Annotated in this window: 100 protein-coding genes and 2 tRNA genes (2 of these 102 only partly in view); 51 read left to right on the top strand and 51 right to left on the bottom strand. The window is 63.6% G+C overall.

Annotation, left to right across the window (positions count from 1 at the left end; translation table 11 throughout):
* A protein-coding gene (locus ACZ9GA_RS23095) for a helix-turn-helix domain-containing protein (RefSeq protein ID WP_457363668.1) crosses the window boundary here: on the top strand, positions 1 to 114 show its end. It extends 789 nt beyond the left edge of the window; 114 of the gene's 903 nt are visible here — the last part of the coding sequence; the start codon falls outside the window, past its left edge; it ends in the stop codon at positions 112 to 114.
* Here ACZ9GA_RS23095 and ACZ9GA_RS23090 read toward each other — a convergent pair.
* Positions 98 to 271 (bottom strand): hypothetical protein, encoded by a 174-nt coding sequence (locus tag ACZ9GA_RS23090; protein ID WP_155980425.1) that lies wholly within the window; start codon positions 269 to 271, stop codon positions 98 to 100. The genes ACZ9GA_RS23095 and ACZ9GA_RS23090 overlap by 17 nt on opposite strands.
* 477 nt (positions 272 to 748) lie before the next feature.
* On the opposite strand from ACZ9GA_RS23090, the gene ACZ9GA_RS23085 reads away from it, so the two are divergent.
* Positions 749 to 2,185, top strand: coding sequence for a pyridine nucleotide-disulfide oxidoreductase (locus ACZ9GA_RS23085; RefSeq protein ID WP_476226892.1), 1,437 nt, complete (start codon positions 749 to 751; stop codon positions 2,183 to 2,185).
* 358 nt (positions 2,186 to 2,543) lie between these two features.
* Here the strand turns inward: ACZ9GA_RS23085 and ACZ9GA_RS23080 are convergent, their stop codons facing one another.
* Entirely contained in the window at positions 2,544 to 3,425 is an 882-nt protein-coding gene (locus ACZ9GA_RS23080; RefSeq protein ID WP_457360574.1) for a LysR substrate-binding domain-containing protein, read from the bottom strand.
* Positions 3,426 to 3,541: 116 nt separating this feature from the next.
* Here ACZ9GA_RS23080 and ACZ9GA_RS23075 point away from each other — a divergent pair, with 116 nt between their 5' ends.
* Positions 3,542 to 5,176: a 5-guanidino-2-oxopentanoate decarboxylase gene (locus ACZ9GA_RS23075; protein ID WP_457360576.1), complete on the top strand. Its 1,635-nt coding sequence runs from the start codon at positions 3,542 to 3,544 to the stop codon at positions 5,174 to 5,176.
* Positions 5,173 to 6,621, top strand: a complete 1,449-nt coding sequence (locus ACZ9GA_RS23070) for an aldehyde dehydrogenase family protein (protein WP_457363669.1) — start codon at positions 5,173 to 5,175, stop codon at positions 6,619 to 6,621. Before ACZ9GA_RS23075 ends, ACZ9GA_RS23070 begins: the two co-directional genes overlap by 4 nt.
* 131 nt (positions 6,622 to 6,752) lie before the next feature.
* On the opposite strand, the gene ACZ9GA_RS23065 is transcribed toward ACZ9GA_RS23070, so the two are convergent.
* The gene (locus ACZ9GA_RS23065; RefSeq protein ID WP_457360577.1) at positions 6,753 to 7,682 is read right to left on the bottom strand and encodes an AraC family transcriptional regulator; all 930 of its coding nucleotides are present in this window, start codon (positions 7,680 to 7,682) and stop codon (positions 6,753 to 6,755) included.
* Positions 7,683 to 7,974: 292 nt separating this feature from the next.
* On the opposite strand from ACZ9GA_RS23065, the gene ACZ9GA_RS23060 reads away from it, so the two are divergent.
* Together ACZ9GA_RS23060 and ACZ9GA_RS23055 are read left to right on the top strand one after the other, a co-directional pair.
* A complete protein-coding gene (locus ACZ9GA_RS23060) occupies positions 7,975 to 8,313 on the top strand; it encodes a putative quinol monooxygenase (RefSeq protein WP_027976962.1) in 339 nt (112 codons plus the stop codon).
* 42 nt (positions 8,314 to 8,355) lie between these two features.
* Positions 8,356 to 8,586, top strand: coding sequence for a hypothetical protein (locus ACZ9GA_RS23055; protein ID WP_457360579.1), 231 nt, complete (start codon positions 8,356 to 8,358; stop codon positions 8,584 to 8,586).
* Between the two features lie 4 nt (positions 8,587 to 8,590).
* Here the strand turns inward: ACZ9GA_RS23055 and ACZ9GA_RS23050 are convergent, their stop codons facing one another.
* The 5 genes from ACZ9GA_RS23050 to bglX form a co-directional block, all read right to left on the bottom strand.
* A complete protein-coding gene (locus tag ACZ9GA_RS23050) occupies positions 8,591 to 9,211 on the bottom strand; it encodes a flavin reductase family protein (RefSeq protein WP_457360581.1) in 621 nt (206 codons plus the stop codon).
* Between the two features lie 171 nt (positions 9,212 to 9,382).
* The gene (locus tag ACZ9GA_RS23045; protein WP_457360583.1) at positions 9,383 to 10,702 is read right to left on the bottom strand and encodes an MFS transporter; all 1,320 of its coding nucleotides are present in this window, start codon (positions 10,700 to 10,702) and stop codon (positions 9,383 to 9,385) included.
* 289 nt (positions 10,703 to 10,991) lie between these two features.
* Positions 10,992 to 12,329 carry a sigma-54-dependent transcriptional regulator gene (locus ACZ9GA_RS23040; protein WP_457360585.1) on the bottom strand — a complete coding sequence of 446 codons (1,338 nt, stop codon included), beginning with the start codon at positions 12,327 to 12,329 and terminating at the stop codon, positions 10,992 to 10,994.
* The gene (locus ACZ9GA_RS23035) at positions 12,326 to 14,083 is read right to left on the bottom strand and encodes an ATP-binding protein (RefSeq protein WP_457360587.1); all 1,758 of its coding nucleotides are present in this window, start codon (positions 14,081 to 14,083) and stop codon (positions 12,326 to 12,328) included. Before ACZ9GA_RS23035 ends, ACZ9GA_RS23040 begins: the two co-directional genes overlap by 4 nt.
* A gap of 199 nt (positions 14,084 to 14,282) precedes the next feature.
* On the bottom strand, positions 14,283 to 16,577 hold the full coding sequence (gene bglX / locus ACZ9GA_RS23030; RefSeq protein WP_457360589.1) for a beta-glucosidase BglX: 2,295 nt from the start codon (positions 16,575 to 16,577) through the stop codon (positions 14,283 to 14,285).
* Positions 16,578 to 16,909: 332 nt separating this feature from the next.
* Between bglX and ACZ9GA_RS23025 the strand changes: the two genes are divergently transcribed.
* Positions 16,910 to 18,124 carry a class I SAM-dependent methyltransferase gene (locus tag ACZ9GA_RS23025; protein ID WP_457360591.1) on the top strand — a complete coding sequence of 405 codons (1,215 nt, stop codon included), beginning with the start codon at positions 16,910 to 16,912 and terminating at the stop codon, positions 18,122 to 18,124.
* Between the two features lie 112 nt (positions 18,125 to 18,236).
* Positions 18,237 to 20,336, top strand: a complete 2,100-nt coding sequence (locus tag ACZ9GA_RS23020; protein WP_457360593.1) for a proprotein convertase P-domain-containing protein — start codon at positions 18,237 to 18,239, stop codon at positions 20,334 to 20,336.
* Here ACZ9GA_RS23020 and ACZ9GA_RS23015 read toward each other — a convergent pair.
* Positions 20,333 to 21,343, bottom strand: coding sequence for a DUF4917 family protein (locus tag ACZ9GA_RS23015; RefSeq protein WP_457360595.1), 1,011 nt, complete (start codon positions 21,341 to 21,343; stop codon positions 20,333 to 20,335). The two genes, ACZ9GA_RS23020 and ACZ9GA_RS23015, sit on opposite strands and share 4 nt — an antisense overlap.
* Positions 21,344 to 21,469: 126 nt before the next feature.
* Between ACZ9GA_RS23015 and ACZ9GA_RS23010 the strand changes: the two genes are divergently transcribed.
* The gene (locus ACZ9GA_RS23010; protein ID WP_457360597.1) at positions 21,470 to 22,570 is read left to right on the top strand and encodes a glycerophosphodiester phosphodiesterase; all 1,101 of its coding nucleotides are present in this window, start codon (positions 21,470 to 21,472) and stop codon (positions 22,568 to 22,570) included.
* 838 nt (positions 22,571 to 23,408) lie between these two features.
* Here the strand turns inward: ACZ9GA_RS23010 and ACZ9GA_RS23005 are convergent.
* The 5 genes from ACZ9GA_RS23005 to ACZ9GA_RS22985 form a co-directional block, all read right to left on the bottom strand.
* Complete coding sequence (locus ACZ9GA_RS23005; protein WP_457360599.1) at positions 23,409 to 24,851, bottom strand: efflux transporter outer membrane subunit; 1,443 nt, start codon at positions 24,849 to 24,851, stop codon at positions 23,409 to 23,411.
* 10 nt (positions 24,852 to 24,861) lie between these two features.
* Entirely contained in the window at positions 24,862 to 27,006 is a 2,145-nt protein-coding gene (locus tag ACZ9GA_RS23000) for a glycosyltransferase (RefSeq protein WP_457360601.1), read from the bottom strand.
* A 1-nt stretch (position 27,007) separates the two neighbouring features.
* Positions 27,008 to 28,237 carry a hypothetical protein gene (locus ACZ9GA_RS22995; RefSeq protein ID WP_457360603.1) on the bottom strand — a complete coding sequence of 410 codons (1,230 nt, stop codon included), beginning with the start codon at positions 28,235 to 28,237 and terminating at the stop codon, positions 27,008 to 27,010.
* Positions 28,234 to 29,445, bottom strand: coding sequence for an HlyD family secretion protein (locus ACZ9GA_RS22990; protein ID WP_457360604.1), 1,212 nt, complete (start codon positions 29,443 to 29,445; stop codon positions 28,234 to 28,236). The genes ACZ9GA_RS22995 and ACZ9GA_RS22990 overlap by 4 nt, the downstream gene beginning before the upstream one ends.
* Positions 29,446 to 29,942: 497 nt before the next feature.
* On the bottom strand, positions 29,943 to 30,164 hold the full coding sequence (locus ACZ9GA_RS22985; protein ID WP_457360606.1) for a hypothetical protein: 222 nt from the start codon (positions 30,162 to 30,164) through the stop codon (positions 29,943 to 29,945).
* A gap of 171 nt (positions 30,165 to 30,335) precedes the next feature.
* Between ACZ9GA_RS22985 and ACZ9GA_RS22980 the strand changes: the two genes are divergently transcribed.
* The gene (locus ACZ9GA_RS22980) at positions 30,336 to 31,535 is read left to right on the top strand and encodes an MFS transporter (protein ID WP_457360608.1); all 1,200 of its coding nucleotides are present in this window, start codon (positions 30,336 to 30,338) and stop codon (positions 31,533 to 31,535) included.
* 199 nt (positions 31,536 to 31,734) lie between these two features.
* A complete protein-coding gene (locus ACZ9GA_RS22975) occupies positions 31,735 to 32,166 on the top strand; it encodes a type II toxin-antitoxin system PemK/MazF family toxin (protein WP_476226881.1) in 432 nt (143 codons plus the stop codon).
* 452 nt (positions 32,167 to 32,618) lie between these two features.
* Here the strand turns inward: ACZ9GA_RS22975 and ACZ9GA_RS22970 are convergent.
* From ACZ9GA_RS22970 to ACZ9GA_RS22950, 5 genes are all read right to left on the bottom strand, one after another.
* Positions 32,619 to 32,692: transfer RNA gene (locus tag ACZ9GA_RS22970), tRNA-Gly, on the bottom strand.
* A gap of 155 nt (positions 32,693 to 32,847) precedes the next feature.
* On the bottom strand, positions 32,848 to 33,732 hold the full coding sequence (locus ACZ9GA_RS22965) for an alpha/beta fold hydrolase (protein WP_457360612.1): 885 nt from the start codon (positions 33,730 to 33,732) through the stop codon (positions 32,848 to 32,850).
* A 320-nt stretch (positions 33,733 to 34,052) separates the two neighbouring features.
* Positions 34,053 to 34,745, bottom strand: a complete 693-nt coding sequence (locus ACZ9GA_RS22960) for a pseudouridine synthase (RefSeq protein ID WP_457360614.1) — start codon at positions 34,743 to 34,745, stop codon at positions 34,053 to 34,055.
* Positions 34,724 to 34,954, bottom strand: coding sequence for a cysteine-rich CWC family protein (locus tag ACZ9GA_RS22955; RefSeq protein WP_027976981.1), 231 nt, complete (start codon positions 34,952 to 34,954; stop codon positions 34,724 to 34,726). The genes ACZ9GA_RS22960 and ACZ9GA_RS22955 overlap by 22 nt, the downstream gene beginning before the upstream one ends.
* Positions 34,947 to 36,434: a sensor domain-containing diguanylate cyclase gene (locus ACZ9GA_RS22950; RefSeq protein WP_457360616.1), complete on the bottom strand. Its 1,488-nt coding sequence runs from the start codon at positions 36,432 to 36,434 to the stop codon at positions 34,947 to 34,949. The genes ACZ9GA_RS22955 and ACZ9GA_RS22950 overlap by 8 nt, the downstream gene beginning before the upstream one ends.
* Before the next feature lie 236 nt (positions 36,435 to 36,670).
* Between ACZ9GA_RS22950 and ACZ9GA_RS22945 the strand changes: the two genes are divergently transcribed.
* Positions 36,671 to 37,057, top strand: coding sequence for a hypothetical protein (locus ACZ9GA_RS22945; RefSeq protein ID WP_457360617.1), 387 nt, complete (start codon positions 36,671 to 36,673; stop codon positions 37,055 to 37,057).
* Between the two features lie 130 nt (positions 37,058 to 37,187).
* Here the strand turns inward: ACZ9GA_RS22945 and ACZ9GA_RS22940 are convergent, their stop codons facing one another.
* A complete protein-coding gene (locus ACZ9GA_RS22940) occupies positions 37,188 to 38,300 on the bottom strand; it encodes an enoyl-CoA hydratase/isomerase family protein (RefSeq protein ID WP_457360618.1) in 1,113 nt (370 codons plus the stop codon).
* Positions 38,301 to 38,447: 147 nt separating this feature from the next.
* Here ACZ9GA_RS22940 and ung point away from each other — a divergent pair, with 147 nt between their 5' ends.
* A complete protein-coding gene (gene ung / locus ACZ9GA_RS22935; protein ID WP_457360619.1) occupies positions 38,448 to 39,140 on the top strand; it encodes a uracil-DNA glycosylase in 693 nt (230 codons plus the stop codon).
* 76 nt (positions 39,141 to 39,216) lie between these two features.
* Here the strand turns inward: ung and ACZ9GA_RS22930 are convergent, their stop codons facing one another.
* Genes ACZ9GA_RS22930 through ACZ9GA_RS22920 form a run of 3 tightly spaced genes read right to left on the bottom strand, consistent with a single transcriptional unit; the run spans position 39,217 to position 42,190 of the window.
* On the bottom strand, positions 39,217 to 40,719 hold the full coding sequence (locus ACZ9GA_RS22930) for a tripartite tricarboxylate transporter permease (RefSeq protein WP_457360620.1): 1,503 nt from the start codon (positions 40,717 to 40,719) through the stop codon (positions 39,217 to 39,219).
* 2 nt (positions 40,720 to 40,721) lie between these two features.
* A complete protein-coding gene (locus ACZ9GA_RS22925) occupies positions 40,722 to 41,180 on the bottom strand; it encodes a tripartite tricarboxylate transporter TctB family protein (protein ID WP_457360621.1) in 459 nt (152 codons plus the stop codon).
* A 20-nt stretch (positions 41,181 to 41,200) separates the two neighbouring features.
* Entirely contained in the window at positions 41,201 to 42,190 is a 990-nt protein-coding gene (locus ACZ9GA_RS22920; RefSeq protein WP_457360622.1) for a Bug family tripartite tricarboxylate transporter substrate binding protein, read from the bottom strand.
* Between the two features lie 487 nt (positions 42,191 to 42,677).
* On the opposite strand from ACZ9GA_RS22920, the gene ACZ9GA_RS22915 reads away from it, so the two are divergent.
* The gene (locus tag ACZ9GA_RS22915; protein WP_457360623.1) at positions 42,678 to 43,349 is read left to right on the top strand and encodes a response regulator; all 672 of its coding nucleotides are present in this window, start codon (positions 42,678 to 42,680) and stop codon (positions 43,347 to 43,349) included.
* The gene (locus ACZ9GA_RS22910; RefSeq protein WP_457360624.1) at positions 43,342 to 44,730 is read left to right on the top strand and encodes a sensor histidine kinase; all 1,389 of its coding nucleotides are present in this window, start codon (positions 43,342 to 43,344) and stop codon (positions 44,728 to 44,730) included. The genes ACZ9GA_RS22915 and ACZ9GA_RS22910 overlap by 8 nt, the downstream gene beginning before the upstream one ends.
* 124 nt (positions 44,731 to 44,854) lie before the next feature.
* Here the strand turns inward: ACZ9GA_RS22910 and ACZ9GA_RS22905 are convergent, their stop codons facing one another.
* Positions 44,855 to 45,658, bottom strand: a complete 804-nt coding sequence (locus ACZ9GA_RS22905; protein WP_457360625.1) for an HDOD domain-containing protein — start codon at positions 45,656 to 45,658, stop codon at positions 44,855 to 44,857.
* 47 nt (positions 45,659 to 45,705) lie between these two features.
* Complete coding sequence (gene ygfZ / locus ACZ9GA_RS22900) at positions 45,706 to 46,647, bottom strand: CAF17-like 4Fe-4S cluster assembly/insertion protein YgfZ (RefSeq protein ID WP_457360626.1); 942 nt, start codon at positions 46,645 to 46,647, stop codon at positions 45,706 to 45,708.
* 320 nt (positions 46,648 to 46,967) lie between these two features.
* On the opposite strand from ygfZ, the gene ACZ9GA_RS22895 reads away from it, so the two are divergent.
* Both ACZ9GA_RS22895 and ACZ9GA_RS22890 read left to right on the top strand, forming a co-directional pair.
* Positions 46,968 to 47,222 (top strand): FAD assembly factor SdhE, encoded by a 255-nt coding sequence (locus ACZ9GA_RS22895; RefSeq protein WP_457360627.1) that lies wholly within the window; start codon positions 46,968 to 46,970, stop codon positions 47,220 to 47,222.
* A complete protein-coding gene (locus ACZ9GA_RS22890; protein WP_457360628.1) occupies positions 47,206 to 47,658 on the top strand; it encodes a protein YgfX in 453 nt (150 codons plus the stop codon). The genes ACZ9GA_RS22895 and ACZ9GA_RS22890 overlap by 17 nt, the downstream gene beginning before the upstream one ends.
* On the opposite strand, the gene nadB is transcribed toward ACZ9GA_RS22890, so the two are convergent.
* A complete protein-coding gene (nadB, locus tag ACZ9GA_RS22885; protein ID WP_457360629.1) occupies positions 47,627 to 49,243 on the bottom strand; it encodes an L-aspartate oxidase in 1,617 nt (538 codons plus the stop codon). The genes ACZ9GA_RS22890 and nadB overlap by 32 nt on opposite strands.
* Positions 49,244 to 50,272: 1,029 nt before the next feature.
* Here nadB and rpoE point away from each other — a divergent pair.
* The 11 genes from rpoE to pdxJ all read left to right on the top strand — a co-directional run bounded on the left by rpoE (position 50,273) and on the right by pdxJ (position 60,724).
* On the top strand, positions 50,273 to 50,854 hold the full coding sequence (rpoE, locus tag ACZ9GA_RS22880) for an RNA polymerase sigma factor RpoE/AlgU (protein WP_003252049.1): 582 nt from the start codon (positions 50,273 to 50,275) through the stop codon (positions 50,852 to 50,854).
* Between the two features lie 31 nt (positions 50,855 to 50,885).
* A complete protein-coding gene (locus ACZ9GA_RS22875; RefSeq protein WP_027976999.1) occupies positions 50,886 to 51,482 on the top strand; it encodes an RseA family anti-sigma factor in 597 nt (198 codons plus the stop codon).
* Positions 51,483 to 51,491: 9 nt separating this feature from the next.
* Positions 51,492 to 52,451: a MucB/RseB C-terminal domain-containing protein gene (locus ACZ9GA_RS22870; protein ID WP_457360630.1), complete on the top strand. Its 960-nt coding sequence runs from the start codon at positions 51,492 to 51,494 to the stop codon at positions 52,449 to 52,451.
* Between the two features lie 269 nt (positions 52,452 to 52,720).
* Positions 52,721 to 54,157 carry a DegQ family serine endoprotease gene (locus ACZ9GA_RS22865; RefSeq protein WP_457360631.1) on the top strand — a complete coding sequence of 479 codons (1,437 nt, stop codon included), beginning with the start codon at positions 52,721 to 52,723 and terminating at the stop codon, positions 54,155 to 54,157.
* A 274-nt stretch (positions 54,158 to 54,431) separates the two neighbouring features.
* Positions 54,432 to 56,231 (top strand): translation elongation factor 4, encoded by a 1,800-nt coding sequence (gene lepA, locus ACZ9GA_RS22860; RefSeq protein WP_457360632.1) that lies wholly within the window; start codon positions 54,432 to 54,434, stop codon positions 56,229 to 56,231.
* Positions 56,232 to 56,236: 5 nt separating this feature from the next.
* Positions 56,237 to 57,091, top strand: coding sequence for a signal peptidase I (gene lepB, locus ACZ9GA_RS22855; RefSeq protein WP_457360633.1), 855 nt, complete (start codon positions 56,237 to 56,239; stop codon positions 57,089 to 57,091).
* Positions 57,092 to 57,160: 69 nt separating this feature from the next.
* The gene (locus ACZ9GA_RS22850) at positions 57,161 to 57,538 is read left to right on the top strand and encodes a DUF4845 domain-containing protein (RefSeq protein ID WP_457360634.1); all 378 of its coding nucleotides are present in this window, start codon (positions 57,161 to 57,163) and stop codon (positions 57,536 to 57,538) included.
* The gene (gene rnc / locus ACZ9GA_RS22845) at positions 57,535 to 58,224 is read left to right on the top strand and encodes a ribonuclease III (protein WP_027977005.1); all 690 of its coding nucleotides are present in this window, start codon (positions 57,535 to 57,537) and stop codon (positions 58,222 to 58,224) included. The genes ACZ9GA_RS22850 and rnc overlap by 4 nt, the downstream gene beginning before the upstream one ends.
* Positions 58,217 to 59,119 carry a GTPase Era gene (era, locus tag ACZ9GA_RS22840; protein ID WP_457360635.1) on the top strand — a complete coding sequence of 301 codons (903 nt, stop codon included), beginning with the start codon at positions 58,217 to 58,219 and terminating at the stop codon, positions 59,117 to 59,119. The genes rnc and era overlap by 8 nt, the downstream gene beginning before the upstream one ends.
* A gap of 138 nt (positions 59,120 to 59,257) precedes the next feature.
* Complete coding sequence (gene recO, locus ACZ9GA_RS22835; protein WP_457360636.1) at positions 59,258 to 59,941, top strand: DNA repair protein RecO; 684 nt, start codon at positions 59,258 to 59,260, stop codon at positions 59,939 to 59,941.
* A 42-nt stretch (positions 59,942 to 59,983) separates the two neighbouring features.
* Entirely contained in the window at positions 59,984 to 60,724 is a 741-nt protein-coding gene (gene pdxJ, locus ACZ9GA_RS22830) for a pyridoxine 5'-phosphate synthase (protein WP_027977008.1), read from the top strand.
* A 103-nt stretch (positions 60,725 to 60,827) separates the two neighbouring features.
* On the opposite strand, the gene ACZ9GA_RS22825 is transcribed toward pdxJ, so the two are convergent.
* The 5 genes from ACZ9GA_RS22825 to ACZ9GA_RS22805 form a co-directional block, all read right to left on the bottom strand.
* Positions 60,828 to 62,009 (bottom strand): M20 aminoacylase family protein, encoded by a 1,182-nt coding sequence (locus tag ACZ9GA_RS22825; RefSeq protein WP_457360637.1) that lies wholly within the window; start codon positions 62,007 to 62,009, stop codon positions 60,828 to 60,830.
* 34 nt (positions 62,010 to 62,043) lie between these two features.
* Positions 62,044 to 63,345 carry an MFS transporter gene (locus ACZ9GA_RS22820; RefSeq protein WP_457360638.1) on the bottom strand — a complete coding sequence of 434 codons (1,302 nt, stop codon included), beginning with the start codon at positions 63,343 to 63,345 and terminating at the stop codon, positions 62,044 to 62,046.
* A 416-nt stretch (positions 63,346 to 63,761) separates the two neighbouring features.
* Positions 63,762 to 64,682, bottom strand: coding sequence for a LysR family transcriptional regulator (locus tag ACZ9GA_RS22815; protein WP_457360639.1), 921 nt, complete (start codon positions 64,680 to 64,682; stop codon positions 63,762 to 63,764).
* Positions 64,683 to 64,772: 90 nt separating this feature from the next.
* Positions 64,773 to 66,026, bottom strand: coding sequence for a serine hydroxymethyltransferase (gene glyA / locus ACZ9GA_RS22810; RefSeq protein ID WP_457360640.1), 1,254 nt, complete (start codon positions 66,024 to 66,026; stop codon positions 64,773 to 64,775).
* A 311-nt stretch (positions 66,027 to 66,337) separates the two neighbouring features.
* Entirely contained in the window at positions 66,338 to 67,408 is a 1,071-nt protein-coding gene (locus ACZ9GA_RS22805; RefSeq protein WP_457360641.1) for an AbrB family transcriptional regulator, read from the bottom strand.
* A 115-nt stretch (positions 67,409 to 67,523) separates the two neighbouring features.
* Between ACZ9GA_RS22805 and ACZ9GA_RS22800 the strand changes: the two genes are divergently transcribed.
* Entirely contained in the window at positions 67,524 to 68,423 is a 900-nt protein-coding gene (locus tag ACZ9GA_RS22800; RefSeq protein WP_457360642.1) for a LysR family transcriptional regulator, read from the top strand.
* Here ACZ9GA_RS22800 and nadE read toward each other — a convergent pair.
* The 3 genes from nadE to ACZ9GA_RS22785 are packed head-to-tail and all read right to left on the bottom strand — an operon-like array spanning position 68,420 to position 71,104.
* Positions 68,420 to 69,247 (bottom strand): ammonia-dependent NAD(+) synthetase, encoded by an 828-nt coding sequence (gene nadE / locus ACZ9GA_RS22795; RefSeq protein ID WP_457360643.1) that lies wholly within the window; start codon positions 69,245 to 69,247, stop codon positions 68,420 to 68,422. The two genes, ACZ9GA_RS22800 and nadE, sit on opposite strands and share 4 nt — an antisense overlap.
* Before the next feature lie 22 nt (positions 69,248 to 69,269).
* Positions 69,270 to 70,463, bottom strand: a complete 1,194-nt coding sequence (gene pncB / locus ACZ9GA_RS22790; protein WP_457360644.1) for a nicotinate phosphoribosyltransferase — start codon at positions 70,461 to 70,463, stop codon at positions 69,270 to 69,272.
* A gap of 2 nt (positions 70,464 to 70,465) precedes the next feature.
* Positions 70,466 to 71,104 carry an isochorismatase family protein gene (locus tag ACZ9GA_RS22785; RefSeq protein ID WP_457360645.1) on the bottom strand — a complete coding sequence of 213 codons (639 nt, stop codon included), beginning with the start codon at positions 71,102 to 71,104 and terminating at the stop codon, positions 70,466 to 70,468.
* Between the two features lie 194 nt (positions 71,105 to 71,298).
* On the opposite strand from ACZ9GA_RS22785, the gene ACZ9GA_RS22780 reads away from it, so the two are divergent.
* From ACZ9GA_RS22780 to ACZ9GA_RS22765, 4 genes are all read left to right on the top strand, one after another.
* Positions 71,299 to 71,979 (top strand): NUDIX hydrolase, encoded by a 681-nt coding sequence (locus tag ACZ9GA_RS22780; RefSeq protein WP_457360646.1) that lies wholly within the window; start codon positions 71,299 to 71,301, stop codon positions 71,977 to 71,979.
* A gap of 83 nt (positions 71,980 to 72,062) precedes the next feature.
* A complete protein-coding gene (locus tag ACZ9GA_RS22775) occupies positions 72,063 to 73,208 on the top strand; it encodes an ABC transporter substrate-binding protein (RefSeq protein WP_457360647.1) in 1,146 nt (381 codons plus the stop codon).
* Complete coding sequence (locus ACZ9GA_RS22770) at positions 73,205 to 74,263, top strand: FecCD family ABC transporter permease (protein WP_457360648.1); 1,059 nt, start codon at positions 73,205 to 73,207, stop codon at positions 74,261 to 74,263. Before ACZ9GA_RS22775 ends, ACZ9GA_RS22770 begins: the two co-directional genes overlap by 4 nt.
* A complete protein-coding gene (locus ACZ9GA_RS22765; protein WP_457360649.1) occupies positions 74,263 to 75,027 on the top strand; it encodes an ABC transporter ATP-binding protein in 765 nt (254 codons plus the stop codon). Before ACZ9GA_RS22770 ends, ACZ9GA_RS22765 begins: the two co-directional genes overlap by 1 nt.
* A gap of 98 nt (positions 75,028 to 75,125) precedes the next feature.
* On the opposite strand, the gene cmoB is transcribed toward ACZ9GA_RS22765, so the two are convergent.
* The 4 genes from cmoB to lon all read right to left on the bottom strand — a co-directional run bounded on the left by cmoB (position 75,126) and on the right by lon (position 80,063).
* Positions 75,126 to 76,082 carry a tRNA 5-methoxyuridine(34)/uridine 5-oxyacetic acid(34) synthase CmoB gene (cmoB, locus tag ACZ9GA_RS22760; RefSeq protein ID WP_457360650.1) on the bottom strand — a complete coding sequence of 319 codons (957 nt, stop codon included), beginning with the start codon at positions 76,080 to 76,082 and terminating at the stop codon, positions 75,126 to 75,128.
* Positions 76,079 to 76,822 carry a carboxy-S-adenosyl-L-methionine synthase CmoA gene (gene cmoA, locus ACZ9GA_RS22755; protein ID WP_457360651.1) on the bottom strand — a complete coding sequence of 248 codons (744 nt, stop codon included), beginning with the start codon at positions 76,820 to 76,822 and terminating at the stop codon, positions 76,079 to 76,081. The genes cmoB and cmoA overlap by 4 nt, the downstream gene beginning before the upstream one ends.
* 184 nt (positions 76,823 to 77,006) lie before the next feature.
* Positions 77,007 to 77,399, bottom strand: a complete 393-nt coding sequence (locus ACZ9GA_RS22750) for a protease inhibitor I42 family protein (RefSeq protein WP_455925371.1) — start codon at positions 77,397 to 77,399, stop codon at positions 77,007 to 77,009.
* A gap of 246 nt (positions 77,400 to 77,645) precedes the next feature.
* Positions 77,646 to 80,063, bottom strand: coding sequence for an endopeptidase La (lon, locus tag ACZ9GA_RS22745; RefSeq protein WP_027977044.1), 2,418 nt, complete (start codon positions 80,061 to 80,063; stop codon positions 77,646 to 77,648).
* A 317-nt stretch (positions 80,064 to 80,380) separates the two neighbouring features.
* Here lon and ACZ9GA_RS22740 point away from each other — a divergent pair, with 317 nt between their 5' ends.
* From ACZ9GA_RS22740 to ACZ9GA_RS22725, 4 genes are read left to right on the top strand one after another with little or no spacing between them, the layout of a single operon-like run.
* The gene (locus tag ACZ9GA_RS22740; protein WP_457360652.1) at positions 80,381 to 81,061 is read left to right on the top strand and encodes a methylamine utilization protein; all 681 of its coding nucleotides are present in this window, start codon (positions 80,381 to 80,383) and stop codon (positions 81,059 to 81,061) included.
* A complete protein-coding gene (locus ACZ9GA_RS22735) occupies positions 81,045 to 83,393 on the top strand; it encodes a putative bifunctional diguanylate cyclase/phosphodiesterase (RefSeq protein ID WP_457360653.1) in 2,349 nt (782 codons plus the stop codon). The genes ACZ9GA_RS22740 and ACZ9GA_RS22735 overlap by 17 nt, the downstream gene beginning before the upstream one ends.
* A 3-nt stretch (positions 83,394 to 83,396) precedes the next feature.
* The gene (locus ACZ9GA_RS22730) at positions 83,397 to 84,254 is read left to right on the top strand and encodes a DUF3034 family protein (RefSeq protein ID WP_027977047.1); all 858 of its coding nucleotides are present in this window, start codon (positions 83,397 to 83,399) and stop codon (positions 84,252 to 84,254) included.
* Between the two features lies 1 nt (position 84,255).
* Positions 84,256 to 84,681, top strand: coding sequence for a group I truncated hemoglobin (locus ACZ9GA_RS22725; protein WP_457360654.1), 426 nt, complete (start codon positions 84,256 to 84,258; stop codon positions 84,679 to 84,681).
* Positions 84,682 to 85,068: 387 nt separating this feature from the next.
* On the opposite strand, the gene ACZ9GA_RS22720 is transcribed toward ACZ9GA_RS22725, so the two are convergent.
* Positions 85,069 to 87,489 (bottom strand): glucose/quinate/shikimate family membrane-bound PQQ-dependent dehydrogenase, encoded by a 2,421-nt coding sequence (locus ACZ9GA_RS22720; RefSeq protein WP_457360655.1) that lies wholly within the window; start codon positions 87,487 to 87,489, stop codon positions 85,069 to 85,071.
* A gap of 96 nt (positions 87,490 to 87,585) precedes the next feature.
* Positions 87,586 to 88,965, bottom strand: a complete 1,380-nt coding sequence (locus tag ACZ9GA_RS22715; protein ID WP_457360656.1) for a carbohydrate porin — start codon at positions 88,963 to 88,965, stop codon at positions 87,586 to 87,588.
* Between the two features lie 533 nt (positions 88,966 to 89,498).
* Between ACZ9GA_RS22715 and ACZ9GA_RS22710 the strand changes: the two genes are divergently transcribed.
* Both ACZ9GA_RS22710 and ACZ9GA_RS22705 read left to right on the top strand, forming a co-directional pair.
* The gene (locus ACZ9GA_RS22710; RefSeq protein ID WP_027977051.1) at positions 89,499 to 89,735 is read left to right on the top strand and encodes a VF530 family protein; all 237 of its coding nucleotides are present in this window, start codon (positions 89,499 to 89,501) and stop codon (positions 89,733 to 89,735) included.
* Between the two features lie 5 nt (positions 89,736 to 89,740).
* Entirely contained in the window at positions 89,741 to 90,382 is a 642-nt protein-coding gene (locus tag ACZ9GA_RS22705; protein ID WP_457360657.1) for a Pr6Pr family membrane protein, read from the top strand.
* A 110-nt stretch (positions 90,383 to 90,492) separates the two neighbouring features.
* Here ACZ9GA_RS22705 and ACZ9GA_RS22700 read toward each other — a convergent pair whose 3' ends face one another.
* From ACZ9GA_RS22700 to ACZ9GA_RS22685, 4 genes are all read right to left on the bottom strand, one after another.
* Positions 90,493 to 91,278, bottom strand: a complete 786-nt coding sequence (locus ACZ9GA_RS22700; RefSeq protein ID WP_457360658.1) for a siderophore-interacting protein — start codon at positions 91,276 to 91,278, stop codon at positions 90,493 to 90,495.
* On the bottom strand, positions 91,275 to 91,853 hold the full coding sequence (locus ACZ9GA_RS22695) for a PadR family transcriptional regulator (RefSeq protein ID WP_457360659.1): 579 nt from the start codon (positions 91,851 to 91,853) through the stop codon (positions 91,275 to 91,277). The genes ACZ9GA_RS22700 and ACZ9GA_RS22695 overlap by 4 nt, the downstream gene beginning before the upstream one ends.
* Positions 91,854 to 92,055: 202 nt before the next feature.
* Positions 92,056 to 95,160: a transglycosylase domain-containing protein gene (locus tag ACZ9GA_RS22690; RefSeq protein ID WP_457360660.1), complete on the bottom strand. Its 3,105-nt coding sequence runs from the start codon at positions 95,158 to 95,160 to the stop codon at positions 92,056 to 92,058.
* Positions 95,161 to 95,413: 253 nt separating this feature from the next.
* A complete protein-coding gene (locus tag ACZ9GA_RS22685) occupies positions 95,414 to 96,850 on the bottom strand; it encodes a M48 family metalloprotease (protein ID WP_457360661.1) in 1,437 nt (478 codons plus the stop codon).
* Between the two features lie 128 nt (positions 96,851 to 96,978).
* Here ACZ9GA_RS22685 and ACZ9GA_RS22680 point away from each other — a divergent pair, with 128 nt between their 5' ends.
* Both ACZ9GA_RS22680 and ACZ9GA_RS22675 read left to right on the top strand, forming a co-directional pair.
* Positions 96,979 to 97,218 (top strand): sulfurtransferase TusA family protein, encoded by a 240-nt coding sequence (locus ACZ9GA_RS22680; protein ID WP_027977057.1) that lies wholly within the window; start codon positions 96,979 to 96,981, stop codon positions 97,216 to 97,218.
* 37 nt (positions 97,219 to 97,255) lie between these two features.
* Complete coding sequence (locus ACZ9GA_RS22675) at positions 97,256 to 98,326, top strand: AI-2E family transporter (RefSeq protein WP_457360662.1); 1,071 nt, start codon at positions 97,256 to 97,258, stop codon at positions 98,324 to 98,326.
* Between the two features lie 91 nt (positions 98,327 to 98,417).
* On the opposite strand, the gene ACZ9GA_RS22670 is transcribed toward ACZ9GA_RS22675, so the two are convergent.
* Together ACZ9GA_RS22670 and ACZ9GA_RS22665 are read right to left on the bottom strand one after the other, a co-directional pair.
* Complete coding sequence (locus ACZ9GA_RS22670) at positions 98,418 to 98,891, bottom strand: peroxiredoxin (RefSeq protein ID WP_457360663.1); 474 nt, start codon at positions 98,889 to 98,891, stop codon at positions 98,418 to 98,420.
* A 14-nt stretch (positions 98,892 to 98,905) separates the two neighbouring features.
* On the bottom strand, positions 98,906 to 99,466 hold the full coding sequence (locus ACZ9GA_RS22665) for a glycine cleavage system transcriptional repressor (RefSeq protein ID WP_027977060.1): 561 nt from the start codon (positions 99,464 to 99,466) through the stop codon (positions 98,906 to 98,908).
* 319 nt (positions 99,467 to 99,785) lie between these two features.
* On the opposite strand from ACZ9GA_RS22665, the gene dapA reads away from it, so the two are divergent.
* The 5 genes from dapA (at position 99,786) to ACZ9GA_RS22640 (ending at position 103,481) form a co-directional block, all read left to right on the top strand.
* Complete coding sequence (dapA, locus tag ACZ9GA_RS22660) at positions 99,786 to 100,664, top strand: 4-hydroxy-tetrahydrodipicolinate synthase (protein ID WP_457360664.1); 879 nt, start codon at positions 99,786 to 99,788, stop codon at positions 100,662 to 100,664.
* A 17-nt stretch (positions 100,665 to 100,681) separates the two neighbouring features.
* Positions 100,682 to 101,800 (top strand): outer membrane protein assembly factor BamC, encoded by a 1,119-nt coding sequence (gene bamC / locus ACZ9GA_RS22655; protein WP_457360665.1) that lies wholly within the window; start codon positions 100,682 to 100,684, stop codon positions 101,798 to 101,800.
* Positions 101,801 to 102,559, top strand: coding sequence for an MBL fold metallo-hydrolase (locus tag ACZ9GA_RS22650; RefSeq protein ID WP_457360666.1), 759 nt, complete (start codon positions 101,801 to 101,803; stop codon positions 102,557 to 102,559). It begins immediately after the preceding gene.
* Between the two features lie 28 nt (positions 102,560 to 102,587).
* On the top strand, positions 102,588 to 103,298 hold the full coding sequence (purC, locus tag ACZ9GA_RS22645; RefSeq protein WP_027977064.1) for a phosphoribosylaminoimidazolesuccinocarboxamide synthase: 711 nt from the start codon (positions 102,588 to 102,590) through the stop codon (positions 103,296 to 103,298).
* 93 nt (positions 103,299 to 103,391) lie between these two features.
* Positions 103,392 to 103,481 (top strand) — tRNA-Ser (locus ACZ9GA_RS22640).
* 624 nt (positions 103,482 to 104,105) lie between these two features.
* Here ACZ9GA_RS22640 and ACZ9GA_RS22635 read toward each other — a convergent pair.
* Entirely contained in the window at positions 104,106 to 104,333 is a 228-nt protein-coding gene (locus ACZ9GA_RS22635; RefSeq protein ID WP_457360667.1) for a helix-turn-helix domain-containing protein, read from the bottom strand.
* 117 nt (positions 104,334 to 104,450) lie between these two features.
* Here ACZ9GA_RS22635 and ACZ9GA_RS22630 point away from each other — a divergent pair, with 117 nt between their 5' ends.
* Positions 104,451 to 104,783: a hypothetical protein gene (locus tag ACZ9GA_RS22630; protein WP_457360668.1), complete on the top strand. Its 333-nt coding sequence runs from the start codon at positions 104,451 to 104,453 to the stop codon at positions 104,781 to 104,783.
* Positions 104,784 to 104,899: 116 nt separating this feature from the next.
* On the opposite strand, the gene ACZ9GA_RS22625 is transcribed toward ACZ9GA_RS22630, so the two are convergent.
* Both ACZ9GA_RS22625 and ACZ9GA_RS22620 read right to left on the bottom strand, forming a co-directional pair.
* The gene (locus ACZ9GA_RS22625) at positions 104,900 to 105,253 is read right to left on the bottom strand and encodes an addiction module antidote protein (RefSeq protein ID WP_457360669.1); all 354 of its coding nucleotides are present in this window, start codon (positions 105,251 to 105,253) and stop codon (positions 104,900 to 104,902) included.
* Positions 105,246 to 105,560: a type II toxin-antitoxin system RelE/ParE family toxin gene (locus ACZ9GA_RS22620; protein ID WP_457360670.1), complete on the bottom strand. Its 315-nt coding sequence runs from the start codon at positions 105,558 to 105,560 to the stop codon at positions 105,246 to 105,248. The genes ACZ9GA_RS22625 and ACZ9GA_RS22620 overlap by 8 nt, the downstream gene beginning before the upstream one ends.
* 479 nt (positions 105,561 to 106,039) lie before the next feature.
* Here ACZ9GA_RS22620 and ACZ9GA_RS22615 point away from each other — a divergent pair, with 479 nt between their 5' ends.
* Both ACZ9GA_RS22615 and ACZ9GA_RS22610 read left to right on the top strand, forming a co-directional pair.
* Positions 106,040 to 107,644, top strand: coding sequence for a response regulator (locus tag ACZ9GA_RS22615; RefSeq protein ID WP_457360671.1), 1,605 nt, complete (start codon positions 106,040 to 106,042; stop codon positions 107,642 to 107,644).
* Positions 107,641 to 108,333, top strand: coding sequence for a sensor histidine kinase (locus ACZ9GA_RS22610; RefSeq protein ID WP_457360672.1), 693 nt, complete (start codon positions 107,641 to 107,643; stop codon positions 108,331 to 108,333). Before ACZ9GA_RS22615 ends, ACZ9GA_RS22610 begins: the two co-directional genes overlap by 4 nt.
* Here the strand turns inward: ACZ9GA_RS22610 and ACZ9GA_RS22605 are convergent, their stop codons facing one another.
* Positions 108,334 to 109,878, bottom strand: a complete 1,545-nt coding sequence (locus tag ACZ9GA_RS22605) for a glycosyltransferase family 39 protein (RefSeq protein ID WP_457360673.1) — start codon at positions 109,876 to 109,878, stop codon at positions 108,334 to 108,336.
* Between the two features lie 172 nt (positions 109,879 to 110,050).
* On the opposite strand from ACZ9GA_RS22605, the gene hepT reads away from it, so the two are divergent.
* Both hepT and yiaY read left to right on the top strand, forming a co-directional pair.
* Entirely contained in the window at positions 110,051 to 110,476 is a 426-nt protein-coding gene (gene hepT / locus ACZ9GA_RS22600; RefSeq protein ID WP_457360674.1) for a type VII toxin-antitoxin system HepT family RNase toxin, read from the top strand.
* Between the two features lie 419 nt (positions 110,477 to 110,895).
* Positions 110,896 to 112,044: an L-threonine dehydrogenase gene (gene yiaY / locus ACZ9GA_RS22595; RefSeq protein WP_455924277.1), complete on the top strand. Its 1,149-nt coding sequence runs from the start codon at positions 110,896 to 110,898 to the stop codon at positions 112,042 to 112,044.
* A gap of 374 nt (positions 112,045 to 112,418) precedes the next feature.
* On the opposite strand, the gene ACZ9GA_RS22590 is transcribed toward yiaY, so the two are convergent.
* Positions 112,419 to 112,464 carry the 3' portion of a hypothetical protein gene (locus tag ACZ9GA_RS22590; protein ID WP_455924278.1) on the bottom strand. 221 nt of this gene lie beyond the right edge of the window, so only the last 46 of its 267 coding nucleotides appear in the window; its start codon lies beyond the right edge, outside the window — the gene reads right to left on this strand; its stop codon occupies positions 112,419 to 112,421.

Genomic DNA, 112,464 nt, shown 5'->3' with positions numbered 1-112,464 from the left:
GGCTTTGCCGACCCGGCCTATTTTTCCCGCTTCTTTCGGCGCCTGGCCGGCCTGTCCCCGCGGGCATTTCGCCAGGCGGGCAGTGCGCAGCCAGAACTCAGCGCAGGGCGTTGAAGGCGCCGGAGTGCGGCAGGCACATGGTGGTGCTGCAACTGATCTCCAGGCGCGGCACGTTGCGGGCCTGTTCCACGCGCCAGGCAGCGGTGGCATACAGGGCTGTCACTAAAATGACCAACAGCGGCATCACGCACTTTCTTGTTGTAATAATCATCACGCTCACCTTCGGCATGTAAGGCTTTAACTCTTATAAACAAGTCTAGAACAAGGTGTGCGAGGGTGATGGCTCCAGCTGGAATGTTAGCGGTTTGATACGAAATGTTTCATGCTTAAGAATCGGCTGGATAGACTGATTCGAAATTAGTATTTTTTTATTTCCTTTATAAACAGCCTGTTATGACTGCCAAACGGTTGCGTGCGGCAAAGTTACAGTAAGTTGACGCCGCAGGGGTTCTCTGGAACTATCGTGTCATGGCGTTGCGCCTTCTTTGCCGCCACCTGTTTACCCTCATTACCCAGCCTATCCAGACCAGCTTCTGTGCGGTAGCCATGCCCCGCGCTGCGTCTCGCCCCACTTTTCCTGATGCTCAATCGCCCCGCCTGACCGTGCGGTTGGCGACGCTTGCTTCTTCGTCCAAAAAAAGTTGACCGGGTGTAAACCTGGCGGCGATCCATCGCACTGGAGTCAAATATGTTCGGAAACTATCTGCAGACCACCACCGGCTGCGTAGTGGGTGGCGCCGGTCCCGCGGGCATGGGGCTATTGTTCAACGCCTTGCGCACCGGCACTATCGCCGAATTGGCCCGTTATGGCCTGATCATTGTCGACGCCAGCCCGGCCCCGGGCATCGGTCGTCTGGGGGACTATCAGATCACCGCCAACTCGGTGGGTGATGTGTTTCTCGATTGCCTGCGCGACCCGGCGATGGCCGAGGTGTTTGCCCCCCTGCAATCCTCCCCAGCGTACTGGCGCATCCGCGATCAGGCCCAGGAGGCGCCGCTGCTGTCGGAAGTCGGCACCTTGCTGTTCGAAGCCTCGCAACTGGTGCTCGACTACATCGTCGCCCATTACAGCGTGCAATTGTGGAGTGAGACCCTGATCACCGAGGTGATCTGCGAGCGCGATCAATACCACATCTGGGTGGAGCATCGGGGCAAGGTGCAGCGCATCTGCAGCATCTGCAGCCGCGCCCTGGTGCTCAACCTGGGCGGTCGGCAGGACCCGCAGCGTCTGCTCGACGGCCTCAAGGCCCAGGGCCTGGCGCTGCCGCCCATGCAATCAATCCGCAGCGCCGACAGCCTGCTGCGCATGTCGCCCCAGGCGCTGCGCGACAGCTTCGCGCCGGTGGTGGCCGACGGCGGCAGCTTTACCGTGATCGGCGGCTCGCACAGTGCCTTTTCCATGCTGGAAAACATTGCCGTGGCGCTGGAGCCCATCGGGCTTGAGCAAGTGAACCTGATCCACCGCTCGCCCATCCGGCTGTTCTATGAAAGCGTCGAGCAGGCCCAGGTCAACGGCTACGCCTTCGACCCCGTGGCCGATGTGTGCCCGGTGTCCGGGCGGGTCAACCGGTCCGGCGGCCTGCGCTACCGGGCGCTGTCGGTGGGGCGTGAAGTGTTGGAGCGCGGCTATGTCGGGACTACCTCGGTACGCGCTCGACTGTTCCAGACCGATGGCAGCAACCCTGAACAAATGTGGAGCGCCAGCGAAGTGCTGCGCGACGCTGCAGTGGTGATGCAGTGCACCGGCTACCAGCCGCTGTTGCCCTTGATGCGCTGGTCCGACGGTACCCTGGTGCAGTTGCGCCAGGTGACCGGCGGGCTGGACTCCGACGCCAGCGGCTGCCCCTTCGACGAGCAGGGGCGGCGCATGCATGGCTTGCATTTGTTCGGCCTGGGATCGGGGCTGGGGGTTGATCCGCTATTGGGTAGCGAGCCTTCGTTCAGCGGGCGGATTTATGGGGTGTGGCAGTTCCACCATGATGCCAGCCGGGTGGTGATTGATGCGGTGTTGCAGCGCTTGGCGGACTTGGCGGGTGCGGCTGCGGTGGTGCACCTGGAACTGGAGATGGCGCATGGTTGGCCGCAGCGGCGGGTAGGGGATGATTGGCAGGAAGCATCGACCTGATGCAAAAAAAGGCGAACCCGGTGGGTTCGCCTTTTTTTTGTTTCGCGACTGCGCGTCGTCTGCATCGCGACCAAGGTCGGCTCCTACGCCGTCCGTGTAGGAGCCGGCCTTGGCCGCGATGCAGACATTGTGGGAGCGGGTTCTACCCGCGAAAAGGACGCCACGAGGCGCCAGGTATTACGCGGTGTTCTTTTCGCGGGTAGAACCCGCTCCCACAGGAAGTGGTGTGACAGCCGAAGGCGGCCGCTACTACAGCTAACCGCGTTATCTGCATCGCGACCAAGGTCGGCTCCTACGCCGTCCGTGGTAGGAGCCGGCCTTGGCCGCGATGCAGATAACGCGGTTTAAGGTTCGCCCCTCAACGTTGGGCGGCCTGGCGCGCCAGCCAATCGGCAAACGCCAGTGTCCCTTCGGTCGGCGTGCTGCGCGGCGGCTGCACCAGGTAATACGCCAACCCCGTACGTACCTTCAGCTCGAAGGGCATGGCCAGCCGCTGCTGCGCCAGGTCTTCGGCAATCAGCGCCCAGTCACCAATCGCCACGCCCGTGCCTTGGGTGGCCACCGACATCGCCAGGTCCAGGGTTTCGAAATGCTGGCCCTGGCTCAGGTTGGGCAGGGTCACGCCTGCGGCCGACAGCCAGGTCTCCCAGTCCTGCTCGTCACGGGTGGGGTGCAGCAGCATGTGCTGGCGCAGGTCGGCGGGCTGTTGCAAGGGTTGCGCACCGTTGAGCAACGATGGCGCGCACACCGGTGTCAGCTCCTCATCAAACAGATGTCGCGGGCTTTGTCCTGCCGCCGGTTCTGGGCCATAGATGATCGCGGCATCGAAGCTCTCATGCCGAAAGTCGACACCGTGTTGCACCGTGGTGGTCAGCTCCACCGGCAGGTCCGGGCGCTCGGCCTGCCAGCGCATCAGGCGCGGCCACAGCCAGCGCATCACGCAGGTAGGCGCCTTGAGCTGCAAGGCCTGGCGCCTGCCCCCGGCCACTTCCACCGCCTCTTCGATCAAGCCGAATACCTGCTGGATACGCGGGAACAGCTCGCGGCCCTGTTGCGTCAGGCTCAACCCACGCGCCTGGCGCATGAACAGCGGGTAACCCAGGTGGCTTTCCAGGCCGGCAATCTGTCGGCTTACCGCGCCCTGGGTGATGTGCAACTGCTGGGCGGCACGGGTGAAGTTGCAGCACTGGGCGGTGACCAGGAAGGTGTGCAGGGCGGGGAGGGGCGGCAGGCGTTTCATGTGCGTTCAGCCATGATCTGGGGACATGGCTAGTATGACTATTTTTGGTTTGTGCGCATCCCCCATCACCGCTGAAATGACCGCCGATTGCACAACAACACACAGGCGGCGAAACAATGGCGACGTGCGGCGAAGTTTTAGTCAAGCTCCTCGAAGGCTACGGGGTGGAGCAGGTGTTCGGCATTCCCGGTGTGCATACCGTGGAGCTCTACCGGGGGCTGGCGCGCTCGCCCATCGCACACGTGACGCCGCGCCACGAGCAGGGCGCCGGCTTCATGGCTGACGGCTATGCGCGTACCCGTGGCAAGCCGGGGGTGTGCTTCATCATCACCGGCCCGGGCATGACCAACATCACTACTGCCATGGGCCAGGCCTACGCCGACTCCATCCCCATGCTGGTGATTTCCAGCGTGCAGTCGCGCAGCCAGCTGGGCGGCGGGCGGGGCAAGCTGCATGAACTGCCCAACCAGAGTGCCTTGGTGGCCGGCGTGTGCGCCTTTTCCCATACGCTGATGGCCGCCGCCGACCTGCCCGCCGCACTGGCCCGTGCTTTCGCAGTGTTCGACGGCGCGCGCCCGCGCCCGGTGCATATCGAGATCCCGCTGGATGTGCTGGTGGAGGATGCCGATGCGCTACTGGCCTGCGAGCCGGTACGGGTGCAGCGGGCCGGTGCCGCGCCGGCGGCGGTGGAACAGATGGCCGGTTGGCTGCGCACGGCCCGGCGGCCGCTGATTCTGGCCGGTGGCGGTGCCATCGATGCGGCCCCGGCGCTGACCCGCCTGGCCGAGCGGTTGCAGGCGCCGGTGGCGCTGACCATCAACGCCAAGGGCATGTTGCCGGCCGGTCATCCGCTGTTGATCGGCTCCACCCAGTCGCTACCGGCTACTCGCCAACTGATCGACGAGGCCGACGTAGTCTTGGCCATCGGCACCGAACTGGCCGAAACCGACTACGACATTACCTTCAAGGGCGAATTCCGCATCCCCGGCACCCTGCTGCGCGTGGACATCGACCCCGACCAGACCGTGCGCAATTTCCTGCCCAAGGTAGCCTTGGTGGCCGATGCCGACAGCGCCGCACAGGCGCTGCTCGATGCCCTGGACGGGCTGCAGCCGCGTGAACAGTCATGGGGTGCCAAGCGTGTCAGCGACCTGCGCGCCGTGCTGGCCAGCGAATGGGATGCACCCACCCAGGCGCAGACCCTGATGCTGCAAACCCTGCTGCAGGTGCTGCCCGGCGCGGTGCTGGTCGGCGATTCGACCCAGCCCGTCTACACCGGCAACCTGACCCTGGACATGGACCACCCGCGCCGCTGGTTCAACGCCTCCACCGGCTACGGCACGTTGGGCTACGCCTTGCCGGCAGCTATCGGCGCCTGGCTGGGCGGCGGTGGCAGCCGTGCCGAGCGGCCGCCGGTGGTGTGCCTGATTGGCGACGGCGGCCTGCAGTTCACCCTGCCGGAGCTGGCCAGCGCCGTGGAAGCGCGCATCCCGGTGATCGTGCTGCTGTGGAATAACCAGGGCTACGAAGAGATCAAGAAATACATGGTCAACCGCGCCATCGAGCCGGTGGGCGTCGACATCCACACCCCAGACTTTATCGCCATCGCCCGCGCCATGGGTTGCGCCGCCCAGGCGGCCAACAACGTGCCCGGCCTGTGCGAGGCGCTGCGAGCTGCCTGCGACCGGCAAGTGCCCACCCTGATTGAAATCGACCAAACCACCTGGATGAGCGAGTTCCACCCATGCTGAATTTCCCGCAGAACCTGGCCGGCCTGTTCATCGACGGCCAATGGCACCACGGCCCTCAGCCTCTGACGGTGATCAACCCGAGTAATGAGCAGGTGCTGGCCCACGTCGATGGCGCCGACGCAAGCGCCGTGGATCTGGCCGTGGCCGCTGCCCAGCGCGCCTTCGCCGGCTGGTCGCACACCCCGTCGCGCCAGCGCGCCGCTTACTTGCGCGCCATCGCCGATGGCGTCGAGGCACGCCGCGAGCGCCTGGTGCAGTTGCAGGCCTGCAACAACGGCAAGCCGCTGTTCGAGGCCGGTATCGACGTGGACGACGTGATCGGCACCTTCAACTATTACGCCGGCCTGGCCGAGCAGTTGGACGAGCAGCGCGATACCCCGGTACCGCTGCCCACCGACGAATTCAGCGCCCAGGTGCGGCGCGAGCCGTGCGGTGTGGTGGGGCTGATCGTGCCGTGGAATTTCCCCATGGTGACCACCGCCTGGAAGCTGGCGCCTGCGCTGGCGGCGGGTTGCTGCGTGGTGCTCAAACCCTCGGAAGTCACGCCCCTGGCCGAGCTGGAGCTGGCCGCCATCATCGCCGAGTGCGGCCTGCCCCAGGGCGTGTTCAACCTGGTGTGCGGCACCGGCCTGGCCGTAGGCGCGCCGATGGCGGCGCACAAGCGCATCGCCAAGATTTCCTTCACTGGCAGCAACGCGGTGGGCGTGCAGGTGATGCAACGGGCGGCGGAAACTGTGAAGGGCGTGAGCCTGGAGCTGGGCGGCAAGTCGGCGCTGCTGGTATTGGAAGACGCTGATCTGGACCTGGCGGTAGAGCTGGCCAGCGGCGGCGGGTATTTCAACGCCGGGCAGATGTGTTCCGCCACCAGCCGCGTGCTGGTGGCCCAGCCGCTGTACGACGAGTTCCTGCAACGGCTCAAGGCCCGCGCCGAGGCAATCGTGCAGGGTGATCCGTTCGAGCCCGGCACCGAGATGGGCGCGCTGGTCAACCGTGCGCAGTTCCAGCGCGTGCTGGGGCATATCGAGGCGGGTATCGCGGCGGGCGCTACGCTGGTCACCGGTGGTGCACGCCCGGTTGCCTTGCCGGTGGGCTACTTCGTGCAGCCCACGGTATTTACCGACGTGCCGTTGGACAGCGCGCTGTGGAACGAGGAAATCTTCGGGCCGGTGTTGTGCGTGCGTGCTTTCGACAGCGAGGCGCAGGCCATCGAACTGGCCAACGACAGTGATTTCGGGTTGGTGGCCAGCGTGGTCAGCGCTGACGTGCAGCGCGCGGGGCAGGTGGCCAATGCCTTGCAGGCCGGGCTGGTGTGGATCAACGCGCCGCAGGTGATCTTCCCGCAGACTGCGTGGGGTGGTTACAAGCAGAGCAGTCTGGGGCGTGAGCTGGGGCCGTGGGGGGTGCAGGCGTTCCAGGAGATCAAGCATATCGTGCGGGCTTGCTGACCGGGCAGGAATTGGCACCTTGCTGCTGTGGGAGCGGGCTCTGCCCGCGAAGCAGGCGACGCAGTTCGCGGTGTGCCATTCGCGGGCAGAGCCCGCTCCCACACATGATAAGTTTGAAGTCGATCTGCGGGTCAAACGCTGATGCGCAGGCGCTGCAAATCTCGGGCTGGCGGCGCGCCAAACAGCCGGCTGTATTCGCGGCTGAACTGCGAGGGGCTTTCATAGCCCACGCGATACCCCGCCGCGCACGCATCCAGCCCTTCGCTCAACATCAACCGCCGGGCCTCCTGCAAGCGCAGCTGCTTCTGATACTGCAGCGGGCTCATCGACGTCATCGCCTTGAACCGGTGATGCAGGGTGGACACGCTCAGGTTCACCTCGCGCGCCAGGTCTTCCATGCGCAGTGGTTGGTCAAAATGGTTGTTCAGCCATTTGATCGCCTGGGTCACCCGGTGCATCTGGCTGTTGCCCACGGCAATCTCATACAACCGATGCCCCTGCGGGCTGCGCAGCAGGCGATAGAGAATCTCGCGGCGCACCAGCGGCGCCAGCATGGCGATGTCTTTCGGGGTATCGAGCAGGCGCACCAGGCGCACCACCGCGTCCAGCAGCGGCGCGTCCAGCTGTTCCACGTAAAGCCCGCGTTCGGTCGGCCGGGTTGGCACGCCCAAGGGGCCGGCGGCGGCAATCAGCGCATTGATTTCCCCCGGGTCGATGTCCAGCCGCAACGACAGGCACGGGCTTTCGGGCGAGGCTTCCAGAATGGCGCCGCTGACCGGCATGGCCACCGACACCACCATGTAGTTGAGCGGGTCGTACAGGTAGTCTTCGGCGCCCAGGCGCACGCGTTTGCTGCCATTGGCCAGGATGCACAGGGCAGGGCTCATCAAGGCCGGGAAGGATTGGCTGCATTGATCCTGGCGGCTGAGGATCAGCGAAGGCACGGCGGAGGTGAAACTGCCGTTGCCGTTGGTGTGGCGCACGACCAGCTCGGCAAGGGTGGCGCGCTGGCTTTCCATGAAAGGGTCCAGCTGGGCGTGGAGACGCTCGAAATCAGTCATGGCAAAGCCTCGGTGGGCGAATGTGCCGAGGATAGTTTTGTGCAAGCGCCAGCGCCAGTCCGATCCTGTCGGATGCTTGCCTGATCCTGCCGATGTTACCCAGTGGCCCCGTTGGTGCGGGCCTGATTGGCGGATACCGGTTGTCCGGTCATTTCAGCGGTTGCTGGCTGCGGGGAATGCCTTGCGCAGGATCAGGCAAGCCACAGGCAGGAATCGACTAACGCCGGTTGGCGGCAGCGCTTAATCTCTGTTGCCGTACCACCAGAATCAGTCGACTACGGAGAGCCATCCCATGTCTGTATCCACCCCCGTCAGCCATTGTGCATTCATCCGCGCCCGTGCCGGGCGTTCGGCGGAACTGGGCCAGCGCCTGGAGCGCCTGTTGCTGCCCACGCGCCACACCCCGGGTTGCCTGCATTTCGCCTTGCAACATTCCCAGTGCGACGAGGACTTGTGGCTGATCAGCGGCTTCTGGGTCAACCAGCAAGCGATGTCGGTGTGGTTCGCCTCGCCGGTGATGCAGGTGTTTGATGCACTGGTCAGCGACCTGCTGGTCACCAGTCTGGATTTCCACACCTTCAGCGACGTCGAGGCGCGCGGTTGCGCGGCCGTGCACAAACTGGCCAGTTGAGCCGCTACAATGCCCGGCTTCGATCAATGGCCGGGGCACACAATGGCACGCAGAGAATTTCAGCACTTCGAGGCCGTTTCGGCCGCAGTACCAGGCGAGGGCGGCTACAGCGCAGCCATTGCCGTCAAGGAACTGGGCGCCGGTGGCGCGCCGCGCTTCCACAAGATACTGCCGGGCAGCACCTTCAGTACCGCCATGAGCGCTGACCAGGCCGCCTGCGACGAACTGGCCAGACTGGCCGATGTCGACGCCGACGGCGAGCTGGTGTGGTAACGCTTTACTGTGGGCGGTACATTTTGAAAAGCGCTTCTGGGCCGAGCTGGAAGTAGTCGGCCGGGCCGCCGCCACGCAGAATCGGCTGGGCGGCGGCGGTGTCGTAGACGCCGTCCTTGAGCAGCCATTTGGCAATATGCACCGCCACCACCTCACCCAGGATCAGCCAGCTGGGCACCACCTGCTGGTCGGCGCGCTGCAGTTGGATGATCTGCGTGACCTTGCACTCGAATGACACCGGGCTTTCCTGCACCCGTGGCACGGCAATCACCTTCGACGCCACCGGGGTCAGGCCGCTGAGCTGGAACTCGTCAACGTCAGGCGCCACGGCGGCGCAGCTCTGGTTCATCTGCTCGGCCAGCGGCCGGGTGGCCAGGTTCCAGGCGAACTCGCCGGTTTTCTCGATGTTGTTCAGGCTGTCCTTGCGGCCGATGCTGGAGAACCCGATGATCGGCGGGATGTAGTTGAAGGCGTTGAAGAAGCTGTAGGGCGCCAGGTTCAGGCGGCCGTGCTCGTCGTGGGACGAGATCCAGCCGATGGGCCGCGGGCCGACGATGGCGTTGAACGGATCGTGGGGCAGGCCGTGGCCTTGGGAGGGTTGGTAGAAGTGGATGTCGTCGGGCATTGCACGATCCTGGCGGGGTGGGGGAGGGGCTGAGTGTGCCGCCCCTCGCCCCGCTGGCGCAACCACCTGTAGCCGCTGCCGCAGGCTGCGCTGGCGGGTGTAAACCCTGAAGATTTTCAGTGTACCTGGGGGCCAGCGCAGCCTGGCGGCAGCGGCTACGGGGGGTAGTCCTCAGTCGGTGTCGATACGCGAATGGGTGCGGGTGTCTTTCATGAACACGTACACCAGCAGCGAACAGGCGATGCACGCCGTCACGTACCAGTAGTAGCCGCTCTCCATGCCGATGCTCTTGAACCACAGGGCGATGAACTCGGCCGTGCCGCCAAAGATCGACACCGTCAGCGCATAGGGCAAGCCTACGCCCAGGGCGCGGATTTCAGTGGGGAACAGCTCGGCCTTCACCACCGCGTTGATCGAGGTGTAGCCGCTGACGATGATCAGCGCCGCCATGATCAGGAAGAACGCGCCCCACCAGGTCTCGATGGTGTGCAGGGTGGTGAGGATCGGCACGGTGCACAGGGTGCCCAGCACGCCGAAGGCGATCAGGATGGGGCGGCGGCCGATCTTGTCCGACAGTGCGCCGATCACCGGTTGCAGGCACATGAACAGGAACAGCGTGGCGGCCGAGATCATGGTCGAGTCGGCCTTGCTCATGCCCACGGTGTTCACCAGGTACTTCTGCATGTAGGTGGTGTAGGTATAGAACGCCAGGGTGCCGCCCATGGTCAGGCCCACCACGGTCAGCAGCTCCTTGGGGTGGCGCATCAGGGTGCGCATCAGGCTTTCCTTGGGCGCTTCCTTCTTCTGGGTGAAGGACGCGGTTTCCTCCATGCCGCGACGCAGCCACAGGGCCACCACCGCACACATCGCGCCGATCACGAACGGTACGCGCCAGCCCCAGGCCAGCAATTGCTCTTCAGTCAGGGTCTGTTGCAGCACGATCAGCACCGCCAGGGCGATAAGCTGCCCGGAGATCAAGGTCACGTACTGGAAGCTGGAGAAAAAGCCGCGACGTTCCTTGGTGGCCATCTCGCTGAGGTAGGTGGCCGAGGTGCCGTACTCGCCGCCTACCGACAGGCCCTGCATCAGTCGCGCGATAACCAGCAGGATCGGCGCGCCGACGCCGATGGTTTCATAGCTGGGCGTGAGGGCAATCATCAGCGAGCCGAAGCACATCAGCAGCACCGAGGCCATCAGCGCCGCCTTGCGGCCCTTGCGGTCGGCATACAGGCCCATCAGCCAGCCGCCAATAGGGCGCATCAAAAAGCCCACGGCGAAGATTGCAGCAGTGTTGAGCAATTGCGCGGTGAGGTCGTTCTTGGGGAAGAATACTTGGGCGAAGTACAGCGAGAAGGCGGCGTACACGTACCAGTCGTACCACTCGACCATGTTGCCCACCGAGCCGCTGAAGATCGACTTGAGGCGGCTGCTGGTGGTTTTTGTGGCGGCGGGCGCCTGCGCCCCGACGGGCAGGGGTGTGGAGTGTTCCATGAGGGATCCCTTTAGTTGTTTTTGTATGGCAACGCACTGCGTGCCTTGGCAGGGATATAGCAGGGGGCGTGCCAGGTTGGAGGTGGCCGGTTTAGAGGGGTTGCGGCACCTCGATAGGCAAAAAACCGCTCATTTGCGATCAGTGGTTAGGCAAGAAACCGCCGATGTACACGCCCCCTCATGTGGGACCGGGCGAAGCTCGGGAAGCGAGCGCCGGGTATTGGCAGGAGGACCGCGGTGTTCTTTTCCCGAGCTTCGCCCGGTCCCACAAAAAGCGGGCTGGGCGGCGTCAGGGCAGGAAGTCTTCGCGCAGCAGGCCGTGGCGCTGCATTTTTTCGTTGAGGGTGCGGCGCGGCAGTTGCAGTTCGGCCAGCACGGCCTTGATGTCACCCTGGTGCCGGGTGAGGGCAGCACGCAGGCATTGGGCTTCGAAGGCTTCCTGTTGCGCGGCCAGCGATGTGCCGGCGGCGGTGTCGGCCAGCGGCGCTTCCAGGCCCAGGGCATGGCGTTCGGCCGCATTGGCCAGTTCGCGCACGTTGCCGGGCCAGTCGTGGCTCAGCAGGTGCGCCAGGTGCGCGGTGGCCAGTGGTGGCACCTCACGGCCCACGCGGGCAGCCGCCAGCTGGGCGAAGTGTTCGAACAGTTGCGGGATGTCCTCGCGCCGTTCGCGTAACGGCGCCAGGTGCAGTTCGGCCACGTTGAGGCGGTACGCCAGGTCTTCGCGAAAGCGCCCGGCGCGCGCCTCCTGCAACAGGTCCGGTTTGGTGGCGGCGACGATGCGCACGTCGATGCGGATGCTGTGGTTGGAACCCAGGCGCTCCAGCGTCTGCTCTTGAATCACCCGCAGCAGCTTGGCCTGCTGGGCCAGCGGCAGGCTTTCGATCTCATCCAGGAAAAGGGTGCCGCCGTCGGCATGTTCGAGTTTGCCGATGCGTCGGCCCTGCGCACCGGTAAACGCACCGCTTTCATGGCCGAACAGCTCGGCTTCGAACAACGCTTCGGGGATAGCCGCGCAGTTGAGCGCCACGAAGGGTTTGTCCGCCCGTGGGCCGCAACTGTGCAGGCAGCGCGCCACGCGCTCCTTGCCGCTGCCGGTCTCGCCACGGATCAGCACGTTGACCGGCAACACCGCCAGGTCAAGCAGGCGTCGGCGCAACTGCTGCATCGTCGGCGACTGGCCCAGCAGGTCGGCCTGCAAGCGGTCGTGATGGCTGGCGCGGGCCTGCAGGCGACGGTTGTCCAGCACCAGCGTGCGTTTGTCCAGCGCGCGGCGCAGGCTGTTCATCAGCGTGTCGGGGCTGAAGGGTTTTTCCAGGAAGTCATAAGCGCCGCCCTGCACGGCCTCCACCGCCATGGGCACGTCACCGTGGCCGGTCAGCAGGATCAACGGCAGTTGCGGATCGCGGGCCTGCACCTGTGCCAGCAGTTGCAGGCCATCCATGCCGGGCATGCGCACATCGCTGAGGATCACCCCGGGGAAGTCCGCAGGCAGCGTGGCCAGGCAGTCTTCGGCGCGCTCATGGGTGGCCACCTCAAAGCCCGACAGGCTCAGCCACTGGCGCACGGCGTCGCGGATGCTGGCGTCGTCGTCGACAACGATGACTTGGGGCAGGGCGGGTGAGGTCATGTGGGCGCTTTCTCGGCAGGCAACACCAGGCTCAGGATGGCACCGTTGCCTTGGTTGGCGGCGCTCAGGTGCCCGCCGGTTTCGTGAACGATAGCGTAGGACACCGCCAGCCCCAAGCCCAGGCCGTCGCCCACCGGCTTGGTGGTGAAGAACGGGTCGAACACCGTGGCCAGCAATTCGGGGGCAATGCCACCGCCGCTGTCGGCCACTGACAGACGCCAGCCGGCCGGGTCGGGATCGATGCGCACTTCCAGTCGGCGGATCGGCTTCTGGCTCATGGCGTCCAGGGCATTGCGCAGCAGGTTGATCAGCACCTGCTCCAGGCGGATCGCGTCACCGCGCACCCAGGCGGGCCGGGTCAGGTGCAGCACGGTGCTTACGCGCTCCTGGCGGATGTGCGGTTCCAGCAGTTGCAGGGCCTGGTCCACCACGTCGGCCAGGTCCAGGCGTTCGCGCAGGCCGGCCGGGCTTTTGCGCGCGAAGGTTTTCAGATGCCCGGTGAGCGCGGCCATGCGCGTGAGCATCTGCTCCAGCGGCAACAGCGCCTGATAGGCATCGTCGACCCGGCCATGGTCCAGCAGCAGGCGCAGGGTGGCCAACTGCATGCGCTGGGCCGTCAGCGGCTGGTTGATCTCATGGGCCAGCGCTGCCGACATCTGCCCCAGTGCCGCCAGCTTTGCCGCTTGCACCAGGCCGTCCTGGGCTGTTTGCAAATCGCGGGTGCGCACTTCTACCAGCGCTTCCAGTTCTTCGCGGCTGCGCTGGCGCACCCGGGCCAGGCGCCAGCGCTGATACAGGAACAGTGCCAGGAACACCAGGCTCAGCCACGCGCCGGCAGCTGCCAGCGCGGCGTTGCGGGCTTCCTCGATAGCGGGCGGCGGCTTGCGCAGCAGGTGCAGGGTCCAGCCTTCGCTGGCCAGGGGCAGCGACTCCCACAAATAGTCGGCGCTGCCCCCGGGGCCGTCGACACGGGCCAGCAGGCTGTCCCCCTCGAAGGCCTGCAACGGTTGCATGGTCAATGGCGTAAGGGGTTGGCGATCGTACTGGCGGGTCGCGGCCAGCTCGCTGCGGTCGGCTGCGCTCAGGGGCCTTAGCTGGCGATAGCGCCAGCCCGGCTGATTGGCGATGAACACGATGCCGCGGGCATCGCTGACCAGCAGGGTATCGCTGCCTTGCCGCCACTCGCGTTCAAGTTCGGGAAACTCCAGCTTGACCACCATGGCGCCGAGAAACTCGCCTTGTTGATCCTTTACCGCGCTGGACAGGAAATACCCCGGCACGCCACTGGTCACGCCCACGGCATAGAAGCGCCCGCTGCCCTGGCTGCGGGTTTGCAGGAAATAGGGGCGGAAGCCGTAGTTTTGGCCCACGTAGCTGGTGGGCAGTTGCCAGTTGCTGGCGGCCACTGCCAGGCCGTTGTGGTCCAGCAGTTCCAGGGTGGAGGACTGCGCGGCCAGGTTGACGCGCTCAAGCTTGCGGTTGAGCTGATCCTGGGTAGCGGCGCTGACCGGCCCCTTCAGCGCCTCGATCAGTTGCGGGTCCAGGGCCAGCACGGCCGGCAGGCTGCGGTAGCGTTCGATCAGGGTGTGCAGCGAGTTGGCGTACAAGCCCAATTGCTGCTGGGCGCGCGCGGCATCCTCGGCCATGGCCAGGCGCTGGGCGTGGCGCATGGCCCACCAGGCGGAGGCCAGCGTGCCGGCAACGATCAGCAAGGTGATGAGGGGCAGGCGCAGGGCACGGAATCTGGGGCGCATGGGGCAGAGCCGACAGTTTTGGGGGGCAAGACCATACCATGACGGGCAGCGTGGGGCGTTGCTGCACGTCATGGGTAATGCTTCCCAAGTACCCCGTAGCCGCTGCCGGCAGGCTGCGCTGGCCCTCCTTTGCACTGGAAATCTCCAGCGAGGCACAGGCCAGCGCAGCCTGGCGGCAGCGGCTACATTGGGGGCCGGATTAAAGCAGGGTAAAGCTGCTTTGTTTCACATCCTGCGAATCAAGGCCGATCTGCACTTGGAACTCACCCGGCTCGGCAGCGTACTTGAGCTGCGGGTTGTAGAACTTCAGGTCATCCTCGGTCAGGGTGAAGTGCACCACTTTTTCCTCGCCCGGTTGCAGGGTGACTTTCTCGAAGTTCTTCAGCTCTTTTATCGGGCGTGCCATGGACGCGACCACGTCATGCAGGTACAGCTGTACCACCGTGGCCCCGGCTACCTTGCCGGTGTTCTTCACTGTCACCGTGGCCACTACCTTGCCGCCCTTCTTCAGGGTGGCGCTGGACAGGCTGATATCCGAGACACTGAAGTCGGTGTAGCTCAGGCCATAGCCGAAGTTGTAAAGCGGGCCGGTTTCCTCGTCGAAATACTGCGAGGTGTAGTTGCCCGGTTTGCCCGGTGTGAAGGGGCGGCCGATGGTCAGGTGGCTGTAGTACACCGGAATCTGCCCCACCGAGCGCGGGAAGCTGATGGGCAGCTTGCCCGAGGGGTTGTAATCGCCGAACAGCACGTCGGCGATGGCGTTGCCGCCCTCGGTGCCGGAGAACCAGGTTTCCAGCATGGCGTCGGCCTGTTTCTGTTCCTCTACCAGCGACAGCGGCCGGCCGTTCATCAACACCAGCACCAGCGGTTTGCCGGTGGCCTTGAGTGCCTTGATCAGGGCTTTCTGGGTGTTGGGCAGGGCCAGTGTGGTACGGCTGGCGGACTCGTGGGACATGCCTCGCGCTTCGCCCACGGCAGCCACGATCACGTCGGCCTGTTCCGCGGCTTTGACCGCTTCGTCGATCATGTCCTGGGCAGGGCGCTTGTCGATGTGCACCTCTTCGCGGTCGAAGATGATGCGGTTGAGGAAGGCGATGGCGTCCTGGTTGTCGGTGATGTTGGCGCCCTTCACGTAGGTGATGGTAGCGCGGTCGCCGACGGCGTTCTTCAGGCCCTGCAGCAGGGTCACCGACTGGTCGGGTTTGCCGGCTGCCGACCAACTGCCCATCATGTCGATGGGTGCGTCGGCCAGTGGCCCGACCAGGGCAATACGGCCCTGTTTTTTCAGGGGCAGGGTCTGGTTGTGGTTCTCCAGCAACACCATGCTGGTGCGCGCCACTTCGCGGGCGGCCTCGCGGTGCAGGCGGCTGTCGGCATAGGTGTCGGCCGGGTCATCCGCGGCCTTGCCGATGCGGCGGTACGGGTCCTGGAACAGGCCCAGGTCGTACTTGGCGCCCAGCACTTCGCGCACGGCGTTGTCGATGTCGGCCTGGCTGACTTCACCGGACTTGACCAGCCCCGGCAGCTCCTTGCCATACACCTGATCGTTCATGCTCATGTCGATGCCGGCCTTGATCGCCAGCTTGGCTGCCTCGCGGTCGTCGCGGGCCACGCCGTGCTTGATCAGCTCGTGGATGGCGCCGTGATCGCTGATGGTCACGCCCTTGAAGCCCCAGTCCTTGCGCAGCAAGTCCTGCATCAGCCAGGTGTTGGAAGTGGCGGGCACGCCATTGATGGAATTGAGCGCTACCATCACCCCGCCGGCACCGGCGTCAATGGCGGCGCGGTAAGGGGGCAGGTAGTCCTGGTACATGCGCGTAGGGCTCATATCCACGGTGTTGTAGTCGCGGCCGCCTTCCACGCCACCGTACAGGGCGAAGTGCTTGACCGCCGCCATGATGCGCTCGGGCGCGGCGACATTGTCGCCCTGAAAGCCCTTGACCATCACCTTGGCGATGCGCGACACCAGATAGGTGTCTTCACCGAAGCCTTCGCTGGTACGGCCCCAGCGTGGGTCGCGGGCGATGTCCACCATCGGGCCGTAGGTCATGTCCAGGCCATCGGCGGCCGCCTCTGCCGCAGCCACGCTGGCGCTGCGGCCGATGGCGCCCATGTCCCAGCTGGAGGCCAGGGCCAGGCTGATGGGGAAAATGGTGCGCATGCCGTGGATCACGTCATAGGCGAAGAACATCGGGATCTTCAGGCGGCTGCGCTCAATGGCGGCGTCCTGCATGGGACGGTTTTCGGACCGGGTCACCGAGTTGAAGGTGCCGCCGATGCGCCCGGCGGCGATCTCGTCGCGAATCTGTTCGTGGGTCATTTCCGGGCCGATGGAAATCAACCGCAGCTGGCCGATCTTTTCGTCCAGGGTCATGCGTTTCATCAGGTCCGCGATGAAGGCGTCCTTGGTCTTGAGGGGCGAGGGGGCAGTGGCCGCCAGCACCGGTTGGAAGGCCAGGCTTGCAACCAGGCCCAGCAAACACAGCTTCTTCATGAAATTGCTCTCGTACGGCGTGCAACGGTTCGAAGGGCGAACAGGCCAGCCTAAGGGGTGGAACGAATATTTTTGTAATGTGCGCGCCTCTTTTAGCCCATCGGGGAGCGGCAATCCAGACTTGTTTTGCCGGTAGCCACAATTACCGTAGCCGCTGCCGGCAGGCTGCGCTGGCCATTTGCCTCGCTGGAGATCTGCAGTGCACGCGAGGGCCAGCGCAGCCTGGCGGCAGCGGCTACAAGGCGTGTCGTCGCTTGGGGTGAACAAGTCCGTGCCCTGGCAGGGCAAAGCCCCGTAAAATGCGCGCATTCCTTTTTCCAGGCCCTTTTTCGATGTCTGCCATTGCCGCAAGCCCCAAGACCGCGCCGGACCCGCGTGCCACTTTTCTCGACCTGCTGGGCCACAGCCTGGCCCAGAACGCCCTGGTCAAGCTGGTGCTGGCCCGCCAAGTGGGCGCCGAGGCGCAATTGCAGAAGGTCATCATCAAGCCAGTGATGGTCAAGGAGCAGGCCTGCCTGAGCTTCGTGTACCGCTACCAGACCCGCGACATCACCAAGAACCTGCCGCTGGACGAAGCCCAGGCGCTGATCGCCGACCTGCTGCCGGCCAGCTTCAAAAATGCGCACCTGCTGACCCTCACCGATGAGGTGCAACTGGAGTTCAGCAAGAAGAACAAACCCATGCTGCATCGCAATGCCGCGCAGCAGCCGCGCCAAGCTGCATCGGCCGAGCACGACCGCGAGAAGAAGCGCTACCTGGAACTCAGCCGCCCGTTCCTGGTGGACCTGGGGGTTACCAGCAAGCAGCATGAACTGATCCCGGCCATGTCGCGCAAATGGAAGCAGATCAACAAGTTCATCGAGGTGTTTTCCCACGCCTTCGCCGGTGCGCCTATCCCGGGCCAGCAAGCGGTGCGCGTGGCCGACTTCGGCTCGGGCAAGGGCTACCTGACCTTCGCCATCCACGATTACCTGCGCAACACCCTGGGCCGCGAGGCGCAGGTGACCGGGGTGGAACTGCGGGAAGACATGGTCACCCTGTGCAACACCGCTGCGGCGCGCCTGGAGCATCCGGGCCTGGTGTTCGAACACGGTGACGTGCGCACCGTGGTGCCCAGCGCCATCGATGTGATGATCGCCCTGCACGCCTGCGACATCGCCACCGACTACGCCATCCACACCGGTATCCGCACGGGCGCGGCGATCATCATGTGCTCACCGTGCTGCCACAAGCAGATCCGGCTGCAGATCCAGAGCCCTGGTTTGCTGAAGCCGATGCTGCAATACGGCCTGCACCTGGGCCAGCAGGCCGAGATGGTTACGGACAGCCTGCGCGCGCTGTACCTGGAAGCCTGCGGCTATGAGACCAAGGTGTTCGAGTTCATCTCGCTGGAGCACACCAACAAGAACAAGATGATCCTGGCGGTGAAGCGTGCCGAGCCTCAGGACCCTCGAGCCTTGCTGGAAAAGATCGAGGCGTTGAAGGCGTTCTATGCCATCCAGGAGCATTGCCTGGAGACGCTGCTCAAGGCCGACGGTTTGATCTGAGTCAGACCATTCCCACGGCGGCGTAGGACAGGTCTATTTCGCCGTGAGCGGGTAGGCAGCGCACGTCGCCCGGGGCAACACTACCCCATCATTCCATGGGCGAGTGCGGCACGTGAGCAAGTTAATCCTCAGCCTGGTGGCGGCGTTTTTCTGCGTCGCCCAGGCACTGGCGCAACAAGCGCCCAGCGATCCCGACTACCCCTCGCAGACTTACCTGCAGCAGGCCAACGTGCCGCCGGTGTGGGCGCGCTATACGGGCCTGGGCGTGCGCATCGGCCAGTTCGAGGCGCACAGCAAGGGGCACAAGGTGGCCTTTGCCTACCGCCACGAAGACCTGCTGCCCAATGTCGATCCCGAATGGCTGGCCAGCACGTCGTCCTGGTTCATGACCAGCAAGGCCAGCGTCGACCGCGATGCCGACCACGCCAACAGCGTGGCAGCGGTGATGGTGGCGGCCCGCAATGGCCAGGGCACCGTGGGCGTGGCGCCCCAGGCCACCATCGGCGGGCACTGGGTGGGCCAGCGCATGGAAAGCCTGGGGGCGCTCAAGCGCTACGATGTGGCCAATCTCAGCTGGGGCGCCCATGGGCGCTTCGAACCTGTGCTGAAGGTGCCGGCCATTGGCGCGATTCCGGTCGAGTACCGACTGGCCCTTAGCGAAGGTCGCGATGGCCTGGGCACGGTCATCGTGATGAGCGCGGGCAACGCACGGCAGGGTGGCGGCAACGCCAACTACTCCAGCCTGAGTAACATGCGCGGCAACATCATGGTGGCCGCGACGTGCCCGCCGCCTCGCACCGAACCCTGCGCGGCGCCCGGTTTTTCCAGCCCTGGGGCCAACCTGCTGGTCAGTGCCCAGGGCGTGGGCGTGGTCACTGGTGTCGGCCAACCGCAGACCGGCACCAGCCTGGCGGCGCCCATCATCAGTGGAGTGGTGGCGTTGATGCTGCAGGCCAATCCACGCCTGGGGTATCGCGATGTGCAGGACATCCTGGCGCTGACCGCCCGGCAGGTGCGCGACCCTTCCAGCCAATGGCAATTCAACGCCAGCCGTGCCTGGAATGGCGGCGGCATGCACGTCAGCCATGACTACGGCTATGGCGAGGTGGACGCCCATGCGGCGGTGCGCCTGGCCCAGGACTGGCCGGGGCGGCAGGGCTACACCAATGAAGCGCTACTGCAAACGCCGCTGACCAGCGCCCAGGGCAGTTTTGCCATTCCCGACAACGATGCGGTCGGCCTCAACTACAGCATGGGCCTGGACAACGCACGGCTGAACATCGAGCACGTGTTGGTGCAGGTGAAGCTCACCCATGAACGCCCCGGTGACCTGCAACTGGTGCTGATCTCGCCCTCGGGCACACGATCGATACTAATGGATCGGCCTGGCAAGTCACCTGGCAGTACCGAAGCGGGTGACCTGCGCTTCGACAAGCGTCGGTCGCTGGACTTCATCTTCAATACAGCACGCTTGCGCGGTGAACACGCCAACGGGCAATGGCAGTTGCAGGTGGTCGACAGCGCCCCGGGCAAGACCGGCACCTTGAACAGCTGGCGCATGAACATCTTCGGTCGGCTGGACAACGGCAACGATCACTATGTGTACACCAATGAATTCGCCCAGATGAATGCAGCCGAGCGGCGTGCCTTGCGCGACCTCGATGGTGGCGTCGACACGCTGAACGCAGCAGCCATCAGCAGTGCTTCGCTGATTGACCTGGGCAGCGGCTCGGCGCGGTTGGCGGGGGTGAGCCTGCAGGTGGAACACCCCGCCGACTTCGAGCATCTGATTGGCGGCGATTACGCCGACACGCTGATTGGCAATGATGCGGACAATGCCTTGTTCGGTGGCCATGCGGGGGACCGGCTGGAGGGCGGCGCGGGCGATGATTGGCTGGATGGTGGTGCGGGCCGGGACACCTTATCGGGTGGGCCGGGCCGCGACCGCTTCGTGATACGGGCCGAGACGGAGGCGGGCGACACACTGCTGGATTTCCAGCCGGGCATCGACCGGGTGCTGTTCAGCGGTTTTCCCGAAGGCACGCAACCTTTGTTGGTCCAGGTAGGGCCGCACACGCTGGTTACGCTGCCGCAGGGGCAGTTCGTGAGCCTGCACAACGTCAGCGTCGCCCAGTTGAGCGACCGCGACTGGCAGTGGCTGGCCGAGGCGCCAGCACTCGACCTGCTGGAGCAGGGCCTGCCGACGATCTAGCGCTTGCGCTTCACCGCAGGCTTGGGCACGGGCACGTTCAGGCTGGGCAAGCCCAGTGGGTGGCTGGTGGCATCGAAGAACACGATCTCGCGGCTTGGGAACAGGGCGGTGAAATACTGCTTCTGGCTCAGCACCCAGGCATCGCTCAACGGGAAGATCGACACCGCCAACTGCTGCACGCCTGCTTGTTCGATGGCCTCCAGCAAGTAGCGATCCTGTTCGCCCAGGCTATGGCCGAACAGGCACAGTGCGCCTTGATGGTTCGCCAGTTGGCCGTGGCACCAGCTCAGGTAATCGGATTGGCGGATGGCACGCAGTTTGTCATCGCGGCGGCCTTCGTTGACGAACAGCGGCACCTCGCCGGGCTGGTTGATGGCGAAACCGTCCAGCAGGGCGCTGCCAATGGCATTGCGTTTGCGGGTGGTGCCGTCGGCCTGGCGGATCAGGTGCAGGCCGCCGTGCAGGTGCAGGATACGCGTGGCCTGGGTGCGCGTGCGGCGCACGTCGAAGCCCAGGTCCACGTCGAACAGGTCATCGAAGCCGTCCGGCGCCTGCTCCACGGCCCAGCTCACCAGCAGGTCGTAATTGCTCGAATACACCGTGGCGTAAGTACGCAAGTGTTCGGCAATACCTTGCAACGCGTCGGGCTGCACCATACGGAAGGGGATGTGCACGCTGCGCATGGCGTGGATCAGCGCTTCCTTGATGGCGTAGTAGCGGTTCAGCGGCGCCGAGGCACTGATCGCCAGCGCGGCGTTGACGCGGGTGGTGAGGTTGAGCGCGCTCAGCACCTGCTCGAAGTTCTCGGTGCCCATGGACTTGAACAGCGCAAGGTCCGTCTGGCCCAGCGGTTTGTTGCGCACTTTCTGCGCCCGCTCAAACAGCGAGTCGTAGGCAAAGTTGCGCCACATCGCCCGGCTGGCGCCATTGCCCAGCAGCAGGCCGGTGCAGGTGAAGGGCAGTTGCGGCCATTGGCCGAGGCTGGCGTCGAAAGCGTCGAGTTCCATGAAATGCGTCTTGCTCGGGATCGGTTACAGGGCGCGACTGTACCATGCCGGGGCGGGGGTAAACCGTCTTGTCATGTTCATGGCCGACTATGCTGGTCTTTCGTTTTGATCCCGCAAGGAGCGTGTATGTCTGTACCCCGGCGCATCACCTGGCTCACCGTCGCATGGCTGTCGGCCCTCGCTGTCACCGCCCACGCCAAGGCCCCGGAGGGCCAGGCGCTGGCCCAGGCGGCGGGCATCCCCTGGCCTGCGGTGATCGCCCATCGCGGCGCTTCGTTCGATGCACCTGAGTCGACCCAGGCCTCGTATCTGCTGGCCCGGGAACTGGGCGCCGATTACCTGGAAATGGATTTGCAGCGCACCCGCGATGGTCAGCTGATTGCCCTGCATGACACCAACCTTGGGCGTACCACCGACATCGCGACCAAGTTTCCCGAGCAGAAGGACCAGCCCGTCAGCCAGTTCACGTTGGCCCAGCTCAAAACCCTGGACGCGGGCACTTGGTTCAACAAGGCCTATCCGGACCGTGCCCGGCCAGCCTACGCGGGCCTGAAGATTTTGACCCTGGACGAAATCATCGACCTGGCTGACCAGGACCCGGCCCACCGTCCGGGGCTGTACATCGAAACCAAGGCGCCGCTGCTGTTCCCCGGCATCGAGAAGGACCTGACGGCCAAACTGATCCAGCGCGGTTGGCTCACGGCAGACGGCCACGTCGCACCGCAACACCGGGTAGTGCTGCAGACCTTTGAAAAAAGCAGCCTGACCCTGCTCAACCAGTTCATGCCCAAGGTGCCGAAAGTACTGTTGCTGTGGGTAGGCGAGGGCAGCATCGAGCCGACCTCCAAGGTTGCCTTCGACCCTGCAAGCGGCGAAACCAAAGCCGCCTACTACGCCCGCCAGACCCCGCGCGACCATGCCGAATTCGAACGCTGGCTCGACTTCGCCAAGGCCAACGGCGCCATCGGCACCGGGCCTTCGGCCGCGCTCACCCAGGGTGGCGACCAAAGCTACATGGACCTGGTACAACCCTGGATGAACCAGATGACCCACGCCAAGGGCTTGCTGGTGCACGTCTACACCGTCGATGACCCGGTGGACTATCAGAAGGTCATGGACGCGGGCGTCGATGGCATATTCACCAACCGCAGCAGCGAGTTGCTGAAGTTCTACCACCGCCCGGCGAGCCGCAGCGTTGATGAAATCCTCAAGGCCAATGGGTACTGATGGCAAGTAGGAGGAGGGGGTAAGCAGGCTTCACTGGCCTCATCGCGACTAAAGTCGGCTCCTACGCGGTCCGTGGTAGGAGCCGGCCTTGGCCGCGATGCAGGCGACGCCGTCCTGTGGCAGCTACACGCCCCGTGGGAGCGGGTTCTACCCGCGAAGAAGGTAACGTGGAATTCCTGACCTACTGCGGTGTGTTTTTCGCGGGCAGAGCCCACTCCCACACAGACAGTTGCCGCTACACCGTCCTGTGGGAGCAAAGCTTGCTCGCGATGGCATCGACGCCGTAGACCAGAAAGACCGCGATGCAGGCGACGCCGTCCTGTGGCAGCTACACGCCCCGTGGGAGCGGGTTCTACCCGCGAAGAAGGTAACGTGGAGTTCCTGACCTACTGCGGTGTGTTTTTCGCGGGCAGAGCCCACTCCCACACAGACAGTTGCCGCTACACCGTCCTGTGGGAGCAAAGCTTGCTCGCGATGGTATCAACGCCGTAATCCAGAAAAACCGCGTCGCCTGCATCGCGAGCAAGCTTTGCTCCCACAGTGTCTACCTTCACAAGACAGTTGCTGCTACAGGCCGGCGTCGTCTGCATCGCGGCCAAGGCCGGCTCCTACCACGGACGGCGTAGGAGCCGACTTTAGTCGCGATGCAGGCGACGCGGTATCGAGGCAGTTGCTGCTACGGGGCGTTTCTCCATGCCTTACATCTTCGCGTCGAAGCGCTGAGCTAGTGGCGAGTGTCCAATGTGGGACCGGGCGAAGCTCGGGAAGGGGCCCGCCCGGCCCCACAAGTTTTCTTCGCCTGTTGTAGCCGCTGCTGAAGGCTGCGGCTACATGCACATCACTTACCTGCCATCTTCACGTTGGGCGGTGTCCACCCTCCGCCCAACGCCTTATACAGGTTCACCTGATTGATCTCCCGCGCCAGCTCCAGTTGCAGCCACTGCTGCTGCGCCCCAAACAGCGAACGCTGAGCGTCCATGGTGGAGAAATAACTGTCCAGCCCCGCCTCGAAGCGCAGGCGCGATTGGCGGTAGGCCTCTTGGTAGTCGGTGACCAGCCGCTGTTGCGCCGCCACCTGGGTCAGCATTTCCTGGCGTGCATTCAGCGCATCGGCCGCTTCGCGGAAGGCGTTCAACACGGTTTCTTCATAGGCGGCGGTGCTTTGGTCGTAGCGTGCATGGCTGGCATCGACGCCGGCCTTGCGCGTGCCGCCATCGAGCAGGGTCAGGGAGCCGGCCGCCGCCAGGTTCCAGAAGGCCGCCGGGCCGCTGAGCAGTTTCGAGAAATCGCCGCTCAGGCTGCCCAGCGCCCCGGTCAGCGAGAAGCTGGGGAAGTAGGCGGCGCGCGCGGTGCCGATTTCGGCGTTGGCGGCGCGCATCTGCGCTTCGGCCGCCATGATGTCCGGGCGCCGGGTGACCAGGCTGGAGGGTAGCCCCGCCGGCACGTCGGCCGTGGCCAGTTGCTGGCCCAGTTGACCTTTGGGCAGCAGCGCATCAGGCACGGGCTGGCCGACCAGCACGCGCAGGGCATTGAGGTTCTGCGCCACCTGCATGCGGTAGGTGTTGACCTGCACGGCGGCGGTATTGGTCATGGCGTCGCCCTGGTGCACGTCGATGCGCGCGGTGGAGCCCAGGTTATAGCTGGAGCGCAGCAGTTCGCCGTAATGGTGCTGGGACTCGTAGGTATGCTGCGCCAGGTCCAGCAGGGTCTGGTTGGCCTTGAGTGTCAGCCAGGTGCTGGCCACCTCACCGATCAGCGCCAGGCGGGCGGTCTGGTAATCGGCCTGGCTGGCTTCGTAGCGCGCGCCCGCCGCATGTTTCTGGCTGCGCACGCGGCCGAAGAAGTCCAGCTCGTAGGAGGTGAACCCGGCTGTGGCCTGGAAGGTGTTGGCGATGCTGCCGGGGCTGGAGCCGCCGCCCGGCGTTTGCACCAGGGCGGGCAGTTTGCTGCGGCCTGCGTACGTGTCGATGCCGATGCTGGGGTAGAGCGCTGCACTGGCGCCATTGAAGGATGCACGGGACTCGTCGACGCTGGCCGCGAACTGACGCAGCCCACGGTTATTGGCCAAGGCCAGGTCGACCAACTGCCGCAGGCGCTCGTCGCTGATGAAGTTGTGCCAGTCCTGCTCGAACGCTTGGCGGCCCTCGCAGCAGGCGCCGTTGGTGTTCGCCGGCCAGGCCTGGTCCAGTGGCGGCTCTGGCGGCTGGTAGGTCGGTTCCAGCGAACAGCCGCTGACCATCAGCAGCGACGCCAGGCAGGTGCCACGCAAGCGGTTACTCATGGACGCACTCCTACAGACGCGTGCCGAGCAGGGCGCGCAATTGAGAAATCAGCAGCCCCAGCAGGCCGCTTTTGCCGTGGGACGCCTGCATCAAATGCAGCGGCTGGCGACGGGCCGGCAGCGACGGGAAGCGCGTACTGCCAGGGGTGCGCCGCGGCCGTCGAGGTGGCAGTGGCGCCAGGCGTTTCTCGCCCAGCAGGGCACGGCGCAGCAGGCTGCCGAAGGCGATGCCCGGATGCGCCTTGCCGGCGACGTTGGCGTTGGCGTCGCTGAACAGGCGGCCGATCAGCTTGCGCCGCAAGGCTTCGTCCATGTCGATGAAACGCAGCCCCAGTTGCACGCCTCGCTGCTGACGCATCACCTGCACACGCACCCAGCCCACTTTATTGACCCAGATCTCCCCGCGCGCGCCGCTGCGAATGGAGCCCGCATGACGGCAGGCGAAGGCAGCGCCGGTGATGGAAATGTCCATGATCCGCCCCGCCAGAGTCCGCCCGCCCAGGCGGAAGCCGGCAGGCCGATCGAACGGGAAGCGCTCCTCGCCATGCAGGCGCGGGCGGTCGACGCAGGCCACCAGCGTGGCCAGGTTGTAGATCAGCGCCACCACCGTCCAGCACAGGTTGAAGACCATGTTGCCGTCCAGGCTATCGGCGGTGACGATGGCGGTGAAGGCGCCAATCTGCGCCAGGGTGGTCAGCGCCAGGAAGAAGCCGAACAGGTTCCAGTGCACCATGGTTTTCGAGCGGTCGATCCCTTTGGCAGTGACCTTGAACGGTCGCCCGAAGGGCCGCAGCAGGGCGCCGACCAAGGTGGCGGTAACCGCCAGCGAGGCAACGATCTGCGTTACCTCGGTGAAGATCGGCAAGGTGCGCCGGTCGGTGACCCAGGTGCCGTAGCCCCAGAAGGCGATCAGCGCAGGCATGCCGAAGGCCAGAAAATCCATGGGCTTGGCGTAGAAACCGGCGACGCCGAAGTACCAGTACAGCACCGGCGATATCAGCATCATCAAAATGAACGGTTTGGAAAACCAGTGCAGCAGCCCGTGGAGGTAATGCAGGCGGTCGTTGAGGCTGTAACCGCGCCCGCGCAAGGGGCCGTCCTTGAGCAAGGCGACCTGGACGGTGCCCAGGCACCAGCGGCCGCGCTGGTTGATGTACTCGGTCAGGCCTTCCGCCGACAGGCCAATCGACAGGCGCTCGTTGAGCCAGCGGGTGACGTAGCCATGCTGCAACAGTCGATACGTGGTGTAGATGTCTTCGCACACGGAGCCAGTGGGGAAACCGCCCAATTGCTCGATCAGATCGCGGCGCACCACAAACGAGGTGCCTACGCAGAAGGCTGCGTCCCAACCGTCCTTGGCCGGCTGGAACACATCGAAGAACACCCGCTGCTCGTCCACCCAACAGGTGGCCGAGCCCAGATTGTGCTGGATAGGGTCGGGGTTGTAGTAAAACTGCGGGGTCTGCACCAGGCCTACTTTTGGGTCTTCAAACAAACCTAAAGTACGCATCAGGATCGGCTGTTGCGGGGCGAAGTCAGCGTCCAGCACCAGAATGTACGGGGCATTGCTGCGGGCGGCTGACTGGCGCAGACCGTTGTTGAGGTTGCCGGCCTTGGCGTGCAGGTTGTTGTCGCGGCGTGCGTATTCCACGCCCATGCGCTGGCAGTAATCGCGCAACCAGTCGCGATGGGTGTCGTCCAGCACCCAGATAGTGAAGTTGGGGTAGTCCATGGCCTGCGCGGCGATGATGGTTTTCTCCAGCACGTCCAGCCCTTCGTTGTAGGTGCAGATGAACACGTCCACTGCAGGCGCCTGCTGGCCCATGGCGCGCAGGCGCTGTTCGCCGGCGTCGGCGTCAGGGCTGCGATCGCTGCGGCACAGCATGACGACGATGGAGAACAGCGTGTAACCGATGGCCAGCATCTCGAAGAACAGAAAGCTGTAGGACCACACCGTGGCGAAACCCGAGTGGCTGTCGGGCAGGGTGTAATGGATGCGCCACAGCAGGTAGTTGATCAGCAGCACTGCGGTCATGCCGCCGAACAGCGCACGTGCCGCCCACTGGTTACGGTGAGTGAGGCAACTGAACAGCACCACCATGGCCAGGGTCCAGAAGTTGACCTGCAACAGTTGCATTGCGTCCAGGGTATGCATGTCAGTTCGCCTCTTGAGCACCGGTGAAGGGGTTGACGCCGGTGGCGGCGATGGCCGCCCATGCCGTGGCGCCCAGGTGGGGCAGGTGGTAATAGAAAAAGTCGTTGGTGGTGGAGGTGGGGCCAATGGCCAGGCCGGTGCTGATTTGCGCCTGCGGCGTGGCGAACAGCCAACCGTCCCCGGCTTGTTGCGCCACCAGTACTGCCCAGAGGGGCTTGGCCTGTTGCGGCGCGCCGCTGAGTTGGGCCACCGCAGCGGCCTGGGCGGTGCCTTCAGTCCACAGGCCGTCAGGGGCGCGGTTGAAGCCGTAGCCATCGCCGAAACGGTGGGCGTGATCGATGAAGGCAAGGCTGCGCTGCCAGTCGGCGGGGCGGTCGCGCACGGCGATCAACGGCCAGATCTGCGCGTCCAGCCCGGACTTCTCGCGCTCCTGCGTGTGGCCGTCGGGCAGGGTGCCGATCAGGAATCGGCCCTGCTCGGCGTCCCACTGGCTGTCGACGAAGCGACGGGCGATCTGCGCCTGGCTGGCCGCCTGGGCGTTGGCGTGCAGACGGTCCAGCGCCTCCCAGGCGGCCACCAGGTCGACATTGTGCTCGGTCGACTTCCAGCCTTGGCGCTGAGGCGTGGGTGGGTAGCCGTAAAAGCCGCCGATGAAACCGGGCGGGTTCTGGCTGTCGTAGGTGTTGGCCTGGGTCCAGTCGAGAATCCGCCGGGCGGCCTGCAGGTAGCGTTGTTCCTGGCTTTGCCGGTAGGCCTCGAGCAGCGCCAGCACGGCCCAGGCCTGGTTGCCGGTGGCGCTGCCAACCTGGTAGGCATCCTGGTTCCAGGCGCCGCGCTCGGTGCTCCAGTAGCCGGGCAGGGTGATGGCGCCGTGCTTGATGGGGCCGGCGGCATAGGCGTTGCGCACGCGGCCGTCGCTGTAGTCCGGGTCATGGTCGGTGGCGTAGGCCAGGGCATCGGCGATCTGCCGCCCGGCGCTGGCGTTGCCGCAGCCAAACAGGGCGATGCTGGCCAAGGCGTTGTCGTAGGTGAACGCCACCCCGCGCAAGGCCAGCACCGGGGGTGGCTGGCCGTTAAGTGGCGGGTAACTGGCCAGCAAGACCGGCCCTTCGCCCAGCGCCTGCACCGCCTGCCCCATGGCGGCACAGGTCATTTGCGCCAGGCGCGGGCGTGCTTCATCAGCGCTTGCCTGGGCCAGCCACAACAGCGCGATGAACAACAGCGCCCTCATCGTGACACCGTTGCGGTGACCCAGTTGCCGGGGTTGCAGGTCAGCGCGCGTTCGTTGTCAGCCAGGTCAGTGTCGAAGGCCGCTACCACGTACACCGAGTTCTGCTCGGCGTAGGGGAAGGGCACGCTGTAACTGCTGGCCTGGATGTCGGTAGGGCTGGACAGCATCTGCATCACTCGCGCCTTGAGTGGTTGGTCGAGGCCGCGGATCGACACCTGCAGTTCCGTGTCGCGGGTGATCTTGCTGGCCATGCGTTCGGGGAATACCGCGATCACGTAGCTCTGGCTGCAATTGGTGGCACGCAGCAAGGTCGCGCCGGCGCGCACCAGGGTGCCCTGGGGTGCCACCAGTTCCTGCACGGTGCCCGGGGAGTAGGCCACCACTTCGTAGGCGGCCATCATCTTCACGCGCTTCTGTTCGGTGTCGATCAGTTGCTTGAGGTTGTCGAGTTCCTGCTGCTGGGTGGCGCGGTTCTTCGCCTGGTTGGCCAGGCTCAGCTGCAGCGTGGTCATCTGCGACTTGAGGTCAAACATGCGCAACTGGTCGGGGTCCAGGTACACCTGATCCTTGGCCGCCGACAAGTCACCGCTGTTGATGCGCAGCCGCGAGCGCACTGATTCCGCAGCCCCCTGCAACGACGCCAGCTGCGCCTTGGAACTGGCCACCACCGCTTCGCTCACGGCGCCCTGCTGGAACAGTTGCAGGTTGCGATCAACGGTGTCGCGGGCATCCGCCAGGCGCGCGCCGGCGGCGCTGCTTTCTGCCTGTAGGGCTTTCTGCGCATACATCTGTCGGGTCTGGTAGGCGCTTTGGTACTGCTGGCTGGTTTTCTCCAGTGCGTCGTAGAACTGCTGGTCGTGCTCGGCCTGGCTGGCCAGCGAGGACAGCTGTTGCTCCAGCGTCAGGCGGCGGGTTTGCAGGGTCAGCAAGGTTTCCTGATTGGCGCGGGGGTTCTCGATGGTGGCGATGTCCTGCCCGGTGGTGAAGGTGCTGCCGGGGGCGATGTTCAGGGTGCGGACCACCCCGTCGATGGGGGTCGTCAGCAGGATCACCGGCGCATTGAGAATGGCGCGCGTGGCCGAAGATGACATCAACGGCATGAACAGGGTGGAGAACAGCAACCAGATGATGAACGACAACACCCCGAACCCTACCAGGCGTGGCAGCAGCGATAGGGAAAAACGCTTTGCCTCAACTACTTCGGCCATTTTCCGGCACTCCCGAGTCATGCAGTTGCAGATAGCCCGGCAGGCGGGCACGCAGCACCCGTCCCTGCATTGATCACGGCAGTCAGAAGGCAATGAAGCAAAAAAGACTGAAACTACTTTCTTGATGTTTTTATTACAGTGCGGGGGTGCGTCCCGTCTTATTGAAAAAGAATCCGGGACACTATTGGAGCGATTCACTGACGCAAGAAATTAGGACTAAAGTTGTTTGCTGTCAACGACCTGCGCAGGTTGCGTGGTTGACGCTGGAATATTGGCGGGGTGTTATTGGCGGATCAAAGGTGTTGTTGAGTCGGGAACTTTTGCGAGGCGATTGTTTTTATAGCCTTTTTTTTGAATCCCATTTACCGGGCCGCGATTTTTTAAGACTGCCCGCACTGTTCGAGCGTCGAAAATAATATATGTACAATTGATTTGAGCGCAGCAAGGCCTGCCGGGCTGACAGGCTTTTTTCTGCCCCAAAGGCTCAGGCTCAGCGGCTACAGCTCGGTGCGGGCCTCTCGCAGGCTGGCAATGCTGCGATTGATGAAGTCCGCATTGCGGTCCAACGTCTCCAACGCGCTGCGTACGTTCTCAGCGATGTCCTCGGCCTCCCAGCGGACCTCGATCCACAGGGCCAGCTCTTCGACGGCGGCGGCGATGGCCAGTTGGTTTTCGTACAGTTTGTCCAACAGCAATGGTTGCAGCAGATGTTCCTTCATGCCGGGCTCCTGGGTGCTGGCAGGAAAATAATGATCAAGGTTACTGACCCGTTAATAGTGCACTCGTGCGGCGCACGTCACTAACGTCGTCGGGGTCAGGTGTACGCAATTCGGTGCGGGTGATCTATAAGTAGCATGCTATCTGTTGATCACCTATCTATTACGCTAATCATGACTATAGCCAACGAAGTCACCCCTGATGTGTATCCAGACGCTGTACGTCGCCGGTCACTGCTGGCCGCTTGCAGTGCCCATGCGGTGCACGACGGCCTTACCGACCTGATCTACGTACTGCTGCCGATCTGGCAAGCCCAGTTTGGCTTGAGTTTCGCCCAGGTTGGCCTGCTGCGCGGTGCCTACTCGGGCACGATGGCCGGTATGCAGTTGCTGGCCAGCCGGGCGGCTGCCCGCTGGGGCAGAGAGCGCTTGCTGGTCGGCGGCACGGCGTTGGCGGGGCTGGCGTATCTGTTGGTGGGGCAGGCCGGCGGACTGGGTGTGTTGCTGCTGGCGCTGATGCTGGGTGGCCTGGGCGCCAGTACCCAGCACCCGCTGGGGTCTTCGCTGGTTACCGATAGTCATGAGCCGGGCGGAAGAGTCAAGGAAGCGCTGTCGCAGTACAACTTCGCCGGGGATATTGGCAAAACCTTGATTCCCGGGCTGGTGGGGCTGCTGCTGACGGTCATCAGCTGGCGTGCCAGCACTACGTTGATGGGGCTGCTCGGGCTGGCGGCGGCTGCTTTGCTGTATTGGCTGCTGCCTTCGCGCGTTATCGCCAGCACCGGGAAGCAGGCCAGTACGGCGACCGGGCAAGGCTCAACCCTCGGTCTGCGTGCCCTGCTGCTGACCGGCACCCTGGACAGTGCGGTGCGCATGGGCTTTCTGACCTTCCTGCCTTTCTTGCTGCAAGCCAAGGGTGCAGGCACGGCCGGTATCGGCCTGGCATTGATGCTGCTGTTTATTGGCGGCGCGTTCGGCAAATTGCTGTGCGGGTACCTGGGCACGCGCATCGGCATGATGAAGACGGTGTGGCTCACCGAGTCCAGTACTTCGGTGTTGATCGTGCTGGCGGTGTTCCTGCCCCAATGGGGGCTGATGGCTTTGCTGCCGTTGTTGGGCCTGGCGCTGAATGGCACGTCCTCGGTGCTGTACGGCGCGGTACCTGAACTGGCCGCGCCGGGGCGCCGTGAGCAGGCGTTTGCATTGTTCTACACCGGCACCATCGGGGCGGGGGCACTGGCGCCCGTGGTGTTCGGGCGGTTGGGGGATGTGACGGGGATTACCGTGGCGTTGATGGTTGTGGCGGGGGTGTTGTTGCTGACGTTGCCGTTGGCTTGGGTGGTGGAGCGGGAGGTGGGTATTCGCCCTGTTTGATTTTAACGCTCGTTGCAGGAGGGTCTTGCAGTACCCAATTTGTGGCCGCTGCCGCCAGGCTGCCCTGGCATTTCGGCGTGGTCATACTGTGCCATGAGGTCCTAGGAAAATGCAGCCTCCCGTACCAGCTACGTGACAGGTTGCGAAAAAAGCCCATCCTTACAACCTCAGCTGATTAGTCCTACATTCCTCGCGAACGATGTGCGGTATCAAATGCACCTCCATTGAAAGCCCGAGCAAGACGATGCCGTTACTTTATCAACCCAAGGCTGGGACGATTGTCATGTGCGATTTCAGGGGGCATGAGCGACCTGAAATGGTTAAAACGCGGCCGGTGGTGGTGTTGAGGCGCAATTCGCAAAACTCTTCGCTTGTTACAGTCGTTCCACTCAGCACTACCGCTCCCCTGCGACTGGAGTCCTGCCACGTCGAATTTGATTCTCTCATCCCAGGCTCCCAGATACGGTGCTGGGCAAAATGCGACATGGTTTATACGGTCGGCTGTGCCAGGCTTGACCGTATTAAGACGCGAGACCGGGTGACTGGGCGCCGTGATTATGTTGTTTTGCCATTGCCTGCGGACCTGTTTGTCGCTATCCAGCGAGGGGTAAAGTCAGCACTAGGCCTGTGACATGGACTTACAAAATGGTGGTCGGAAAAGAGGTTGACTGATTTTTTCTCAAGGCCCGAAGTGTTAGAGTCTACGGGTTCCCGAAAGGGGCTTGTGAGACTCTGAGGATCCTGGGAAACCAGCAATCGCAGAGCCGGGCAGGTACAAGGCGATGACAAGCCGACCTGCTTGTGAATGAGGCGCCGAAAGGCGCCTTTGTCGTTTTTGGCGAACGGTGATTCGTCTCTCTGCCCCGCGGTTCTGTAGCCGCTGCCGCTAGGCTGCGCTGGCCTTCGGGTTCGCTGTAGATCTTTAGTGAGTTACAGGGCCAGCGCAGCCTTCGGCAGCGGCTACAGGGCATAGCTCGCGCAGCAGAACAAGGCTGGGCGTTGGGAGCAATATAAGGAGGAAAACACGAAGCAGCCTGGTGGCCGCGCTCCGTAAATCAGGACGATCTACGAAGCAGAAGAGGTTGGAGCGGGTGAAGGGAATCGAACCCTCGTTATCAGCTTGGGAAGCTGGAGTAATGCCATTATACGACACCCGCTGAACGCGGTTCACTTTTTACCAGAAGTCGCCCGCCAATTGAAGCCTTAATTGCGCACGCAGGCGTATTTGCCGGCAGGTCGCTGCGGTTGTTCATCTTCTGGGCCCCGTCAGGTGGCTTCGATGTACAAGCGCAGCGACCCGCTGGCGAGTCGTTCAGATGGCCAATGCATGGTGGCCGTCGAACGGGCGGTAGTGCAGGCGGCTTGGCTGGGCGGCGGGCTTGAGGAAGTCCATCAGCGCCAGTCGGGTGTCACGGCAGGCGGCCTTGTGCTCCATGTCCAGGAAATGCCCGGTGCTCTGGATGGTGGAGAACTCCGAACGCGCCACGTGGTTGGCGAAGTGCCTGGCTTCGTGGGCCGTGGTGTACTCGTCCCACTCGCCGTTCATGAACAGCACCGGCACGTTGATGCGTTTGGCGGCCTCAAGGGCGTTGCCCAGGTCATGCTGCAACACTTCGCTGATGTGGAAGTGCATCTGCATGTACTCATGGTCGTCCAGGCTGCTGACGTGGCGGTAGTTGAAGCGCTTGAACAGCGACGGCAAGTGCTTGCCGATGGTGTCGTTGACCAGGTGGCCGACCTTGTGGCGGTCGCAACGGCCCAGGTAGTGTTTGCCGCGTTCCAGGTAATCGCGCATTGCCTCGTTGAGCACCGGCGAGAACGAGCTGATCACCGCCTTCTCCAGTCGCTTGGGCTGATGCGCTAGCGCCAGCAGCGCGCAGGCACCGCCCCACGAGAAGGACATGACGTGCTCGGCATTGAAGTGGTCGATCAGCTCGACCAAGATCAAGCCTTCCTCTTCCTTGGTCAGTGACCGCTGGTGCACGTTGTGGGGCTTGGATTTGCCGGCGTACGGCTGATCGTAAAGCACCACGTTGAATTGAGGATGCAGATTACGCACTGTCTGGGCGAAAGACGCGGTGGTAGCCAGCGAGCCGTTGACCAGAATGATGGTCTTTTCAGCACCTTCCGCGCGGTAAAACTCCGTGTAAACCCGATACAAACCCTGTATGTCCAGCACTGCGATTTCTGGCCTCATGTCGTAAGACTCCTGGCAAAAAAAACGGGTACTCGCGCAATCGACTCTGCACGTTATTTGTGACAGGTAGGCATAAGCCTTGGAATTTTTTGCCCATGTCGATCCGTACAATCTGGTCGACGGGTATTGTTGTTCTGGGGGGCAGTTCGCCGGTCCCGGCCCGTGTGGAGCAACCGGTGACCAACAAAAAGGTTTCTTAGAATACGGTGGTGACTGCCGAGTCACATGTGGACCGACGATTGGATTCAAGCAGGCATCCGACGCCTGCGCAAGTACCGTTGGCACAATGTCAGTAAGGTTTCTGCCCGGCGGTAAGACGCCTAGATTTGCTGAATCTCTTCAGCCGTCAGGGCGCGGTACTGGCCCGGCAACAGCTCTGGATCAAGGGTCAGCGGACCCATTTGCTCACGATGCAGCCGTAACACCTTGTTTTGAAAGTGACCGAACATTCGCTTCACCTGATGGTAGCGGCCCTCGAAGATGGTCAGGCGAGCGCTGCGCGGACCCAGCAGCACCAGATCGGCTGGCTGAGTGGTCAGGTTTTCGAAGGAAAAATAAATTCCGCGGGCGAAGGTCTCGATGTACTGCGCATCGATCAGTTGCTCGGTTTCAACGTAGTACACCTTGCCCAACTTGGTGGTGGGTTGCGTGAGGCGGCGGGACCACTGGCCGTCGTTGGTGAGGATCATCAGCCCCGAGGTGTTGTAGTCCAGGCGGCCGGCCAGGTGCAGGTCGTGCTTGTCCGGCTCGTCCAGCAGGTCGAGTACCGTGGGGTGCTGCGGGTCGACTGTGGCGCTGACGCAGCCCATGGGCTTGTGCAACATGAAGTAGCGGGCCGGGCGGCCGGCTTGCAGCACTTGATCGTCCAGCAGTACCTGGCTGAACTCGCGCACTTCGTGGTGTGGGTCACCCACCGCGACGCCATCCACACGCACACGCCGCTCCACCAGCAGCAGGCGCACTTGTTTGCGATTGAACTGCGGCAGGTTGCTCAGGAATCGGTCGAGGCGCATGCCGGCTCGTCGGGGGGCAGTTGATCGAGTACCTGGGCGCAGCGTGGGCACAGGCAGGCCTTGTTGCGCAGGGCGGGGGGCAGGGCGGCCAGTACGCTGGCGTCGATGCTCACGCCATAGCACCAGCAGGCCTGGGTGGCGGTACGTGGGTCGGCCAGGCTGCAGGCGTTGCTGGCGCCGCAGGCAGGGCACAGGGTGGCATCATTCATAATGGGACTGGGGCAACTCGCTGCGCACGCAATTGCGTCCGCTCTGTTTGGCGCGATACAGCGCATGGTCGGCGCGGTTGAGCAGGCTGTGCAGGGTATCGTTGGCCTGCAGGCCGGTAACGCCGACGCTGGTGGTGATTTTCAGCGATTTGCCAGCGTAAGTGAAGGCGTATTCCTCGGTGCGCCGACGAATCTTCTCGGCGATCTGCAGGGCGTCGGTGCCCGGGGTGGCACGCAACAGCACAATGAATTCCTCACCACCCCAGCGGCAGAGGATGTCGGAGTGGCGCAGGCTGTCGCGCAGCACCTGGGCGAAGCCCTTGAGCACCTCGTCGCCGCCCAGGTGGCCGTGGTTGTCGTTGAGCTGCTTGAAGTGGTCCAGGTCCAGCAGCAGGGCGGCCAACGGCTGGGTATCGCGCTCGGCCTCGCTGATGGCCTGGCTGGCCAGCAGGTCGAAGCCGCGGCGGTTGGGCAGGTCGGTGAGCATGTCGCGGGTGGCCAGCACTTCCAGGCGCCGCTGGTAGCGATTGATCACGCGCTTGAGCAGTGCCAGCACCAGCGCGGTCACCAGCAGGCAGATCAGCAGGTTCAGGTACAGCGACTGGCGAAGGTCGCCCAAGGCGCTGTCTTCGCGCTTGTCGACGAACAGGAACCAGTCCAGCTCCGGAATGAAGCGTACGTTGAGGTAGTGCTTCTTGTCTTGGGCGGCGTATTCGTAGCTGCCGGTTTTCGGCGTGGGCATCAGGGTCAGCAGGTTGTGCATGTCCGGCAGCGCGTCCAGGCGCTGGCCACTGTGGGCCCCCAGCGGGCCGCCCTGGGCGCCGGTGAGCACCACGCGGCCCTGGCGATCCACGAAGTACACGCGGCGCTGATAGCGCTGCTCATAGTCCTCGATCAGCTTGACCACGGCGTTGACGGTCAGGCCCACCCCGGCCGCGCCGATGAAGCGGTCCTGATAATCGAACACCTTGTAGTTGATGAAGATGGTCAGGGCATCGTGGTTGGCCATGTCCACGTCGACGTTGATTTCGTAGGGCGTCTCCATGTCGCGCACGCGGAAATACCAGGCATCGCGTGGCTCGCGGGCGCTGACCTTCTTCAGCACGCCCTTGGCCTGGTAGTAGGTGAGGGTCTTGTCCGAGACGAAAAAGGCGGTGTACGCGCCGTAGTGGCTCATCACTTCCTGCAGGTAACGCGTCATCTGCTGCGGATCGCGTTCGCCGGCCATCACCCAGTCGCGCATGAAGGTGTCGCGCGACATCATCGAGGAGATCAGCACGGGGCGCACCAGGTCTTTCTGGATCTCCGAATACACCGTGTCGCTGGTCAGGGGCAGTTCGGTGTTGACGATATTGTCGCGGATGGAGCTGCGTGAGGCGTAGTAGCTCAGCAGCGAGGTCAGCACGAAGCCGCTGGTCAATAGCGCCACCAGGGTCAGGATCAGGTAGCGCTGGGGCAACGAGGTGAGGCGGGGCGGCATAGCTAGTCCATTGGCTGGTGACCGGTGCGTCATTCTAGGGGAGTACACCGGGCTGCGGGAGGATGGCGGTAAAGAAAGTGGCAATATGATTGGGAGTGTTTCGAACTTGTAGCAAATTATGTCGGCTACGGCACTGAGTCGGGTTTCCGCTGTCTGAATCTATGCCGATCGCTACATTTTGCTCGGCGCCGACCAGCGTCGCTGGTTCGAGCTGTCCAGCGGTCCGGGAGGCCGCCATGAAATCAAGACTTTTGCTGATTGTGTTGCTGGGTCTGCTGACTGCTGCGTGTGCACCTTATGAGGGATCTTCCTACTACCGAACGGACGTCTACGCCGGCAGCGCTTACCCCTATGGGTACTACCCGTCCGGGCCTGTATATTACAACTCCGGTTACTACGTGCGGCCGCAGCGTTACTACGCACCGCCGCGTTACTATGCGCCGCCGCCGCACTACTACCGCCCCGCCCCTGGGCCGGGTTATCGCCCTGGCTGGGGCAGGCCGGGCTGGGACGGCCATCGCCCACCGCCACCACCAGGCCGCGGGCCTGGACGGGGCAACTGGCAGGGGCATGGGGACCGTGGTGATCATGGTCGTGGAGGTTATGGCGGCGGGCGCCGTTGAGCCCTGCGCTGCCGCCTTCCTGGTTGTAAACCTGTAGCCGCTGCCGCCAGGCTGCGCTGGCCCCCGAGTACGCTGGAGATCTTCAACGACGTCAAGGGCCAGCGCAGCCTGCGGCAGCGGCTACATGTGTTCAATAATCAGATAAATCCGCCAGCGGATGGCGGCCTTCCCAGGCCTTGCTGAAATGGGCCTGCACCACCGCTCGCGGGACCGCCGCCACGTCCGGCCAATGCCAGCGCGGGGTCTGGTCCTTGTCGATCAGCCGCGCACGCACCCCCTCACTGAATTCCGGATGACGGCAGCAGTTCAGGCTCATGGTGTATTCCATCTGGAACACCTGCGCCAGGGACAAATGCCGCGCTCGTTCGATCTGCTCCCATACCAGGTGTGCCGTCAACGGGCACCCTTCGCCCAGCGTGTGCGCAGCCTTGGCCAGCAAGGCATCGTCACCGTGGCGCTGATGCACCAGGGCCCGCCAGGCCCCAGCCACTTCGCTGACGTCCAGCAGCTTGTCGATCTGTGCCCGGCGCGGCAGCCACTGGGCTTCGGGCAACTGGCTGGCGGCTTCATGCTCCAGGGCCTTGAGCAGGCTGTTGAGCTGCACGGCGGTCTGCTCCTGCCAGTTGAGTTGCAGCAGGCCCTGGATCAGCGCCGGTTGCTGGTCCTCGCCCAAAAAGCGGTCGGCCAGGCCCAGGTCCAGGGCGTCACGGCCGTTGATGTGCGAGCCGGTCAGCCCCAGGAACAGGCCAAGCTTGCCTGGCAGGCGCGACAGGAACCAACTGGCGCCTACGTCCGGGTACAGGCCGATACTGATTTCCGGCATGGCCAGGCGGCTGCTGGGGGTCACGATGCGGATATTGGCACCTTGCAGCAGGCCCAGGCCACCGCCCAGCACGTAGCCATGGCCCCAGCAGATCAGCGGTTTGGGGAAGGTGTGCAGGCGGTAGTCCAGGCGATATTCACCGGCGAAGAAGTGCGCGGCCAGGGGTGGCACCTCGCCGGGGTGGGCGCGGCAGGCCTGCACCAGGCTGCGCACGTCGCCGCCGGCGCAAAACGCCTTGGCGCCGCTGCCGCGCAGCAGTACGCAGACGATCTGGTCGTCCTGTTCCCAGCGCTCCATTTGGTCGTTGAGGGCCTCGACCATGGGCAGCGACAACGCGTTGAGGGATTTTTCGGCGTCCAGGGTGGCAACGCCAATGCGGGCGCCATCGACACCGACAAGCTCTTCGAATTGCAGATTCATCCTGACCTCTTGGGTGACGCGAGTTGGGCAGTGGTTGAACAAGCAGTATGGCCCGCACCCGACTTCCCGTCAGTCTCCTGTCACATCGATTGACAATCGGGGTGGGCTTTCCTAACGTCCGCCCCATTGTTTGCCAGGCACTGCCCCATGACCACCGACGATCGCATCAAACTCGAACCCAGCTGGAAGCACGCCCTGCGCGCCGAATTCGACCAGCCGTACATGGCCCAATTGCGTGAATTCCTGCGCCAGGAGCACGCCGCGGGCAAGGAAATCTACCCGCCGGGCCCGTTGATCTTCAACGCGCTTAACCTGACCCCGCTGGAGCAGGTGAAGGTGGTTATCCTCGGCCAGGACCCGTACCACGGCCCCGGCCAGGCCCATGGCCTGTGCTTTTCGGTGCAGCCGGGCATTGCCACGCCGCCGTCGCTGGTCAATATCTACAAAGAGCTCAAGCGCGACCTGAACATCGACATCGCCCCCCACGGCTGCCTGCAGCACTGGGCCGAGCAGGGCGTGTTGCTGCTCAACACCACCATGACCGTGGAGCGCGCCAACGCAGCCTCCCATGCCAAGAAGGGCTGGGAGTCGTTCACCGATCGCATCATTCAGACCGTCAGCGAGCAGCAGACAAGCGTGGTGTTCCTGCTGTGGGGCGCCCATGCGCAGAGCAAGCAGAAGCTGATCGACAGCAGCAAGCACCTGGTGCTGACCTCGGTGCATCCTTCGCCGCTGTCGGCGTATCGCGGGTTTATTGGCAATGGCCATTTCAGCCGTACCAACAAGTTCCTGCAGCAGAGCGGCCTGACGCCGATTGACTGGCAGTTGCCGCCCGTGTGACGTCATCGCGGCCAAGGCCGGCTCCTACCACGGACGGTGTAGGAGCCGGCCTTGGCCGCGATGCAGGCAACGCGGTCTAGGCTACAGCCGACACCGCGCGACGGCGCCACAACCGCACCAGCGGCAGCATCAGCATGACCGCCGTCAGCACCCACACCCCCGCCGTGATCGGGCTGGACCACAGGATATCCAGCGCCCCGTTGGAAATCGACAGCGCCCGCCGCAGGTTCTGCTCCATCAGCCCGCCCAGAATGAACCCCAGCAGCACCGGCGACAGCGGGAAGTCCAGCTTGCGCAGGATGTAGCCGAAGATACCGATGCCCACCATCAGGAACAGGTCGAAGGTGGTGGCGTGCACCGCGTACACACCGATGCCGGTGATGATGGCGATCACCGGCACCAGCGCCCAGTTGGGCACCGACAGAATACGCGTGAAAATGCGGATCATCGGGATATTGAGGATCACCAGCATCACGTTGGCGATGAACAGCGAGGCGATCAGCCCCCAGACAATGTCCGGTTGTTGCTGGAACAGCAACGGCCCGGGGGTGATGTTGTACAGCGACAGCGCGCCGATCATCACCGCCGTGGTGCCTGAGCCGGGCACGCCCAGGGTCAGCATCGGCACCAGGGCGCCGCAGGCCGAGGCACCAATGGCGGTTTCCGGTGCGGCCAGGCCACGCTTGTCACCCTGGCCGAAGGTGCCGCTGGCGCCGGCCATGCGTTTCTCGGTCATGTAGGCCACGGCACTGGCCAGGGTGGCGCCAGCACCGGGCAACACGCCCATGATGAAGCCCAGCAGGCCGCAGCGCAGGTTGACCACGAACACCGAGGCGGCTTCCTTGAAGTTGAACATCATGCGCCCGGTGGCCTTTACCGCTTCCTGGCCCCGGTGGGTTTTCTCCAGCAACAGCAGAATTTCGCTGATGGAGAACAGGCCCAGCACCAGCACCACGAACTGGATGCCGTCGGCCAGGTGCACATTGTCACCGGTAAAACGGTAAACGCCGCTGTTGGCATCGATGCCGACGCTGGACAGAAACAGGCCGATCAGTGCCGCGACGAAGGTCTTCAGCGGCCTATTGCCGGCCATGCCACCCAGGCAGACGATGGCGAACACCATCAGCACGAAGTACTCCGCCGGGCCGAAGGCAATCGCCCATTTGGCCAGCAGCGGCGCAAACAGCACCATGCCGCAGGTGGCGATGAAGGCGCCGATGAACGAGCTCCAGGCCGACAGCGACAGCGCCACCCCGGCCAGGCCCTGGCGGGCCATGGGGTAGCCGTCCAGGGTGGTCATCACGGTGGACGCTTCACCCGGAATGTTGAGCAGGATCGAGCTGATGCGCCCGCCGTACTCGCAGCCCAGGTACACCGCGGCCAGCAGGATCAGCGCCGACTCGGGCGGCAGGCCCAGGGCAAAGGCGATGGGGATCAGCAGCGCCACGCCATTGATCGGCCCAAGGCCAGGCAGCAGCCCCACCACGGTGCCGATCAGCGTGCCGCACAGGGCAGTGACCAGGTTATAGGGGCTCAGGGCCACGCCGAAGCCCTGGCCCAGGTAGCTGAAAGTGTCCATGTTCAGTTCTCCAGAAAGGCCAGCAGGCCCAGGGGCAGGGGCACGTCCATGGCCTTGTCGAACAGCAGGTACAGGCCGACGCTGAGCAGGCTGATGACCACCGCGCCGGGCAACCAGCGGCCGCCGTACAGCCGCGCCATGGGGATGCCGACCAGCAGGCTGGCGGGGATGAAACCCAGGCTTTCGAAGGTGCCGGCAAACACCAGCAGCAACACCACGCAGGCGCCGATCTTGGCCAGGGTGGCGCGATCCAGCGGTGGTTCTTCGTCACTGTGGGTGATGGCGCTGGGGCGGATGCACATGTACAGCAGCGCTGCGGCCATCAGGCCCAGCATCAGCAGCGGGTAGGCGCGCGGGCCCACCGGTTCGTAGGAAAACGCCGCCTGGTAAGGCCAGGCCATTACCGCCAGCGCGGCACAGGCCAGCAGCAGGGCCAGGGTGAACACTCGTTGCACAACCATGGTCGGAACTCCTCGTCAGGTTACTGGATCAGGCCGAATTCCTTGGCCAGGGCCTTGTACTCGGTAACCTGTTTCTTGACGTAGCTGTCCAGCTCGGCCCCGGTCATGGCGAATGGGAACAGCGAGCGCTGGGTGCGCAGGGTAGCGAAGTCCTCGGAGGTCAGCAGTTTGTCGAACGCGGCCTTCCACCAATCGTAATCGGCGTCGCTCACTTTTGGCCCCAGGTAGAAGCCGCGCACTACCGGCCAGACGATGTCGTAGCCTTGCTCGCGAGCGGTGGGGATGTCTTTCATTTGCGCATCGTCGATGCGCTTGTCGGCGAATACCGCGAGCATGCGCATGTCGCCGCTGAGGATGTGCGGCATGGAGTCGGAAATGTCGGTGCTGCCCACCTGGATATGCCCGCCCAGCAGCGCCGTTGCGATTTCCCCGCCGCCTTCCAGCGCCACGTAGCGCAGCTCGCGCGGGTTGATGCCGGCGGCCTTGGCAATCAGTGCGGTCTGCATCCAGTCCTGGCTGCCCACCGTGCCGCTGGCGCCGATCACCACCTTGCTGGGGTCTTTCTTCAGCGCTTGCACCAGGTCGTCGAGGTTCTTGTAGGGCGAATCGTTTTTCACCGCGATGGCGCCGTAGCTGGTGCCTACCGCTGCCAGCCAGCGCACCGCGTGCTCGTCGAAGCGGCCAAACTTGCCCTGGGCCAGGTTGAGCAGCGAGCCGCTGGACCAGGCCACCAGTGAACCGCCATCGGCCGGCCGCTGGGCGACCACGGCGTTGTAGGCCACGGCGCCGACGCCACCCGGCATGTAGGTGACGCGCATGGGTTTGCTGAGGATTTTCTCGTTGACCAGGGCGCTTTGCACCAGCTTGCAGGTTAGGTCGAAGCCGCCGCCGGGGGAGGCCGGGGCAATGCATTCCGGGCGCTTGGGTTCGGCGGCGAGGGCTGCTTGAGGGAGGGTCAGGCAACTGGCAGCCAGGGCCAGGGCAAAGACCGGCAAGCGGATCGATAGCATGGGCAACTCCGTTTATTGTTCTTGTTTTGATGAAAACGCATCGGGGCGTTTTTCGGGGCAGAATCGTGGGTGTGGACCTGCCGTGGGGTGATGCTAGGTCAGCAACCTTTCGCTAACCTTTCAAGCGAAAATTGGGTTTTGGGGGGATTTTTGAGGGGTACACTTGGGGTGTTCGGCTTGAGTTTTTTGGCGTTCTTGAGATCGAGCGCCGTCCGCACGGCGCTTCCCGGGCACAGCCCGGTCCTACATCTGTTTCGGGCCAATTCTGTCAGTGAGATCACCACGACCGCCTTGTTGGTTCACTATGAAGCTGCAGTGAAAAAACAAGGCGGACCAGGTGGTATTACAGACATAACTGGCCCGAAACAGATGTAGGACCGGGCTGCGCCCGGGAAGCGCCGCGCGGGCGGCGCGCGATCTCAAATACACCACAAAAACAAAGCCAAGCCCCCCAAAGCCCCCAAAACCAAAAAAAGAGCCCCCCAAAATGCGCGTGCTACTCGCCGAAGACCACCTCCCCCTAGCCGAAAGCGTCGCCCAGGCGCTCAAGAACAGCGGCCTGACGGTAGACGTGCTACAGGACGGCGTAGCCGCCGACCTGGCCCTGACCAGCGAAGACTATGCCTTGGCGATCCTCGACGTGGGCCTGCCGCGCATGGACGGCTTCGAGGTGCTGGCGCGCCTGCGCGGGCGCGGCAAGCACTTGCCGGTGCTGATGCTGACCGCGCGCAGCGACGTCAAGGACCGCGTGCACGGCCTCAACCTGGGCGCCGATGACTACCTGGCCAAGCCTTTCGAACTCACTGAGCTGGAAGCACGGGTCAAGGCCCTGCTGCGCCGCAGCGTGCTGGGCGGCGAGCGACAACAGCGCTGTGGCCCGCTGGTCTATGACCTCGACACCCGGCGCTTCACCCTGGCCGATGAGTTGCTGGTGCTGACGTCTCGCGAGCAGGCGGTGCTCGAAGCCCTGATTGCCCGCCCGGGCCGGGTGATGAGCAAGGAGCAGGTGGCCGCCCAGGTGTTCGGCCTGGACGAGGAGGCCAGCGCCGACGCCATCGAGATCTATGTGCATCGCCTGCGCAAGAAGCTCGATGGCCAGGCCGTGGCCATTGTCACTTTCCGCGGCCTGGGCTACCTGCTTGAGAGCCGCGATGCGTAACCTGCCCAGCCTGCGCGGCCGCCTGCTGTGGAACCTGGCGCTGCTGCTGGTGGTGCTGATGCTGGCCAGCGGCCTGAGCGCCTACTGGAACGGCCGCGAAGCCGCCGATACCGCCTACGACCGCACGCTGCTGGCCTCGGCGCGTACCATCGCTGCGGGCCTGTCCCAGCGCGACGGCAGCCTGAGTGCCGATGTGCCCTACGTGGCGCTGGACACCTTCGCCTACGACAGTGCCGGGCGCATTTACTACCAGGTCAACGACATCCACCAGCAGTTGATCTCCGGTTACGAAAACCTGCCCGCGCCGCCCAAGGGCACGCCGCGCACCGACGATTACCCGGCGTTGGCGCGCTTCTACAATGGCCGTTACCAGGGCCAGGATGTGCGCGTGGTCAGCCTGCTCAAGGCGGTCAGCGAGCCGGACATGAACGGCATGGCCGAGATCCGCGTGGCCGAAACCGAGGAAGCGCGCATCCGCATGGCCCGCAGCCTGATGGCCGACACCTTGCTGCGCCTGGGCATGCTGGGGCTGGGCGCGCTGATGCTGGTGTGGTTCGCAGTCAGCGCCGCGCTGCGCCCGCTGGAGCGCCTGCGTGCCGAAGTGGAGGCGCGCCAGCCCGATGACCTGCGGCCGTTGCCGGTGGTCAGCGTGCAGCATGAGCTGGTGCCGCTGGTGCTGTCGCTCAACCATTTCACCGAACGTCTGCGCGCGCAGTTCGAGCGCCAGGCGCAGTTCATCGCCGACGCCGCCCATGAGTTGCGCACGCCGTTGGCGGCGCTCAAGGCGCGCATCGCCCTGGGCCTGCGCGCGGAGGAGGGCGAGGTGTGGCGCCAGACCCTCGACGCGGCCGGCCAGGACGCTGATCGCCTGACCCACCTGGCCAATCAGTTGCTGTCCCTGGCGCGGGTCGAGAACGGCGCCCGGGCCATCGCCGAAGGCGGCGCCCAGCGCCTGGACCTGAGCCAATTGGCCCGCGAGCTGGGCATGGCCATGGCGCCCCTGGCCCATGCCCGCGGCGTGGCGCTGGCGCTGGAAGCCGATCAGCCGGTGTGGCTGCGCGGCGAGCCGACCTTGCTCAATGAACTGCTCAGCAATCTGCTGGACAACGCCTTGGCCCATACGCCGGCGGGGGGCAACGTGATCATGCGCGTCAGCGCCCCGGCAATACTGGAAGTGGAGGATGATGGCCCGGGCATCCCCCTGGGCGAACGCGATCGCGTGTTCGAACGTTTCTACCGGCGCAGCACCAAGGGCGCCGGGCTGGGCCTGGCCATCGTCGGCGAAATCTGCAAGGCGCACCTGGCGCAGATCAGCCTGCACGATGGCGCGCACACCGGGCTGAAGGTACGTGTCAGTTTCGTGGCTGATCCGGTGTCATAGGTGGGGTCTGTAGCAGCGGCCGTCAGGTCGCGTCACGGGCGACGCGCACTGCCTGCCGGACCGCATCGCCTGTGACGCAGCCTGGCGGCAGCTGCTACAGGGGCATGGCGTGCACGGGTGGACGCTACCGGAACATGCCCAGGGCCATATTGACCTCTGATGCCGGTATCGGCATTTCCTCGCCCAGGTTCAGGTGCTGATAGGCAGGCAGGTCGGGCAGGCGATGGTAGTCATGCTGGCGTACCAGACGCGCTATCTGCACGACGTCGGCGTAGTCGACCTCGGGCGTGCGGCGCGCCAGGTCCAGATACTGGCCTGGCACCAGCACCAGCGGCTGGGAAAACTCCCACGCACTGAGAATCTTCCCCCCCAGCAGCGGGTGGATGCGTTCGATCACATGGTTCAGGCAAATCGGGTCGGACAGCAGTTCGTTGTGGTCCTGGGCATAGGTCAGAATCGGCAGTACGCCGATCTGGTGCACCAGGCCCGCCAAGGCCGCCTGGTCGGGCTTGAGCGAGGTGTGACGGCGGCACACTTCGTAGCTCACGCCTGCCACTTCCAGGCTCTGGCACCACACGTCGTGCATCTTGGCCTGCACCACCGGCGAGCGGGCATGGAAGATCTGCTCGATCACCAGGCCGATCGCCAGGTTGCTGCTGTAGTTGATGCCCAGGCGGTTGATGGCGCCGTTGAGGTCGGTGATCTCCTGGGTGGCGCGCAGCATGGGGCTGTTCACCACCTTGATCAGGCGCGCGGCCAGGGCCGGGTCGCGACCGATGACCTTGCCCAGGCCAGGGACGCTGATGTCCATGTCCTCGGCAGCTTCGCGGATGCGCAGGGCCACTTCGGGAAGCGTCGGCAGGACCAGGTCATCGTTTTCGATGGCTGCCAGCAGATGCCCTTGAACCATTTCGGCCAGTTCGCTCATATCGACTTCCAGGAACGCGGTCGCGGTGGTGGCCTGCCGGGGCAGGCTTAGCGTTGGATCTCGCGATCGCGATCCAGTTCGTAGGGCAGGTCGAGCAGGCTCAGGCGCGGGCCTTCCAGGCTGTCCAGGTGCAGGTTGCCGTCTTCCACGGCTTCGGCCTGCAGCACGGCCAGCAGCTCAATGCCTTGCTCGGTGCGGGCCGCCAGGGCCACTTCACCGATGGCGCTGGCATGGGTGGGGGAAAACAGCGCGGTGCCAGGGGCGGGCAGCTGCTCGCCGGACAGCGACAGGCGATACAGGCGGCGCTTGAGTTTGCCCAGGTATTGCATGCGCGCGACGATTTCCTGGCCGGTGTAGCAGCCTTTCTTGAAGCTGACGCCGCCCACGGCCTGCAGGTTGAGCATCTGCGGGATGAAGGATTCGCGGGTTTCGGGCATCACCTGGGCGATACCGGCGCGGACTTGGCCCAGCAGCCAGGCGTTCAGGTCCTGGGCGCTCAGAGATTGTTCAAGCTGTTGTCGTACCGCTTCGGCCTGCTCGGCGGGCACCCACAATTCGGCGCGCTCGGGCGACACGCGTACGGCGATCAGTGCCTCATGACGGGCCGCTACGTTGCTGTCCTGACCCAGTTCCAGGCCCAGGGCCGTCAGTGCTGCCTGGCCATTGACCAGGCCGAAGCGCACCCAGGCGTCGCTCTCATCGGTGAGCTTGGACTTGGAAAACACCGCGTATTTCTTCAGGTCCGCCAGTTGCGGCTCCACCAGCTCGCGGGCCATGGCCAGCAGCACGCCGTCGCCCTGCAGCACAATGCGGAAACTGGACTGCATGCGGCCCTTCTGGGTGCAGCGCGCGCCCAGGCTGGCGTAATGCTCATTGAGGTAGTTGATGTTGCAGGTCAGTTGACCCTGCAGAAACTTGCCGGCATCGGAGCCGCGGACGGCGAGAACACCTTCGTGGGACAGCACGCAGAAAAAAGCTGAATCGGCCATGGGACATCGCAAAGGCAAAAAGACTGATCCACATCATAGAGGGGTGGGGGGGAAATGGGTAGCTGGCCATGGTTGCAGGGTTTTGGATTGTGGTGTCTGATTCCCGGGCAGAGCCCGGTCCTACACCGATTAGGCAATGGGTGTCAGGGACGCAAAGCGGTCCGCCTCAAGCGGTGAGCTTTGCCTCACTGACACCACTGCCGCGAAAGGTGTAGGACCGGGCTTTGCCCGGGAAAAGGCCACCGCAATTTATAGACATGCGTCCAAGTGCCGCGCAGCGCCAGCCCCTGTATACTGCCTGCCTATTTGAGGAGCGCTCCATGGTCGAAGATATTGAACTCAACCGGCTCTACTGGCATAGCCGCCGCGGCATGCTGGAGCTGGACGTCTTGCTGGTGCCTTTCGTCAAGGAGGTGTACCCAAGCCTCAATGACGTGGACCGCGAATGCTACCGCCGCCTGCTGGAATGCGAAGACCAGGACATGTTCGGCTGGTTCATGGAGCGCGCCGAATCCGAGGACCCGGAGCTGCAGCGCATGGTTCGCATGATCCTGGACCGTGTCCAGCCCAAGTAAGCTGTTCCAGTGCCGCTGGCGCGCCTCGCGGCGTTTGCTGGCGGCCTACCTCGCGGCACAGGGGCTGGCAATGCTCAGCCTGCTGTCGCTCGACGCCCCCTTCGCGTGGCGTTGCCTGGGGCTGCTGATATGCCTGGCCCATGCGGCCTGGCATCTGCCCCGCACGATTTTGCTCAGCCACCCCCGCGCCTGGCAGGCCCTGCGCCGCGATGCCAGCGGCTGGGCGCTGTGGAACCGCGCCAAGGGCTGGCAGGCCGTGCAATTGCTGCCCGACAGCATGGCCCTGCCGGGGCTGATCGTGCTGCGTTTTCGCCTGCCGGGGCAGTGGTGGCCACGCAGTCTGTGCCTGCCGGGCGACACCCAGAGCGCCGACGAACAGCGGCGCTTGCGGGTGCGGCTCAAGTTCAGTCGTCGTAGGTGGGCGGCACCAGAATAGTGTCCAGCGCCTCGGGCAGCATGTCCGGGTAATCCAGCGTGTAGTGCAGGCCGCGGCTTTCCTTGCGCTGCATGGCCGAGCGAATCATCAATTCGGCCACCTGGGCCAGGTTGCGCAACTCGATCAGGTCGCGGCTGACCTTGTAGTTACTGTAGAACTCATCGATCTCGTCCAGCAGCAGGCGCACCCGGTGCTCGGCGCGTTGCAGGCGCTTGGTGGTGCGCACGATGCCCACGTAGTCCCACATGAAGCGCCGCAACTCATCCCAGTTGTGGGCGATGATCACGTCTTCGTCCGAGTCAGTCACCTGGCTGGCGTCCCAGTGCGGCAATTGCTCGGGCAGGGCGGTGTGGGGCAGTTGCTCGACGATGTGCGCGGCGGCCGAACGGCCGTACACGAAGCATTCGAGCAGCGAGTTGCTGGCCATGCGATTGGCGCCGTGCAGGCCGGTGAAGGTGGTTTCGCCGATGGCGTACAGGCCCGGCACGTCGGTGCTGCCATGCTGGTCGATCATCACACCACCGCAGGTGTAGTGCGCCGCCGGCACCACCGGGATGGCCTGGCGCGTGATGTCGATGCCAAAGGTCAGGCAGCGCTCATAAACAGTGGGGAAGTGGCTGGTGATGAACTCGGCCGGCTTGTGGCTGATGTCCAGGTACACGCAGTCCACGCCCAGGCGCTTCATTTCATGGTCAATGGCACGGGCCACGATGTCCCGCGGCGCCAGTTCGGCGCGCGGGTCGAAGCGCGGCATGAAGCGTTCGCCGTTGGGCAGCTTGAGCAGGGCGCCTTCGCCGCGCAGGGCCTCGGTCACCAGGAAGCTCTTGGCCTGGGGGTGGTACAGGCAGGTGGGGTGGAACTGGTTGAATTCCAGGTTGGCCACCCGGCAGCCGGCGCGCCAGGCCATGGCGATACCGTCGCCACAGGCGCCGTCGGGGTTGCTGGTATAGAGGTAGACCTTGGCCGCGCCACCGGTGGCCAGGATGGTGAAGCGCGCGCCGAAGGTGTCTACCTCGCCGGTGCTGCGGTCCAGCACGTAGGCGCCCAGGCAGCGATCGCCCTCCAGGCCCAGGCGGCGCTCGGTGATCAGGTCTACGGCCACGCGCTGTTCCAGCAGTTCGATGTTGGGACGCAGGCGTGCCTGGGCCAGCAGCGTGGTGAAAATGGCCGCGCCGGTGGCGTCGGCGGCGTGGATGATGCGCCGATGGCTGTGGCCGCCTTCGCGGGTCAGGTGGAATTCGAAACTGTTTTCGTCGTGGGCCGGGTCATCGTCACGGGTAAAGGGCACGCCCTGGTCGATCAGCCACTGGATGGCTTCGCGGCTGTGCTCCACGGTGAAACGCACGGCATCTTCGTGGCACAGGCCACCGCCGGCGTTGAGCGTGTCTTCGACGTGGGACTGCACGGTGTCGGTGTCGTCCAGTACGGCAGCCACGCCGCCCTGGGCCCAGAAGGTCGAACCGTTGGACAGATCGCCCTTGCTCAGTACCGCAATGCGCAAATGCCCGGGCAGGGTCAGGGCCAGGCTCAAGCCTGCGGCACCGCTGCCAATCACTAGAACGTCGTGTTGATACTGCTGGCTCATGTCTGTATTTCCGCGGGTACGACTATTGTTTTCGGCGCAGTCTCCGCCATGGAGGCCTGTGTACGCAATCCTCACTTCGTAGCCCCCCAAAAATCAAAAGCCAGACAAACAGGGGGGACCCAGGAGATGCCACAGTCATAACTGGCCCGAAACAAACGGTAGGAGCGGCCTGTGGCCGCGAAGCGCCGCGCGGGCGGCGCTCGATCTCAAGAACACCAGAGCCCCCAAGACATGCCCCTCGAAACAACACCGCATTCCCCCGTAGCAGCGGCCGCGAGGTCGCGTCACGGGCACCGCGGTCAGGCAGGGACGCCGCCGACGCGACCTGGCGGCCGCGGCTATAGGGATCGCGTTGTGGCTTGGAGGTGCATGCCTGGAGTGCTGCTGCGTTCTTGAGATCGAGCGCCGCCCGCGCGGCGCTTCGCGGCCACAGGCCGCTCCTACCGTTTGTTTCGGGCCAGTTATGTCTGTGGCATCACCCGGTCCGCCTTGTTGGTAAGGCTTTTGATTTGAGAGGGCAGGTGAACTCGCAGCCACCTACTAGTATAAGAACGCCCCCGGCTGCACAATAGCGACGCCTTCATGGCGTTGTGGAACTATACCGTTGGTCGGGATATCAGATGCATGAACCGACGGATGGGGCGAATTGCGCGGGGGCTACCGGTCTTGAGCCTTGTTACACGGCTGAAACACCTACGCTATCTACGCAATCGCGCAACGTCCGCGGGCGATCCCTGCAAATACCGGGAACTTTATGCATTCACCCGGTATCCATAGACGGTCGCCCATGAGAAGGGAAACGGCGTCGGCTTTATGTGGGGCTGAAGTCGCTAGCCACTGCAAGCGGATTCGACGACAAGATTAGTGACGCAGCCGGCCATGACCGCGCTGCGGTTTTCGTGCAAGCCAAATTATGGTTCGCAGGAAACTTGCTTGGAGGGGAGAACTTTTGCGAAAAGCCCGAGTCTATGATTGCAAGCCTGAACGATGGCTTAAGCAATGCTCCTCCAGGTACAACGAGGAGTGTTCATGCTAACCCAGGAAGAGGATCAGCAACTGGTCGAGCGTGTTCAACGCGGCGACCGGCGAGCTTTCGATCTGTTGGTGCTGAAATATCAGCACAAGATTCTCGGGTTGATCGTGCGATTCGTGCACGACACCCATGAAGCCCAGGATGTGGCGCAGGAAGCCTTTATCAAGGCCTATCGTGCGCTTGGAAATTTCCGCGGAGACAGTGCCTTTTACACCTGGCTGTACCGCATCGCCATCAACACGGCGAAAAACTATCTGGTATCCCGCGGTCGCAGGCCGCCAGATAGTGATGTGAGTTCCGAGGACGCTGAGTTCTACGACGGCGATCATGGCCTCAAGGATCTGGAGTCTCCGGAGCGCTCCCTGTTACGCGATGAGATCGAGGGCACCGTCCACCGGACCATCCAGCAACTGCCAGAAGATTTGCGTACGGCGTTAACTTTACGTGAATTCGATGGTCTGAGTTACGAGGACATTGCAAGCGTCATGCAGTGTCCGGTGGGTACCGTGCGATCTCGGATTTTCCGCGCTCGGGAGGCCATAGATAAAGCCCTGCAGCCTTTGTTGCAGGAAACCTGAGACAGCGGCGACAGCCAAGAGAGGAACCGCCATGAGTCGTGAAGCTTTGCAGGAATCGCTGTCCGCGGTGATGGATAACGAAGCGGACGAACTGGAACTGCGCAGGGTCATCAACGCCCTGGAAGATCCTGAAACACGTGCAACCTGGAATCGCTATCAGATTGCCCGTGCTGTAATGCACAAGGACCTGCTTGATCCACGCCTGGACCTGGCCACCGCCGTGTCGGCTGCCATCGCCGAAGAAGTCGCACCGGTCAAGGCCTCTCGTGGCCCATGGCGCAGCATCGGCCGTCTGGCTGTGGCTGCCTCGGTTACCGTCGCGGTGCTGGCAGGCGTGCGCCTGTACAACCAGGACGAAATTGCCGGCAACCAGCTGGCCCAGCAACAACCGGCTACCCAGCAGGCACCATCGATGCCGCAAGTACAGGGCCCGGCTGTGTTGGCAGGCTACACTGAAAGCACCGACCAGAGCACCGGCCCCATGGCCAACGGCGTTCTGCAAGGTCAGGCCGGCGCGCACGACCAGCGTCTGCCAGGCTACCTGCGCCAGCATGCCCAGGAAGCTGCGTTGAAGGGCACTGAAAGCGCGCTGCCTTATGCACGTGCAGCGAGCCTTGAGAACCATTAAGGGAGCTTCATGCGCGCCATACCGTTACTACCGCTATTGCTCGGTTCCTGCCTGAGCGTCCCGGCCTTCGCGGCCACCGACGCTTCCCAATGGCTTAACCGCCTGGCCCAGGCCGAGCAGCAGCAGAGCTTCCAGGGTACGTTTGTCTACGAGCGCAGCGGCAATTTCTCCACCCACGATATCTGGCATCGCGCCCAGAACGGCAAAGTCAGCGAGCGGCTTCTGCAGCTCGATGGCTCCGCCCAGGAAGTCGTGCGTGTGAATGGACGCACTCAATGCGTGAGTGGAACCCTGGTTCCCGGTGTGAGCGAGGCGCCTGATTCATCCGGCCGCGTGCTGGACCCACTCAAGCTGATGTCCTGGTACGACCTGTCAGTCGCAGGACAGTCCCGGGTTGCCGGGCGTGACGCCACCATCGTCACCCTGACCCCCAAGGACCAGCATCGCTACGGTTTCGAATTGCATCTGGACAGCAAGACCGGCCTGCCGCTCAAGTCGTTGTTGCTCGACGACAAGGGCCGCCTGCTGGAACGCTTCCAGTTCACCCGCCTGGACACCGACGTACCGACCGATGCCGAGCTGGCTGCCAGTGACAACTGCAAGCCGTTGGCACCTTCGGTGGTGGCCGCAGCGCCTGCCCCCGCCGCTGGCCACTGGCATTCGGACTGGTTGCCGCCCGGCTTCGAGCTGGCGGGCAGCTCCGCGCGCAAGGACGCCGACAGCAAAACCACCGTCACCAGCCTGATGTATGACGATGGCCTGGCGCGTTTCTCGGTGTTCCTGGAGCCCCTCAATGGCTCCGTAGGCACTGACACGCGGACGCAGTTGGGGCCTACCTCGGCTGTCTCGCGGCGCCTGACCACACCTTCGGGTGAGGTGATGGTCACCGTGGTGGGCGAGATCCCGATCGGTACTGCCGAACGCATCGCCCTGTCGATGCGCGCCCAAGACGCCCAGGCCAAGAATTGAGGCGGCAATGCTGAGCAGGAAGGGGCGTGCAGGGAGTGCGCCACGGCATCCATTACAAAGGATGTCGAAATGAAATTTCTGTCAGTCAGGTTGCAAAACCCCCTGAATTTTTCTATAGGTCAGACCCTCAAGGGTCTGGCCTTGTCTGCTGTTTCAGGATCGCCACTGCCGACAAACCCGGACCCGGACATTGCCTTGCGGCAGTGCCCGGGTTTTGTGCGTCTGGCGAACCCCTTTGCTAAACCTCGCTCGTTAAATACGGGAGCCGTATGTCGATACTACGCTTGAAGAACTACCTGACCGTGTGCGCCGCCGTGCTGATGCTCGGCCAGGCTGTCACCGCCCAGGCCGAGGCGCTGCCTGACTTTACCAACCTGGTGGAGCAGGCCTCACCCGCCGTCGTCAACATCAGTACCACGCAGAAGCTGCCTGACCGCAGCAATGCCGCCGGCGACATGCCGGACCTGGATGACCTGCCTCCGGCCTTCCGCGACTTCTTCCGCAACATGCCGCGCTCGCCGCGCAGCCCCAAGGGCGGTGATCGCCAGCGCGAGGCCCAGTCCCTGGGTTCGGGCTTCATCATTTCCAATGATGGCTACGTGCTGACCAATAACCACGTGATTGCCGACGCCGATGAAATCATCGTGCGCCTGTCCGACCGCAGCGAGCTCAAAGCCAAGCTGGTGGGTACCGACCCGCGCACCGACGTGGCCGTGCTGAAAATCGACGGCAAGAACCTGCCGACCGTGAAACTGGGCGATTCCGACAAGCTGAAGGTAGGCGAGTGGGTGCTGGCCATCGGTTCGCCGTTCGGCTTCGATCACTCGGTTACCAAGGGCATCGTCAGCGCCAAGGGCCGTACGCTGCCCAATGACGCCTACGTGCCGTTCATCCAGACCGACGTGGCCATCAACCCGGGCAACTCCGGTGGCCCGCTGTTCAACATGAACGGCGAAGTGGTGGGCATCAACTCGCAGATCTTCACCCGTTCCGGTGGCTTCATGGGGCTGTCGTTCGCCATCCCGATCGACGTCGCCATGGACGTTGCCAACCAGCTGAAGAAAGACGGCAAGGTCAGCCGCGGCTGGCTGGGCGTGGTCATCCAGGAAGTGAACAAGGACCTGGCGGAGTCGTTTGGCCTGGACAAGCCGGCAGGCGCCCTGGTGGCCCAGCTGGTCGAGGACGGTCCTGCGGCCAAGTCCGGCCTGCAAGTGGGTGACGTGATCCTGAGCATGAACGGCCAGCCGATCATCATGTCCGCCGACCTGCCGCACCTGGTGGGTGGCCTCAAGGCCGGCGCCAAGGCCAGCCTGGAAGTGGTTCGCGAAGGCAAGCGCAAGACCATCGACGTAACCGTCGGTGCCATGCCGGCCAATGACGACGACATCATCGCCGGCGCCGGCGGCAAGGCCCAGGCGGAAAGCAACAGCAACCGCCTGGGTGTTTCGGTGGCCGACCTGACCGCTGATCAGAAAAAGTCGCTGGACCTGCAAAGCGGCGTGGTCATCAAGGACGTCCAGGACGGCCCGGCGGCCATGATCGGCCTGCAGCCGGGTGACGTGATCACCCACCTGAACAACCAGGCCATCGGTTCGGCGAAGGAATTCACCGACATCGCCAAGGGCCTGCCGAAGAACCGCTCGGTGTCCATGCGCGTGCTGCGCCAGGGCCGTGCGAGCTTCATCACCTTCAAACTGAGCGAGTGATCGCTGTAGCCTGAAGCAGGGAAGGGCGGTCATTGACCGCCCTTTTTTGTACCCAAATGGTTCCTGTAGCCGCTGCCGCCAGGCTGCGCTGGCCCGCCAATTCACTGAAGATTCCAAGGTGGGGCATAGGGCCAGCGCAGCCTGGCGGCAGCTGCTACAGGGCTGGCGAGGATCTTCATGATCAACCGTCTCCCACACAACCCCGTTATTCAGGTACAATTCCCGGCTATTTTTCGTTGGGCGTCCAGCCCGCAGCCTTTTCGAGTGTTGACCCGTGAGTGATTTGAGTCATATCCGCAATTTCTCCATCATCGCCCACATTGACCATGGCAAGTCGACGCTGGCCGATCGGTTCATCCAGATGTGCGGCGGCCTGGCCGATCGCGAGATGGAAGCTCAGGTGCTGGACTCCATGGACCTGGAACGTGAGCGTGGCATTACCATCAAGGCCCACAGCGTCACGCTGCACTACAAGGCTCAGGATGGTAAAACCTACCAGCTGAACTTCATCGACACCCCTGGCCACGTCGACTTCACCTATGAAGTCAGCCGTTCGCTGGCCGCCTGTGAAGGCGCGCTGCTGGTGGTCGATGCCGGTCAGGGCGTAGAAGCCCAGTCGGTTGCCAACTGCTACACCGCCATCGAGCAGGGCCTGGAAGTGATGCCCGTGCTCAACAAGATGGACCTGCCCCAGGCCGACCCCGATCGCGTCAAGGACGAGATCGAGAAGGTCATCGGCATCGACGCCACCGACGCCGTCGCGTGCAGCGCCAAGAGCGGCATGGGCGTGATCGACGTGCTCGAGCGCCTGGTACAGGACATCCCGGCCCCTACCGGCAACATCGAAGATCCGCTGCAAGCGTTGATCATCGACTCCTGGTTCGACAACTACCTGGGCGTCGTGTCCCTGGTACGCGTGCGCCATGGCCGGGTGAAAAAGGGCGACAAGATTCTGGTCAAGTCCACCGGCAAGGTGCACCTGGTCGACAGCGTGGGCGTGTTCACCCCCAAGCACACCGCCACCGCAGACCTGAAAGCCGGCGAAGTAGGCTTCATCATCGCCAGCATCAAGGACATTCACGGTGCACCGGTGGGTGACACCCTGACCCTGAGCAGCACCCCCGACGTGGCCGTGCTGCCTGGTTTCAAACGTATCCAGCCGCAGGTATACGCCGGCCTGTTCCCGGTCAGCTCCGAAGACTTCGAAGACTTCCGCGACGCGCTGTCCAAGCTGACCCTCAACGACTCGTCGTTGCAGTACCTGCCGGAAAGCTCCGACGCCCTGGGCTTCGGCTTCCGTTGCGGCTTCCTGGGCATGCTGCACATGGAGATCATCCAGGAGCGCCTGGAGCGCGAGTACGACCTGGACCTGATCACCACCGCGCCAAGCGTAATCTTCGAAGTGGTGCTCAAGACCGGCGAAACCATCTACGTCGACAACCCGTCCAAACTGCCGGACGTGTCGTCGGTCGAAGATTTCCGCGAGCCGATCGTGGCGGCCACTATCCTTGTGCCTCAAGAGCACCTGGGCAACGTCATTACCCTGTGCATCGAGAAGCGTGGCGTACAGCGCGACATGCAGTTCCTCGGCAGCCAGGTGCAGGTGCGTTACGACCTGCCGATGAACGAAGTGGTACTGGACTTCTTCGATCGCCTGAAATCCACCAGCCGCGGCTATGCTTCCCTGGACTACCATTTCGATCGCTACCAGTCGGCCAACCTGGTCAAGCTGGACGTGCTGATCAACGGTGACAAGGTTGACGCCCTGGCCCTGATCGTTCACCGCGACAACGCCCACTACAAGGGCCGTGCGCTGACCGAGAAGATGAAAGAACTGATTCCTCGCCAGATGTTCGACGTTGCGATCCAGGCCGCCATTGGCGGGCAGATCGTGGCCCGGACCACTGTCAAGGCGCTCAGAAAGAACGTACTGGCCAAATGCTACGGTGGTGACGTCAGCCGTAAGCGCAAGCTGTTGGAAAAGCAGAAGGCCGGTAAGAAACGCATGAAACAGGTCGGCAACGTGGAAATTCCACAAGAAGCCTTCCTCGCCGTGCTCAGGTTGGATAGTTAGGTCCTATGTCTCTAAATTTCCCGCTGTTGTTGGTGATTGCTGTAGCCGTGTGCGGTTTGCTGGCCCTGTTTGACCTGGTGTTCCTGGCATCGCGCCGCAAGACCGCGATCGCCAACTACCAGGGCAGTGTCAACGAGCCGGACCCGGTGGTGCTCGAGCAACTGAACAAGGAACCGACGCTGGTCGAATACGGCAAGTCGTTCTTCCCTGTGCTGTTCATCGTGCTGTTCCTGCGCTCGTTCCTGGTAGAACCGTTCCAGATCCCGTCGGGTTCCATGAAGCCGACCCTGGAAGTGGGTGACTTCATCCTGGTGAACAAGTTCTCGTACGGGATCCGCCTGCCGGTGATCGACAAGAAGGTCATCCAGATCGGTGACCCGCAGCGCGGTGACGTGATGGTGTTCCGCTATCCGAGCGACCCGAGCGTCAACTACATCAAGCGGGTTATCGGCCTGCCGGGTGACAAGATTCGCTACACCAGCGACAAGCAACTGTTCATCAACGATCAGTTGGTGTCGGAAACCTTGCTGGGTACCGAGCCAGGCACCCTGGGCACTGCCGAGCTGTATCAGGAAAAACTCGGCAACGTCGAGCACCTGATCCGCGAGGAAATGGGCCGTTATCACATGCCGCCGGACAATCAGTGGACCGTGCCTGCCGGGCACTACTTCATGATGGGCGACAACCGTGACAACTCCAACGACAGCCGTTACTGGGATGATCCACGTATTCCCAAGGAGCTGCTGGGCATGGTCCCGGACCGCAATATCGTCGGCAAGGCCTTCGCGGTCTGGATGAGCTGGCCGGAACCGAAGATGAGCCACTTGCCGAATTTCTCGCGAGTCGGGCTGATCAAGTAACACCAGGCGGCGCTGTCCAGTGGACAGCGCCGAATGCTTTTCAGGCGTCAGCAGGGATGGGAGCTTGAGATGATGAAAGCCGCTTCGCAAAAAGGCGTATCGTTGCTGGGAGGGTTGGTGATCCTGGCGGTGCTGGGGTTTGCAGCCAGCACGGCTTTCAAGGTGGTGCCGCACTATTTCGATTACTGGACGATGAAGAAGATCATCGCGTCGGTGTCGACCGACAAGGCGCAGCCCATCGACAGTGTCCGGGCGTTCTACGATCACGTGGACGCGGGCATGCAGGTCAACAATATCCGCGACCTGGACGCAAGGAAGGTCTTGACCGTTACACTGGACGACGACGTATTCGCCGCCCATTTGCAATACGAACAGCGTGAGCCACTGATTGGCAATGTCGATCTGGTGGTGAAATTTGACCACGAATTCAGCGTGCGTAAACCGTGAGTGTTTCCCTAAGTCGTCTCGAGCGTCAGCTCGGCTATACCTTTAAAGACCAGGACCTGATGGTGCTGGCCTTGACACACCGCAGCTTCGCCGGGCGCAACAATGAGCGCCTGGAGTTTCTCGGTGATGCCATCCTCAACTTCGTGGCGGGTGAATCGTTGTTCGAACGATTCCCCCAGGCCCGCGAAGGCCAGCTGTCGCGCCTGCGCGCCCGGCTGGTAAAAGGCGAGACCCTGGCCGTACTGGCCCGTGGTTTCGACCTGGGCGAATACCTGCGCCTGGGCAGCGGTGAATTGAAGAGCGGCGGTTTCCGTCGCGAGTCGATCCTGGCCGATGCCCTGGAAGCACTGATTGGTGCCATCTACCTGGATTCGGGCATGGAAGTGGCCCGCGAGCGTGTGCTGTCCTGGCTGACCAGCGAGTTCGACAGCCTGACGCTGGTGGACACCAACAAGGACCCCAAGACCCGCCTGCAGGAATTCCTGCAATCGCGTAGCTGCGAACTGCCGCGCTACGAAGTGGTGGACATCCAGGGCGAACCGCATTGCCGGACGTTTTTCGTCGAATGTGAAGTGACCCTTTTGAACGAAAAAAGCCGGGGTCAGGGCGTAAGCCGTCGCATTGCCGAACAGGTAGCGGCCGCTTCAGCACTGATTGCCCTGGGCGTGGAGAATGGCAATGACTGATACAACCCCAACCCGTTGTGGCTACGTCGCAATCGTAGGCCGCCCGAACGTGGGCAAGTCCACGCTGCTCAACCACATCCTGGGTCAGAAGCTGGCGATTACCTCGCGCAAGCCGCAGACCACTCGCCACAACATGCTCGGTATCAAGACCGAGGGCGAGATCCAGGCGATCTACGTCGACACCCCCGGCATGCACAAGAGCAACGAAAAGGCGCTCAACCGCTACATGAACAAGACGGCTTCGGCGGCGTTGAAAGACGTCGACGTGGTGATCTTCGTGGTGGACCGCACCAAGTGGACCGACGAAGACCAGCTGGTGCTTGAGCGCGTGCAGTACGTGCAGGGCCCGGTGATCCTGGCCATCAACAAGACCGACCGTATCGAGGACAAGGCCGAGCTGATGCCGCACCTGACTTGGTTGCAGGAACAGCTGCCCAACGCCGAGATCGTCCCGGTGTCGGCCCAGCAGGGTCACAACCTCGACGCGCTGGAAGGCCTGATCGCCAAGCACCTGCCGGAAAACGATCACTTCTTCCCCGAAGACCAGATCACCGACCGCAGCAGCCGTTTCCTGGCCGCCGAACTGGTACGCGAAAAAATCATGCGCCAGCTGGGCGCCGAGCTGCCGTACCAGATCACCGTCGAGATCGAAGAGTTCAAGCAGCAGGGCAAAACCCTGCACATCCACGCCCTGATCCTGGTGGAGCGTGATGGTCAGAAGAAGATCATCATTGGCGACAAGGGCGACCGCATCAAGCGCATCGGCATGGAAGCGCGCAAGGACATGGAGCTGCTGTTCGACTCCAAGGTCATGCTCAACCTGTGGGTGAAAGTGAAAGGCGGCTGGTCCGACGACGAACGCGCCCTGCGCTCGCTGGGCTACGGCGACCTCTGATCGCTGCACCAAGGGCGCCGACGCCCCTGTAGCCGCTGCCGCCAGGCTGCGCTGGCTCTTGTGTTCACTGGAGATATTCGGTGCACATCAGGGGCAGCGCAGCCTTCGGCAGCGGCTACGTTGTTTCGAGAGGCTCCCATGTCCACCCCCATCCTGCAACCCGCCTACGTCCTGCACTCGCGCCCCTACCGCGAGAACAGCGCGCTGGTCGACTTCCTCACCCCCCAGGGCCGCTTGCGCGCCGTGTTGCGCAGCGCGCGCAGCAAGGCCGGCACCCAGGCACGTCCATTCGTGCCGCTGGAGGCCGAGTTTCGCGGCAAAGGTGAGTTGAAGAACGTCGGGCGCATGGAAACCGTGGGCGTGGCCGCCTGGATGGTCGGCGATGCACTGTTCAGCGGCCTGTACCTCAACGAGTTGCTGATCCGCCTGCTACCCGCCGAAGACCCCAACCAGGTCATCTACGACGCCTACGCGGCCACCCTCCAGGCCCTGGCCGCCGGCCGGCCGCTGGAACCGCTGCTGCGCGCCTTCGAATGGCGGCTGCTGGACGAGCTGGGTTACAGCTTTGCCCTGGACACCGACATCAACGGCGACCCGGTGGAAGCCGACGGCATGTACCGCTTGCAGGTAGACGCCGGGCTTGAGCGGGTGTGGCTGGTACAGCCCGGTTTGTTCAGTGGCGGCGCGCTGCTGGCCATGGCCGAAGCCGACTGGGCTACCCCGGGCGCATTGAGCGCCGCCAAACGCCTGATGCGCCAGGCGCTGGCCGTACATTTGGGCGGTCGTCCGCTGGTCAGTCGGGAACTGTTTCGCAAGCCGTGAGCACCACGTATCCTTGGGGTCTCAATTCCAAGGAGCGCTCCCGTGACCACCAGCAATCGCATTCTTCTCGGCGTCAACATCGACCACGTCGCTACCCTGCGTCAGGCCCGCGGCACCCGCTACCCTGACCCGGTCAAGGCCGCGCTGGACGCCGAAGAAGCGGGCGCCGACGGCATCACCGTGCACCTGCGCGAAGACCGCCGGCACATCCAGGAACGCGACGTGTTGCTGCTCAAGGACGTGCTGCAGACGCGCATGAACTTCGAAATGGGCGTCACCGAAGAAATGCTGGCCTTCGCCGAGCGCATCCGCCCGGCCCACGTGTGCCTGGTGCCGGAGACCCGTCAGGAACTGACCACCGAAGGCGGCCTTGACGTGGCAGGCCAGGAAGCGCGGATCCAGGCAGCGGTGGAGCGCCTGAGCAAGATCGGCTGTGAGGTGTCGTTGTTCATCGATGCCGACGAGCGTCAGATTGCGGCGTCCAAGCGCGTTGGTGCGCCGGCTATCGAACTGCATACCGGTCGTTACGCCGATGCGCAAACGCCGGCCGAAGTAGCCGAAGAACTCAAGCGCATCGCCGACGGCGTGGCCTTTGGCGTGGCCCAGGGCCTGATCGTCAATGCCGGCCATGGCCTGCATTACCACAACGTCGAGGCCGTGGCGGCGATCAAGGGGATCAATGAACTAAACATCGGCCACGCGCTGGTGGCCCATGCATTGTTTGTTGGTTTCAAATCGGCGGTGGCCGAGATGAAGCAATTGATCGTGGCGGCTGCCCGCTGATTTCGCCCTGTAGCCGCTGCCGGTAGGCTGCGCTGGCCCTGATGTGCACTGCAGATCTTCAGTGCACATCAGGGCCAGCGCAGCCTTCGGCAGCGGCTACGGTTCAACCCTTGAGATACCCCTCCACCAACCCCACCCAGCACGCCGCCCCCAGCGGGATCACGGCGTCGTCAAAGTCGTAATGATCATTGTGCACCGAGCACCCGGTAAACTCCCCCGTGCCATTGCCCAGAATGAAATAGCAGCCAGGCTTCTCATCCAGCATCCAGGCAAAGTCCTCGCTGCCCATGATCCGTACCGGCATCTTCTGCAGCACGTTCTCGGCCCCCAGCACATCACGCGCCACGCCCAGCATGCGTTCGGTTTCGGCCGCGCTGTTGACCAGTACCGGCGCCAGCAGTTGGTAGTCGATCTCGGCCTTCACGCCGAAGCTGATGGCTTGCCCTTCGACGATCTCGCGGATGCGCTTCTCTACCCGGGCACGCACGGCGGGGTCGGCGGTGCGCACGCTGAGCATCACCTTGGCCGTCTCGGGAATGATGTTGTAAGCGGTGCCTGCCTGCACCATGCCCACGCTCAATACCGCCGCGTCATCGGTGGACAGGTTGCGCGAAATCACTGTTTGCAGCGCGGTAATGATGCTGGCCAGGGCGGGCACCGGGTCGATCGCCCGCTCCGGCATGGCGCCGTGGCCGCCACGGCCGGTCAGGGTGATGGTGACGCGCTCGGACGACGCCATGAAGCCACCGGCTTGCACCACGGCCTTGCCCACCGGCACGCCGGGCATGTTGTGGTAGGCGTACACCGCATCGCACGGGAAGCGGGTGAACAGGCCGTCGTCGATCATCTGCTTGGCGCCGGCCAGGCCTTCTTCGTCCGGCTGGAAAATCAGGTTCAGGGTGCCGTCGAATTCGGCGTGCAGGGCCAGTTGTTCGGCAGCGGCCAGCAGGGTGGCGGTGTGGCCGTCATGGCCGCAGGCGTGCATGCGCCCTTGGTGCTGGCTGGCCCAGGGCAGGCCGTTCTTTTCCACAATCGGCAGGGCGTCCATGTCGGCGCGGATGCCCAGGCTGCGGGTGCCGGTGCCGCGCTTGAGCACGCCTACTACGCCGTGGCCGCCCACATTGGTGTGCACGTCATAGCCCCAGGCGCCGAGCATTTCGGCCACCAGGCCGGCGGTGCGAGGTACGTCGCCGCCCAACTCCGGGAAGCTGTGGATGTCGCGGCGGATGGTTGCGAAATGTTCAGCGCTGGCTTGCAGTTTCTGGTTGATGATCAGGTTGCTCACGGTTGCTTCCTTTTTCTGGCAGTAAAGAGGGGGCTCAGGCGCGGCCGGGATGTTCCGGGAACAGGCGCAGGGCGATCAGACTCAGCATCAGGGTGGCGATCAGGTAGAAGGCCGGGGTCAGCGGGTTGCCGGTGAGGCCGATCAGCCAGGTCACCAGCAGCGGCGAGAAACCGCCGAACAGGGTCACGCCGAAGCTGTAGATCACCGACAGCCCGGTGACGCGTTGCTCGCGGGGGAAGGCCTCCATCAGCATGGCGAAGCTGGCACCCACGCCCACGGCCATGGGCATGATCAGCAGGGCGATGGCCAGCATGCACAGCCAGGTGCTTTGCAGGCCCAGCAGCAGGAACGCGGGGTAGGCGAACACCAGCGCCAGCCCGGCGATCCAGTACAGCAGGGGCTTGCGCCGTGGCAGGCGGTCGGCGTAGCGCGAGGCCACCGGCGGGATCACCGCCAGCAGGGCGCTTGCCAGGCACACCAGGGCGAAGGCGAAGCTGCTGGGGTAGTGCAGGGTGCGCACCAGGTAGGTGGGCATGTAGAACACCACCATGTACATGCTGACGGTGGAGGCGGCCATCCACATGATGCCCAGCAACAGCGTACCCTTCTGTTCACGCAGCAGTTGCGTCAGGGACGGGGTGTCGGCGGTTTCAGTATGGGTTTCGTCCAGGTGCTGGCGAATGAACCAGCCCACCGGGCCGATCAGCAGGCCGATCACGAATGGCACGCGCCAGCCCCAGCTTTCCAGGGCCTCGGGGCTCAGGTTGCTGCTCAGCAGCAGGCCGGTGAGCGCACCCAGCAGGGCCGCAGCACCTTGGCTGGCGCCCTGCCAGCTGACCATGAAGCAACGGTTGGCGGTGCTGCCCGACTCCATCAGGAACGCCGAGGCGCTGCCCACCTCGCCGCCGGCCGAGAGGCCTTGCAGCAGGCGGCCGAACACCAGCAGCAGGGTAGCGGCGATGCCGATGCTCGAATAGGTGGGGGTGAAGGCGATGATGCCGGTGCCCACAGTCATCAGCGCGATGGTCAGCGACAGCGCCGCCTTGCGCCCGCGTCGGTCGGCCACGCGGCCGATCAGCACTGCGCCCAGCGGACGCATCAGAAAGCCCACGGCAAATGTGGCCAGGGACATCAGCAACGACGCCAGCGCGGATTCGCCGGGGAAGAACAACTTGCCGATGATCACGGCAAAGAAGCTGTACACGGTGAAATCATAGATTTCCAGGCCGTTGCCCAGCGACGAGGCGATGACCACGCGACGCATCTTGCGCGCTTGCAGCGAGGCCGTGGCCGGGCTGGGGTGGAGGGGCAAATCACTGGCGGGGGTGCTCTTCATGGCGATGTTCCTGAACCCGGGATCGTGGTGAGCCGGAGTGTTGAACAGCGGGCCGCAAACTGCACATCGCTTTTATGCAAGGCCCCAACCGTTGGTGCCGATGACTGTCGCCGTAGGTCGGGGTGAACAGTGGTTGTGGGCATTTTCGACTCGCGATGCGCGAATGTGGTGCCGGCGAGGTGGGCAGATGGGTAACGCGGGGGCTTTGTGCCAGGCAGGTGATGGGGCGCGAGTGGGAAGAGGCACCCGGTATAGAGGCTATCCGGGGCTCATCCGGCGCAGCGGTAAACCCCTTGCGCAAACCTCTAGTACAATCTGTAGCCGCTGCCGCAGGCTGCGCTGGCCCTGAGCCTCACGGTAGAACTTCAAGGTTCACACGGGCCAGCGCAGCCTGGCGGCAGCGGCTACAGCGCAGGTCAGAGCATGGCGGGCTTGCCGGCCAGTTCTTCGTGCAGGTGCGCGAACAGTTGCCCGGCCGTCTTGGTCAGGTAACTGCGGTTCACGCACACCAGGTTCACCGAGTAGTCGGGCACCGGTTCCTGGATGTCGATTTTCTGCAGGTGCTTGGACATGTCGCTCATCCCCACCAATACATGCCCCAGCGCAGGCTCGCTCATGATCATCACCGCGTCGCTGTCGATCAGCATCTTGATCGCCAGGTTCATCGCCGTGCATTCGAACACCTTGCGCGGCCGCCCCAGGGCGCTGCCTTCAAACAGCTGGTTGAACTGCGACTGGCTGTCGGTCAGCGGGTCGACGCTGATCCAGTGCGCCTGCTGCAACAAGCGCAGGGAGCGCACGTTGCGCAACGGGTGGTCCTTGCGCACCACCACCACGCCGGGGATTCGGCACAGCGGCTGCCAGTCCAGGCCCACGGCATTGGTCGGCACCTGGGAGGTGAGGGCAAAGTCCAGCAAACCGTCGCGCAGGTGCTGCAGCAATTGCGTGGGGCGCATTTCCAGCACTTTCAACGTGGCGTTGGGGTAGCTTTGCTGGAAGCTGAGCAAGGTCTGCTTGAGTGGCTGCAGCAGGGCGGTGACGGGCGTCACGCCGATGGTGATCTCGCTCACCACCAGGCCCTTCATGTCTTCGATTTCCTGCCGCGCACGGCGCACGCTTTCCAGCGCCTGGCGGGCGTGGCCGAGCATGCGTTGCCCGTATTCGGTCAGGGTCATGCCCTTGTTGGAACGCACCAGCAAGGTAATGCCCAGCTCGTTCTCGAGTTCCTTGATGGCCCGGCTCAGGGCCGATTGGGTCAGGTGCAGCACTTGCGAGGCGTCTTGCAGGCTGCCGGTTTCGTGGATGGAGACTAACGCGCGGAGTTGATGCAGTTTCATTGTTATTCCCGACATCGGCCCGTGGGCCTGTTAGGTTGCCCTGCTGGGCACTTCTTTGCGCGAAGTGTGCCAGAGGGCAACCCGGCGCGACTAGCGGCCGTACACCGGGAAGTCGCGACTCAGTGCCGCAACCTGGGCGGCGACCTCGGCTTCCACGTCAGCGTCACCCAGGTGATCGAGCACGTCGCAGATCCAGCCGGCCAAGCGCGTGCACTCGGTTTTGCCAAAGCCGCGGGTGGTCACGGCCGGGGTGCCGATGCGCAGGCCCGAGGTCACGAAGGGCGACTGCGGGTCGTTGGGCACGGCGTTCTTGTTGACGGTGATGTGCACGCGGCCCAGGGCGGCGTCAGCGTCCTTGCCGGTGAGGCCGCGGCGAATCAGGCTGACCAGGAACAGGTGGTTGTCGGTGCCACCCGAGACCACGTCATAACCGCGGTCGACGAACACCTGGGCCATGACCCGGGCGTTATCGATCACCTGCTGCTGGTAGGCTGTGAATTCCGGCGCCAGCGCTTCCTTGAAACACACCGCCTTGGCGGCGATCACGTGCATCAGCGGCCCGCCCTGGCCGCCAGGGAACACCGCCGAGTCCAGCTTCTTCTCCAGTGCCGGGTTGCTGCGCGCCAGGATCAGGCCGCCACGCGGGCCGCGCAGGGTCTTGTGGGTGGTGGTGGTCACCACGTCGGCGAAGGGCAGCGGATTGGGATAAAGCCCCGCTGCCACCAGCCCGGCCACGTGGGCCATGTCAACGAACAGATAGGCACCCACCTTGTCGGCGATGGCGCGGAAACGGGCGAAATCCAGGGTGCGCGAATAGGCAGAGAAACCGGCGATCAGCAGCTTCGGCTGGTGCTCCACCGCCAGGCGCTCCACCTCGTCGTAATCGATCAGACCCTGATCATCGATGCCGTACTGCACTGCGTTGTACAGCCTTCCCGAGAAACTCACCTTGGCACCGTGGGTCAGGTGCCCGCCATGGGCCAGGCTCATGCCCAGCACCGTGTCGCCCGGTTGCAGCAGCGCCAGGAACACTGCGGCGTTGGCCTGGCTGCCCGAGTGCGGTTGCACGTTGGCGTAGTCGGCACCGAACAGCGCCTTGGCGCGGTCGATGGCCAGTTGTTCCACCACGTCGACATGCTCGCAGCCGCCGTAATAGCGCTTGCCCGGGTAGCCCTCGGCGTATTTGTTGGTGAGCACCGAGCCTTGGGCCTGCATCACTTGTGGGCTGGTGTAGTTCTCGGAAGCGATCAGCTCGATGTGCTGCTCCTGGCGGGTGGCTTCCAGGGCGATGGCGTCATTCAGGGCGGGGTCGAAATCGGCGAGGGTGAGGGCTTTGGAGAACATGGCGCGGTCCTTGTGTTCTGTTTGGTATGAGATTGAACAGAGCAAAGGCAGTGCCAAAAGTAAAATCTATATAAATCAGTTGGTTATGTTGATCGTGATGATGGGATTGGAACGAATTCAATACATTGTGATGATGGCGTATCCAGGGTTCGAACAGGAAAGCCGGACAAGTGACTCATTTTGTAATGATTTCGTTGCGGTGGATCGTTATCGCTACGTAGCCGCTGCCGCAGGCTGCGCTGGCCGGCGTGAACCCTGAGGATTTTCAGTGAACGGCAGGGCCAGCGCAGCCTGGCGGCAGCGGCTACAGGTCAGGCGCGTTCACTCCAGCGGATCACCAGCCTGGCCAGCCACGCCCCCGTGACGATCACACCAAACAACCGCAACGTCTGCATCGCCAGCACCAGCCCCACATCCGAATGGGTATCCACGGCAATGATCGCCATCGAATCCAACCCGCCCGGGCTGGTAGCCAGGTACACCGAGAGGAAATCCTTGCCCAGCAAATCCGCCACCAGCCACGCCGACAGCGCGCACAACACAATCAACAACAGCGAGCCGCTGATCATTGCCGGCAGCCGCTTGAACACGTAAGCAATGGTGGCGCGGTCAAAGCGCAGCCCCACGTAGCAGCCCACCGTGGCGTAAGCCAGGCTCAGCAGCGGCGCCGGCAACACGATGTGGATCAAACCGCACAACTGCAGCACGCCACCGATCAACAGCGGCCCCAGCAACGCCCCGGCCGGCAGCCGCGCGCCCAGCAGCACGCCGATGACGATCACCGCCAGGCTGATGGCCAGGTCGGGCAGCGGCGTGGCCGCCAGGCTCAGCACCGCGCCGTGGGCCTGGGTGCCGGTGCCGTCGGCGCCCAGCAGGCGACTGACCAGGGCGCCGATCATCACCACGCAGACCACCCGCACATACTGCATGGTGGCGACGATGCGGCCATCGGCGCCGTTGTCTTCAGCCATGGACACCATCGCCGACGCAGCGCCGGGCGAGGTGCCCCAGGCCGCCGTGCGGGCGCCGATGCCGCCGTAGCGGGCCATCACCAGCCCCACTGCGGTGCTCAGCAGCACCGTGAGCACGGTGGCCAGCAGCATCACCGGCCAGGACTGCACCACGGCCGTCAGCACCGCCATGCTGATGGAGTGCGCCACCAGCAGGCCGATGGTGCCCTGGCACAGGCGAAATGCCTGGCGATGGATGCGCAGGGTGGTGCCGCACACGCCGAAACCGATGGCCACCAGCATGGGGCCGACAAATTGCCCAGCGGGCAGTTGCAGGGATTTCAGCAGTTGGCCAGCGCTGCCGGCGAAAACGATCAATGCCAGCCACTGCAGCAGCGGTGGCCAGTAGCGAAGAGCGAGGGAAGGGGACACGTCGAGGATTCTCCAGGTACCCCGGTCAAGGCGGGGCACCAGAGAATTATCGACGCCGCGATCAATCAAGTCTATTTTCTAATAATGATCAAACGATAACTGGCAGTTATGAATCATGGACCTGCGTGACCTCACTTATTTTGAAACCATCGCCGAGCTCGGCCACCTGGGCCGCGCCGCCGACAAGCTCAACCGCAGCCAGCCGGCGCTGAGCAAAAGCATCCAGCGCCTGGAAGAATCCCTCGGCACCCAGCTGTTCCGCCGTGAAGGCCGCGGCATCCAGCTGACCGACGTTGGCGAGCTGCTGTTGGCCCGCGGCCGCGAGCTGCGCCAGAGCATCGCCGAGACCGAACGCGAGGTGAAGGATTTCGCCAGCGGCGCGGTGGGCATCATCCGCCTGGGCTGCGCGGCGTCGATGGCCGATCACCTGTTGCCACAATTGACGGCGGCCTTGCTGGCGCGCGCCCCGGACATCACCCTGAGCCTGGTGATCGGCCAGGACGATGTGCTGCGCGAATCCCTGGTGGCGGGGCGCCTGGACCTGATCATCAGTTCGTTCATTGCCAGCGAGGGCTCGCTGGTCAGCTACCCGCTGCTGCGGGACGAGGCGGTGGTGGTGGCCAGCGTCAACCACCCGATCTTCGACGGCCCCTACACCCTGGCGGACCTGACCCGCTACCGCTGGGTACTGCCCGGCCCCACGGTGGCCTCACGGCGCTGGCTGGATAACCTGTTCACCTCGCGTGAACTGCCGCCACCTGTGGCGCAGATCGAGAGCAACACCGTGTCGGTGCTGCCGCGGCTGATCGCCCATACTGACCTGCTCAGCTTCTTCTCCCGCGAGTCACTGACCCACGGCATCGGCATGAACCTGCTGCGCGAGGTGGTGCTGGCCGACACCACGGTGACGCGCACCATGGGCGTCACCGTGCGCACCGATGGCTACCTGTCGCCAGCGGCGCGGGTGCTGCTGGCCTTGCTGCAGGAGCGCGGCCAGCAGTTGCTGCAGCCTTAAGGCGCGAACGGCAGCTCGCGCTTGTGCTGGCTGTTGTCGTAGGTGCGCACGATGATTGCGTAGGCTTCTTCGCTGACCGGCTGGCCGTGCAGGAAGGCATCGATCTGGGCGTAGGTGACGCCGTGGGCTTCTTCGTCCGGCTTGCCGGGGCGCAGCTCTTCGAGGTCGGCGGTGGGCACTTTTTCCACCAGGTTTTCCGGTGCGCCCAGGTGGCGGGCGATGGCGCGGACCTGGTTCTTCACCAGGCCGCTGAGCGGGGCCAGGTCGCAGGCGCCGTCGCCAAACTTGGTGAAGAAACCCATCACCGCTTCGGCGGCGTGGTCGGTGCCGATCACCAGGCCGTTGTTGGCGTTGGCGATGGTGTACTGGGCCACCATGCGGATGCGGGCCTTGGTGTTGCCGATCACGAAGTCGCGGCGCGCGTCGGTCAGGCCATGCAGGTGCGCGACCTGCTCGGACAGGCCCAGCACGGCGCCGGCGATGTTCACGGTGTCTTCCACGTCAGCGCGGATGAACTGCATCGAGGCGGCGGCATCGTGTTCGTCGTGCTGCACGTTGTAGGGCAAGCGCACGGCGATGAACTTGTAGGCCTGGTCACCGGTTTCGGCGCGCAGCTCTTCCACCGACAGTTGCGCCAGGCGGCCCGCGGTCAGCGAGTCGACGCCGCCGCTGATGCCCAGCACCAGCACCTTGACGTGGGCGTTGCGCAGGCACTGCTTGATGAAGGCCTTGCGGCGGTCCACTTCCTTGACCAGGGCGGCGGTGTCGGCGAAGGGCGGGACCACGTTGAGGGCCGCGGCGATCTCGATTTGACGATTGCTCATGTCGAACTCCTGAGGGTGCAATTCAGACGCGAAATACATGTTTGAGGTAGGTGACGAAATTCTCGTCCAGGCACTGGGTCTTGCCTGGCGTGTCGGAAATCTTCGCCACCGGATGGCCGTTGCAGGCGGTCATCTTGATCACGATGTTCATGGGCTCAACCCCTGGAATGTCACAGGTCAGGTTGGTGCCGATGCCGAAGCTTACATTGATCCGCCCGTGCAGCGCTCTATACAGTTCCAGCGCCTTGGGCATGTTCAGGCCGTCGGAGAAGATCAACGTCTTGCTCAGCGGGTCGATGCCCAGGCTTTCATAGTGTTGGATGGCCTTTTCGGCCCACTGCAGCGGGTCGCCGGAATCGTGGCGCAGGCCATCGAAGAGCTTGGCGAAGTACAGGTCGAAGTCCTTGAGGAAGGCATTCATGGTGATGCAGTCGGTCAGGGCGATACCCAGCAGGCCACGGTACTCGCGCACCCAGCAGTCCAGCGCGGCGATCTGGCTGTCGATCAGCCGCGGGCCCAGTTGCTGGTGGGCCATGAACCACTCGTGGGCCATGGTGCCGATGGGTTTCACCTCCAGTTCGCGCGCCAGGTGCACGTTGCTGGTGCCCACGAAACGCCCGGGGAAATCACGCTTGAGGATGTGCACCACCTCCTCCTGCACGCGGTAGCTGAAGCGCCGCCGGGTGCCGAAGTCGGCCAGTTGGAAACCGGCCAGCTCCGCCGTGCTGGCCTCGCCCTTGAGCCAGTCGAGCTTGTTGTACAACTGCTCGCTGGCCTGCTCCAGCACGATGTGGCCGTAGCGCTGGCGGTTGCGCACTTCGCTGATGATCGCCAGCAATGGGATCTCGTAGAGGATCACGTGCAGCCACGGCCCGCGCAGGCGGATGCACAACTGGCCGTCTTCGACGCTGGTGTGCACGTAGCGCAGGTTGAAGCGGAACAGGCTCAGGAAGCGGATGAAGTCCGGCTTCATGAACGGGATGCGCTCCAGAAATGCCAGCTGGTCGTGGGTGATGGAAATGTCGGCCAGGCGCTCGATCTGGTAGCGGATCTCGGCCAGGTAGGGCGTCAGGTCCTCGGCGTTGCGGCAGCGGAATTCCCACTCCACCTCGGCGTTGGGGTAGTTGTGCAGCACCGCCTGCATCATGGTCAGTTTGTAGAAGTCGGTGTCCAGCAGGTTCTGCACGATACGGTCGGCGAATACGCTCTCGGCCATGATCAGGCCTCCTTGTTGACGGCAGCGGCCAGGTCGGTGGCGCTGGCGTAGAGTTCGATGCCGGCGGCCTGCATGTGCTGGCAGGCGGCCTGCGCGGTGGCGTCGGCGATGGCGCGACAGGCCGGCAGGTACACGCCGACGCGGAAACCGGCGTTGCGCAGCTGCAGGGCGGTGGTTTTCACGCAGTAGTCCAGGGCCAGGCCGCCCACCAACACAAAGTCCACCGCTTGTTGGCGCAGGAACTCGATGGCGCCGGTGCTGCGGGTGTCGGCCAGGTCGTGGTAGCAGGCGCCGTAGGGGTGCAGGTCGGGCTCGATGCCTTTCCACACGAAGAAGTCGTAGTCCAGCGGCTTGGGCAACTCGTCGAGCAATTCGAAGCCGGGGGTGCCGGGCACGCAGTGGCTGACCCAGGTGATGTCGGCGTTGGGCAGGTTCAGCGGTTGCAGCATCTGCGCGGGGCTGTCCACCACCCAGGCGGCTTGCGGCGAGTGGGCGTCCTTGCTGCCCAGGCGCAGGCTGGCGAAGCTGGCCAGGTGGTTGAGCGCCGCGCCGATCAGATGGCCTTCGGGCACCGGCAGTTCGGCCGGGCAGAGGGGGGTGAAGCCCTTTTGGGCATCGATGTCGAAACTGGCGATCTTCATGGGGGCAACTCCTTGCTTCGCTGTGCGTGACTACATATTCCACCTGATGTAATATGTGGTCAAGCAAATTTTGCCGCCCCGCAACCCTGTAGCCGCTGCCGCAGGCTGCGCTGGCCCGAGGGGGCGCTGGAGATCTCCTGTGAGGCACAGGGCCAGCGCAGCCTTCGGCAGCGGCTACAGCGAGAAGGATGCCCATGAGCAACGCCCAGATACTGGCCAGCGTCGACATCGTCGCCCTGCGCCTAACCCCCCAGCAGCGCCTCGAACTGCTGCTGATCCGCCGCGCCCGCGAGCCGTTCATCGACCAATGGGCGCTGCCCGGCGTGCTGGTCAATGGCCGCTGCGCCGACGCCAGCCTGGACGCCGCCGCCACCCGCGCCCTCGACGAGAAGGCGCGGGTAGTGCCGCGCCACCTGGAGCAGGTGGCCACCGTCGGCAGCGCCAGCCGCGACCCGCGTGGCTGGTCCATGAGCACCATCTACCTGGCCCTGCTGTGCCCCACCACCGTGGTGGAAGGCGACGACTTGCGCTTCTTCGCCCTGGACGCCATCCCGGCGCTGCCGTTTGACCACACCGAACTGGTGGCCCAGGCCCACGCCCGTCTGGCGGCCAAGGCGGTGTACACGGCCCTGCCGCTGCACTTGCTGCAACCGCGCTTCACCGTTACCGAAGCCCTGGGCGCCTTCGAGGCCAGCCTGGGCCAGGCGGTGCAGCACACCACCCTGCGCGGGCGTCTGGAGCGCATGAAGGACAAGGGCTGGATCGTCGATACGGGCGAGAAGAACCGCCCGCCCATGGGCCGCCCTCAGAACCTGCTGGAGCATCGGCCGCAGAACGGCAAGGTATTTGTGTTCGACCGCAGCGTGCTGGTGTGAACCGCACCTGACGGATGTTTCACGCAAACGGGAATTATTGGCAGTTAAAATCCACGGCGTTTTCATCCAGACCGAGGTTTCCGATGCAACGCCGTGCAACCCGCTCCACCCGCGCCAAGGGCCTGTTCGCCGCCCTGGCGTTCAGCCTGTTCAGCCCGCTGGTGCTGGCGCAGACGGTGACCGACATCGCCGGGCGCACGGTGCAGGTGCCGGACAACCCGCAGCACGTGCTGCTGGGCGAGGGGCGGATGATCTATGCCATGGCGTTGCTGGAAGGCAAGCAGCCGTTCCACCGCGTGGCGGGCTGGCAGGGTGAATTGAGCTCGGTGGACAAGCCTGGGTATGACGCGTTCAAGGCCATCTACCCGGCCATCGGCAAGGTGCCGACCATTGGCACCACCTCCGAGGCCAGCGTCAGCCCGGAGAAGGTGTTGGCGCTGAACCCCGACGTGGCCATCTTCGGCATCGCCGGCCACGGCCCGGGCCTGGACAACCCCATCGTCAAGCAATTGCAGGACGCCGGTATCCCGGTGGTCTTCATCGACTTCCGCCAGCACCCGTTGCAGAACACCGTGCCCAGCATCCGCCTGCTGGGCAAAGTGCTGCACCGCGAGCCCCAGGCCCAGGCCTATATCGACTTCTACCAGCAGCACCTCAAGCGCGTGCAGGATGTGGTCAGCACCATCCCGCGCGAGCAGCGCCCCAGCGTGTTCATCGAAATGCTCGCCGGTGTCGGCAAGGGCGGCATTCCCTGCTGCCACACGGCTGGCAACGGCAACATGGGCGACTTCATCGCAGCGGCGGGCGGCAACAACATCGCCGCTGGCCTGCTGCCGGGCGTGATCGGTGACATCAACCTGGAAAAACTCATCGCCGCCGACCCGCGCTTCTACCTGGTCAGCGGCACCCGCGACAACACCGCCACCGACCCCGGCTACAAGGCCGGCGGCGGCGTGAGCGAAGCCAATGCCCGGGCCAGTTTGCAGACCCTGGTGGCGCGCGAGGGCATCAGCACCCTGACCGCGGTGCGCGAGGGGCGGGTGCATGGGGTGTGGCATAACTTCTACAACTCGCCGCTGAACATCCTGGCGGTGGAAGCCATGGCCAAGTGGTTCTACCCGCAGCAGTTCAAGGACCTGGACCCGCAGCAAAGCAAGGCCGAACTGCAGAAGATGCTGCCTGAAGACATCAGCGGCGCCTTCTGGGCCGACCTCAAGGCAGGTCAATGAACACCGCCGTGATGCACGAGCAGGCGATCATGGACGACTATCGCCGCGTGCTGCGGCGCCGCCTGTTGTTGCTGGCGCTGTTCGCGGTGGCGATCCTGGCGTCGTTGCTGCTGGACTTCACCCTCGGGCCGTCCGGGCTGACCCTGCATGACCTGTGGCAGACCCTGTTGCACAAGGCCTCGGTCAACCCCGGCCAGCAAGTGATTGTGTGGAGCATCCGCCTGCCCCAGGCGCTGATGGCGGTGCTGGTGGGCGCCGCCCTGGGCCTGGCCGGCGCCGAGATGCAGACCATCCTCAACAACCCGCTGGCCAGCCCGTTTACCCTGGGCGTGTCCCACGCGGCGGCGTTCGGTGCGGCGCTGGCGATCGTCCTCAACCTGGGCATCCCCGGTGTGCCGGACGAGTGGCTGGTGGCGATCAACGCCTTCATCTTCGCCCTGATCGCGACGATGCTGCTCGACTTGCTGGCGCGCTGGCGCAAGGCCGATACCAGCGTGGTGGTGCTGTTCGGCATCGCCTTGGGGTTTACCTTTGGCGCCCTGGTGTCGCTGATTCAGTTCGTGGCCACCGAGGACTCGCTGCAGGCCCTGGTGTTCTGGACCCTGGGCAGCCTGGCCCGCGCCACCTGGCTGAAGGTCGGCCTGCTGGCGCTGGCGGTCGGCATCGCCCTGCCGTTGGCCCTGCGCCGCGCCTGGCAACTGACCGCCCTGCGCCTGGGTGAGGACCGCGCCGCCAGTTTCGGTATCGACGTGAAGCGCCTGCGCCTGAGCACCTTGCTGCGCGTCAGCGTGCTGTCGGCGCTGGCCGTGGCCTTTGTCGGCACCATCGGTTTCATCGGCCTGGTGGGCCCGCACATCGCCCGCCTGCTGTTCGGCGAGGACCATCGTTTTTACCTGCCCGGTAGTGCCCTGGCGGGTGCGCTGATTCTGTCGCTGGCCTCGGTGGCGTCGAAGAACATTATCCCCGGTGTGCTGATCCCGGTGGGCATCGTGACCTCGCTGGTGGGCATTCCGTTTTTCCTGTCGATCGTGCTGCGCCGCAGCGGAGGCCATTAATGCTGGAAGTACGGCAACTGGACGTCAGCTACGGCAAGCGCCCGATCATCGAGCAACTGAACCTGGCGGGCATCGGCCGCGGCCAGGTGACGGCCCTGCTGGGCCCCAACGGCTGCGGCAAGTCGACCTTGCTCAAGGCCATCGCCGGCCTGACCCCGGCCTGCGGCCAGGTGCTGCTGGACGGCGACGACCTGCTGCAGGCCAGCTACGCCGCCCGCGCCGAGCGCGTGGTGTACCTGCCCCAGAGCCTGCCGGCCAGCGTGCACCTGCGGGTGTTCGAATCCTTGCTGGTAGCGCGCCGGGCCAGTGGCAACACCCCGCGCCAGCAGGACATCGACGAGGCGCGGGCGTTGTTGGAACGGCTGGGCATCGCCCATCTGGCCATGAGCTTTCTTGATCAGCTTTCAGGCGGGCAGAAGCAACTGGTGGGGCTGGCCCAGGCGCTGATCCGCAAGCCGGTGCTGCTGTTGCTGGATGAGCCGTTAAGCGCGCTGGACCTCAACCATCAGTTCCACGTGATGGAAGTGATTGGCCAGGAAACCCGCGAGCGCGACATGGTGACGTTGATCGTGTTGCACGACATCAACATCAGCCTGCGGCAGACCGATCGGGTGCTGATGCTCAAGAGTGGGCGGTTGATTGCCCATGGGGCGCCGGCCGAGGTGATCGATGGTGACAGCCTGGCGGCGGTGTATGGCGTGCGTGGGCGGGTGGAACGCTGCTCGCAAGGCACTGCCCAGGTGATGATTGACGGGTTGGTGTAACCCGTAGCCGCTGCCGCCAGGCTGCGCTGGCCTGCGTGAACCCTGAACATCTGCAGTGAGGCACAGGGCCAGCGCAGCCTGGCGGCAGCGGCTACAGGTTACTTGCGAGCCTTGATCACCGCCCGCATCGGCGCCGGCAGCCCTTCAATCGTGCGGCTGTGGTCATTGGGGTCGAGGAAATCACCCAGCGACTGGTACTTCATCCACTCGGTACTGCGCTGTTCCTCCACCGTGGTCAGGCTCACGTCCACGCACTCGATGTCGGTGAACCCCGCACGCCGCAGCCACAACTCCAGGGCCGGCACCGACGGCAGGAACCACACGTTGCGCATCTGCGCGTAGCGGTCCTCGGGCACCAGCACCTGGTGCTTGTCGCCTTCCACCACCAGGGTTTCCAGCACCAGCTCGCCGCCCTTCACCAGGCAGTCTTTCAATGCCAGCAAATGCTCGATGGGCGAACGGCGGTGGTAGAACACGCCCATGGAAAATACCGTGTCAAAGCCTTCCAGGTTCGCTGGCAGGTCTTCCAGGGCGAAGGGCAGGTGCCAGGCCGGCAGGTCCGGCAGGTAGCGCTGCACTGCCTGGAACTGGCAGAAGAACAGCCAGTTGGGGTCTACGCCAATGACGCTGTCGGCACCGGCGCCGAGCATGCGCCACTGGTAGTAGCCATTGCCGCAGCCCACGTCCAGCACGCGTTTGCCTTTGAGGTCCAGGTGCGGGGCCACGCGCGACCATTTCCAGTCCGAGCGCCATTCGGTGTCCACGTGCACGCCGAACAGGTTGAACGGGCCCTTGCGCCACGGCGACAGGCCCATCAGCGCGTTGTGCATCTGGGTGCGGGTGGCGTCGTCGCAGGCGCAGTCCAGGGTCAGGCTGTCGGTCAAATCGATGTCAGTGGGCGCCAGGGCGGGCAGGGCGTCCAGGGCCGCTTGCCAGCGCGCAAGATCACCGTGGCCTTTTTCCATCTTGGCGTCGAGCTGGGCCTGCAGGCCCTCGCTCCAGGTGGCCAGGGGCGTGCCCGCCATGCGGCGGACCAGGGGGGCTAGATCAATCATGGCAGGGCAATCAACGAGGCAAAGTTAAGGCATTGGAACCAGGGCACTACCTTGGAGAAACCGGCGGCCAGCAGGCGCTCGCGGTGTTCTTCCAGGCTGTCGGGCTTCATCACGTTTTCGATAGCGCTGCGCTTCTGGGCAATTTCCAGTTCGCTGTAGCCATTGGCGCGCTTGAAGGCGACGTGCAGGTCGGTGAGCAGTTCGTGTTCCTGTTCATCGGCGAAACGCAGCTTCTCCGACAGAATCAGTGCACCGCCCGGCACCAGGGCCTGGCGGATGCGTTGCAGCAGGCCCAGGCGCTGGTCGGGGGTGATGAACTGCAGGGTGAAGTTCATGGCGATGACCGAGGCTGGGGCGAAGTCCAGGGTCAGGATGTCGCCGTCGATGACCTGCACCGGCAGCAGCTCCTGGAACATCGAGTCCTGGGCATTGAGGTATTCACGGCAGCGCTCGACCATGGCGCTGGAGTTGTCGATGGCGATCACCCGGCAGTCATCGGTGCGCACGTGGCGACGCAGCGACTGGGTGACGGCGCCCAGCGAGCTGCCCAGGTCGTACAGGGCGGTGTGCGGCTGGGCGAACTGGGCGGCCAGCACGCCGAGGTTCTCGACGATGGTCGGGTAGCCGGGCACCGAGCGCTTGATCATGTCCGGGAACACCCGCACCACGTCTTCGTTGAAGACAAAGTCGGGCACCTGGGCCAGGGGCTGGGCGAAAATGCGGTCGGGTTCTTTGCTCACGGCGGTTCCGGCGGGGTCGGTAAAAAACGAAGGGCGGGATTTTACCGGGATTGGCGGTTTATTGCAGGTGAGATGGATGAAGCGCCTGTAGCCGCTGCCGCCAGGCTGCGCTGGCCCTCGCATTCACTGGAGATTCCCGGTGGGGCGCAGGGCCAGCGCAGCCTTCGGCAGCGGCTACAGGGTGTCACTTGACCTTGATGGAGCAATCAAACACCTGCACCGGCTTCACCTCCGGTGCCCACGGCTGCTGCAACACCAGCAGCAAATGCCCATCGCCCGCCGCCTTGGCCTGGAAGCGCCACACCGATTGCCCCGCCGCGCCTACAAGGCCTGCGTCTTCGGGGTTGGTGTAGACCTCGGGGCTCAGCACCCGCAGCACGCTGGAGGCCGGGTTCTGCACCAGCCAGCGGTAGCCGGTGGTGGGGTTGCTGGGCAGGGCCAGGGTCAGGGTCTGGCCGGTGGTGAGGCTCAGGGGGCAGTCGCTCTGTTTGGCCAGGTCGACGTTGTGCGCAGGCTGCTGGGCGCAGGCGGCCAGCAGGGCGATGCCGGCGGGCAGAAGAAGGCGGGCAGCGGTCATGGGCGGCTCCATGTGAATGGGGTGGCCGTCAGCATAACTGAAGAATTGTGTTGCCTGCTTCCCGAGCTTCGCTCGGTCCCACACCTTTCGGGCCATGTGAGTCAGTGAGGCAAAGCACTCAGCCCTTGGAGGCACCAGATAGTCCTGCAGTGCCTCCAAAGGCTAAGAGCTTTGCTTCACTGACACAACTGCCGCGAAAGGTGTGGGACCGAGCGAAGCTCGGGAAGCGGCTGGCGCGGACTCAAATCAGAACAGCACTTTGGCCACATCGGCAAAGCGCTTGGCAAAGTGCACCGTCAGCCCCTGCTTCAAATAATCAGGCAGCTCTTCGAAATGCCCACGATTGGCCTCCGGCAAGATCAACTCATTGATCTTCTGCCGCCGCGCCGCAATCACCTTCTCGCGCACCCCGCCAATGGGCAGCACGTGCCCGGTCAGGGTCAGCTCGCCGGTCATGGCCACGCCTTTTTTGGGCGCCTGGTCGCGGGCCAGGGACAGCAGGGCGCTGGCCATGGTCACGCCGGCGCTGGGGCCGTCCTTGGGGGTGGCGCCTTCTGGCACGTGCAGGTGCACGAAGGCTTCGTCGAAGAAGGTCACGTCAGCGCCGAACTGCTTGAGGTTGGAGCTGATGTAACTGTGGGCGATCTCTGCCGATTCCTTCATCACTTCACCCAACTGCCCGGTCAGCTTGAAGCCGCGGTTGTGGGTGTGGATGCGCGTGGCTTCGATCGGCAGCGTGGCGCCGCCCATGCTGGTCCAGGCAAGGCCAGTGATCACGCCCTTGCCCGACAGCACCTGCTCGCTGCGGAACACCGGCATGCCCAGGGAGGCTTCGAGGTCCTTGGGGCCGATCTTGATCACCGCGTCCGGCTCGTCCAGCAGCTTGACCACGGCCTTGCGCACCAGCTTGCCCAGCTGTTTTTCCAGCTGACGCACGCCGGCCTCGCGGGCATAACCCTCGATCACCAGGCGCAGGGCGCTGTCGCTGATGCTCAGCTTGGCCTTGTCGACGCCGGCTTTTTCCAGCTGCTTGGGCCACAGATGGCGCTTGGCGATGGCCAGTTTTTCTTCGGTGATGTAGCCCGACAGGCGGATCACTTCCATGCGGTCCAGCAGCGGGCCGGGGATGGAGTCCAGGGTGTTGGCGGTGCACACGAACAGCACCTTGGACAGGTCCAGGCGCAGGTCCAGGTAATGGTCGAGGAAATCGACGTTCTGTTCCGGGTCCAGGGTTTCCAGCAGCGCCGAGGCCGGGTCGCCCTGGTAGCTCTGGCCCATCTTGTCGATTTCGTCGAGCATGATCACCGGGTTCATCACCTCCACGTCCTTGAGCGCCTGCACCAGCTTGCCCGGCTGGGCGCCGATGTAGGTGCGGCGGTGGCCCTTGATCTCGGCCTCGTCGCGCATGCCGCCGACGCTGAAGCGATAGAACGGCCGCCCCAGGGACTCGGCGATGGACTTGCCGACGCTGGTCTTGCCCACGCCCGGCGGGCCCACCAGCAGCACAATCGAGCCGCTGATCTCGCCCTTGTAGGCGCCCACGGCGAGGAATTCGAGGATACGGCTCTTGATGTCATCCAGGCCGGCGTGGTGCTGGTCCATCACCTTGCGGGCAAACTTGAGGTCCAGCTTGTCCTTGCCGTAGATGCCCCAGGGCAGGGCGGTGGCCCATTCCAGGTAATTACGGGTGACGGCGTATTCCGGCGAGCCGGTTTCCAGGATGGCCAGCTTGCCCATTTCCTCGTCGATGCGCTTCTGCGCCTGGGCGGGCAGGGTTTTGCCTTCCAGGCGTTGCTGGAACTGCTCCAGGTCGGCGCTGCGGTCGTCCTTGGTCAGGCCCAGCTCCTGCTGGATGACCTTGAGCTGCTCTTTGAGGAAGAACTCGCGCTGATGCTCGCCGATCTGCCGGTTGACCTCGGCGGAAATCTCTTTCTGCAGCCGCGCCACCTCAACTTCCTTGCGCAGCATGGGCAGCACTTTTTCCATGCGCTTGAGCATGGGCACGCAGTCCAGCACCTGTTGCAGCTCGGCGCCGGTGGCCGAGGTCAGGGCGGCGGCGAAGTCGGTGAGCGGCGAGGGGTCGTTGGGGCTGAAGCGGTTGAGGTAGTTCTTCAGCTCTTCGCTGTACAGCGGGTTGAGCGGCAGCAGCTCCTTGATCGCGTTGATCAGGGCCATGCCGTAGGCCTTCACCTCGTCGGTGGGCTCGGCCGGCTGGTGCGGGTATTCGACTTCCACCAGGTAGGGCGGGCGGTGGTGCTTGAGCCAGGAGCGAATGCGCACCCGCGACAGGCCCTGGGCCACGAACTGCAACTTGCCGTTCTCGCGGCTGGCGTGGTGGATTTTCACCAGGGTGCCGTACAGCGGCAGGTTGGAGGTGTCCAGGTGGCGGGTGTCTTGCGGGGTTTCCATGAAGAACAGCGCCAGCGAGTGGTGCGGTTCCTTGGCCACCAGGTCCAGGGTCTCGGCCCACGGCTCTTCGTTGACGATCACCGGCAGCACTTGCGCCGGGAAGAAGGGCCGATTGTGGATCGGGATGATGTAGACCTTGTCCGGCAGGTTCTGGCCCGGTAGGGTCAGCTCGGTGCTGGAGTGGGGGGAATGCTCGATGTGTTCGTGATCCACGGGGTCGGACGGGTGTTCGGGGAAATCCTGCTGGTCGCTCATGGGGCACCTGCGCAAATGACTATGCCGGTTAGATGGGGCAGGTGGGCAGTGGTTTCAATGGCGGCACTCCAGCTTTACCTAAACCTGACGATAACCTTCATATCAGGCCAAGCACAGGCTGTGTATCGGGATGGACACAGCGAGGTAGAGCGTCTGCTGCTATCCTTCGCGGCTTCGAGCGTCGCCTTTCGTCGGGAAAATTAAGTGATGGCAATTTGCCTCATCTTTCCGCGTGCTCTCTGCGTCCACTGCGTTTAATCTGCGGACAGTGGATAGCCAAGGCCGGCGACTTCTGTTTTCTGACCCTGGGTGCCGGTATGGCGAAAGTGCATGACTACATCGCAGCATTGATCCTAGGGCTAGGCGCCCCGGCCTGGTGCGCTGCTGCGCCGCTTACCGCCCACCTGCTCGACCCCCAAGGCAAGCCGCTGGCCGGTGCCGTGGTGAGCCTGCAGGGTGAAGCGGGCCAAGGCAGCGCCACGCCCACGGCCAACATGGACCAGGTGAAGCAGGAGTTCGTGCCCCACGTGCTGGCCGTGCACACCGGCACCCACATCAAATTTCCCAACAGCGACAACATCCGCCACCAGGTGTACTCGTTCTCGGCGCCCAAGCGTTTCGAGCTACGCTTGTACGAAGGGACGCCGACCAACCCACTGCTGTTCGACAAGCCGGGCGTGGTGGTGCTGGGCTGCAATATCCATGACTGGATGCTGGGTTATATCTACGTGACCGATGATCCGTGGTTTGCCGTCAGTGGTGCCGACGGCAGCATCAGCCTGGACGTGCCGCCAGGCCATTATCAGGTCACCCTGTGGCACCCGCAGTTGCCCGACATGCAGGCTATCGCCGGCGGCGCCATCGACGTTGCCGCCAGCGGCCTGCAGCGTTCCTGGAACCTTACGGTGCAGCCGCCTGCGGCTGACGCCCCCCATGCTCCTGAAACGAGTGGCTTCGGCGATGCCTTCAATAAAGCTGTCCGTGAAACTGAGAAGTAGTTTCCAGGCACGCATCGCCTGCGTCCTGATTCTGTTGCTGCTGGTGGTCATCGCGGCGTTGATCCTGTCGGTCAAGCTGGCGACCACCGATGCGGTGCGCGCCCAGGCCAGCAACCAGTTGCAGGTGGGGGCGCGGGTGTTCGAGCGCCTGCTGGATGTGCGCGGCAAGCGCCAGAAGGACGCCGCGCAACTGCTGGCGGCCGACTTCGGCTTCCGTGACGCCGTGGCCAGTGGCGACTCGGCCACCATCCGTTCGGCCCTGGCCAACCACGGCTCGCGCATCGGCGCCAGTGACATGATCCTGTTGGGCATGGACGGCAAGGTCATGGCCAGTACCATGCCTGGGCTTGAGGACGGCAGCCAGTTCGCTTTCGACCAGGCGCTGCGCGATGCGCGGCGGCAGAACCAGTCCATGCTGATCGTGCCGTTGCGCGGCGAGCCGCATTTGCTGGTAGAGGCCCCGGTGATGGCGCCACTGCCCATCGGCCGCGTGGTGGTGGGCTTTGCGATGGACGCCGCGCTGGCCCAAGAGCTGCACACCCTGACCAACCTGCAGGTGTCCTTCCTGTCTCGGGACCAGGACAAGAAGGGCCAGCTGGTCAGCACCCAGTCGGCGGACCTGCAGCCAGCCATCAACGACTGGATACTGGCCAACGCCAACAGCCATGACGTCTCGCTGGCCATCATCGGCAAGCGCCCCTACCTCAGCCAGTCGTTGCTGCTGGCCGACACCGATGCCGGCCAGGTCATCGCGTTGCTGCAAAGCCCGCTGGATGATGCCCTGCACGCGTTCGCAGCGCTGGACAAGACCTTCCTGGTGATTGCCCTGGGCGCGTTGGCAGCATCACTGGCCGGCGCACTGTTGCTGGCGCGCAGCGTGTCGCAACCGGTGCAGGTTCTGGCCCAGGCGGCGCAGCGCATCGGCGATGGCGACTATCAGACACCCGTGAACCTGGTGCGCCGTGACGAATTGGGGGTACTGGCCAAGGCCTTCAACCACATGCGCGAAGGGATTGCCGAGCGTGAACAACAGCTGGCGCATAACGCGCTGCACGACAGCCTGACCGGCCTGCCCAACCGCACGCTGGCCATGGAGCGTTTGAGCAGCGCCATTTCCGCCCAGCGGCCCATGGCGCTGCTGTACCTGGGGGTGGACAACCTGCGGGCGCTGAGCGAAGGCGCCGGCCCGGCCTTTGTCGATGGCTTGCTCAAGCAGGTGGGGATGCGGCTGTCCGCCACCCTGAACCCGGGCGACACCCTGGCGCATCTGCTCGCCGATGAATTCTTGCTGCTGCTGGAAAACACCGACGCCGATTCTGCCGTGGCGCGCGCGGACAAACTCCAGCAGTTGTTGCTCAAGCCGCACCGGTTTGGCACCCACGACGTGGCCCTGGACTGCCGCATCGGCATCGCCGCCTACCCGGCCGACGGTGCCGAGGCCGAAGAGTTGCTGGGCCGCGCTGCCGTGGCGCTCAAGGATGCCTCGCAAATGCCCGGCCGCCTGCAGGTGTACGAGCACGGCCGCGACCTGGCGCACCAGCGCCAGATCCGCCTGATCCGCGACCTGCGCCGCGCCGCCGACAATGGCGAGCTGCTGCTCAACTACCAGCCCAAGCTGGACATCCGCCAGGGCCAGGTGCGCCAGGCCGAGGCTTTGCTGCGCTGGCATCACCCGCAACTGGGCATCGTCTCGCCGGGGGAATTCATCGAATTGGCCGAGCGCACCGGCAGTATCCAGCTGCTGACCCGCTGGGTGATCGAAGAAGGCATCCGCCAGCTCAGCGAGTGGAACGGCCGCGGCCTGCGCGTGCAGCTGTCACTGAACATCTCCGCCGATGACCTGCTGGGCCAGGACCTGCCCGAGCGCGTTTCGCGCTTGCTGAGCCTGTACGGCGTACCGGCCGGGCAACTGATTTTCGAGATCACCGAAAGCGCGATCATGCGTGAGCCGGAGCAGGCCCTCAAGGTGCTCAACCGCCTGCGCGAGTGCGGCATCAGCCTGTCGGTGGACGACTTCGGCACCGGCTATTCGTCGCTGGCGCACCTCAAGCGCCTGCCGGTGCAAGAGCTCAAGATCGACCAATCCTTTGTGCGCAACCTGGATGAAACCAGCGAAGACGCCGTCATCGTGCGTTCCACCATCGAGATGAGCCACAACCTGGGCCTCAAGGTGGTGGCAGAGGGTGTGGAATACGAACACAGCCTGCGCCTGCTGGAGCGCTGGCACTGCGACACGGCCCAGGGTTACCTGATCAGCCGGCCGTTGACCGCCGTGGCCTTCGAGGCCTGGCTCAAGTTACCCCTGCCCTCACTGTCTGCAATGGTTCACTGAGATATGACGCGAAAACTGCCCCTGCTGCTCTGTTCCCTGTGTCTGTCCTCGGTCGCCGTTGCTGACCAGGGGCGCCTGTTGGCCACCGGCGGTGCCTCCAGCCTGGACGGCCCGGCCGGCGGCGGCATCAACCCCTGGGCGGTGCTGGCCGGTTACGGTGAGCAAGGCGAGTGGGGCGCCACCGCGTTCGGTACCCACGTCGACCTGCCTGACTACCATCTGGACGTGGTGGGCCTGGCGGCCAGCTACGACAACCGCGTGGAAGTGTCCTACGCCCACCAGCGTTTCGACCTGGGCACCCTGGTGCACAAGTTCGGCTTGCCCCAGGACAGCCTCGGCCAGGACATCTTCGGCGTGAAAGTACGGTTGTTCGGCGACCTGATCTACGACCAGTTGCCCCAGGTGTCGCTGGGCCTTGAATACAAGCACGACAACAACTTCCAGATCCCGCAACTGGTCGGCGCCCAGCGCGACTCGGACGTGGAGGGTTACCTGGCCGCCAGCCGGCTGTTCCTGGGCGGTGCCTTCGGCTACGACCTGCTGGTCAACGGCAACCTGCGCTACAGCCGCGCCAACGAACTGGGCGTGCTGGGCTTTGGCGGCGACCGCCGCGACAGCCGCAGCGTGCTCAAGGAAGGCTCGGTAGCGGTGCTGTTCAACCCGCGCTGGGCCGTGGGCCTGGAATACAAGGAAAAGCCCGACAACCTGTCGTTTGCCGGTGAAAGCGACTGGGCCGACCTGTTCGTCGGCTGGTTCCCCAACAAGCACGTCGCGGTGGTGCTGGCGTACGCCCGCCTGGGGTCGATTGCCACCCTGGATAACCAGAACGGCACGTATCTGTCGATTCAGGGGAGCTACTGATATGCGTCGTCTGTTGCTTGCCTCGGCATTGCTGCTGGGCGCCTGCGCGTCCACTACCCAGCCGCCCAAGGATGACAGTTTGTACCGCGACCTTGGGGCGAAACCCGGGATCACTAAAATCGTCGAGGGCATGCTGCTGCACATTGCCCATGACGATCGCATCGTCGAGCACTTCCGCAACGTCAACATCACGCGGCTGCGTGACAAGCTGATCGAGCAGTTCTGTGTCGAGGCAGGCGGGCCGTGCAAATACACCGGTGACACCATGGCCGAATCGCACAAGGGGCAGAACCTGACCCGCAGCGATTTCAATGCGCTGGTGGAGGACTTGATCAAGGCGATGGAGGATCAGGGGGTGCCGGTGCGGGCACAGAATCGGTTGATTGCGCGGCTGGCGCCGATGCGCGCCGACGTTATCGAGAAGTGAGTGGGGGCTTCTGGGGCCAGGCTTTAGGTTTTTGGCGGTCTTGAGATCGAGCGCCGTCCGCACGGCGCTTCCCGGCCACAGGCCGGTCCTACATTTGTTTCGGGCCAGTTATGTCAGTGCCATCACCTGGTCCGCCTTTTGTGTTCACTGCAGATCTTTGGTGGTGCAAACAGAGCGGACCAGGTGACCTCACGGACATAACTGGCCCGAAACAAATGTAGGACCGGCCTGTGGCCGGGAAGCGCCGCGCGGGCGGCGCGCGATCTCATGAACACCCAAAAACCCAAGCCTGGCCACCCCAAAACCCAACCCAATCCCCCCCAAAACCACCCCATAAAAAAACGGCTCCCCAAGGGGAGCCGTTTTTCATACCACTACATCACACCATCACTTGGACAGCTTGTACGCAATGATGTAATCGCCCATCTTGGTGCCCAGCGAACCATGACCACCCACCACGGACAGCACGTACTGTGCGCCATCCTTGCCGGTGTAGGTCATCGGCGTCGACTGGCCGCCAGCCGGCAGGCGGCTTTCCCACAGCTTCTTGCCGTTTTTCACGTCATAAGCGCGGATGTACTGGTCCAGGGTGCCGCTCAGGAAGCCAACGCCACCGGCCGTGACCATCGAGCCGCCCATGCTAGGCACGCCCAGGGTCAGGTTCAGCGGGATCGGCGAGCTGTCGCGGCTGGTGCCGTTCTTGTGCTTCCAGACCACTTTGGCGGTGGTCAGGTCGATACCGGCCACGTAGCCCCAGGCCGGGGCCTGGCACGGTACGCCGAACGGCGACATCAGCGGGTGCATGATCACGGCATACGGGGCGCCGCTGTTGGGCTGCACGCCGCTGGTTTCGCTTTCACGCTTGCTGCCGGCTTCAACCTGGGCGCGAGGCACCAGCTTGGAGACGAACGCCATGTAGTTGGGGCTGGTGAACAGCATCTGGCGAACCGGGTCCACCGAGACGGCGCCCCAGTTGAACACACCGACGTTACCCGGGTAGATGATGCTGCCCTGGGTGGACGGAGGGGTGTACTGGCCTTCATAACGCAGCGACTTGAACTGGATGCGGCACAGCAGCTGGTCGAACGGGGTCACGCCCCACATGGCTTTTTCGTTCAGCTCAGGCGGCAGCAGGTTCAGTTCCGAACGGGCCTGGGTGGGCGAGGTGTGGTCGCCCTCCACGGCACCTTTCGGCGCGTCCACTTCCTGGATCGGCACGATCGGCGAGCCGGTGGTGCGGTCCAGCACGTACAGGCTGCCTTGCTTGGTAGGCTGCACCAGGGCGTGTTTCACGCCTTCGGCGGTCTTGATGTCCACCAGGGTAGGCTGGCTAGGTACGTCCATGTCCCACAGGTCGTGGTGGGTGAACTGGTAGTTCCACTTCAGCTTGCCGGTGTCGATGTCCAGGGCCACGGTGCCGGCGCTGAATTTCTCCGACTCTGGGGTGCGGTTGCCGCCCCACTGGTCAGGCATCTGGTTGCCCAGCGGCAGGTAGATCATGCCCAGCTTCTCGTCGACGCTGGCCAGCGACCACATGTTCGGCGAGTTGCGGGTGTAGAACTTGCCTTCGGCGATCGGAGCGGTGTCGTCCGGGTTGCCGGCGTCCCAGTTCCATACCAGGTGGCCGTCGTGCACGTCGAACGCACGGATCACGCCCGAAGGCTCGTCAGTGGATTCGTTGTCGGTCACGTGGCCGCCGATGATCACCAGGTTACGGGTGATGGCGGCAGGCGAGGTGGCGTAGTAGCCGCCAGGGGTGAACTTGCCGATGTTGGCGCGCAGGTTCACGACACCCTTGTCGCCGAAGTCTTCACAGACTTTGCCGGTGTCGGCGTTCAGCGCGATCAGGCGAGCGTCGGCAGTGGGCAGGAACAGGCGGCGTGGGCAGCTGGTGGCCACGGCCTGGCCGGCGGTGGACAGGGCAGCCGGCGCGCTAGGCACGTCCGATTTGCTGTAGGCAGCTTCGTCGTAGTACGACACGCCACGGCAGGTCATGTGCGCCCAGCCACGGAAGTCATTGCCGTTAGGGCCTTGAATCTGTGGGTCGTAGCGCCAGATTTCCTTGCCGGTGTCCGGGTCCAGGGCCAGCACCTTGCTGTGGGCGGTGCAGGCGTACAGCATGCCGTTGACCTTCAGCGGGGTGTTCTGGTTGGTCAGCTCGACCGGGTCTTTGTCGGTCGGCATGTCACCGGTGCGGATGCGCCAGGCTTCAGTCAGATTGCCCACGTTGGCCGGGGTGATCTGCTTGAGCGGGGAGTAGCGCTCGCCGAACTCGGTGCGGCCGTACGACTGCCACTCGCCATCAGGCTGGGCAGGGGCGGCGCTGGTCATGTCGGTGCCGTCGCGGCCCAGGTCGCCGCTGATGTCGCCGTAGCTGGTGAATTGCGCGGCAACGGCGCAGGCGCCGGCCAGCACAACGGCAACGCCCAGTACCGAGGTAGCCTTGGGTGCAGGCGCACGCTGTACCAGTGGCTTGCGGAACCATGGCAGCCACAGCAGCAGGCCCAGTACGAACCACAGCGACAGGCGTGGCACCAGTTGCCACCAATCCAGGCCGGTTTCGGCCAGCGACCAGACGGTGCTGCCCAGCAGGAATACCGCGTAGACGCCGATGGCCACCGAACGGCCAGTCAGCAGCAGAATGCCGGTGACTACCAGGAAAAGACCGGCAATCACGTAGTAAAGCGAACCGCCCAGGGTGGCGAGTTTTACGCCCCCGGCCAGCAGGCCGAGGCCCATCAGCAGCATCACCAGCCCGAGCAAGCTCGGGGCGAGGCGAGACCGACTCGAAGCACTGTCAGTGCTCATAGTGTGGTTTCTCCGTTACGTTTGAGTGTGTCGAGCATAGGACAGAAAGGTCCTACGCCCGTTATCTGGTTACTTCTTCCGTAAAGTCGATTGTTGTTAGAAAGAACTTTGCACCTTGATGCCGGCGACCAGTGCGTTGTCGACTTCATCGACGCCACCCGGGTGCTTGATGTATTGCAGGTTCGGGCGCACGGTCAGCCAGTTGGTGACGTGCACGCCGTAGTTCAGTTCGGCGCTGGTTTCAGTGCGCTGGATTGGCAGGTAGGCAGGATCGTTGTAGTCGGTCACGCCATTGGCGGCGTTGGTCGCTTCTTCGTTCTTGCGGTACGCCGGGTTTACGTGGATGCGCGCCAGGGCGAAGCCGATGTCATCCTTTGGACGGGCATCGAACAGGCCTTTGTAAACCACACCAGCCTGGACATAGTTGTCGACCATGTTGGTCTTCTTGTCGTGCACGGTGACGTTGCCGAACACACTCAGGCCGCGCGAGTTGTCGCTGGCTTGAGAGGTCAGTTGCTGGTTCAGGGTCAGCCAGTAGCCGTGCTTGCTGGAGCTGGAACGATAGTCGCCGCCGCTCAGGGCCGCAGGCTGGCCGTTGGTGTCCTTGTAGACATCCTTGGCGTTGGCGGTGCTGTAGTAGTAACCCACGCGGTATTCGCCCGGCAGGTTGTTGATTTTCGGCGTGAACACCAGCTCAACCGGCAGCACGGCGCCGGTAGTACCGGCGTTGTTCAACTTGAAGCCGTTGTCATTTTCCAGGTTCGACGGGTTCAGGGCGTAGGCACCGATCTGTGCGTACACTTCGTCGTTCAGGTGGTATTTGACCCGCGCAGCCCATTGGCTGACCGGCCAGTTGTACCAGATGCCGGTGGCCCAGTTACCCACCTGCGAGCCGCAGAAGCCCAGGTTCTGGAAGTCGCACTGGAAGGTGTTGAAGTCTTCGCCTTCGCCGAAACGACCGACCTTGATGTCCAGTTTCTGGTCCAGGAACTTCTGCTCGTAGTACATCTGCGTGATGCGCACGATGCTGCCACGGCCATACACTTCCTGGGACGAGCTGATACCGCCGGTGCGCGGGTCGGCCACGCGGTCGTTGGTGATGTTGTCACCGTTGCGGTCGGTCAGGGTCAGTTGGAACTCTGCGTCGTGCCAGCCCAGGATCTTTTGCAGATCCATGTGCATGCCCAGCGCGAACTGGTCGCTGTAACGGGTGGCGTGGTCGTGGTTGTAGCCACCGTGCAGGTTCGAACCCGTTTCACCCACGTATTCCAGCTTGAAGTCATAACCCAGGTCATGCAGTTCGGTGCGCTTGCCGCCCCAGTCGCCGCTCATGTAAGGCGAGTCGGCGTCGAATGCCGGCGCCGCCTGGGCACAGGATGCCAGGCCAATGGCGGTGACGCCCCCCAGCAGACGCAGGGTAGGCGATACAGTGAAACGGCCGGCGGCACGAGCGCGGCGAAGTTCGAATTTTGGCATTTATTAAGGATCTTTAATTATTAACCAAACGGTACATTTTGTGATGAGCTTAATGTCACTTGAAAATGTAGGTTTTATTACGCAAAAAAAATCGATTCAGTTGCGGGGGGCGGAGGATATAGAGGTTTTTTTGTTATTAAAAGATACATCTTCAACATGGATAGTTACTAATGGCGTAACAATGCCTCATGCAACTCCCAAGCACCGGAATATCGACCGTTTACAGCCGTGAAGATTTCTTCAGCGTTCAGGGGAGGGACGATGACGGCGTGTTTATCTTTATAAGCAGCTGCAACTTGTAGCCGCTGCCGAAGGCTGCGCTGGCCCCCTGCCTCGCTGGACATCTTCAGGGTTCATGCCGGCCAGCGCAGCCTGGCGGCAGCGGCTACGGGGTAGGAATGGTAGATTTAGGAAATATCCTACACGGTGCGCAGCAAATGCTGATTCGGCAGGGCCGGGCAGGGCGGTAAGGTCTTCCCGCTGCCGGACAGCTCCGTTAAGGTGCGCACCCTCTCACTTGGCTGGAGCCTGGCATGACCCAACCCAACAACAACCCGCTGCATGGTGTAACGCTGGAGCAGATCCTCAATGCGCTGGTCGCCCACTACACCTGGGAAGGCCTGGCCGAACGCATTGATATCCGCTGCTTCAAGAGCGACCCCAGCATCAAGTCGAGCCTGACCTTCCTGCGCAAAACCCCTTGGGCGCGCGAAAAGGTAGAGCGCCTGTACGTGAAGCTGGCACGCACCAAGCGGCCCGTCGAGGACTGACCCTTATGTATTACCCCGTGCAATCGCGACCCGTGCGAACCTTTGTCGTCGTGGCGGCGTTCACCGCCTGGCTGGCCTTGGCGGTGCAGTTGCTGCTGATACTGCAAGGGCGCCTGGCTGACCAGGCCAGCCTGATGGGCGGGGTGCTGCATTTCTTCGGCTACTTCACCATCCTGACCAATACCCTGGTGGCGATTGTGCTGACGGTGGCGGCGCGAGGCGGGGATACGCCGTCTTTCTGGCTGCGGCCGTGGGTCAGTTCAGGGGTGACGGCGAGCATCATCCTGGTAGGGCTGTCGTACAGCCTGCTGCTGCGCAACGCCTGGCACCCGGAAGGGGTGCAGTGGGTGGTGAACGAACTGCTGCACGACATACTGCCGCCGGTGTTCGTTGCATTCTGGTGGTGGTGCGTGCCCAAGGGCGCGCTGCAGGCGCGGCATGTGCTGGCGTGGATGGTGTACCCGGTTATGTATTTCGGCTACTGCCTGCTGCGGGGGAGCGAGATCGGGGTGTACCCGTATCCCTTCATTGATGTGGGGCATCTGGGGTATGCCCGGGTGATGGTCAATGCGCTGGTGATTCTGCTGGGCTTCGTGGTGATTTCGCTGGGGCTGGTGGCGGTGGATCGCTGGCAGGGCCGCCGCTGAACACCGTTGTGGGAGCGGGCTCTGCCCGCGAAAAAGACACCGCGTAACACTCTGAACGAATGCGGTGTTCTTTTCGCGGGCAGAGCCCGCTCCCACAAAGGGTATGGGGTTTAGCCTTCGTCGTTCTCGTCCAGGCGCCAGTAGCCCGCCGCCTTGACCTGGGCGGTTTCACCCAGCTGGTGCTGTTCCAGCAATACCTTGCGCACCTGGCGCGACAGCGCCGCCTCGGTGGCTACCCAGGCGTACAGTTCGCCCTGGGGAATGGTCAGCTCGGCGACCGCCGCCAGCAGCGCGTTCTCGCGGCTGTGACGCTCCACCCAGATCACTTCCACTTGCGCGGCACTGTTGAGCACCTGCTGCTCGCGGGCGTCCTCGATCTCGATGACCACCAGTGCGGTGCGGTTGGCCGACAGTTCTTCCAGGCGGCGGGCGATGGCCGGGATGGCGGTTTCATCACCGATCAGCAGGTAGCTGTCGAAGATGTCCGGCACGATGGTGGAGCTGCGCGGGCCGCCGATGTACAGGTGCTGGCCGGGCGCGGCCTGTTCGGCCCAGGTGGAGGCAGGGCCGTCGCCGTGGATCACGAAGTCGATGTCCAGCTCGCCCGCCGCCAGGTCAATGCGGCGCGGGGTGTAGTCGCGCATGGCCGGCTTCGGGCCTTCGCTGGGGCCGCCCAGTTTCAGGGTTTGCAGGGCGGCCTGCTCTTCGGCATTGCGGGCGAACATCAGCTTGATGTGATCGTCGGCGCCCAGGCTCAAAAAGCCTTCCAGCTCCGGGCCGCCCACGGTGATGCGACGCATGCGCGGGGTCAGCTCGGTGACGCGCAGCACTTCCAGGCGGCGACGTTTGATCTCGTGCATCACGCGGTGTACGCCTTGGGTGTTCTCAGCCTTCATACGGACTTCTCCTGAGCGGGATAAGGGGTAACAGGGCCATCGACGATGGCCTTGGCGGTGCTGTTGAGCAGGTCACGGACCCGCACGATCTCATCAGAGCTCCAGCGTCCATGGTGCAATTGCAAAGCATGGCGCAGGTTATGGACGGCTTCGTGAATCTCGGCCGGGCGGTCATGGCCGCGCAGCGAGCGCTTGCTGACGTCGATGCGGGTGCGCACGCCGTCGAGGGCGATGGCCTGCTCGGCCAGCGAGGTGCGGCCGGCCTCGGTCACGGTGTAAAGCTTCTTGCCGCCCTGAGTGTCGCCCTGGACCAGTTCGCTTTCTTCCAGGAAGGTCAGGGTGGGGTAGATCACCCCGGGGCTTGGGCTGTAGGCGCCGTCGAACATGCCTTCGATCTGGCGGATCAGGTCGTAGCCGTGGCAGGGCTGCTCGGCCACCAGGGCCAGCAGCAACAATTTCAGGTCGCCGGGGGCGAATACACGGGGGCCGCGGCCGCCGCGTTCACGGCCGGGTCGGCGTTCCAGGCCGTCATGGCCGTCGCCGAGTTCACGGCGGGGGTGATGGTGGTCTCTCATCGTCATTTTCTCTTCGCTTGGTTACTTAAGATATACCTTAAGATATATCTTATTGCCGATGCAAGCGGAAAAGACGAATGGTTCTCATCTGGCTGTGGGGGCGGCGTCGTCCGCATCGCGGCCAAGGCCGGCTCCTACCACGAATGGCGTAGGAGCCGACCTTGGTCGCGATGCAGGCGACGCCATTTCAAGACGGTTACTGCTACAGGGCTGCGGTTTGGGTGGGGGGCTTGCATTGGGTGTCCGCCCCGGGCTGCACATACGGCGTCAGCATTGGCGCCATGCCCTTGAGCACCTGCACCGGCAAGGCCGAGGTAAAGCGGAAGCCCTCGGCAGCGCGGCCCGGCACAAACGCGGTCAACGTGCCGAAGTGGTGTTCGCCGATGTAGAACACAAAGGTCGCCGTCCGGTTGATGGCCTTGGAGCCCAGCACCCGCCCGCGCGCACCAAAGCTTTCGATGCGGTTGTCACCGGTACCGGTCTTGCCGCCCATCACCAGCACCGTGCCATCCGGGGTCTTGAAGCTGCCGGACACGCGCCGCGCGGTACCGGCATCCACCACTTGCGACAGCGCTTCGCGCATGGCCTGGGCGATTTCCGGCTTGAGTACCTGGCGGGCCTTGTCGGGCGCCGCCACCACTTCGGTTTCATACGGGGTGCCGGCGGCGAAGTGCAGGCTGTCGATGCGCAGCACCGGCAGGCGCACGCCGTCGTTCTGGATGATGCCGATCAACTCGGCCAGCGCGGCCGGGCGGTCGCCGGAGCTGCCGATGGCGGTGGCCAGCGACGGTACCAGGTGGTCGAAGGGGTAGCCCAGGCGCGCCCAGCGGCGATGGATGTCCAGGAAGGCTTCGATCTCCAGCATGGTGCGGATGCGGCTGTCGCGGGCGCTCTTGTGGCGGCTTTTGAACAGCCAGCCGTACACCTCCTGGCGTTCGAAGTGGCTGGCGGTCACCGCTTCGCTGAATTTGGCGTCGGGGTGCTGCATCAGGTAGCCCACCAGCCACAGGTCCAGCGGGTGCACGCGGGCGATGTAGCCCTGGTCGGGCAGGTCCCAGTGGCCGGGGCCGTAGCTGTCGTAATACTCGCCCAGGCGTTTCTCGGTGACAGTCTCGCCCTTGCCCAGGTGCGAACGCACGAAGGCGGTAAAGGTTGCCTGGCTGGCGGTGGGGTACAGGTAACGGTGCACGGCGGCCAAGTGCGAGGCGGTGGGGTGCAGGCCGTCGAGGAAGGTGTCCAGGCGCTCCTGGGCGGTCTTGTTCTGGTAGCGTTTGTAGAAGCGCAGCAGGAAGTCGCTGCCTTCCTTGTCGGCGAAACGGGCCAGGTATTCCTGGCGACGTGGGTCGCCGTCGTCTTTCAGCAGTTCGGCGCTGTTGTTGGGGGCGTTATAGGTGGTGTAGCGCACGATGTCGCGCATCACCCGGATGAACGGCAGGTTGATCGATTCGCGCAGGGCTTCCTTGAGGGTGGGGATGCGCCCGTTGTCCTCGTTGCGGAAGTTCTTGAAGGTGTGCATGCCGCCGCCGGTGAAAAAGCTTTCGCCGGGGCTGGCGGAGTATTTGCGCTCAAGGGCGGCGTCGAGCATGGGCTTGAGGCTGGGGTCCTTGGCCTGGATCAGGTAGTCGACGGCCCAGCGGCTCAGGCGGTCCTGTTCGTTGATCTCGACTTTCTTCAGGGCGACAGGGGACTGGCCGGCGAAGCGGTCGTGCAGTTCGCTGATGATTTCCAGGTAGCTGGTCAGCACGCGCATCTTGGCGGTGGAGCCCAGTTCCAGCTTGCTGCCCTCGTTGATGTCGAAGGGCTGGTCGGTGTTGTCGGTCTGCACCCGCACGCGCGAACCGTCGGCAGTGCGCTCCATCAGGGTGAAGCTGTATTTCACCTCGGGGGTGCTGGTGGGGGTCAGCAGGTGTTCGCCGATCAGCCCCAGCTGCTGGGCGAACGCCGGGTCGGCCAGGTGCTTGAGGTACTCGGTGACTTGCAGTTGCAGGTCGTTCTGCAAGGTGCTGGTGGCCGACAGGTCCAGGCGGTCAAGGTCGTACAGCGGGCGGTTGAGCAGGGTGGACAGGCGGGTGCGGGCCACGCTGATGCCCTTGTTGGTCTCGATGGCCTGCATCGTCGGTTCGCGCACCCAGTCGCGGTAGCTGACCTTGCTGGCCAGGGCGGCGTCGGCCAGCGGCCGGTCGATGACGTTGTTGGCGGCCAGCAGACGGATGTGGCTGTCGGTCAGTTGCGCCAGTTCGTCGTGGCCCTTGTTGAGGAAGTGCGAGGGGCGCCGCTGGGCGATCATCAGTGACAACACTTCACGCAGTGCCAGGCCGCGCTCGGCCATCACCTTGGGGCTGGTGTCGGTGGAGGCCAGCACCTGATTCACCCGCTGGAAGTCTGCGCCGTACCACACACGCAGGCCCTCGGCCATGCCGTGCACCTCGCCATGGCCGGGCACGGCGGACAGCGGCACGCTGTTGAGGTAGTCACGCACAATGCGCTGACGGGCCTCCAGGGTTTGCGGGCCTTCCTGGTAGGCGCGGACGCTGGCGGAGATCATCTGGCGAATCTTCTCGCCGCCCGACACCGTCAGGCCGTCAGGTGAATGCCGATATTTCTCCAATTGGGTGGCCAGGGTGCTGCCGCCCGCCGACTGGCCGGGCAGGGAGAATACCTTCGCCACTTGGGTATAGGCCGCCATGCCGAAACGCGGCCAGTCCACGGCCGGGTTGAGCAGCGGCTCGCGGCTATCCAGCAACGTGCGGTTTTCCACGAACAGCAAGCTGTTGACCATCACTGGCGGGATGTCGTCGAACTTTGCGTACAGCTGTTGCGGGTAGTTGAACTGGTAGAGCACGTCGGCCTTGCAGTCGGTGATCGACAAGCCCGCCTGGATCTTCTCGGAATAGGGGATGAACAGGCCGCGATCGTAGTAGGCCATCAATGAGGGCGAGAAACGCGTCTGTTCCTTGATGCTGTAGTCGCGCTTGATCAGGCGCGGCAGGAACTTGTCCAGGTCGCTGTAGCCCAGGCGCTTGTCGAAGGGGCCGTCGCCGGGGTAGGCGATGGAGTCGCTGGGGCCCGGTTCCAGGGTGTAGGTGAGGTCCTTGGCGTAGCGGCTGAACTCGCGCGATTGCAGCTTGGAGGTGCGCATTTCGGCGCGCATGGCAAAGGCCAGGGCCACCAGCGCGATCAGCACCAGCAGCCAGAACAGGCGCCGCCACAAACGGCGCTGGCGCGGGCTTTTCGGTGTTGGGGGCTCAGCCGGACTGTCGGTGGGTACCGCAGTCTTGGTGGGTTCGTTTTGCCACAAAGCGCCCATAGTCGTCAGCCCGATCAGGTAAATTCACCGTACCTGTCTGAAGCTTAGACGCTGGCCGTCGATGGTGAAAAATTTGTCGAACGTGCAACGAAAAAAACAGTTGGGGCGGCTAACTCCTTCCGTGGCGGGGAAAAAAGTATAGCTGATGGTTTCATGGCCCGTAGGAGCTGACCTCGGTCGCGATTCAGGCACCGCGGTGTATCAGGCAGGGCGTCATCGCGGGCAAGCCCGGCTCCTACGGGAGTGCGTAAATTCAGCCGCGCATCATTTCCTTGACCATACGCTCCTGCTCGGCCAGATCCTTCTGCCGCGCGTCAATGCGCGAGGCCAGCTGGAAGTTGTTGGCCGCCCGGCGTTTGGCGAAGTCCAACTGCTGCTGGGCCTGGCGGAAGTCGCCTTCCAGGGCGAAGTACTCGGCGCGGGCCTGGTGCAGGCCGATGATGTTGCCGTTGGCGCCGCGGGTGTCGGCCACCTGGTTCCACACGTCCGGGTCGTTGGGGCGCGAACGCAGCAGGTCTTCCAGCGCTTTCTCGGCGTCGGCCGTGCGGCTCTGCTTGATCAGCAGGTCGACCCGCACCTGGTTGAGCGGGAAGTTGTCGGGGTACAGGCCCAGCAGGCGGTCCACCCGCGATTGGGCGTCGGCCAGCTTGTTGCTGGCCACGTCCAGGTCCACCGCCGCCAGGTTGTAGACGATTTCATTGGGCGCCTTGGCCAGCAGCGGCTTGAGGTTTTCGCGCGCCTCGCTCAGCTGGCTGGCCTTGATCTGGGCGATGGCCAGGCCGTAGCGTGCCGGGTCCGACTTGGGGTTTTCGTCCAGCAGGGCACGGAAACGCTTGGCGGCCATGCCGGGGGTGTCTTCGTAGATCAGTTCCACGCGCTTCTTGATCAACTGGAAGCGCAGGCTGTCCTCGGTACCGCCCTTGGGGAACTGCTCGGCGCGGTTGCGGGTGTCGGCGATGCGCGCCTCGGTCACCGGGTGAGTCAGCAGGAACTCGGGGGGCTTGGCGTCAAAACGGTACTGGCGCGCCAGCTTCTCGAACATGTCGGGCATGTTGCGTGGGTCGTAGCCGGCCTTTTGCAGGGTGACCAGGCCGATGCGGTCGGCCTCGGCTTCGTTCTCGCGGGAAAACGCCCGCTGCGACTGGATGGCGGCGGCCTGGCTGCCCATGATGGTGGCAATGCCCGCTTCGCCACCGCCAGTGGCTGCCAGCACGATACCGGCCAGCAGCGCAGCCATCACCGGCATCTGCATGCGTTTCTGTTCTTCCACGCCACGGGCGAAGTGGCGTTGCGCCAAGTGGGACAGTTCGTGGGCCATGACGCCGGCGTACTGGCCTTCGGTGTCGGCATTCAGGAATAGCCCGCCATTGACCCCGACGATGCCGCCCGGGGCGGCAAAGGCGTTGAGCTCCTTGCTGTCGATCAGGATGAATTCCAGGCGGTGGTCCTGCAATTGGCTGCTTTCAGCCAGGCGGTAGACGGTGCTTTCGACGTAATCCTTGAGCTGCGGGTCGGACAGTTGGCCGACCTGGCTACGCAACATGCCCAGCCAGGCGCGGCCCAGGTCATGTTCCTGTTGGGGCGAGACAATGGCCGAACTGGCATCGCCGAGTGACGGCAGGTCGTCGGCGTGGCCCGGCAGGGCCAGCAGGCAGGCAAGCGTCAGCAGGGTGGGGCGCAATAAAGACATGCACTGGGCTCTGAGTCGATAAAGGCCTTACTGTAGCCGGGTGAATCGTCGGCGACCAGAGGCGCCTGCGCATGGGGTATTCTAGGCGGCTGACCCCAAGGCTTGCCCTGCGCTGGAGAAAAAAAGCCATGACTGACGCTGTACAGTGTGACGCGGAACTCGATGCCAGCGGTCTCAATTGCCCATTGCCGTTGCTCAAGGCCAAGATGGCCCTCAACGGATTGACCGCCGGGGCGGTGCTGAAAGTGATCGCCACCGATGCCGGTTCCCAGCGTGATTTTCATACCTTTGCCCGCTTGGCAGGTCATGCCCTGTTACATGAAACTGTTCGGGACGGGGTTTATACCTATTGGCTTAAGAAGGCCTGAGCGGCGTGCGTGCCCGCTTTCATAACAAGGAAAACTGATGTTCAAAGTGCTTCGCGACTGGATACAGCGTTACTTCTCGGACGAACAGGCGGTGGTGCTCACAGTATTGCTGGTGCTGGCGTTCACCGCCGTACTGACCCTGGGCGGCATGCTGGCCCCGGTATTGGCAGGCATGGTGCTGGCGTTCCTGATGCAGGGGCTGGTCAGTGGCCTGGAGCGCCTCAAGGTGCCGTCCGGGGTGGCCGTGGGGCTGGTGTTCGCGCTGTTCATGGGCGCCCTGGCGGTGTTCATGCTGGTGCTGGTGCCGCTGCTGTGGCATCAGTTGATCACCCTGTTCAACGAACTGCCGGGCATGCTGGGCAAGTGGCAGTCGCTGCTGTTGCTGTTGCCGGAGCGTTATCCGCATCTGGTCTCGGACGAGCAGGTGCTGCAGGCCATCGAGGCGGCGCGCGGCGAAATCGGCAAATTCGGGCAGTGGGCGCTGACGTTCTCGCTGTCGAGCCTGCCGCTGTTGGTCAACATCATGATCTATTTCGTGCTGGTGCCGATCCTGGTGTTCTTCTTCCTCAAGGACCGGGTCATGATCGCCAACTGGGTCAAGGGCTACCTGCCGCGCGAACGGGCGTTGATCACCCGCGTGGGCAAGGAAATGAACCGCCAGATCGCCAACTACATTCGCGGCAAGGTGATCGAGATCATCATCTGCGGGGTGGCCACGTATATAGCCTTCGTCGCCCTGGGGCTGAACTACGCCGCCTTGCTGGCGCTGCTGGTGGGGCTGTCGGTGGTGGTGCCCTATGTGGGCGCGGTGGTGGTGACCGTGCCGGTGACCCTGATCGCGCTGTTCCAGTGGGGCTGGGGTGACCAGTTCATCTACCTGATGGCGGTGTACGGGATTATCCAGACGCTGGATGGCAACGTGCTGGTGCCGTTGCTGTTTGCTGGTGCGGTCAATCTGCACCCGGTGGCGATCATCTGCGCGGTGTTGTTGTTTGGCGGGTTGTGGGGGTTCTGGGGGATTTTCTTTGCGATTCCGCTCGCTACCTTGTTCAAGGCGGTGCTGGATGCATGGCCGAGGAATGAGCCGCAGGTGGCGCCGATCCTGTAGCCACTGCCGCCAGGCTGCGCCGGCCCTGTGCCTCGCTGGAAATCTCCAGTGAATGATGGGGCCAGCGCAGCCTGGCGGCAGCGGCTATGGATTATGCGCTGTGCAGGGCTTGGGCGGCAGCCAACACCGCATCCACATGCCCCGGCACCTTCACGCCACGCCATTCCTGGCGCAGCACACCATCCTTGTCGATCAGGAACGTGCTGCGGTCCACACCCATGTACTCCTTGCCATACAGCTTCTTCAGCTTGATCACATCGAACAGCTGGCACAGCGCCTCGTCCTTGTCGCTGATCAGCTCGAAGGTGAAGCCCTGCTTGCCTTTGAAGTTCTCGTGGCTCTTGAGGCCATCGCGCGACACGCCGAACACTTCGGTGTTGGCTGCCTTGAAGGCTTCGTGCTGGTCACGGAAGCCCTGGCCCTGGGTGGTGCAGCCCGGGGTGCTGTCCTTGGGGTAGAAGTAGATCACCACCTGGCGGCCCTTCAGGGCGCTGAGGCTGACCGACTGCTCGCCAGTGGCCGGGGCTTCGAAGTCCGCGACTGCCTTGCCGATTTCAACTGCCATGTCGCAGGTCCTTCTTACATAGGGTTAGTTGGGCGCCACGGTTCGATCAGCGCGTCCAGGTTCAGGGCGTCGGCGAAGTCCAGGAACTGGTCGCGCAGCCAGCTGATCTGCACGCCAGGCGGCAGGGTCACGGTGAAGGTGGCGTTGAGCATGGTGCCGCCGGTCTGTGGCGCCTGGTAGGTGTCGCAGGTCAGGTTCTCAAGTTCCACATGGTGGTCGATGAAGAACTGGCACAGTTCGTTGATGATGTCCGAACGGTACACGGAGCTGACGTAGGCCACATAAGGCAGCGACAGCGGGCGGGTTTCCAGGGTGGCACTGCGCACCAGGTTGACGGTGAAACCGTGCTTCTTGGCCAGCGAGCCGAGGCTGGTTTCCAGGCGCGCCAGGGCGTCCCAGTTGCCCGATACCTGCAGCACCAGGGCGCTGCACTCGCCGTGGCGGGTGAGGCGCGAGGTCACGACCGAGCAACGGCTGTCGTGGCTGGCACGGCACAGCACGTTGGTCAGCTCCATGGGGTTAGGGCCAAGGGCACTGATGACAAGGAATTGTTCGCGAACTGTGGGGGTGGACATGCAGCATTCCTAAAGCGATGAGCGGTCGGTACCGAAAATGGACATGGCGGCTGCGCCGTGTGCACGCGACATGCACGGGCACTGTACCGGCAACGGCGTCAAAACGCCCGTTGGCAGGGCATAGGCGGCTCAGGAACAGGGGTTTGCACTGCTTATCGCACGTAGCAAACCGGACAAACACACCCATGGGTACCGATCAAAGTCTGAAGGGTAGCGAAAAGCAGCGCCAAGGGGAATGCTCGCAACGTGGTACTTCGCTTGTGCAAGGCACATGGCCCCAGTACCATTACCGCTCTCTTTTTCCGGCAGGAGCGGTTGCATGATTGCGGGCAGTATGGTGGCACTGGTCACACCCATGGACGCAGAAGGTCGTCTCGACTGGGACAGCCTCAGCAAACTCGTGGACTTCCACCTCAAGGAAGGCACTGATGCCATCGTCGCCGTGGGCACTACCGGCGAGTCCGCGACCCTGGACTACAAGGAACACATCGAGGTGATCCGCCACGTGGTCAAGCAGGTGGCCGGGCGTATCCCGGTCATCGCCGGCACCGGCGCCAACTCCACCCGCGAGGCGGTCGAACTGACCCGCAACGCCAAGGAAGCCGGCGCCGACGCCTGCCTGCTGGTAACCCCGTACTACAACAAGCCGACCCAGGAAGGCCTGTACCAGCACTTCAAGCACGTCGCCGAGGCCGTGGACATCCCGCAGGTCCTCTACAACGTGCCAGGCCGTACCGCCTGCGACATGAAGGCCGAGACCGTCATCCGCCTGTCCACCGTGAAGAACATCATCGGTATCAAGGAAGCCACGGGCGACCTGCAGCGCGCCAAGGACATCCTGGCCGGCGTTGCCAGCGACTTCCTGCTGCTGTCCGGTGATGATCCGACCGCCGTCGAGCTGATCCTGCTGGGCGGCAAGGGCAACATCTCGGTGACCGCCAACGTCGCGCCGCGCGCCATGCACGAAATGTGCGCCGCTGCCCTGCGTGGCGAAGCCGCCGAAGCCCGCGCCATCAACGAACAACTCATGCCGCTGCACAAGAACCTGTTCCTGGAAGCCAATCCGATTCCCGTGAAATGGGCACTGCACGAAATGGGCCTGATGCCTGAAGGCATTCGCCTGCCGCTCACCTGGTTGAGCGCCCCTTATCACGAAACGCTGCGTCAGGCCCTGCGCCAGACCGGCGTCCTGGTCTAATTGAGGAAGTACAACGCATGAAGCGATTGGCCGGTCTTTCCGCCCTTGCCCTGGTGATTTCGAGCACCAGCGGCTGCAGTTGGCTGTGGGGCGAGAATGGTTACTTCCGTGACCGTGGCAGCGATTACCTGGAGGCCCGTCAGACGGCCCCGATGCAAACCCCCGAAGGTGTGAGCCTGGACAAGCGTCTGGACCCGTTGCTGCCTATCCCGCGCAACGTGGCCGACCAGGCCCAGACCACCGGCGAATATGAAGTGCCGCGTCCGCTGCCGCTGCAGGTTTCCCAGGAATCCACCGACTACACCCTGCAGAAGAGCGGCGACGCCCGCTGGATTCTGTCCGAGCACCCGCCTGCCGAAACCTGGCCGGTGGCGCACCAGTTCTTTGAAGACAACGGCTTCCGCATTGCCGACGAACGCCCGCAGACTGGTGAATTCACCACCGCCTGGCAGCGTTACGACGACCTGTCCGCCTCCATGGCCAAGCGCCTGCAGGGCGCCGCTGCCAGCGGCGACGCCGAAACGCGCGTGCGCGTGCGCATCGAGCCGGGCGTGCAGCGCAACACCAGCGAAGTCTACCTGACCACCGTCAGCCGCCCTGCGGGCAGCAGCGACAACGTCGACTTCCCGAAAGCGCCGAGCAACTCCGGCACCGACCTGGCCCTGGTCGACGAAATGCTCGCCAGCATGACCCGCAGCGCCCAGAAGGGTGGTTCGGTGTCCCTGTTGGCCGCGCGCGACTTCGACGCCCCGAGCCGCGTGGCCCTTAGCGAAGACGGCAGCGGCAACCCGGTGCTCAACGTCGGCAGCGACCTGGACCGTGCCTGGTCCAGCGTGGGTCGCGCCCTGGACCATGGCCAGTGGAAGGTGGAAGACATCAACCGCAGCCTGGGCCTGTACTACATCAACCTGGCGGAGAAACCCGTCAAGAAGGATGAGAAGCCTGGCTTCTTCAGCAGCCTGTTCGGCAGCGAGCCGTCCAAGGAAGAGATCGAAGCCCGCGCCGAGCGCTATCAGGTTCGCCTGAGCAAGGTTGGCGAGAACGTGCAGGTCACCGTCGAGAAGAACATCAATACCGTGGCACCGGCCGATGTGGCCCGTCGCGTGTTGAGCGTGATCCAGGACAACCTGGGTTAAGTGCGCTTCGCCATTCTCGGTAGCGGGAGCCAAGGGAATGGCACGCTGGTGGTTCACCAGGACACGTATGTCCTGGTCGACTGCGGGTTCTCCCTGCGCGAAACCGAACGTCGGCTTGCCCGCCTGGGTGTAACCCCGGAACAATTGAGCGCCATCCTGGTAACCCACGAACATGCCGACCACGTGCATGGCGTGGGTTTGCTGTCTCGGCGCTACAATATCCCGGTGTACCTGAGCCGCGGCACCCTGCGCGCGCTGCGCAAGCCACTGGAACCCACGGGTTTCGTGGCCTGCGGCGACGTGCTGGAAGTCGGCGCACTGAAAATCAACGTGGTGGGCGTGGCGCACGATGCGCTGGAGCCTACCCAGTACGTGTTCAGCGATGGTCAGCGGCGCCTGGGCGTGCTGACCGACCTGGGCTCGTACTGCGGGCGCGTCATGGACAGTTACCAGGACCTCGATGCCCTGGTGATCGAGTCCAACCACTGCCGCGACCTGCTTGCCCGGGGCCACTACCCGATGTTTCTGAAACAGCGGGTGGGCGGCTCCCTGGGACATTTGAACAACCATCAGGCCGCAAACCTGGTGTCCGAGCTGGGCTGGCAAAACCTGCAACACCTGGTGCTGGCCCACCTGAGCAGCAAGAACAACCTGCCGCAGCTGGCCCGGCAATGTTTCGTCGACACCCTGGGGTGCGACCCGGACTGGCTGCAACTGGCCGATCAAGATGCAGGGCTCGACTGGCGACTTATCGCCTAGCCCATCTACTTAGCAAGCGGAGCCCATCATGGAAAAACGTGAAGAACTCTACCGTGGCAAAGCCAAATCGGTGTACAAGACCGACGACGCCGATCGCCTGATCCTGCTGTTTCGCAACGACACCTCGGCGTTCGACGGCAAGCGCATCGAACAGCTGGACCGCAAGGGCATGGTGAACAACAAGTTCAACGCCTTCATCATGCAGAAGCTGGAAGAAGCGGGCATCCCTACCCAATTCGACAAGCTGCTGGGCGACAACGAGTGCCTGGTGAAGAAGCTGGACATGATCCCGGTCGAGTGCGTCGTGCGTAACTATGCTGCGGGCAGCCTGGTCAAGCGTCTGGGCGTGGAAGAAGGCCTGAAGCTGAACCCGTACACCTTCGAGCTGTTCCTGAAGGACGACGCCAAGGGCGACCCGTTCATCAACGAATCCCACGTAGTGGCCTTCGGCTGGGGCACCGCCGAGCAACTGGCGAAGATGAAAGAGCTGTCGCTGAAGGTCAACGACGTGCTGAACAAGCTGTTCGACGACGCCGGCCTGCTGCTGGTGGACTTCAAGCTGGAATTCGGCCTGTTCCACGGCCAGATCGTGCTGGGCGACGAATTCAGCCCGGACGGCTGCCGCCTGTGGGACAAGGACACCAAGAAAAAAATGGACAAGGACCGCTTCCGCCAGGGTCTGGGCGACGTGATCGAAGCCTACGAAGAAGTTGCAAAACGTCTGGGCGTGCCGCTGTAATCGGGCAAGCTCACGCAAGCGTTTGATACCACGCAAATTTTTTTCAAAAAAGGTTTCGACTTTTCAGAAAACGCTGGTATGATGCGCGCCATTGGAGAGATGCCGGAGTGGCCGAACGGGACGGATTCGAAATCCGTTGTACTGGCGACAGTACCTAGGGTTCAAATCCCTATCTCTCCGCCATATATCGAAAAGCCCCGCAGCTGAGAAGCTGCGGGGTTTTTTGTTTGTGCGTCGCTTTCAATCGGCGGCTTCGCTGGAGCTTACAATCAGGAACAATCGATTGATTGACCCAGTGGGAGGGCGTCTCTATCCTGCTCGCATCCCGCCCATGGCTGTAAGCGGTCCTACCTATCCCGGACTGGCTGACCCCATGGGCGTTTTGCTATCTGGAGGAAATGGATGCCTACCGCAGTTTTGGTTGATGGCGCATATTTCATAAAGCGATTTCGGCGTATCGAGCCGCAAAATGCTTACAACGCCGAGCGTGCTGCTGATTTGGTACATCGGTGGGCGATTTCTCACTTGAGCAGGGTGCAGTCCAGGTGGATGTAAGCTCCATCGACCGCAAGCCCAGCCTCAGCAGCGATTTGTACAGAGTCTTCTTTGTACGGCAGATTAATAAGTGTTGCGGATGGGGGGCGCGATAGCTCGGGGGCTACAAGGGCAAGTGCTTAGCCCCCCAAAAAAACTGTGAATGGCTGCAGGCCCAGCGGGAGTATGTAATGGTCAACCCTGCTGGCCATAGTATGCGCTGTAGAGCTCTAGCGTACTCGCGGCCCACTGCAGCCTATCGGCTACGGTCGATCAGGAAATCTGCGTGATGATAAGCTCCGGCGATTGCCCCAGCGCCTTGCACAGCACCATGAACTCAATCACATCCAGACGCCTGTCGCCGTTCTCCACCTTGGCGATGAAAGATTGTGGCCTGTCGAGTAGTGCTGAAACCTGCGCCTGTGTCAGTCCGGCCGTTTTCCTGGCCTCGACCAGCAGCATTAGCAGCTGCTGGTACCGTTCCTTGTAGATGGTTTTCATGAGATTGCCGATTAGAGAAGTCGACACCTTCAATAAACCTATTTTAGGATTATCCCAAAATGGGATATTTGGTTTAGGATAGACCCTCAATGTGTCTCAGGCAGAGAGGATCAGGTTATGGAGCACCACCCACCGCGTTTCACCCGCAGCAAAGGGCATTTCAAACGCCCAGCCGGCGCCCGCTCAATCAGGCGCAAACCCGGCACCCGAATGTCCCCCCGTTGCTTCAATTCCCGCCAACGCATCGTTGATGCGCTGCACAGCTACCTGCTGGATGGCTGGAAGCAGCTGCCCGAACGAAATCGTCGACTGTTGGGGCTCGACCCACAGACGAGTGATATTCACGATGAACAGGCCCTGACCTACCTGGCGTATATTTTCATCGATTGCGCCAACCTGACATTGGACAGAGCCGTGGCCGCGAAGCGATCGCGGATGATGAATGGATAACGGCCTGTAGCCGCTGCCGTTAGGCTGCGCTGGCCCCTGAGTGCACTGGGGATTTACAGTGAGACATGGGGCCAGCGCAGCCTGGCGGCAGCGGCTACAGAAAGCCTGTGTAGCGACTATCGTGCGGGTGCCAAGGCCCCTGGCTGAGCCGTCAGATGCAGGCCTAATGCGCCTATTACCTTCAATACAGTGTCGTACCGAGGTTTTGCGCCCTCCTGCAAAGCTTTGTACAAGCTCTCGCGACTTAATCCGGTGTCTTTGGCCAGCTGCGTCATACCCCGGGCCTTGGCCACTTGTGCCAGCGCTTTCAGGAAGGCATTTGGATCTGCTTCCTGCAGGCTGGCGGAGAGGTAGGCGCTGATGGTTTCGTCGTTATCCAGGTAGCGGGATGCTTCGAAGGGAATCGTTTTGGATTCATCGAGCGCAATAATTGGCATGTCTTCGGGATCGAATGGCTTGGATTTAGCCATGTGCCTGCTCCTCAAGGTCCGCCAAGACACGCTTGGCTTCTCTAATCGCTCTCTGCTGATCGGTCTTGTTGCTGCCATGCAACAGCATGTAAACAATTTGGCCGAAACGGGTGAAATAAATCCTGTACCCAGGCCCGATGAAAACCCGCATTTCACTTATCCCTGCGCCGACAGAAGCGCAGTCTCCCCAATTGCCATTTTCTGCCTGCTCGATTCGTCTAATGATGACGCCTCGGGCTCGGTGGTCCTTCAGGTGGGTGAGCCAGGCATCAAACTGCCGGGTACTTCTTATTGTGTACTGGGTCATCTGATTTTACTGTATCCGAACGGCTACACCCTTGTCGACTGTCGTTGCTGCCTGACGATTTGGGTGTGTGTGGCTGGACCGGAGACTTTATGAATCGACGACAGTGGTGTCGTTAGGAGAAGAGTGATTTGTTAGTAGGATCATTCTGATTGGTGGGCGAGGGCTAAGCCGGGGCTACGCATCGCCCGACTTTTACAGCGCCAATAGGACCAGCGCAGCCTTGCGGCAGCGGCTACACCTTCCGCGAGATTTCGCCTACCCTTGCCAAACCCTCACGATAATCGAACACAATCCACGCATTAGTGGCTAAATAATGGCAACTAAGGTGTGACCCGCCCCCGCTTCCCACGGTCCCACACCATGGCGCAAAGGCACGTTTTTCATGGGGTGGGCACCTCTAGAAATTCCAGGCCATGCCGATAGCCCACGTATTGGAAAGCCCCACCGGGCTCATATTCATTCCCCTGACGGGATCGCGCATGCTGGCGTACAACCAAAAATCGTTTCTTATCGTCGATGACTTCTCCGACTTCCGCAGCTCGGTACGCTCCATGCTGCGCGAGTTGGGCGTGAAGGAAGTGGACACGGCGGACACCGGCGAGCAGGCGCTGAAGGCGTGTGCGCAGAAGCGCTACGATTTCGTGCTGCACGACTTCAACCTGGGCGACGGCAAGAAGAACGGCCAGCAGGTGCTCGAAGACCTGATGCTGGACAAGCTGCTCAGCCACGAAAGCGTGTTCATCATGGTCACGGCCGAAAACAGCCAGGCCATGGTGATGAGCGCGCTGGAATGGGAGCCCGACGCTTACCTGACCAAGCCTTTCAACCGTGCAGGCCTGGCCCAGCGCCTGGAGAAGCTGGTGCAGCGCAAGACGCTGCTCAAGCCCATCCTGCAAGCCCTGGACAAGGGCTTGCCGATGGAGGTGCTGGCGGCTTGCACGCGCCTGACCCAGGAGGACGCCCGCTACGCGCCGCTGTGCCATCGCTACAAGGCCGAGGCGCTGCGCGATCTGAATCAGCACGAGCCGCTGGAAGCCTTCCTCAAGACCATCCTGGCTGACCGCCCCACGCCGTGGGCGTTTGGGTTGCTGGGCAGCCAGCTGTTCAAGCGCAAGAAGCTGGCCGAGGCGCAGGACGTGTATGAGCGTGCGCTGAAAACCTTCCCCATGCTGCCCGCCCTGTACGACGGCCTGGCCGAAGTGCTGGTGGCGCGCAACGACGGCAAGCGTGCCCAGCAAGTGCTGGAAGACGCGGTCAAGTTGTCGCCGTTGGCGGTTCGCCGGCAGAGTCTGCTGGGCAAGCTGGCCATGGAGAACGAGGATTTCGATACCTCGTCCCGTGCCTATCGCCAGGCGGTCAACCAAGGCCAGTACTCGCGGTTCAAGAACCCGGAAACCAACCTGGGTTTTGCCCAGGCGCTGATCAACAAGGGCGGCGACGCCGGTCTGGATGCACGCAGCCGCGTGGAACTGAACCAGACCCTGGTGGACGTGGCCAAGGACAACAATGACGACCAGGGCATCCAGGTGCGCTCGCGCCTGATCAAGGCCACCAGCCTGCAGCGCTCGGACCCGGAAGCCGCCGCCAAGCTGACCGAAGAGGCCATGGGGCGACTGCAGGAGATGGACCAGTTCCTCAGCCCCGACGCCGCGTTGGCGGTTGCCGCGCAGCTCAAGAACCTCGGCCAGGCCGAGGCGGGTGTCGGCGTGCTGAAAAGCTGCGCCGAGATCTACGGTGACGACCCGGCGGTGATGCAGAACATCGCCAAGCACACCGACGACCCGGCCATCCTGGGTGCCAACACCGTGGCCGTGGACATCAACCAGCAGGGCGTGCGCGCCTACCGCGAAGGGCGCTTTGCCGAGGCGCAGGACCTGTTCCGCAAGGCCATGGCCCTGCAGCCGAAGAACATCAGTATTGCCTTGAACCTGGCCCAGGGCCTGCTCCACGCCAAAGGCGTGCCGATCACCGCCGCAGGGCTGGCCGAGTGCCGCGAGGCCTTGCGCATGGTCGGCCACATGCCGGAGAGCGATGCGCGCTTCGAGCGTTATCAGAAACTGCGAAACAGGGCGTTTGGCGCATGAGTGACGAAAAAGCGGGTCTGGATTTCTCCATGGTCATCGCCTCCATCGTGCATGACATGAAGAACTCCCTGGCGTCGGTGATGACCGCCCATGGCAAATGGGCGCAGAGCCTGCCCGAAGCTGCGCGCGAGAACGCCGAGCGCGGCGTGATCGACTACGAGTTCGCCAACCTCAACGGCATGATGGTGCAGCTGCTGGGCCTGTATAAGCTGGGCGTCAACCAGTTGCCGCTGCGTCCCGAATACCACGAGATGGACGACTTCATCGAGTCGCAAGTGGCGTGGCACCAGGAAGTGCTGGCCAGTCGCGGCATCACTGCCACCTATGACGTGGACGTGCTGTGCCCGCTGGGCTTCTTTGATCGCGAACTGGTGGGTTCGGTGGTGGCCAACGTCATCATCAACGGCATCCGCTTTGCCCGTGAAGCCATCCATATCACGGCGGGCGAGGAAGACGGTCAGCTGGTCATCAGCGTCAACGATGACGGCCCCGGCTACCCGCCGGCCCTGATCGAGTCGCAGTCGGACTACGTGCAGGGCATCAACCCGGTCAGCGGCAGCACCGGCCTGGGGCTGTACTTCGCCGCACGCATTGCCGAGCGCCATGAGCGCAACGGCGTGCTGGGCCATGTGCAGTTGGCCAACGGCGGCAGCCTGGGCGGCGGCAACTTCAAGTTTTACCTGCCCTGATCAGGGCGTGACGTAGAGCCGTGCCTGGGTGTCGCCCACTACCTTCTGATCCACTTTGTGCCACTGGCCGGGTATCGACGCGAAATCGTCGATATCCTCGGTGCCGCTGACCAGCCACACCCGCTGGTGGTTGGCGGGCAGCGCGGCCAGGGTGTCGACGTAAATCTGATCGCCGTGCTCATCCACCAGGTTGCCGAAGCCGTAGTCGGTAGGGCGGCCCGAGCTGCCGTCCGGTTTGGCCGGGGTGTACAGCAGCGGCTCGGCGCCGGTGGTGTTGTAGTACAGGTAGCCGAAATACCAGAACAGGTCGCTGACCACGATGCGGTCGCCCGGCTGATAGCGCTGGTTGACGAAGTCGACCATCTTGTCGAACTGATCATCGTCCACGTTGTAATTGCGTTGCAGCCCCACGCCCTGGATGGACACGTAAACCAGCACAGCGATCACCGCCAGCGGCCGCGAATAACGCGCCAGTCGGTCAGCTGCCACGCCCAGCACCAGCGGCAGGGCCATGGCGGAAAACATCATGTAGCGGTCCACCAGCAGCGGTGTCCTGAATGAAATCAGGAAGATCACCAGTAGCGGCAGCACGCAGTAAATCACCAGCATCGACGGCAACCGCAGGGCATGGCGGTCGCTATACAGCACCCACGCCAGAATCGCCGCCAGGATCACCGGCACGCTGACGAACAGCGCCACGGGCAGGTCGAAGCCGTCGCTGAGGATCAGATACTGCCACACCATCGAGGGCAGCGAGCCCAACGTCACCGCGCCGATCCAACCCACATCGTTGCCGGCTGCCAGTTCAGGCAAATGCTTCACCAGGCCGATCAGGCTGGGAATCCATGGCAGGTACATGGCGACGATGGCGACGTTGGCCAGCCACCAGCCCGGGCGTTGTACAAGACGGTTGCCACGGGTGCGCAACAAGGCCAGCCAGGCCCAGTGGGCCAGCACGCACAGGCTGGTGAAATAGTGCGTGTAGAAACTGGCCGCCATCAGCAGCGCGTAGATCACCAGGTAGCGACGCCGGTGCGGCTGCCGGGCCCAGTGCACCAGGACCACGGTAGCGCCCATCAGCCACATGCCCATCAGCGGGTACATGCGGATTTCCTGGCTGTAATGCACGGCAATCGGCAGCAGCGCCAGCATGATCCCGCCCAGCAGCGCCGCCCGCCGCCCAGCCGTCAATTGCAGCAGCCACACGCCCAGGCCCACGCTGACAATGCCGGGCAGGGCGCTGATCACCCGGATCGAGAACAGGCCATTGCCGAACAGCGCCATCCAGCCGTGCAGAATCAGGTAATACAGGGGCGGGTGCACGTCGTGGCCGGCGTGCAGCCAGATCTGCGCGGGGGCGTACTGGCTGATCACCAGGCTGGAGCCTTCGTCGCACCAGATGGCCGAGGCGGTCAGTTGATACAGACGGGCCACGGTGGCCAGCAGCATGATCGGCCAGAACCACAGGCCGGCGGGGGCGTTGCTCAGCCTCTGCAGCCAGGTGTGCCGGGGGGCGCGGTGCAGGTGGTCGTTCTGGGCGTTCAAAGTGCCTCCATCCGGGGGACTACAAGGATCGCGCCGGGGTAGATCGTTTGGTGGGGAGTATCCTAACAGTCGGCAGGGTGTGTGAGTAACTGGACCGCCTGGAACAAACTGTCTTTTCGGTTGGGTATGTCGAATCGGGGAAAGTGTGATTTTTTAAAAGCGGGGCAGACTAATGGCCGATGATGTCGTGTTGAACAAGGTTGCGATTATTCGACGCTGTGTTGGACGTGTGCGGGAAGAGTACGGCAAAGGGGCTGGTACATTTGCGTTCGATCATACTCGTCAAGATGCTGCGATCATGAATATCCAGCGTGCGTGCGCCGCATCGCTCGCTGTCGCCCAGCACATCGTCCGTCGTGAAAAGCTAGGCGTTCCACAAAGTGCGCGCAGTGCGCTGGAGCTTCTGGCCAAGGCCGGTTGGCTGGATGAGGCGCTACTGATCAGCCTCAAGAACATGGTCGGCTTCCGCAATATCGCAGTGCATGAGTACCAGACTCTGCAGCTTCCAATTCTCGTGTCTATCATCACCAAGCATATGGATGACTTCCTGAGCTTCAGCACTGCCGTGCTGCAAAAGGATGCCTCGCTCAGCTTATAGCCGCTGCCGCCGGCGCCAATGGAACGCGTTCCCCTGTGGGATGTGGGACCGGGCGTAGCTCGGGAAGGGGCTAACAGGAATCTTGAGTCGTTCCCTTCCCGAGCTTCGCCCGGTCCCACAAGGAGGAGCGCGTTAAGGTGATGGCGCATGCCTCGGGCATTTATGGCGCTCTGCAGATCGAGCGCCGCCCGCGCGGCGCATCGCGGGTAAACCCGGCTCCTACATTTTGTTGCAACGTGCCCCGGCCTGATGGATAGGTGTCGCCGCCCGGCCTACTACCAAAGACCCCCCTCGCGCCCCCCCAAAGCACCATTCTGCCCCCGCCGCCCCGCGCCTAGCATGGACCGGGCAACAAGCTCGCCTGATGAACCGCAACCTCGGTCCGCCCTTGGGCCAACCACAATAAAAGAGGATCAATCATGAGCAGCACTTTCTTTATTCCCTCCGTGAACATGATGGGTATCGGCAGCCTCGACGAAGCCGTGGTCGCCATTCGCAAGTACGGTTTTCGCAATGCCCTGATCGTCACCGACGCAGGCCTGGCCAAGGCCGGGGTGGCGGACAAGGTCGCCAAGTTGCTGGCCGAGCAGGACATCAATGCCACGATTTTCGACGGTGCCAAGCCCAACCCCACTGTCAGCAACGTCGAAAACGGCCTGGCCGCGCTGAAGCAGTCGCGCAGTGACTTCATTATTTCCCTGGGCGGCGGTTCGCCCCACGACTGCGCCAAGGGCATTGCCCTGTGTGCCACCAACGGCGGCCACATCAGCGAATACGAAGGCGTGGACCAGTCGGCCAAGCCGCAACTGCCGCTGATCGCCATCAACACCACGGCCGGCACGGCCAGTGAAATGACCCGGTTCTGCATCATCACCGACGAAGAGCGCCACGTGAAAATGGCCATCGTCGACCGCAACGTCACGCCGCTGCTGTCGGTCAACGACCCGGCGCTGATGGCCAAGATGCCCAAGGGCCTGACCGCCGCCACCGGGATGGACGCGCTGACCCATGCGGTAGAGGCTTACGTGTCCACTGCCGCCACGCCGATTACCGATGCCTGCGCGCTGAAAGCCGTGGAATTGATCTCCGCCAACCTGCGCACGGCCGTGGCCCAGGGCGACGACATGACCGCGCGGGAGAACATGGCCTACGCCCAGTTCCTGGCCGGCATGGCCTTCAACAACGCCTCCCTGGGCTACGTGCACGCCATGGCCCACCAGCTGGGCGGCTTCTACGACCTGCCACACGGCGTCTGTAACGCCGTGCTGCTGCCCCACGTGGAAAGTTTCAACGCCAGCGTCTGCCCGGCGCGCCTCAAGGACGTGGCCACCGCCATGGGCGTCGACACCCAGCGCCTGGACAACGAAAAGGGTGCCGCCGCGGCCATCGCCGCCATTCGCCAACTGTCATCCGACATCGGCATCCCCGGCGGCCTGGCCGAGCTTGGCGCCAAGGCTGATGACATCCCGACACTGGCGGCCAACGCGATGAAAGATGCGTGTGGGTTCACCAACCCGCGGGTGGCGACGCAAGAAGAGATTGAGGCGATTTTCCACACGGCGATGTGAAGATTCGAATTTCAGTCGCAACTTTCGTCTGTGGGACCGGGCGAAGCTCGGGAAGCGAACGACTCGATAGCCGTGTTGCCTGCTTCCCGAGCTTCGCCCGGTCCCACAAGGGCAGCCGCTGTTGCAAGTGATTCTGAGAAGGTTCGCATGGTTTGTTGCACGGCTATCTGCCCCAGACGGTGGGCAGTCATGTCCGCTATTCCTTGCAGGCAAATCCCCTGCAACCTGAACGAAAAAGCCCACAGTGTCTCCACCATGGGCCCGCGTTCTACACTCTCTGTAGCCGCTGCCGCCAGGCTGCGCTGGCCTTTACTACCACCAGCAACCTCCAGTGAAGCACAGGGCCAGCGCAGCCTTTCGGCAGCGGCTACGCCTTACTGGGCATCAAACCCATTCCCCGCCCCCCGCGTGCCCGGGTAC

It is taken from the genome of Pseudomonas sp. TE3644, assembly GCF_056278815.1.
This window is presented reverse-complemented; position numbering and strand designations above follow the sequence as displayed.

Excerpts from the sequence above, each read along its gene's own strand:
- ACZ9GA_RS23090 (WP_155980425.1), bottom strand. The coding sequence starts at position 271 with ATGATTATTACAACAAGAAAGTGCGTGATGCCGCTGTTGGTCATTTTA.
- ACZ9GA_RS23085 (WP_476226892.1), top strand. The coding sequence starts at position 749 with ATGTTCGGAAACTATCTGCAGACCACCACCGGCTGCGTAGTGGGTGGC.
- ACZ9GA_RS23080 (WP_457360574.1), bottom strand. The coding sequence starts at position 3,425 with ATGAAACGCCTGCCGCCCCTCCCCGCCCTGCACACCTTCCTGGTCACC.
- ACZ9GA_RS23075 (WP_457360576.1), top strand. The coding sequence starts at position 3,542 with ATGGCGACGTGCGGCGAAGTTTTAGTCAAGCTCCTCGAAGGCTACGGG.
- ACZ9GA_RS23065 (WP_457360577.1), bottom strand. The coding sequence starts at position 7,682 with ATGACTGATTTCGAGCGTCTCCACGCCCAGCTGGACCCTTTCATGGAA.
- ACZ9GA_RS23060 (WP_027976962.1), top strand. The coding sequence starts at position 7,975 with ATGTCTGTATCCACCCCCGTCAGCCATTGTGCATTCATCCGCGCCCGT.
- ACZ9GA_RS23055 (WP_457360579.1), top strand. The coding sequence starts at position 8,356 with ATGGCACGCAGAGAATTTCAGCACTTCGAGGCCGTTTCGGCCGCAGTA.
- ACZ9GA_RS23050 (WP_457360581.1), bottom strand. The coding sequence starts at position 9,211 with ATGCCCGACGACATCCACTTCTACCAACCCTCCCAAGGCCACGGCCTG.
- ACZ9GA_RS23045 (WP_457360583.1), bottom strand. The coding sequence starts at position 10,702 with ATGGAACACTCCACACCCCTGCCCGTCGGGGCGCAGGCGCCCGCCGCC.
- ACZ9GA_RS23040 (WP_457360585.1), bottom strand. The coding sequence starts at position 12,329 with ATGACCTCACCCGCCCTGCCCCAAGTCATCGTTGTCGACGACGACGCC.
- ACZ9GA_RS23035 (WP_457360587.1), bottom strand. The coding sequence starts at position 14,083 with ATGCGCCCCAGATTCCGTGCCCTGCGCCTGCCCCTCATCACCTTGCTG.
- bglX (WP_457360589.1), bottom strand. The coding sequence starts at position 16,577 with ATGAAGAAGCTGTGTTTGCTGGGCCTGGTTGCAAGCCTGGCCTTCCAA.
- ACZ9GA_RS23025 (WP_457360591.1), top strand. The coding sequence starts at position 16,910 with ATGTCTGCCATTGCCGCAAGCCCCAAGACCGCGCCGGACCCGCGTGCC.
- ACZ9GA_RS23015 (WP_457360595.1), bottom strand. The coding sequence starts at position 21,343 with ATGGAACTCGACGCTTTCGACGCCAGCCTCGGCCAATGGCCGCAACTG.
- ACZ9GA_RS23010 (WP_457360597.1), top strand. The coding sequence starts at position 21,470 with ATGTCTGTACCCCGGCGCATCACCTGGCTCACCGTCGCATGGCTGTCG.
- ACZ9GA_RS23005 (WP_457360599.1), bottom strand. The coding sequence starts at position 24,851 with ATGAGTAACCGCTTGCGTGGCACCTGCCTGGCGTCGCTGCTGATGGTC.
- ACZ9GA_RS23000 (WP_457360601.1), bottom strand. The coding sequence starts at position 27,006 with ATGCATACCCTGGACGCAATGCAACTGTTGCAGGTCAACTTCTGGACC.
- ACZ9GA_RS22995 (WP_457360603.1), bottom strand. The coding sequence starts at position 28,237 with ATGAGGGCGCTGTTGTTCATCGCGCTGTTGTGGCTGGCCCAGGCAAGC.
- ACZ9GA_RS22990 (WP_457360604.1), bottom strand. The coding sequence starts at position 29,445 with ATGGCCGAAGTAGTTGAGGCAAAGCGTTTTTCCCTATCGCTGCTGCCA.
- ACZ9GA_RS22985 (WP_457360606.1), bottom strand. The coding sequence starts at position 30,164 with ATGAAGGAACATCTGCTGCAACCATTGCTGTTGGACAAACTGTACGAA.
- ACZ9GA_RS22980 (WP_457360608.1), top strand. The coding sequence starts at position 30,336 with ATGACTATAGCCAACGAAGTCACCCCTGATGTGTATCCAGACGCTGTA.
- ACZ9GA_RS22975 (WP_476226881.1), top strand. The coding sequence starts at position 31,735 with ATGTGCGGTATCAAATGCACCTCCATTGAAAGCCCGAGCAAGACGATG.
- ACZ9GA_RS22965 (WP_457360612.1), bottom strand. The coding sequence starts at position 33,732 with ATGAGGCCAGAAATCGCAGTGCTGGACATACAGGGTTTGTATCGGGTT.
- ACZ9GA_RS22960 (WP_457360614.1), bottom strand. The coding sequence starts at position 34,745 with ATGCGCCTCGACCGATTCCTGAGCAACCTGCCGCAGTTCAATCGCAAA.
- ACZ9GA_RS22955 (WP_027976981.1), bottom strand. The coding sequence starts at position 34,954 with ATGAATGATGCCACCCTGTGCCCTGCCTGCGGCGCCAGCAACGCCTGC.
- ACZ9GA_RS22950 (WP_457360616.1), bottom strand. The coding sequence starts at position 36,434 with ATGCCGCCCCGCCTCACCTCGTTGCCCCAGCGCTACCTGATCCTGACC.
- ACZ9GA_RS22945 (WP_457360617.1), top strand. The coding sequence starts at position 36,671 with ATGAAATCAAGACTTTTGCTGATTGTGTTGCTGGGTCTGCTGACTGCT.
- ACZ9GA_RS22940 (WP_457360618.1), bottom strand. The coding sequence starts at position 38,300 with ATGAATCTGCAATTCGAAGAGCTTGTCGGTGTCGATGGCGCCCGCATT.
- ung (WP_457360619.1), top strand. The coding sequence starts at position 38,448 with ATGACCACCGACGATCGCATCAAACTCGAACCCAGCTGGAAGCACGCC.
- ACZ9GA_RS22930 (WP_457360620.1), bottom strand. The coding sequence starts at position 40,719 with ATGGACACTTTCAGCTACCTGGGCCAGGGCTTCGGCGTGGCCCTGAGC.
- ACZ9GA_RS22925 (WP_457360621.1), bottom strand. The coding sequence starts at position 41,180 with ATGGTTGTGCAACGAGTGTTCACCCTGGCCCTGCTGCTGGCCTGTGCC.
- ACZ9GA_RS22920 (WP_457360622.1), bottom strand. The coding sequence starts at position 42,190 with ATGCTATCGATCCGCTTGCCGGTCTTTGCCCTGGCCCTGGCTGCCAGT.
- ACZ9GA_RS22915 (WP_457360623.1), top strand. The coding sequence starts at position 42,678 with ATGCGCGTGCTACTCGCCGAAGACCACCTCCCCCTAGCCGAAAGCGTC.
- ACZ9GA_RS22910 (WP_457360624.1), top strand. The coding sequence starts at position 43,342 with ATGCGTAACCTGCCCAGCCTGCGCGGCCGCCTGCTGTGGAACCTGGCG.
- ACZ9GA_RS22905 (WP_457360625.1), bottom strand. The coding sequence starts at position 45,658 with ATGAGCGAACTGGCCGAAATGGTTCAAGGGCATCTGCTGGCAGCCATC.
- ygfZ (WP_457360626.1), bottom strand. The coding sequence starts at position 46,647 with ATGGCCGATTCAGCTTTTTTCTGCGTGCTGTCCCACGAAGGTGTTCTC.
- ACZ9GA_RS22895 (WP_457360627.1), top strand. The coding sequence starts at position 46,968 with ATGGTCGAAGATATTGAACTCAACCGGCTCTACTGGCATAGCCGCCGC.
- nadB (WP_457360629.1), bottom strand. The coding sequence starts at position 49,243 with ATGAGCCAGCAGTATCAACACGACGTTCTAGTGATTGGCAGCGGTGCC.
- rpoE (WP_003252049.1), top strand. The coding sequence starts at position 50,273 with ATGCTAACCCAGGAAGAGGATCAGCAACTGGTCGAGCGTGTTCAACGC.
- ACZ9GA_RS22875 (WP_027976999.1), top strand. The coding sequence starts at position 50,886 with ATGAGTCGTGAAGCTTTGCAGGAATCGCTGTCCGCGGTGATGGATAAC.
- ACZ9GA_RS22870 (WP_457360630.1), top strand. The coding sequence starts at position 51,492 with ATGCGCGCCATACCGTTACTACCGCTATTGCTCGGTTCCTGCCTGAGC.
- ACZ9GA_RS22865 (WP_457360631.1), top strand. The coding sequence starts at position 52,721 with ATGTCGATACTACGCTTGAAGAACTACCTGACCGTGTGCGCCGCCGTG.
- lepB (WP_457360633.1), top strand. The coding sequence starts at position 56,237 with ATGTCTCTAAATTTCCCGCTGTTGTTGGTGATTGCTGTAGCCGTGTGC.
- ACZ9GA_RS22850 (WP_457360634.1), top strand. The coding sequence starts at position 57,161 with ATGATGAAAGCCGCTTCGCAAAAAGGCGTATCGTTGCTGGGAGGGTTG.
- era (WP_457360635.1), top strand. The coding sequence starts at position 58,217 with ATGACTGATACAACCCCAACCCGTTGTGGCTACGTCGCAATCGTAGGC.
- recO (WP_457360636.1), top strand. The coding sequence starts at position 59,258 with ATGTCCACCCCCATCCTGCAACCCGCCTACGTCCTGCACTCGCGCCCC.
- ACZ9GA_RS22820 (WP_457360638.1), bottom strand. The coding sequence starts at position 63,345 with ATGAAGAGCACCCCCGCCAGTGATTTGCCCCTCCACCCCAGCCCGGCC.
- ACZ9GA_RS22815 (WP_457360639.1), bottom strand. The coding sequence starts at position 64,682 with ATGAAACTGCATCAACTCCGCGCGTTAGTCTCCATCCACGAAACCGGC.
- glyA (WP_457360640.1), bottom strand. The coding sequence starts at position 66,026 with ATGTTCTCCAAAGCCCTCACCCTCGCCGATTTCGACCCCGCCCTGAAT.
- ACZ9GA_RS22800 (WP_457360642.1), top strand. The coding sequence starts at position 67,524 with ATGGACCTGCGTGACCTCACTTATTTTGAAACCATCGCCGAGCTCGGC.
- nadE (WP_457360643.1), bottom strand. The coding sequence starts at position 69,247 with ATGAGCAATCGTCAAATCGAGATCGCCGCGGCCCTCAACGTGGTCCCG.
- pncB (WP_457360644.1), bottom strand. The coding sequence starts at position 70,463 with ATGGCCGAGAGCGTATTCGCCGACCGTATCGTGCAGAACCTGCTGGAC.
- ACZ9GA_RS22785 (WP_457360645.1), bottom strand. The coding sequence starts at position 71,104 with ATGAAGATCGCCAGTTTCGACATCGATGCCCAAAAGGGCTTCACCCCC.
- ACZ9GA_RS22780 (WP_457360646.1), top strand. The coding sequence starts at position 71,299 with ATGAGCAACGCCCAGATACTGGCCAGCGTCGACATCGTCGCCCTGCGC.
- ACZ9GA_RS22775 (WP_457360647.1), top strand. The coding sequence starts at position 72,063 with ATGCAACGCCGTGCAACCCGCTCCACCCGCGCCAAGGGCCTGTTCGCC.
- ACZ9GA_RS22770 (WP_457360648.1), top strand. The coding sequence starts at position 73,205 with ATGAACACCGCCGTGATGCACGAGCAGGCGATCATGGACGACTATCGC.
- ACZ9GA_RS22765 (WP_457360649.1), top strand. The coding sequence starts at position 74,263 with ATGCTGGAAGTACGGCAACTGGACGTCAGCTACGGCAAGCGCCCGATC.
- cmoB (WP_457360650.1), bottom strand. The coding sequence starts at position 76,082 with ATGATTGATCTAGCCCCCCTGGTCCGCCGCATGGCGGGCACGCCCCTG.
- ACZ9GA_RS22750 (WP_455925371.1), bottom strand. The coding sequence starts at position 77,399 with ATGACCGCTGCCCGCCTTCTTCTGCCCGCCGGCATCGCCCTGCTGGCC.
- lon (WP_027977044.1), bottom strand. The coding sequence starts at position 80,063 with ATGAGCGACCAGCAGGATTTCCCCGAACACCCGTCCGACCCCGTGGAT.
- ACZ9GA_RS22740 (WP_457360652.1), top strand. The coding sequence starts at position 80,381 with ATGGCGAAAGTGCATGACTACATCGCAGCATTGATCCTAGGGCTAGGC.
- ACZ9GA_RS22730 (WP_027977047.1), top strand. The coding sequence starts at position 83,397 with ATGACGCGAAAACTGCCCCTGCTGCTCTGTTCCCTGTGTCTGTCCTCG.
- ACZ9GA_RS22725 (WP_457360654.1), top strand. The coding sequence starts at position 84,256 with ATGCGTCGTCTGTTGCTTGCCTCGGCATTGCTGCTGGGCGCCTGCGCG.
- ACZ9GA_RS22720 (WP_457360655.1), bottom strand. The coding sequence starts at position 87,489 with ATGAGCACTGACAGTGCTTCGAGTCGGTCTCGCCTCGCCCCGAGCTTG.
- ACZ9GA_RS22715 (WP_457360656.1), bottom strand. The coding sequence starts at position 88,965 with ATGCCAAAATTCGAACTTCGCCGCGCTCGTGCCGCCGGCCGTTTCACT.
- ACZ9GA_RS22710 (WP_027977051.1), top strand. The coding sequence starts at position 89,499 with ATGACCCAACCCAACAACAACCCGCTGCATGGTGTAACGCTGGAGCAG.
- ACZ9GA_RS22705 (WP_457360657.1), top strand. The coding sequence starts at position 89,741 with ATGTATTACCCCGTGCAATCGCGACCCGTGCGAACCTTTGTCGTCGTG.
- ACZ9GA_RS22700 (WP_457360658.1), bottom strand. The coding sequence starts at position 91,278 with ATGAAGGCTGAGAACACCCAAGGCGTACACCGCGTGATGCACGAGATC.
- ACZ9GA_RS22695 (WP_457360659.1), bottom strand. The coding sequence starts at position 91,853 with ATGAGAGACCACCATCACCCCCGCCGTGAACTCGGCGACGGCCATGAC.
- ACZ9GA_RS22690 (WP_457360660.1), bottom strand. The coding sequence starts at position 95,160 with ATGGGCGCTTTGTGGCAAAACGAACCCACCAAGACTGCGGTACCCACC.
- ACZ9GA_RS22685 (WP_457360661.1), bottom strand. The coding sequence starts at position 96,850 with ATGTCTTTATTGCGCCCCACCCTGCTGACGCTTGCCTGCCTGCTGGCC.
- ACZ9GA_RS22680 (WP_027977057.1), top strand. The coding sequence starts at position 96,979 with ATGACTGACGCTGTACAGTGTGACGCGGAACTCGATGCCAGCGGTCTC.
- ACZ9GA_RS22675 (WP_457360662.1), top strand. The coding sequence starts at position 97,256 with ATGTTCAAAGTGCTTCGCGACTGGATACAGCGTTACTTCTCGGACGAA.
- ACZ9GA_RS22670 (WP_457360663.1), bottom strand. The coding sequence starts at position 98,891 with ATGGCAGTTGAAATCGGCAAGGCAGTCGCGGACTTCGAAGCCCCGGCC.
- ACZ9GA_RS22665 (WP_027977060.1), bottom strand. The coding sequence starts at position 99,466 with ATGTCCACCCCCACAGTTCGCGAACAATTCCTTGTCATCAGTGCCCTT.
- dapA (WP_457360664.1), top strand. The coding sequence starts at position 99,786 with ATGATTGCGGGCAGTATGGTGGCACTGGTCACACCCATGGACGCAGAA.
- bamC (WP_457360665.1), top strand. The coding sequence starts at position 100,682 with ATGAAGCGATTGGCCGGTCTTTCCGCCCTTGCCCTGGTGATTTCGAGC.
- purC (WP_027977064.1), top strand. The coding sequence starts at position 102,588 with ATGGAAAAACGTGAAGAACTCTACCGTGGCAAAGCCAAATCGGTGTAC.
- ACZ9GA_RS22635 (WP_457360667.1), bottom strand. The coding sequence starts at position 104,333 with ATGAAAACCATCTACAAGGAACGGTACCAGCAGCTGCTAATGCTGCTG.
- ACZ9GA_RS22630 (WP_457360668.1), top strand. The coding sequence starts at position 104,451 with ATGGAGCACCACCCACCGCGTTTCACCCGCAGCAAAGGGCATTTCAAA.
- ACZ9GA_RS22625 (WP_457360669.1), bottom strand. The coding sequence starts at position 105,253 with ATGGCTAAATCCAAGCCATTCGATCCCGAAGACATGCCAATTATTGCG.
- ACZ9GA_RS22620 (WP_457360670.1), bottom strand. The coding sequence starts at position 105,560 with ATGACCCAGTACACAATAAGAAGTACCCGGCAGTTTGATGCCTGGCTC.
- ACZ9GA_RS22615 (WP_457360671.1), top strand. The coding sequence starts at position 106,040 with ATGCTGGCGTACAACCAAAAATCGTTTCTTATCGTCGATGACTTCTCC.
- ACZ9GA_RS22610 (WP_457360672.1), top strand. The coding sequence starts at position 107,641 with ATGAGTGACGAAAAAGCGGGTCTGGATTTCTCCATGGTCATCGCCTCC.
- hepT (WP_457360674.1), top strand. The coding sequence starts at position 110,051 with ATGGCCGATGATGTCGTGTTGAACAAGGTTGCGATTATTCGACGCTGT.
- yiaY (WP_455924277.1), top strand. The coding sequence starts at position 110,896 with ATGAGCAGCACTTTCTTTATTCCCTCCGTGAACATGATGGGTATCGGC.